Source organism: Serinibacter arcticus (assembly GCF_003121705.1).
Lineage (GTDB): Bacteria > Actinomycetota > Actinomycetes > Actinomycetales > Beutenbergiaceae > Litorihabitans.
On the sequence record NZ_PYHR01000002.1, the window covers coordinates 3,278,801 to 3,393,222 of the forward strand.

At 74.0% G+C, this 114,422-nt stretch carries 98 protein-coding genes, 3 tRNA genes and 1 pseudogene (2 of these 102 running past the window's edge); 59 read left to right on the forward strand and 43 right to left on the reverse strand.

Going from position 1 to position 114,422, the window contains the following annotated elements; genetic code table 11:
- The 3 genes in view from C8046_RS14620 to C8046_RS14630 are tightly spaced (at most 9 nt apart) and all read left to right on the forward strand, a layout consistent with a single transcriptional unit that may run on beyond the window.
- Window positions 1–93, forward strand: the final stretch of a protein-coding gene (locus C8046_RS14620; RefSeq protein ID WP_109230073.1) for an 8-oxoguanine deaminase. 1,287 nt of this gene lie to the left of the window's left edge; the window shows 93 of its 1,380 coding nt (coding positions 1,288–1,380); its start codon lies off the left edge, out of view; the stop codon is at window positions 91–93.
- 9 nt (window positions 94–102) lie between these two features.
- Complete coding sequence (locus tag C8046_RS14625) at window positions 103–957, forward strand: FAD binding domain-containing protein (RefSeq protein WP_109230074.1); 855 nt, start codon at window positions 103–105, stop codon at window positions 955–957.
- Window positions 954–3,821: a molybdopterin-dependent oxidoreductase gene (locus C8046_RS14630; RefSeq protein WP_109230075.1), complete on the forward strand. Its 2,868-nt coding sequence runs from the start codon at window positions 954–956 to the stop codon at window positions 3,819–3,821. Before C8046_RS14625 ends, C8046_RS14630 begins: the two co-directional genes overlap by 4 nt.
- A gap of 417 nt (window positions 3,822–4,238) precedes the next feature.
- Here the strand turns inward: C8046_RS14630 and C8046_RS14635 are convergent, their stop codons facing one another.
- The 9 genes from C8046_RS14635 to allB form a co-directional block, all read right to left on the reverse strand.
- Complete coding sequence (locus C8046_RS14635; protein ID WP_235866341.1) at window positions 4,239–5,165, reverse strand: ABC transporter permease; 927 nt, start codon at window positions 5,163–5,165, stop codon at window positions 4,239–4,241.
- Window positions 5,162–6,082, reverse strand: coding sequence for an ABC transporter permease (locus C8046_RS14640; RefSeq protein WP_109230076.1), 921 nt, complete (start codon window positions 6,080–6,082; stop codon window positions 5,162–5,164). Before C8046_RS14640 ends, C8046_RS14635 begins: the two co-directional genes overlap by 4 nt.
- Window positions 6,072–6,917: an ABC transporter ATP-binding protein gene (locus C8046_RS14645; protein ID WP_109230077.1), complete on the reverse strand. Its 846-nt coding sequence runs from the start codon at window positions 6,915–6,917 to the stop codon at window positions 6,072–6,074. The genes C8046_RS14640 and C8046_RS14645 overlap by 11 nt, the downstream gene beginning before the upstream one ends.
- Window positions 6,918–6,926: 9 nt before the next feature.
- On the reverse strand, window positions 6,927–8,015 hold the full coding sequence (locus tag C8046_RS14650; protein WP_109230078.1) for an ABC transporter substrate-binding protein: 1,089 nt from the start codon (window positions 8,013–8,015) through the stop codon (window positions 6,927–6,929).
- A 179-nt stretch (window positions 8,016–8,194) separates the two neighbouring features.
- On the reverse strand, window positions 8,195–9,508 hold the full coding sequence (locus C8046_RS14655) for a M20 family metallo-hydrolase (protein ID WP_109230961.1): 1,314 nt from the start codon (window positions 9,506–9,508) through the stop codon (window positions 8,195–8,197).
- A 59-nt stretch (window positions 9,509–9,567) separates the two neighbouring features.
- Complete coding sequence (locus C8046_RS14660; RefSeq protein WP_109230079.1) at window positions 9,568–10,848, reverse strand: pyridoxal-phosphate-dependent aminotransferase family protein; 1,281 nt, start codon at window positions 10,846–10,848, stop codon at window positions 9,568–9,570.
- The gene (locus C8046_RS14665; RefSeq protein ID WP_235866343.1) at window positions 10,845–12,452 is read right to left on the reverse strand and encodes an AtzH-like domain-containing protein; all 1,608 of its coding nucleotides are present in this window, start codon (window positions 12,450–12,452) and stop codon (window positions 10,845–10,847) included. Before C8046_RS14665 ends, C8046_RS14660 begins: the two co-directional genes overlap by 4 nt.
- A gap of 16 nt (window positions 12,453–12,468) precedes the next feature.
- A complete protein-coding gene (locus C8046_RS14670; RefSeq protein ID WP_199224494.1) occupies window positions 12,469–13,572 on the reverse strand; it encodes an acetamidase/formamidase family protein in 1,104 nt (367 codons plus the stop codon).
- Window positions 13,569–14,924, reverse strand: a complete 1,356-nt coding sequence (gene allB / locus C8046_RS14675; RefSeq protein ID WP_109230080.1) for an allantoinase AllB — start codon at window positions 14,922–14,924, stop codon at window positions 13,569–13,571. The genes C8046_RS14670 and allB overlap by 4 nt, the downstream gene beginning before the upstream one ends.
- Window positions 14,925–15,035: 111 nt before the next feature.
- Between allB and uraD the strand changes: the two genes are divergently transcribed.
- The 3 genes from uraD to hpxO all read left to right on the forward strand — a co-directional run bounded on the left by uraD (window position 15,036) and on the right by hpxO (window position 17,160).
- Window positions 15,036–15,551: a 2-oxo-4-hydroxy-4-carboxy-5-ureidoimidazoline decarboxylase gene (uraD, locus tag C8046_RS14680; RefSeq protein WP_109230081.1), complete on the forward strand. Its 516-nt coding sequence runs from the start codon at window positions 15,036–15,038 to the stop codon at window positions 15,549–15,551.
- Window positions 15,548–15,892 carry a hydroxyisourate hydrolase gene (gene uraH, locus C8046_RS14685; RefSeq protein WP_109230082.1) on the forward strand — a complete coding sequence of 115 codons (345 nt, stop codon included), beginning with the start codon at window positions 15,548–15,550 and terminating at the stop codon, window positions 15,890–15,892. Before uraD ends, uraH begins: the two co-directional genes overlap by 4 nt.
- An 83-nt stretch (window positions 15,893–15,975) precedes the next feature.
- Window positions 15,976–17,160: an FAD-dependent urate hydroxylase HpxO gene (hpxO, locus tag C8046_RS14690; protein WP_109230083.1), complete on the forward strand. Its 1,185-nt coding sequence runs from the start codon at window positions 15,976–15,978 to the stop codon at window positions 17,158–17,160.
- Window positions 17,161–17,256: 96 nt separating this feature from the next.
- Here the strand turns inward: hpxO and C8046_RS14695 are convergent, their stop codons facing one another.
- Entirely contained in the window at window positions 17,257–18,678 is a 1,422-nt protein-coding gene (locus C8046_RS14695; RefSeq protein ID WP_109230084.1) for a nucleobase:cation symporter-2 family protein, read from the reverse strand.
- Window positions 18,679–18,928: 250 nt separating this feature from the next.
- On the opposite strand from C8046_RS14695, the gene C8046_RS14700 reads away from it, so the two are divergent.
- Entirely contained in the window at window positions 18,929–20,413 is a 1,485-nt protein-coding gene (locus tag C8046_RS14700) for an NCS2 family permease (RefSeq protein WP_109230964.1), read from the forward strand.
- A 16-nt stretch (window positions 20,414–20,429) separates the two neighbouring features.
- Here the strand turns inward: C8046_RS14700 and C8046_RS14705 are convergent, their stop codons facing one another.
- Window positions 20,430–21,803: an MFS transporter gene (locus C8046_RS14705; protein ID WP_109230085.1), complete on the reverse strand. Its 1,374-nt coding sequence runs from the start codon at window positions 21,801–21,803 to the stop codon at window positions 20,430–20,432.
- 113 nt (window positions 21,804–21,916) lie between these two features.
- Here C8046_RS14705 and C8046_RS14710 point away from each other — a divergent pair, with 113 nt between their 5' ends.
- Window positions 21,917–22,480, forward strand: coding sequence for a winged helix-turn-helix domain-containing protein (locus C8046_RS14710; RefSeq protein WP_199224495.1), 564 nt, complete (start codon window positions 21,917–21,919; stop codon window positions 22,478–22,480).
- A 73-nt stretch (window positions 22,481–22,553) separates the two neighbouring features.
- Window positions 22,554–23,822 (forward strand): phosphoribosylamine--glycine ligase, encoded by a 1,269-nt coding sequence (gene purD / locus C8046_RS14715; RefSeq protein WP_109230087.1) that lies wholly within the window; start codon window positions 22,554–22,556, stop codon window positions 23,820–23,822.
- 384 nt (window positions 23,823–24,206) lie between these two features.
- Here purD and C8046_RS14720 read toward each other — a convergent pair whose 3' ends face one another.
- On the reverse strand, window positions 24,207–25,712 hold the full coding sequence (locus C8046_RS14720; protein WP_109230088.1) for a helix-turn-helix domain-containing protein: 1,506 nt from the start codon (window positions 25,710–25,712) through the stop codon (window positions 24,207–24,209).
- Window positions 25,713–25,795: 83 nt separating this feature from the next.
- Here C8046_RS14720 and C8046_RS14725 point away from each other — a divergent pair, with 83 nt between their 5' ends.
- Window positions 25,796–27,667 (forward strand): phosphoenolpyruvate carboxykinase (GTP), encoded by a 1,872-nt coding sequence (locus tag C8046_RS14725; protein ID WP_109230089.1) that lies wholly within the window; start codon window positions 25,796–25,798, stop codon window positions 27,665–27,667.
- A gap of 231 nt (window positions 27,668–27,898) precedes the next feature.
- Here the strand turns inward: C8046_RS14725 and C8046_RS14730 are convergent, their stop codons facing one another.
- The 4 genes from C8046_RS14730 to gndA form a co-directional block, all read right to left on the reverse strand.
- The gene (locus C8046_RS14730; protein ID WP_109230090.1) at window positions 27,899–28,798 is read right to left on the reverse strand and encodes an NAD-dependent epimerase/dehydratase family protein; all 900 of its coding nucleotides are present in this window, start codon (window positions 28,796–28,798) and stop codon (window positions 27,899–27,901) included.
- 49 nt (window positions 28,799–28,847) lie between these two features.
- Complete coding sequence (locus tag C8046_RS14735) at window positions 28,848–29,705, reverse strand: hypothetical protein (RefSeq protein ID WP_109230091.1); 858 nt, start codon at window positions 29,703–29,705, stop codon at window positions 28,848–28,850.
- A 38-nt stretch (window positions 29,706–29,743) separates the two neighbouring features.
- On the reverse strand, window positions 29,744–30,493 hold the full coding sequence (locus tag C8046_RS14740) for an aminoglycoside 3'-phosphotransferase (RefSeq protein ID WP_109230092.1): 750 nt from the start codon (window positions 30,491–30,493) through the stop codon (window positions 29,744–29,746).
- A 90-nt stretch (window positions 30,494–30,583) separates the two neighbouring features.
- On the reverse strand, window positions 30,584–32,032 hold the full coding sequence (gndA, locus tag C8046_RS14745) for an NADP-dependent phosphogluconate dehydrogenase (protein WP_419183561.1): 1,449 nt from the start codon (window positions 32,030–32,032) through the stop codon (window positions 30,584–30,586).
- Between the two features lie 108 nt (window positions 32,033–32,140).
- Here gndA and C8046_RS14750 point away from each other — a divergent pair, with 108 nt between their 5' ends.
- A complete protein-coding gene (locus tag C8046_RS14750) occupies window positions 32,141–33,595 on the forward strand; it encodes an MFS transporter (protein WP_109230094.1) in 1,455 nt (484 codons plus the stop codon).
- Window positions 33,596–33,687: 92 nt separating this feature from the next.
- Entirely contained in the window at window positions 33,688–34,617 is a 930-nt protein-coding gene (locus C8046_RS14755) for a phosphoribosylaminoimidazolesuccinocarboxamide synthase (protein ID WP_199224496.1), read from the forward strand.
- Between the two features lie 82 nt (window positions 34,618–34,699).
- Here C8046_RS14755 and C8046_RS14760 read toward each other — a convergent pair whose 3' ends face one another.
- Together C8046_RS14760 and C8046_RS18955 are read right to left on the reverse strand one after the other, a co-directional pair.
- Complete coding sequence (locus C8046_RS14760) at window positions 34,700–35,665, reverse strand: TNT domain-containing protein (RefSeq protein WP_109230096.1); 966 nt, start codon at window positions 35,663–35,665, stop codon at window positions 34,700–34,702.
- 136 nt (window positions 35,666–35,801) lie between these two features.
- On the reverse strand, window positions 35,802–36,092 hold the full coding sequence (locus C8046_RS18955; protein WP_216628978.1) for a hypothetical protein: 291 nt from the start codon (window positions 36,090–36,092) through the stop codon (window positions 35,802–35,804).
- A gap of 543 nt (window positions 36,093–36,635) precedes the next feature.
- On the opposite strand from C8046_RS18955, the gene purS reads away from it, so the two are divergent.
- From purS to C8046_RS14785, 3 genes are all read left to right on the forward strand, one after another.
- A complete protein-coding gene (gene purS / locus C8046_RS14775) occupies window positions 36,636–36,899 on the forward strand; it encodes a phosphoribosylformylglycinamidine synthase subunit PurS (RefSeq protein WP_109230099.1) in 264 nt (87 codons plus the stop codon).
- Window positions 36,899–37,630, forward strand: coding sequence for a phosphoribosylformylglycinamidine synthase subunit PurQ (gene purQ / locus C8046_RS14780; protein WP_109230100.1), 732 nt, complete (start codon window positions 36,899–36,901; stop codon window positions 37,628–37,630). Before purS ends, purQ begins: the two co-directional genes overlap by 1 nt.
- A gap of 202 nt (window positions 37,631–37,832) precedes the next feature.
- The gene (locus C8046_RS14785) at window positions 37,833–39,509 is read left to right on the forward strand and encodes an AMP-binding protein (RefSeq protein WP_235866344.1); all 1,677 of its coding nucleotides are present in this window, start codon (window positions 37,833–37,835) and stop codon (window positions 39,507–39,509) included.
- Window positions 39,510–39,641: 132 nt separating this feature from the next.
- On the opposite strand, the gene C8046_RS14790 is transcribed toward C8046_RS14785, so the two are convergent.
- Window positions 39,642–40,175 (reverse strand): DinB family protein, encoded by a 534-nt coding sequence (locus C8046_RS14790; RefSeq protein WP_109230102.1) that lies wholly within the window; start codon window positions 40,173–40,175, stop codon window positions 39,642–39,644.
- 38 nt (window positions 40,176–40,213) lie between these two features.
- On the opposite strand from C8046_RS14790, the gene C8046_RS14795 reads away from it, so the two are divergent.
- Window positions 40,214–40,861 carry a hypothetical protein gene (locus tag C8046_RS14795; RefSeq protein ID WP_109230103.1) on the forward strand — a complete coding sequence of 216 codons (648 nt, stop codon included), beginning with the start codon at window positions 40,214–40,216 and terminating at the stop codon, window positions 40,859–40,861.
- A gap of 105 nt (window positions 40,862–40,966) precedes the next feature.
- Here the strand turns inward: C8046_RS14795 and C8046_RS14800 are convergent, their stop codons facing one another.
- From C8046_RS14800 to C8046_RS14815, 4 genes are all read right to left on the reverse strand, one after another.
- Window positions 40,967–41,875, reverse strand: coding sequence for an META domain-containing protein (locus tag C8046_RS14800; RefSeq protein ID WP_109230104.1), 909 nt, complete (start codon window positions 41,873–41,875; stop codon window positions 40,967–40,969).
- Between the two features lie 147 nt (window positions 41,876–42,022).
- Entirely contained in the window at window positions 42,023–43,039 is a 1,017-nt protein-coding gene (locus tag C8046_RS20035) for a MaoC/PaaZ C-terminal domain-containing protein (protein WP_109230105.1), read from the reverse strand.
- 40 nt (window positions 43,040–43,079) lie between these two features.
- On the reverse strand, window positions 43,080–44,441 hold the full coding sequence (locus C8046_RS14810; protein WP_109230106.1) for a 3-oxoacyl-ACP reductase: 1,362 nt from the start codon (window positions 44,439–44,441) through the stop codon (window positions 43,080–43,082).
- A gap of 3 nt (window positions 44,442–44,444) precedes the next feature.
- Entirely contained in the window at window positions 44,445–45,809 is a 1,365-nt protein-coding gene (locus tag C8046_RS14815) for an acetyl-CoA C-acetyltransferase (RefSeq protein ID WP_109230107.1), read from the reverse strand.
- A 149-nt stretch (window positions 45,810–45,958) separates the two neighbouring features.
- Here C8046_RS14815 and C8046_RS14820 point away from each other — a divergent pair, with 149 nt between their 5' ends.
- Complete coding sequence (locus tag C8046_RS14820) at window positions 45,959–48,019, forward strand: AAA family ATPase (protein ID WP_109230108.1); 2,061 nt, start codon at window positions 45,959–45,961, stop codon at window positions 48,017–48,019.
- Window positions 48,020–48,038: 19 nt separating this feature from the next.
- Here C8046_RS14820 and C8046_RS14825 read toward each other — a convergent pair whose 3' ends face one another.
- On the reverse strand, window positions 48,039–49,232 hold the full coding sequence (locus C8046_RS14825; RefSeq protein ID WP_235866345.1) for a hydroxymethylglutaryl-CoA synthase: 1,194 nt from the start codon (window positions 49,230–49,232) through the stop codon (window positions 48,039–48,041).
- Window positions 49,233–49,350: 118 nt separating this feature from the next.
- Window positions 49,351–50,433, reverse strand: a complete 1,083-nt coding sequence (locus tag C8046_RS14830; protein ID WP_216628979.1) for a hydroxymethylglutaryl-CoA reductase — start codon at window positions 50,431–50,433, stop codon at window positions 49,351–49,353.
- Window positions 50,434–50,553: 120 nt separating this feature from the next.
- Here C8046_RS14830 and C8046_RS14835 point away from each other — a divergent pair, with 120 nt between their 5' ends.
- The 3 genes from C8046_RS14835 (at window position 50,554) to C8046_RS14845 (ending at window position 54,275) form a co-directional block, all read left to right on the forward strand.
- A complete protein-coding gene (locus C8046_RS14835; protein WP_109230109.1) occupies window positions 50,554–51,213 on the forward strand; it encodes a TetR/AcrR family transcriptional regulator in 660 nt (219 codons plus the stop codon).
- 56 nt (window positions 51,214–51,269) lie between these two features.
- Window positions 51,270–53,357, forward strand: a complete 2,088-nt coding sequence (locus C8046_RS14840) for an acyl-CoA dehydrogenase (RefSeq protein WP_109230110.1) — start codon at window positions 51,270–51,272, stop codon at window positions 53,355–53,357.
- Between the two features lie 66 nt (window positions 53,358–53,423).
- Window positions 53,424–54,275, forward strand: a complete 852-nt coding sequence (locus C8046_RS14845) for a siderophore-interacting protein (RefSeq protein WP_235866346.1) — start codon at window positions 53,424–53,426, stop codon at window positions 54,273–54,275.
- Between the two features lie 34 nt (window positions 54,276–54,309).
- Here C8046_RS14845 and C8046_RS14850 read toward each other — a convergent pair whose 3' ends face one another.
- Window positions 54,310–56,343 carry an AAA family ATPase gene (locus C8046_RS14850; RefSeq protein WP_109230112.1) on the reverse strand — a complete coding sequence of 678 codons (2,034 nt, stop codon included), beginning with the start codon at window positions 56,341–56,343 and terminating at the stop codon, window positions 54,310–54,312.
- Window positions 56,344–56,488: 145 nt separating this feature from the next.
- Here C8046_RS14850 and purL point away from each other — a divergent pair, with 145 nt between their 5' ends.
- Together purL and gdhA are read left to right on the forward strand one after the other, a co-directional pair.
- Window positions 56,489–58,810, forward strand: a complete 2,322-nt coding sequence (gene purL, locus C8046_RS14855; RefSeq protein ID WP_109230113.1) for a phosphoribosylformylglycinamidine synthase subunit PurL — start codon at window positions 56,489–56,491, stop codon at window positions 58,808–58,810.
- A 115-nt stretch (window positions 58,811–58,925) separates the two neighbouring features.
- Window positions 58,926–60,263 carry an NADP-specific glutamate dehydrogenase gene (gene gdhA / locus C8046_RS14860; RefSeq protein WP_109230114.1) on the forward strand — a complete coding sequence of 446 codons (1,338 nt, stop codon included), beginning with the start codon at window positions 58,926–58,928 and terminating at the stop codon, window positions 60,261–60,263.
- 101 nt (window positions 60,264–60,364) lie between these two features.
- Here the strand turns inward: gdhA and C8046_RS14865 are convergent, their stop codons facing one another.
- A complete protein-coding gene (locus tag C8046_RS14865; protein WP_109230115.1) occupies window positions 60,365–61,582 on the reverse strand; it encodes a hypothetical protein in 1,218 nt (405 codons plus the stop codon).
- Between the two features lie 126 nt (window positions 61,583–61,708).
- Window positions 61,709–63,040 carry a hypothetical protein gene (locus tag C8046_RS14870; RefSeq protein ID WP_109230116.1) on the reverse strand — a complete coding sequence of 444 codons (1,332 nt, stop codon included), beginning with the start codon at window positions 63,038–63,040 and terminating at the stop codon, window positions 61,709–61,711.
- Window positions 63,041–63,120: 80 nt separating this feature from the next.
- Between C8046_RS14870 and C8046_RS14875 the strand changes: the two genes are divergently transcribed.
- Window positions 63,121–63,894 carry a sulfite exporter TauE/SafE family protein gene (locus C8046_RS14875; protein ID WP_235866347.1) on the forward strand — a complete coding sequence of 258 codons (774 nt, stop codon included), beginning with the start codon at window positions 63,121–63,123 and terminating at the stop codon, window positions 63,892–63,894.
- A gap of 39 nt (window positions 63,895–63,933) precedes the next feature.
- Here C8046_RS14875 and C8046_RS14880 read toward each other — a convergent pair whose 3' ends face one another.
- Entirely contained in the window at window positions 63,934–65,475 is a 1,542-nt protein-coding gene (locus C8046_RS14880; protein ID WP_235866348.1) for an MFS transporter, read from the reverse strand.
- Between the two features lie 319 nt (window positions 65,476–65,794).
- Between C8046_RS14880 and C8046_RS14885 the strand changes: the two genes are divergently transcribed.
- The 12 genes from C8046_RS14885 (at window position 65,795) to C8046_RS14940 (ending at window position 80,633) form a co-directional block, all read left to right on the forward strand.
- A complete protein-coding gene (locus C8046_RS14885) occupies window positions 65,795–67,024 on the forward strand; it encodes a toxic anion resistance protein (RefSeq protein WP_109230118.1) in 1,230 nt (409 codons plus the stop codon).
- A 15-nt stretch (window positions 67,025–67,039) separates the two neighbouring features.
- On the forward strand, window positions 67,040–67,612 hold the full coding sequence (locus tag C8046_RS14890; protein WP_199224497.1) for a hypothetical protein: 573 nt from the start codon (window positions 67,040–67,042) through the stop codon (window positions 67,610–67,612).
- Window positions 67,609–68,253: a hypothetical protein gene (locus tag C8046_RS14895; protein WP_109230119.1), complete on the forward strand. Its 645-nt coding sequence runs from the start codon at window positions 67,609–67,611 to the stop codon at window positions 68,251–68,253. Before C8046_RS14890 ends, C8046_RS14895 begins: the two co-directional genes overlap by 4 nt.
- Window positions 68,250–69,419: an AAA family ATPase gene (locus tag C8046_RS14900; RefSeq protein ID WP_235866349.1), complete on the forward strand. Its 1,170-nt coding sequence runs from the start codon at window positions 68,250–68,252 to the stop codon at window positions 69,417–69,419. Before C8046_RS14895 ends, C8046_RS14900 begins: the two co-directional genes overlap by 4 nt.
- Entirely contained in the window at window positions 69,416–70,768 is a 1,353-nt protein-coding gene (locus C8046_RS14905; protein ID WP_109230121.1) for a hypothetical protein, read from the forward strand. Before C8046_RS14900 ends, C8046_RS14905 begins: the two co-directional genes overlap by 4 nt.
- Window positions 70,765–71,751: a glutamate ABC transporter substrate-binding protein gene (locus C8046_RS14910; protein ID WP_109230122.1), complete on the forward strand. Its 987-nt coding sequence runs from the start codon at window positions 70,765–70,767 to the stop codon at window positions 71,749–71,751. The genes C8046_RS14905 and C8046_RS14910 overlap by 4 nt, the downstream gene beginning before the upstream one ends.
- On the forward strand, window positions 71,751–72,908 hold the full coding sequence (locus tag C8046_RS14915) for a hypothetical protein (RefSeq protein WP_109230123.1): 1,158 nt from the start codon (window positions 71,751–71,753) through the stop codon (window positions 72,906–72,908). Before C8046_RS14910 ends, C8046_RS14915 begins: the two co-directional genes overlap by 1 nt.
- A complete protein-coding gene (locus tag C8046_RS14920; protein ID WP_109230124.1) occupies window positions 72,905–75,208 on the forward strand; it encodes a serine/threonine-protein kinase in 2,304 nt (767 codons plus the stop codon). The genes C8046_RS14915 and C8046_RS14920 overlap by 4 nt, the downstream gene beginning before the upstream one ends.
- Window positions 75,205–76,782: a protein phosphatase 2C domain-containing protein gene (locus C8046_RS14925; protein WP_235866350.1), complete on the forward strand. Its 1,578-nt coding sequence runs from the start codon at window positions 75,205–75,207 to the stop codon at window positions 76,780–76,782. Before C8046_RS14920 ends, C8046_RS14925 begins: the two co-directional genes overlap by 4 nt.
- A 55-nt stretch (window positions 76,783–76,837) precedes the next feature.
- Window positions 76,838–78,130 carry a VWA domain-containing protein gene (locus C8046_RS14930; protein WP_109230125.1) on the forward strand — a complete coding sequence of 431 codons (1,293 nt, stop codon included), beginning with the start codon at window positions 76,838–76,840 and terminating at the stop codon, window positions 78,128–78,130.
- Window positions 78,127–79,146 (forward strand): FHA domain-containing protein, encoded by a 1,020-nt coding sequence (locus C8046_RS14935; protein WP_109230126.1) that lies wholly within the window; start codon window positions 78,127–78,129, stop codon window positions 79,144–79,146. Before C8046_RS14930 ends, C8046_RS14935 begins: the two co-directional genes overlap by 4 nt.
- Window positions 79,147–79,244: 98 nt before the next feature.
- Window positions 79,245–80,633: an NAD-dependent malic enzyme gene (locus C8046_RS14940; protein ID WP_109230127.1), complete on the forward strand. Its 1,389-nt coding sequence runs from the start codon at window positions 79,245–79,247 to the stop codon at window positions 80,631–80,633.
- Between the two features lie 96 nt (window positions 80,634–80,729).
- On the opposite strand, the gene C8046_RS14945 is transcribed toward C8046_RS14940, so the two are convergent.
- Window positions 80,730–81,647: a hypothetical protein gene (locus C8046_RS14945; protein ID WP_146197179.1), complete on the reverse strand. Its 918-nt coding sequence runs from the start codon at window positions 81,645–81,647 to the stop codon at window positions 80,730–80,732.
- Between the two features lie 271 nt (window positions 81,648–81,918).
- On the opposite strand from C8046_RS14945, the gene rsgA reads away from it, so the two are divergent.
- The 11 genes and pseudogenes from rsgA (at window position 81,919) to C8046_RS15000 (ending at window position 93,189) form a co-directional block, all read left to right on the forward strand.
- Entirely contained in the window at window positions 81,919–83,085 is a 1,167-nt protein-coding gene (gene rsgA, locus C8046_RS14950; protein ID WP_109230129.1) for a ribosome small subunit-dependent GTPase A, read from the forward strand.
- Between the two features lie 126 nt (window positions 83,086–83,211).
- Window positions 83,212–84,186: a 1-phosphofructokinase gene (gene pfkB / locus C8046_RS14955; protein ID WP_109230130.1), complete on the forward strand. Its 975-nt coding sequence runs from the start codon at window positions 83,212–83,214 to the stop codon at window positions 84,184–84,186.
- A gap of 4 nt (window positions 84,187–84,190) precedes the next feature.
- Complete coding sequence (locus C8046_RS14960; protein WP_109230131.1) at window positions 84,191–84,751, forward strand: PTS sugar transporter subunit IIA; 561 nt, start codon at window positions 84,191–84,193, stop codon at window positions 84,749–84,751.
- A 104-nt stretch (window positions 84,752–84,855) separates the two neighbouring features.
- Window positions 84,856–85,110 carry an HPr family phosphocarrier protein gene (locus C8046_RS14965; RefSeq protein ID WP_109230132.1) on the forward strand — a complete coding sequence of 85 codons (255 nt, stop codon included), beginning with the start codon at window positions 84,856–84,858 and terminating at the stop codon, window positions 85,108–85,110.
- A pseudogene (gene ptsP, locus C8046_RS20255) lies at window positions 85,107–86,796 on the forward strand (phosphoenolpyruvate--protein phosphotransferase). Before C8046_RS14965 ends, ptsP begins: the two are co-directional and overlap by 4 nt.
- Window positions 86,797–86,956: 160 nt before the next feature.
- The gene (locus C8046_RS14975) at window positions 86,957–87,376 is read left to right on the forward strand and encodes a sterol carrier family protein (protein WP_109230133.1); all 420 of its coding nucleotides are present in this window, start codon (window positions 86,957–86,959) and stop codon (window positions 87,374–87,376) included.
- Window positions 87,377–87,385: 9 nt separating this feature from the next.
- Window positions 87,386–87,850, forward strand: coding sequence for a hypothetical protein (locus tag C8046_RS14980; RefSeq protein ID WP_109230134.1), 465 nt, complete (start codon window positions 87,386–87,388; stop codon window positions 87,848–87,850).
- Entirely contained in the window at window positions 87,843–89,318 is a 1,476-nt protein-coding gene (locus C8046_RS14985; protein WP_109230969.1) for an RNB domain-containing ribonuclease, read from the forward strand. The genes C8046_RS14980 and C8046_RS14985 overlap by 8 nt, the downstream gene beginning before the upstream one ends.
- Window positions 89,319–89,406: 88 nt before the next feature.
- Window positions 89,407–90,510, forward strand: coding sequence for a GNAT family N-acetyltransferase (locus C8046_RS14990; protein ID WP_109230135.1), 1,104 nt, complete (start codon window positions 89,407–89,409; stop codon window positions 90,508–90,510).
- Between the two features lie 29 nt (window positions 90,511–90,539).
- Window positions 90,540–91,553 carry a hypothetical protein gene (locus C8046_RS14995; RefSeq protein WP_109230136.1) on the forward strand — a complete coding sequence of 338 codons (1,014 nt, stop codon included), beginning with the start codon at window positions 90,540–90,542 and terminating at the stop codon, window positions 91,551–91,553.
- A gap of 61 nt (window positions 91,554–91,614) precedes the next feature.
- The gene (locus tag C8046_RS15000; RefSeq protein WP_109230137.1) at window positions 91,615–93,189 is read left to right on the forward strand and encodes a phenylacetate--CoA ligase family protein; all 1,575 of its coding nucleotides are present in this window, start codon (window positions 91,615–91,617) and stop codon (window positions 93,187–93,189) included.
- A gap of 75 nt (window positions 93,190–93,264) precedes the next feature.
- On the opposite strand, the gene C8046_RS15005 is transcribed toward C8046_RS15000, so the two are convergent.
- The 3 genes from C8046_RS15005 to C8046_RS15015 form a co-directional block, all read right to left on the reverse strand.
- Window positions 93,265–94,482: a serine hydrolase domain-containing protein gene (locus C8046_RS15005; protein ID WP_109230138.1), complete on the reverse strand. Its 1,218-nt coding sequence runs from the start codon at window positions 94,480–94,482 to the stop codon at window positions 93,265–93,267.
- Window positions 94,483–94,712: 230 nt separating this feature from the next.
- Complete coding sequence (gene purF, locus C8046_RS15010; protein WP_109230139.1) at window positions 94,713–96,173, reverse strand: amidophosphoribosyltransferase; 1,461 nt, start codon at window positions 96,171–96,173, stop codon at window positions 94,713–94,715.
- A gap of 141 nt (window positions 96,174–96,314) precedes the next feature.
- Entirely contained in the window at window positions 96,315–96,524 is a 210-nt protein-coding gene (locus tag C8046_RS15015) for an AsnC family protein (RefSeq protein WP_419183562.1), read from the reverse strand.
- A 226-nt stretch (window positions 96,525–96,750) separates the two neighbouring features.
- Here C8046_RS15015 and purM point away from each other — a divergent pair, with 226 nt between their 5' ends.
- Window positions 96,751–97,851, forward strand: coding sequence for a phosphoribosylformylglycinamidine cyclo-ligase (gene purM, locus C8046_RS15020; protein WP_109230140.1), 1,101 nt, complete (start codon window positions 96,751–96,753; stop codon window positions 97,849–97,851).
- A 301-nt stretch (window positions 97,852–98,152) separates the two neighbouring features.
- Here the strand turns inward: purM and C8046_RS15025 are convergent, their stop codons facing one another.
- The 3 genes from C8046_RS15025 to C8046_RS15035 all read right to left on the reverse strand — a co-directional run bounded on the left by C8046_RS15025 (window position 98,153) and on the right by C8046_RS15035 (window position 99,311).
- Entirely contained in the window at window positions 98,153–98,347 is a 195-nt protein-coding gene (locus tag C8046_RS15025) for a DUF3073 domain-containing protein (RefSeq protein ID WP_109230971.1), read from the reverse strand.
- Window positions 98,348–98,505: 158 nt separating this feature from the next.
- The gene (locus C8046_RS15030) at window positions 98,506–98,916 is read right to left on the reverse strand and encodes a DUF3618 domain-containing protein (RefSeq protein WP_109230141.1); all 411 of its coding nucleotides are present in this window, start codon (window positions 98,914–98,916) and stop codon (window positions 98,506–98,508) included.
- Window positions 98,913–99,311 (reverse strand): phage holin family protein, encoded by a 399-nt coding sequence (locus C8046_RS15035; protein ID WP_109230142.1) that lies wholly within the window; start codon window positions 99,309–99,311, stop codon window positions 98,913–98,915. Before C8046_RS15035 ends, C8046_RS15030 begins: the two co-directional genes overlap by 4 nt.
- Window positions 99,312–99,459: 148 nt before the next feature.
- Here C8046_RS15035 and C8046_RS15040 point away from each other — a divergent pair, with 148 nt between their 5' ends.
- From C8046_RS15040 to fni, 5 genes are read left to right on the forward strand one after another with little or no spacing between them, the layout of a single operon-like run.
- Window positions 99,460–100,434: a 5'-3' exonuclease gene (locus C8046_RS15040; RefSeq protein WP_109230143.1), complete on the forward strand. Its 975-nt coding sequence runs from the start codon at window positions 99,460–99,462 to the stop codon at window positions 100,432–100,434.
- A gap of 9 nt (window positions 100,435–100,443) precedes the next feature.
- Window positions 100,444–101,388 carry a mevalonate kinase gene (mvk, locus tag C8046_RS15045; RefSeq protein ID WP_109230144.1) on the forward strand — a complete coding sequence of 315 codons (945 nt, stop codon included), beginning with the start codon at window positions 100,444–100,446 and terminating at the stop codon, window positions 101,386–101,388.
- Window positions 101,385–102,419: a diphosphomevalonate decarboxylase gene (gene mvaD / locus C8046_RS15050; protein ID WP_109230145.1), complete on the forward strand. Its 1,035-nt coding sequence runs from the start codon at window positions 101,385–101,387 to the stop codon at window positions 102,417–102,419. Before mvk ends, mvaD begins: the two co-directional genes overlap by 4 nt.
- 10 nt (window positions 102,420–102,429) lie before the next feature.
- The gene (locus C8046_RS15055) at window positions 102,430–103,497 is read left to right on the forward strand and encodes a phosphomevalonate kinase (RefSeq protein WP_158277233.1); all 1,068 of its coding nucleotides are present in this window, start codon (window positions 102,430–102,432) and stop codon (window positions 103,495–103,497) included.
- A 26-nt stretch (window positions 103,498–103,523) separates the two neighbouring features.
- The gene (fni, locus tag C8046_RS15060) at window positions 103,524–104,651 is read left to right on the forward strand and encodes a type 2 isopentenyl-diphosphate Delta-isomerase (protein ID WP_109230972.1); all 1,128 of its coding nucleotides are present in this window, start codon (window positions 103,524–103,526) and stop codon (window positions 104,649–104,651) included.
- Window positions 104,652–104,698: 47 nt separating this feature from the next.
- On the opposite strand, the gene C8046_RS15065 is transcribed toward fni, so the two are convergent.
- On the reverse strand, window positions 104,699–105,721 hold the full coding sequence (locus C8046_RS15065) for an asparaginase (RefSeq protein WP_235866351.1): 1,023 nt from the start codon (window positions 105,719–105,721) through the stop codon (window positions 104,699–104,701).
- 70 nt (window positions 105,722–105,791) lie between these two features.
- Window positions 105,792–106,868, reverse strand: a complete 1,077-nt coding sequence (locus C8046_RS15070; protein WP_109230973.1) for an aminotransferase class V-fold PLP-dependent enzyme — start codon at window positions 106,866–106,868, stop codon at window positions 105,792–105,794.
- Between the two features lie 82 nt (window positions 106,869–106,950).
- Here C8046_RS15070 and C8046_RS15075 point away from each other — a divergent pair, with 82 nt between their 5' ends.
- On the forward strand, window positions 106,951–107,898 hold the full coding sequence (locus C8046_RS15075; RefSeq protein ID WP_109230148.1) for a LysR family transcriptional regulator: 948 nt from the start codon (window positions 106,951–106,953) through the stop codon (window positions 107,896–107,898).
- A gap of 113 nt (window positions 107,899–108,011) precedes the next feature.
- Here C8046_RS15075 and C8046_RS15080 read toward each other — a convergent pair.
- The 3 genes from C8046_RS15080 to C8046_RS15090 all read right to left on the reverse strand — a co-directional run bounded on the left by C8046_RS15080 (window position 108,012) and on the right by C8046_RS15090 (window position 108,338).
- Window positions 108,012–108,087: transfer RNA gene (locus tag C8046_RS15080), tRNA-Phe, on the reverse strand.
- 47 nt (window positions 108,088–108,134) lie between these two features.
- Window positions 108,135–108,208: transfer RNA gene (locus tag C8046_RS15085), tRNA-Asp, on the reverse strand.
- A gap of 57 nt (window positions 108,209–108,265) precedes the next feature.
- Window positions 108,266–108,338: transfer RNA gene (locus C8046_RS15090), tRNA-Glu, on the reverse strand.
- Window positions 108,339–108,444: 106 nt separating this feature from the next.
- On the opposite strand from C8046_RS15090, the gene C8046_RS15095 reads away from it, so the two are divergent.
- From C8046_RS15095 to C8046_RS15115, 5 genes are all read left to right on the forward strand, one after another.
- On the forward strand, window positions 108,445–109,032 hold the full coding sequence (locus C8046_RS15095; protein WP_109230149.1) for a DinB family protein: 588 nt from the start codon (window positions 108,445–108,447) through the stop codon (window positions 109,030–109,032).
- A complete protein-coding gene (locus tag C8046_RS15100; RefSeq protein WP_235866352.1) occupies window positions 109,032–109,391 on the forward strand; it encodes a metallopeptidase family protein in 360 nt (119 codons plus the stop codon). Before C8046_RS15095 ends, C8046_RS15100 begins: the two co-directional genes overlap by 1 nt.
- Window positions 109,392–109,704: 313 nt before the next feature.
- Entirely contained in the window at window positions 109,705–110,586 is an 882-nt protein-coding gene (locus C8046_RS15105) for an N-acetylmuramoyl-L-alanine amidase (protein ID WP_146197180.1), read from the forward strand.
- Window positions 110,587–110,618: 32 nt separating this feature from the next.
- Window positions 110,619–110,981, forward strand: a complete 363-nt coding sequence (locus C8046_RS15110) for an ArsR/SmtB family transcription factor (RefSeq protein WP_235866353.1) — start codon at window positions 110,619–110,621, stop codon at window positions 110,979–110,981.
- A 2-nt stretch (window positions 110,982–110,983) separates the two neighbouring features.
- Window positions 110,984–111,901 (forward strand): cation diffusion facilitator family transporter, encoded by a 918-nt coding sequence (locus tag C8046_RS15115; protein ID WP_109230151.1) that lies wholly within the window; start codon window positions 110,984–110,986, stop codon window positions 111,899–111,901.
- Window positions 111,902–112,046: 145 nt separating this feature from the next.
- Here C8046_RS15115 and galE read toward each other — a convergent pair whose 3' ends face one another.
- Together galE and C8046_RS15125 are read right to left on the reverse strand one after the other, a co-directional pair.
- Complete coding sequence (gene galE, locus C8046_RS15120) at window positions 112,047–113,006, reverse strand: UDP-glucose 4-epimerase GalE (RefSeq protein ID WP_109230152.1); 960 nt, start codon at window positions 113,004–113,006, stop codon at window positions 112,047–112,049.
- A 91-nt stretch (window positions 113,007–113,097) separates the two neighbouring features.
- Window positions 113,098–114,081, reverse strand: a complete 984-nt coding sequence (locus C8046_RS15125) for a LacI family DNA-binding transcriptional regulator (RefSeq protein ID WP_109230153.1) — start codon at window positions 114,079–114,081, stop codon at window positions 113,098–113,100.
- A 191-nt stretch (window positions 114,082–114,272) separates the two neighbouring features.
- On the opposite strand from C8046_RS15125, the gene C8046_RS19565 reads away from it, so the two are divergent.
- Window positions 114,273–114,422, forward strand: partial view of a glycoside hydrolase family 2 TIM barrel-domain containing protein gene (locus C8046_RS19565; protein ID WP_109230154.1) — the 5' end (the start) only. The gene runs 2,907 nt beyond the window's last position; 150 of the gene's 3,057 nt are visible here — the first part of the coding sequence; it begins with the start codon at window positions 114,273–114,275; its stop codon lies off the right edge, out of view.

The following is a 114,422-nucleotide window of genomic DNA, read 5'->3' on the forward strand; positions in this document are numbered from 1 at the left end:
GTCGTCGTCGACGGCGCGCTCGTCACCGCCGAGGAGCCGGTCATCGCGCGCGAGGTCGCTGCTGCGTCCCTCGCCCTGGCCGAGCGGCTCTGAGGCGACGCCGTGGACGTCACGACGGTCGACTCCTTCCGCGCGGCACGGACGCGCGCCGACCTCGCGCTCGCGCCGGGGGAGGTGCCCATCGCCGGCGGCACCTGGCTGATGAGCGAGCCGCAGCCGCGCACCACCGGCTTCGTCGACCTGACCACGATGGGCTGGCCCGACCTGGAGGTGACGGGCGAGGGCCTGCGCATCGGGGCGACGTGCACGATCGCGACGCTCGTGGCGTGGGCGGAGGGACGGCTCACGCCGCGCACCGCGGCGCTGCCCCCGGTTCCCGAGGCCTGGACGGCGGTGGCGCTCGCGCCGGCCGCCGCGAACGCGCTGCTCGCCTCGTTCAAGATCTGGAACACCGCGACCGTCGGCGGCAACGTCTGCCGCTCCTACGCGGCCGCCGCGATGGTCTCGCTCGCGGTCGCGCTCGACGGCGTCGCGGAGGTCTGGTGCCCGGACGGGAGCGAGCGACGGGTCGCCGTCGCCGACCTCGTGACGGGCGACGCGACCAACGCGCTGGCCGACGGCGAGATCCTGCGCGCCGTCGTGCTGCCCGACGTCGCTCTGCGGTCGCGCGCCGTGCTCCGCAAGGTGGCGCTCGCCGAGCTGGGGCGCTCGGGCGCGGTCGTCACGGGACGCGTGGATCCGGACGGCACCGTCGTCGTCGCGATCACGGCCGCGACGTCGACGCCCACCGTGCTGCGCTACCCGTCGCTGCCCCCGGAGGCGCGGCTGCGCAGCGACGTCGAGGCCGCGCCCGGCTACTACTCCGACCCGCTCGGCCCCGCCGACTGGCGCCGCGCCGTCAGCGCCACGCTCGCCACCCGCGTCCGCGAGGACCTGATCACCGGGGGGACCGCATGAGGTTCACCGTCAACGCCACCGAGGTCGAGGCCGAGCCCGACCCCGGCCAGTGCCTGCGCACGCTGCTGCGGTCCAGCGGTCACACGGAGGTGAAGAAGGGGTGCGACGCCGGCGACTGCGGCGCGTGCTCCGTGCTGCTCGACGGCGAGCCCGTCCACTCCTGCATCATCCCGGCCGTGCGGGTCGAGGGCCGGGCGGTGACGACGGCGGCCGGGCTCGCCCCGGGCGACGAGCTCCACCCCGTGCAGGAGGCCCTGATCGAGCGGTTCGGGTTCCAGTGCGGGTTCTGCTCGCCGGGGATGAGCGTGACCGCGTCGACGCTGACGCCCGAGGACCTGCCCGACCTGGACCGGCGGATGAAGGGGAACCTGTGCCGCTGCACGGGGTACCGGCCGATCCGCGAGGCGATCCGGTGCGGGGTGCTCGAGGGGTCGGAACCGGGGTCGGGTTCCGGGGAGGGTGGCGGCTGCGCCGGGACGTGCGGGGCCGCGGCGCTGACGCGGACGGCGGAGCCCGCGTCCGAGGCCACGCAGCGCCCGCTCGACGGCGTCGGCCGCTCGGTCCGGCCGCCGCGCGGTCGCGAGATCGTGCAGGGCCTGGAGCCGTTCACGTTCGACACGGTCGTGCCCGGTGCGCTCACGCTGCGGGTCGTCGGGTCGCCGCACGCGCACGCCCGGATCCTCGCGATCGACACCGCGGCGGCCCTGGCGGTGCCGGGCGTCGTGGCCGTGCTCACGCACGAGGACGCGCCGTCGCGACGGTTCTCCACCGCCCGCCACCAGCACCGCGAGGACGACCCGGACGACACCCGGATGCTCGACGACGTCGTGCGGTACATCGGTCAGCGCGTCGCCGCCGTGGTGGCCGAGACGCCCGCGGCCGCCGTCGCCGCCTGCGCGCTGGTCCGCGTGACGTACGAGGTGCTGCCCGCCGTCTTCGACCCGGAGGAGGCCCGGACGCCGGGGGCGCCGCTGCTGCACCCCGACCTCAACGAGCTCGACCGGGTCCACGAGTCCTCGCGCAACGTCGTCGCGGCGCTGCACGGCGGGTACGGGGGCGACGTCGACGCGGCGCTCGCGGCCAGCGCCGTCACCGTCGGCGGGACGTGGAGCACGAGCCGGGTCACGCACGCGCAGCTCGAGACGCACGGGGCGATCGGGTGGCTCGACGACGACGGGCGGCTCGTCATCCGCTCCAGCACGCAGGTGCCGTTCCTCGTGCGGGACGAGCTCGCGCTCCTGCTCGACCTGCCGCGGGAGAAGGTGCGCGTGTTCGCCGCCCGGGTGGGCGGCGGGTTCGGCGGCAAGCAGGAGGTCTTCACGGAGGACCTGGTGGCGCTCGCGGTGCTGCGGACGGGGCGGCCGGTCTCCTACGAGTTCTCGCGCACGGACGAGTTCCTGCGCTCCTCGCTGCGCCACCCGTTCCGGGTCCGGGTGACGCTCGGCGCGGACGCGGGCGGGGTGCTGACGGCGATGAAGGTCGACGTCCTCACCGACACGGGCGCGTACGGCAACCACGCGATCGGCGTCATGTTCCACTCCTGCGCGGAGTCGATCGGGGTCTACCGCGCGCCCGTGAAGTGGGTGGACGCCGAGGCGGTCTACACGAACAACGTGCCGTCGGGGGCGTTCCGCGGCTACGGGCTCGGGCAGGTGATCCTCGGCGTCGAGTCGGCGATGGACCTGCTCGCCCAGGAGCTGGGGATCGACCCGTTCGAGCTGCGGCGGCTCAACGCCGTCGCGCAGGGTGACCCGATCCGGGTGACGCACGAGCACCACGAGGACGACCTGATCTGGGGGAGCTACGGGCTCGACCAGTGCCTCGACCTCGCGGAGGCGGCGCTGCGGCGTGGCAACGGCGTCGAGGCACCGGCGGGCTGGGACGTGGGGGAGGGGATGGCGCTCGGGATGCTCTCGACGATGGCGCCCCGCGGCCACTTCTCCGACACCAGCGTGACGCTGCGGCCCGACGGCGTGGTGGTGCTCGACGTCGGCACCGCCGAGTTCGGCAACGGCACCTCGACGGTGCACCGGCAGATCGCGGCGTCGGCGCTCGGGATCGACGGCGAGCGGCTCGTGCTGCGCCGGTCCGACACCGACCTGGTGGGGCACGACACGGGCGCGTTCGCGTCGTCGGGCATCACGGTCGCGGGGCGCGCGCTGCACGCCGCGTGCCTCGCGCTGCGGGAGTCCGTGGCGCGGGTGGCGGGGGACGACGGCGATGGCGTCGCTCCTGCCGACGTGACGCTCACCCCCGCGGGGGTGAGCGTCGGGGGACGCACGGTCGGCTACGCCGAGCTCGTCGCGGCGGCGCCGGCTGCGGAGCGCTCCGCCGAGGGCCTGCGTGCCGTGGCGTCCGAGCGGGCGTTCGTGCGCTCGCTGGTGTTCAACGTGCACGCGGTGCGGGTCGCCGTCGATCCCGGCACGGGCGCGGTGAAGGTGCTGCAGTCGGTCCAGTCCGCCGACGCGGGGTTCGTCATGAACCCGGCGCAGTGCCGCGGTCAGGTCGAGGGCGGGGCGGCGCAGGGACTGGGCAGCGCGCTGCTCGAGGAGGTGATGACGGACGGCGCCGGCGGGCTCACCACGACCGTCTTCCGCACCTACCGCGTGCCGCAGTTCGCCGACGTGCCCGAGACCGAGGTCTACTTCGCCGAGACGAGCGACGAGCTGGGCCCCTTCGGGGCGAAGTCGATGAGCGAGTCCCCGTACAACCCGGTGGCGCCGGCCGTGGGGAACGCGATCGCGCGGGCCACGGGCGCGCGGGTGTATCAGCAGCCGTTCTCGCGGGACCGGGTGTGGCGGGCGGCGGCGCAGGCCGCGAGTGGCGCCGAGGTGTCGGACCAGATCGTGGAGGACGTCGCGTAGGTCCGGCGACGGACCGGGCGGTGCGCGGGCGGTGCGCGGGCGGTGCGCAGGCGGCGGCCTCGCCGGCGCCGCCACCGTGGGCCCGACGAAGGCGGCGCCGCCGCCTCCCCGACCGCGCCCTTGTGGCTGTTGCGCCGCCGTCGCCGCGCCCTTGTGGTCGTGTTCGCCGCTCGGGAGCGACCACAGCGGCGCGGTCGCGGAGGCGCAGCGACCACAAGGGCACGTGTGCGTGCTGGGGCGGGCCTCAAGCGCGGGGTGGTTGGCGCCGGGCGGGGGTGAGCCTGGGGTTGGGGTGCGTGCGCTGGGCCGGGCGCGCCCGAAGCGCGGGTTGGCCAGGGCTGGGTCGGGGGTGAGTCTGGGGTTGGGGTGCGTGCGGCGGGCCGGGTGCGCCCGAAGCGCGGGGTGGCCCGCGCCCGCCTACAGCCCCTTCTGCGGCGTCATCCCCATCCGGGCGAGCGTGACGTTCTCTGCGATCTGCACCAGGTTGTAGAGCACGAGCGAGACCGCCGTCACCGCGACCACGGACGCCCACAGCGCCGAGAACTGCGCCTGCGGGACGAAGCCGCCGATCGAGCCGCCGATGCCCGTGCCGACCGCGAGCCACTCCGCCAGGAGCGCTCCCGTGATGGCACCCGGCACCGAGATCCGCACCGCGGCGAAGAACGCGGGCAGCGACGACGGGACGGCCACGTGCCGCAGCGTGCTCACCGTCCCACCGCCGTAGACGGCGACCAGGTCGTTCATGTGACCCGCAGCGGACTTCAGCCCGAACGAGATCGTCACCAGCGCGGGGAACAGCACGACGATCCCGCCGATGACGGCGACCGCCGCCGTCCCGCGGCCGAAGATCATCACGATCACGGGCGCCATGGCGATCAGGGGCACCGACCGCAGCAGCATCGCCGCCGGCATCAGCGCGTGCTCGGTGCCGCGGCTGAGCTGGAAGGACAGGGCCACCACGATGGCGGCGAGCAGTCCGGCGACGAAACCGACCGCCGAGTGCCCGAGCGTGACGGCGAGGTTGCCCGCGATGAGGTCGCGGTTGGCCTGGGCGGCCGGCACCGTCATCAGGAAGTTCCAGACGTCGACCGGCCCCTTGGCGATCATCGGCGAGACCTGGAGCACGGCGAGCAGACCGACCCACAGCACGAGGACCGCGACCAGCGTCAGCGCGAACGTCATCACCGACCGTCCGAGGGCGATCAGCACGCTGCGGCGGGCGTCGCGGCTCACCTGTGCGGTGAGCGCCGCCGTCGAGTCGTCGACGACGGCGGCGGGGGCCGCGACGGCGGAGGTGGCCTCCGCCGTCGTGCTCGGTGAGGTGGGGGAGGTGGTCGAGCTCACGAGGAGGCTCCCTTCGACCACGGCGCCACGAGCCGGGCGACGAGCCCGATCGCGACGAAGCCGAGGAGGGCGACGGCGCCGCTCGCCAGGGCGAGGGCCCAGATTCGGGGCGCGTCGGAGTTCTGCATCGCGAGCATCATCGCCATCCCGACGCCGGACTCGACCTTCCCGAAGAACCCGGCGAGCACCGCCCCGAGGAAGGCGGCGGGCACGGCGATCTGGAGGGCGTTGAGGATCGCGGGCAGCGCGGCGATCAGCCGCACCTTGACCAGCTGGGTGAAGCGGCTGCCGCCGTAGACGGCGACCAGGTCGAGCGCGGAGGCGTCGGCGGACTTGAGTCCGAGCAGCGCCCCGACGACCGTGGTGAAGAAGACCGACAGCGCCGCGAGCAGCACCGCCGTCCCGCTCGGCTCGCCCCGTCCGGGCGGCGGGATGAGGACGACGGCGAGGACCGCCACCGCGACGATCGGGATGCAGTACGTGATGATCGCGAGCTGCGTGATCAGTCCCTCGAGGCGGGGCAGCACCAGCACGAGGCCCGAGAGCACGAGCGCCAGCGCGTTGCCCCACAGGTAGCCGGTGCCGGCCTCGGTCAGCGTGACGGAGAAGTTGCGCCAGAAGTAGGCCCAGCCGGCGTCGCCGAACGCGGCGATCACCTGCGGCGGGGTCGGGATCGCCTGCACACCGGCCGCGCCGACGCTGCTGAGCACGGTCGCGGCCAGCAGCCACCAGACGGCGATGATGCCGACGCCGCCCAGCACGCCGACCGCCCACGGCGGCAGCGGCCGTCGCGGACGGGTCGACGGCACGCGCGCGGCCGGGGTCACCCCGGACGCCCCGCCCGCACCGCCGCCGTCCCCGACGCCATCCGCAGCGGCAGCAGCCGCCACCTCTCCCGACCGCGTCTCAGTGCTCATCGCCGGCCGCCCCCGTGTCGCCGAACAGGATCTCGGACGCCTGGTCGACGTAGTGGTGGAACTCCGGCGTCCGCATCATCTCGGGCGTCCGCGGGCGGGGGAGGTCGATCGTCATGACCTCCTTCACCCGGCCGGGCCGGGCGCTCATCACGGCCACCTGGTCGGACAGGAAGATCGCCTCGGAGATCCCGTGCGTCACGAGCAGCGTGGTCGACGGACGCTCGGTCCAGATCCGCAGCAGCTCGAGGTTGAGGCGCTGCCGCGTCATGTCGTCGAGCGCGCCGAACGGCTCGTCGAACAGCAGCACCTCGGGGCGCAGGATGAGGGAGCGGGCGATCGACACCCGCTGCCTCATCCCGCCCGAGAGCTGGGCCGGCTTGGCCTTCTCGAAGCCGTTCAGGCCGACGAGCGCGATCATCTCGCGCACGTACTCGTCGTCGACCTTGCGACCGGCGACCTCGAACGGCAGCTTCACGTTGGACAGCACGCTCCGCCACGGCAGCAGCGCTGAGTCCTGGAAGGCGATGCCCAGCTTGGTCTGCTGACGGAGCTCCCACGGCGACATCCCGTCCACCAGCGCGGTCCCGCTGGTGGGCTGCTCGAGCCCCGCCAGGATCCGCAGGATGGTCGACTTGCCGCAGCCCGAGGGCCCGAGCAGCGACAGGAACGTGCCCTGGTCGGTGAACAGGTCGGTGTCCTGCAGCGCCGTGACCCGGTTGCGGCCCGAGGAGAAGACCTTCGACAGGCCCTCCAGCCGGAGCCCCGTGCCGAGGCTCGCGCGGGTGGTCGGCGCCTCGAGCACGCCGGTGGCGTCAGTCGTCGTGGGAGCGTCCATCGGGGTGCCTCAGCCCGCGTAGTCGACGAGCTCGGGGTTCTCCTCGTAGACCTCGTCCAGGAGGGACAGGTCGAAGAGGTCGGACGCCTCGAGCACGATGCCGGCGCCCGCGAGGCTCTCGATGGTCGCGGCCTGCAGGTCCTCGGAGATGGTGAAGAGTCCGTTCTCGACGGTCTCCTCGGAGACGACGAGGTTCTCGGCCTGCTCCGTGGCGCCCGCGATCGAGTTCTCCGGGTTGAGGTCCAGGTCGGCGCCGTAGATCTCGTACGCCAGACGCGCGCCCTCGGCCGGGTCGTTGACGGCGTCGGTCCAGCCGCGGATCTCCGCGACGAGGAACGCCTTGAGCTTCTCGCGGTCGCTCTCGATCATCTCGTCCGTGACGGCGAAGCTCTCGGCGACGAACGGCAGGCCGTTGTCGGCGAAGGCCAGGTTCGTGACCTCGTGACCGTCGGCGGCGACCGTGATCGCCTCGTTCGTCAGGTAGGCGATGAAGCCGTCGACCTCACCGCTGACCAGCGGGGCCGGGTCGTACTGCACCGGCACGACCTCGACCTCGCCCGGGTCGATGCCGTTGGCCGCGAGCAGCGCCTGGAAGAGCGCGGTGTTGGAGTCCTGGACGCCGATCTTCTTGCCGATCAGGTCCTCGGGGGTGGCGATGTCGCCGCCGTCGGCCAGCGAGAGCACGGTGAAGGGGTTCTTCTGGAACGTGGTGCCGATGATCTTCAGCGGCGCCCCCTCGCTCGCGACGACGGAGCCGATCGAGACGGCGTCCGACAGCGCGACGTCCGTGGTGCCCGAGATGAGCTCGGCGGCACCGGTGGACGGCCCGGCCGTGAGCGTGACCTCGCCCAGTCCGGCCTCGGTGAAGTAGCCGTTCTCGAGCGCGAAGAACTCCCCGGCGAACTCCTCGTTCTTGATCCAGGAGAGCTGGACGGCGATGTCGCCGAAGGACTCGCCCTCGGCGACCGGGTCGCCCGAGGAGGAGGTGGACGACGCGGCGGCGTCGCCGTCGCCACCGGCGCAGGCGGTGAGGACGAGCGCGGCGGCGGCGACTCCCGCGACGGCGGTGAGGACGCGGCGGTGGGCGGACAGTGTCATGGCGTGATCTCCAGGGGCCGGTGCTCGACGCCGTGGATCCGGTGGCGGGAGCGAACGAGGTGACGAGGTGTCAGTGGCTCGACGCTACGAACGCGGTGTTTCCTGCACCGGAGCCGGGCGTTTCGCGGCGGTAAAGGAGAGGGCTCCGCAGGTTTCCGGCGCGAGTCCGGTCGCTGTGACTAGGGCCGGTGCTCGGCCCCGAGCCGCGCCACGGCCTCCGCCAGCGCGCGGATCCCGAGCGCGACGTCGCCCGCCGAGACCGACTCGGCGGGGTGGTGGCTGACGCCGTCGGGGTTGCGCAGGAAGAGCATCCCGACGTCGGTGATGGCACCGAGCGCCATCGCGTCGTGGCCGGCACGGCTGAAGATCTGGGCCGGGTCGTCGGCGCCGCGCGGCAGCGAGGTGAGGATGCCGGACCGCACGACGTCCTGCAGCAGCGGCGCGCACATCACGGCGGCGGCGTTGTGGACCTCGCGCGAGCTCCAGCGCAGCCCCCGCGCGCCCATGATCGCGTCGAGCTCGCGCGAGATCGCGTCCCAGACCCGGTCGCGGTCGTCGTCGAGCTCGCCCCGCAGGTCGAGCGAGAACCGCGCCTGCCCTGGCACCACGTTCACCGACCCCGGGAACGCCTCGAACTGGCCGACCGTGCCCACGATGTGGTGCTCGGCCCGGCAGATGCGCTCGACGGCGAGCGCCGCCTCGCTCGCGCCGAGCAGCGCGTCGCGCCGCATGTCGTACGGCGTCCCGCCCGCGTGGCGAGCCTCGCCGTCGACCACCAGCTGGAACCGGCGGGCGCTCGCGATCGAGGAGACGACGGCGAGCGACTCGCCCCGGCGGTCGAGCTCCGGGCCCTGCTCGATGTGGGCCTCGAGGTAACCGATCAGCTCCTCGGGCCGCCGGGCGGCCTCGCCGATCCGGCCGGGGTCGAGCCCGAACTCCAGGGCCGCCTGCCGCAGCGTGGTGCCGTCGGCGTCGGTCAGCGACCACCACTCTGGCCTCCACAGGCCGGCGACGGCGGCCGATCCCAGGAGGGCCGTGCCGAACCGCGTGCCCTCCTCGTCGGAGAACGCGATCACCTCGAGCGCGAACGGGTAGGGGGAGAAGTACCGGACCTCGCCGTCGCCGTCGGAGGTGTCGGCCACCCGCAGCAGCCGCACCACCTCGAGCGCCATCAGGACGCCGACCACGCCGTCGTACCGCCCGGCGTCTCGCACCGTGTCCAGGTGCGAGCCGAGCAGCAGCGCGGGGGTGTCGTCGCGCTGCGCGTGCTCGCGCACCGCACCCGCCCCTGCGGACGACGCGGCGACGGCGCGGGGTCGCGGCGCGAGCCGGCCGATCTGGTTGCCTGCGGCGTCCTGCCGCGTGGTCATGCCGAGCTCGCGCATCCACTCCGCCGCGAGCCGGTTCACGCGCGCGTGCTCGGGGGAGAGGTGGACGCGCTCGATCGCGTGCGGCGTGGCGCTCACGCGCGCCAGCTCGTCGCACCGCAGCATGGCGCGACGAGCCGCTGCGGCGAGCAGATCGGGTCGGAGGTCGCGCAGCACGCCCGCCGTCACCCGGCAGCCCCGTCGCCAGGACCGCCGTCGGAGTACAGCGCGGCGGCGGCCTCGACCCCCGCACCCGGGGGCACGGCCACGCCGTACCGCCGCAGCACGACCTCCAGCGCCGCGAGCGTGGTGAGCACGGCGTCCCGGCGGGCGTTGTAGCCCATCGTCCCGATCCGCCAGACGCGCCCGTGCAGCGGGCCGAACGACGTGCCGATCTCGATCCCGAAGTCGGTGAGCATGGCCGCGCGCGCGAGATCGCCCGGCACCCCGTCGGGGATCTCGACGGCGACGACGTTGCTCATCTTGTGCGCGACGTCGCCGAACACGGTCAGCCCCGTGGCGGCCACGCCGGCGAGCATCGCGGCACCCGCGAGCGCGTGCCGATCGATGACCGCCTGGCGCCCCTCGAGCGCGATGACGCGCGCGCACTCCCGCGCCGCGTAGAGCATCGAGGTGGCCTCGGTGTGGTGGTTGAGCCGCCGGGGTCCCCAGTAGTCGAGGATCATCCCCAGATCGAAGTAGTTGGAGCGCACGAAGTCGGCGGACTGCGGGTCGCCCGCCTCGCGGATGCCTGCCTCGATCCGCTTCCGGCCGCGGACGACCTCGACGGCGCGCTCGGACAGCATCAGCGGCGCTGAGCCGGACGGCCCGCCGAGGCACTTCTGCAGGCCGGCGGTCGCGGCGTCCAGGCCCCACGCGTCGGCCTCGAACGGGTTGCCGCCGAGCGAGGCGGTGGCGTCGGAGTAGAACAGCACGCCGTGCCGCTCGCAGATCTCGCCGATCTCCGCCAGCGGCTGCAGCATCGTGGTCGACGTGTCGCCCTGGACGAGCGCGAGCAGCGTCGGCCGCACGCGTACGACGGCCTCCTCGATCGCCGACGGCGCGAAGACCTGCCCCCACGGCGTCTCGATCGTGTGCACCTCGGCCATCGCGCGCTCCGCGATCTCCGCCAGCAGGTGTCCGAACCGCCCGAAGATCGGGACGAGCACGCGGTCGCCGGGGCGGATCAGCGAGACCAGCGCCGCCTCGATGCCCGCGCGGGAGGTGCCGTCCACGAGGACGCACGCCGGGGACGTCGTCGACCAGACGTGCCGCCACAGGGCCTGGGTCTGGGTCATCGCCTCGGTCATGAACGGGTCGTACTGACCGACCAGGCGCGCCGACATCGCCCGCAGCACGCTCGGGTAGGCGTCCACGGGGCCGGGGCCCATGAGGAGGCGGTGCGGCGGATCGATCGGGCCGGGGATCTCGGCGAGGATCGCGGCGGGGATCTCGGCGGCGGTCATGAGGGCTCCTTCGAGGGCGCGGTGGTCTCCAGCACGGCGGCGAGGCGGCGGGCCAGCCGGACGAGGGCGATGTCGGTCCCGGCGCGCGAGACCAGGCAGAGCCCGACCGGCGCCGGGCCGAGCGCGGAGGGGACGGTGAGCAGCGGCGCGGAGACGGCGGGCAGCCCGGCGACGGCGGCCGGCGTCGTCATCCGCAGCGTCGCCTGCCGCAGCCCGTTTACGGCAGGTCCGACGGCGGTGCGCGAGGGGGCGGGTCCGGGGACGGTCGGGGCCAGCAGCACCCGGCGGGCGACCAGCTCGGTCAGGTGCGTCCGGCGCGCCTCGAGCTCGGCGCGCGCGGCCTGCTCGGCCGCCGCGGTGACCTCGCTCGCCTGCCGCATCCGCTGCGCGACCGCGGGACCCAGGGCGTGCGGGTGCTCGCGGAGCCAGCCGCCGTGGTTGCGCCAGGCCTCGGCACCCTGGACGGTGCGGAACGGGTCGGCGCAGCCCGCGAGGTCGCCGATCGGGCCTCGCTCGAGCGCGGGGGCGTCGTCGACGGTCGCGAGCCGGGCCAGCAGCGCCTCGAACGCCGCGGCGGTGGCCGGTTCGAGGCACGCGAGCACCTCGTCGGGCACGAGGAAGGCCCACGGCAGCTCGTCGGCGGACTCGCCGTACACGCTCTCGGTCGACTCCGACCCGTCGTAGCTGAGGCACCAGTCGGCGACGCGCTGCAGCGTCGCGCCGTCCCGCGTGAGCCAGCCGACCGTGTCGAACGACTGCGCGAGCGGCAGCAGACCCTGCCGCGGCACGAGGCCGTGCGTCGTGCGCAGGCCCCACAGGCCCTGGTAGCTGGCGGGCACCCGGACCGACCCCGCGGTGTCGGTCGCGAGGGCGATGTCGGCCTGACCGGTCGCGACGGCGGAGGCCGGGCCGCTGGAGGAGCCGCCCGGCAGGGCGCCGGGCAGGGCGCCGTTCGGGGGCGTGCCGTAGTGCGGGTTGTCGCCCGCGACGGAGTAGGCGAACTCGTCGGTGCGGGCGATGCCGCGCAGCGAGGCGCCCGCCCGCAGGAGGTCGACGACGGCGGGGGCGCTCGACGGCTCGACCCTGGCCGAGGCGAGGTAGGTCGGGTTGCCCGCGCCGATCCGGTAGCCCTGGAGCGCGAACAGGTCCTTGACCGCGACGGTCAGACCCTCCAGCGGGCCCTCGTCCGCGCCCTGCCAGAGGGGGGCGCCGACGCTGCGCCAGATCGAGCGGTCCAGCGCCTGGGCGCGGGGCGTCACGTGCGCGGCGGTGATCAGCCAGCGGCCGTCGAGGCGCTGCCAGACCTGGGTCTGCACGCCCGTGCCGCCGTGGACGTACCGCGAGAGACCGACGACCAGCGCCGTGTCGGGGCCGAGGGGGCGGTGCTCGATGCGCTCGATCACGCGCTCGGGCACGCCGCCGCGGGTGCTGCGGAAGGCGCTGATCGCGTCGTGGCCGACCAGGAGGCCGGCGCCGTCGGCCCGCATCGTCGCGGCCCCGGGGGCGAAGGCGGCGCCGAGCGCGTCGAGGTCGTTGCTCACGACGGCCCGTTCGTAGGCCTCGACGGCCTCGCGCAGGTCGTCGGGCATCGGCGCGGCGGTCACCGGGCCGGGCGTCCGCTCAGGCACGGGGCACCCCGGCGAAGTCGGCCTTGCGGATCCGGGCGTGCGCGCCGCACACCTGGTCGACCACCTGGGAGACGTCGACGTCGGTGGCCGCGGACAGGTAGGCGTAGGCGAGGTGCTCCGCCAGGCCCCAGCGGGCCTGGATCAGCGCGAGCGACGCGCGGACGCAGGCGCGGACCGCCTCGTCGAGGTCGGGGTCCAGGCCCGTCGGGACGAGCCACTCGTCCGTCTCGACCAGCGGTCCGGTGATCTCACCGAACTCGGTGCGCGCCTGCTCGGCGGGCACGACGTCGAACCGCAGCGTCGCGCGCAGCGACGCCTCGAGCGCGGTGAGCGAGACCTCGCCGTCGCCCTGCGCGAAGTGCGGGTCGCCGACGTAGGCCAGCGCCCCCGGCACCTGCACGGGCAGGTAGAGGCGGCTGCCCTCGACCAGGAGGTTGATGTCGATGTTGCCGCCGTGGGCGCCGGGTGGCACCGAGTGCGGCCGCTCGTCGCCGGCGACGGCCACGCCCGTGATGCCGAGGAACGGGGCGAGCGGGAACTGCACGAGGCGAGGTCCGCCGTCGTGCACCGGGAGCGTGCCGACGCGCTCGCCGTCGCGCTCCTCGACGGGGGTGAACACATGGACGTTCCCCGGCGTGCGCGGCAGCTCGCCCGCGAGCGCGCCGCGGCCGTGCCGGTTGGAGATGACGCCGTACGGCACCCGCGGCACGAGGCTCACGACCGTGATGCGGAGCAGGTCGCCCGGCCGGGCGCCCGTCACGTGCACCGGGCCCGTGACGACGTGCGGTCCGTCCGTCCCGGGGTCGCGCGGGGAACTCGCGGCGATCGCGACGGCGTCGGTGAGCACGTGCTCCGCCGGCACCCCCTGGGCGGTGAAGTAGGCGAGCGGGTCCGAGCCCTGGTCGGGCAGCAGGCCCTCGTGGCTGACGGTGTCGAACGTGACGCTCTCGCCGGAGGCGATCGTCAGGACCGGGGCGTCCGTGGCGCACGGCAGGCGACCCCAGAGGATCGTCTCCGGGGTCGATCGGAGGTAGTGGTCACCGGCGAGGTCGCCCTCGCCGGGCTGAAGGATCGCGGGGTTCGGCACGTCGCTCACCCGGCCACCGCCACGCGGGAGGCGAGGATCTCGCGGCCCGCGCGCGCGTGCAGCCCGCCGTCGGCGGTCCAGGCCAGGGTGCCGTGCACCCAGGTGGTCGCGACGACGCCGCGGAGCACGGCGCCGTCCCAGGGCGAGAGCTTGTTGCGGTACTCCAGCGCGGCGGCGTCGACCGTCCAGGTCGCCCCGGGCGCGAACGCCACCAGGTGCGCGGGGGAGCCGACGGCGATCCGGCCGGGACCGCCGTCGCCGTCGAGCCCCGCGATCCGCGCGGAGCCGGTCGTGATCAGCGGCAGCAGGTCCTCGAGCGCGACGCCGCGGCGGACGGCCTCCGTCCACAGCGCCGACAGCCCGGTCTGCAGCCCGGCGATGCCGCCCCACGCCAGCCCGAGGTCGCCGCCGCCCTGCTCCTTGAGCTCGCGGGTCGACGGCGAGTGGTCGCTGACGACGGCGTCGATCGTGCCGTCCAGGACGCCCTGCCACAGCAGGCCCTGGTTGGCGCGGTCGCGGATGGGCGGGCAGCACTTGAAGGCGCCGGCGCCGTCGGGCACGTCCTCCGAGGCGAGCGTGAGGTAGTGCGGACAGGTCTCGACCGTCAGCCGCACGCCGTCGGCCCTCGCTGCGCGGACGGCGTCCAGCGTGCCGCCGTCGGACAGGTGCACGACGTGCGCGCGCGCCCCCGTGCGCCGCGCCGCCTCGATGACGGCGGCGACCGCCGTTGCCTCGCTGCGGGGCGGCCGCGAGGCGAGGAAGTCGGCGTAGCGCGGGCCGAGCGGCCCGCCCGGGTGCAGGTGGTCGGGGTCCTCGGCGTGGACGATCAGCACGCCGTCGAACGCCGCGATCTCGGTGAGCGCGGACTCCAGCTGAGGCAGCTCCAGGTGGCCGAACTCCTCGATGCCCGACGGCGCGAGGAAGCACTTGAAGCCGACGACGCCGGCCGCGGCCAGCTCGGCCAGCGATCCGAGGTTCTCCGGCACGGCGCCGCCCCAGTAGGCGACGTCGACGGCGAGCCTGCCGGGCGTCACCGCACGCTTCGCGGCGAGCGCGTCGGGCGTCGTGGTGACCGGCACGCTGTTGAGCGGCATGTCGACGACGGTGGTGACGCCGCCCGCGGCCGCCGCGGCCGTACCGGTCGCGAAGCCCTCCCACTCGGTGCGGCCGGGATCGTCGAGGTGCACGTGGTGGTCGACGAGACCGGGCAGGAGGACCTGGTCGTCGGGGAGCACGACGTCGGCGCCGGGGTCGAAGTCCTCGACCGCCACGATGCGGCCGGCGGCCAGGCGCACGGTCGCCGGGCGAGGCGTACCGCCGAGGTGGGTGCGCCGGGCGGCGACGGAGTGCGGGGCTGTCATGGTCGCGACCCTAGGTCGGTCGGGTTTCCCGCCGGTTACCGCCTCGTCGCCGGGAGGTTCGGTGTGGCGCGGACCGGGCGGAGCTCGCGGGCGTGTGGCTACGGTGGGCGCGTGCTGCTGACCGAGCTCTCCGCCCTGCCCGAGCCCCGCGCCGCCGAGGTGGTGGCCGTCTGGGCCGCCGTCCCGACCTGGGTCGAGGCGATCGTCGCCGCGCGACCGTACGGCTCGCGGGAGGCCCTGGAGTCGCATGCCGCGTCGCTCGCCGCGAGGTGGACGCGGGCCGATCTCGACGCCGCGCTCGCCCACCACCCGCGGATCGGGGAGCGGCCGAGGGGGACCGGGGAGGAGGCGGCGGCGTCGCGCTCCGAGCAGGCGTCGATGGCGGACGCGGAGGCGGACGTGACGACGGCGATCGCGCACGCCAACGCCGCCTACGAGGCGCGGTTCGGCCGGGTGTTCCTCATCCGTGCCGCCGGCCGCAGCCCGGAGGAGATGCTGGCCGAGGCCCGGCGCCGGCTCCACAACGACGACGAGGCCGAGGTCCGCGAGGCGCTCGACCAGCTCGCGCAGATCGCGCTGCTCCGGCTGCGCACCACCATCGAGGACGCCACCGAGGAGGACGCGTGACCGAGCCGACCCCCCACCTGACCACCCACGTGCTCGACGCCGCCGCGGGGACCCCCGCGGTCGCCGTCGAGATCGTGCTGACCGGCCCGGGCGGCGAGATCGCGCGCGGTCTCACCGACGCGGACGGCCGGCTCGGGCTGGGGCCCGAGCGGCTCGACGACGGCGACCACACGCTCACGTTCGCCACCGGCGCGTACTTCGAGGGCCGGGGCGTCGAGGCGTTCTACCCGCGCGTGGACGTCACGTTCACGGTGCGGGCCGCCCCCGACGGGTCGGTGCGCCACCACCACGTGCCGATCCTGCTCAGCCCGTTCGCCTACTCCACCTACCGCGGGAGCTGACCGACGCGTCGTCAGCCCGACCCGGAACACCGGCGAACCCTGCCCGAAACCGCGGCGTGACACGCGATTCCTAGGGTCGCGGGATGAAGATCATCGTGGTCGGGGCGGGCATCGGCGGCACCAGTGCGGGGATCGCGCTGCAGCGGCTCGGGCACGACGTCGTGATCTACGACCGGATGCGCGAGAACAAGCCGGTCGGCGCCGCGCTCTCGCTGTGGTCCAACGGCGTGAAGGTGCTCAACTGGCTCGGGCTGGCCGACGAGGTCGCGGCGCTCGGCGGACGCATGGAGTCGATGGCCTACCGCGACGGCGCCACGGGCGAGACGCTGTGCGACTTCAGCCTCGCGCCGGTCACGGCGGCGACCGGCCAGCGTCCCTACCCGGTGGCGCGCGCCGACCTGCAGCAGCTGCTGCTGACGACGTTCGGGCTCGACCGCGTCCACCTCGGCACGGAGGTGGTGGGGGTCTCCGACGACGGCGAGACCGTCACCGCACACTTCGCCGACGGCACGTCTGACACCGCGGACCTGCTGATCGGGGCGGACGGCGCCCGCTCGGTCGTGCGCGAGCACGTCACCGCCGGCGGGCCGCGGATCGAGCGCACCTACTCGGGCTACACGAACTTCAACGGGCTGGTCGACTCGGACCCGGCCATCGGGCCGGTCGACGCCTGGACCACCTACGTCCGCGACGGCAAGCGCTGCGCCGTGATGCCCGTGGCGCAGGGACGGTCCTACTTCTGGTTCGACGTGCCCCAGCCCGCGGGCCTGCCCTACGACCGGTCCGAGGGCAAGGCCCCGCTGCTGGAGGCGTTCGCGGGCTGGGCCCCCGGCGTCGAGACGCTGCTGGCGGCGATCGACCCCGCCGTCTCGCTCAACCGCGTCGAGATCTGGGACATCGACCCGTTCCACACCTGGGTGCGCGGCCGGGTGGCGATCCTCGGCGACGCCGCCCACAACACCTCGCCGGACATCGGTCAGGGCGCGTGCCTGGCGCTGGAGGACTCCTTCGCGCTGGGGATCCTCGTGGCCACGACCACCGTGAGCGTCGAGGACACCCTGCTGCGCTACCAGGAGGTGCGCAGCGAGCGCGCGGGGGACCTCGTGCTGCGGGCACGCAGGCGCGGTGACGAGACGCACGGGTACGACCCCGAGGTGACGGCGGCCTGGTACGAGAGCCTGCGCACCGAGGACGGCAGCGGCGTCATCCGGGGGATCCTCGGGAACATCGTCGGGAGCCCGGTGAACCTCGGGGGACCGCTGCGCTGACGGGCCGCCGCTCAGGGGTTCGGGCGGAACGAGGGCACACGCGACGGCGGGGCCCCTCGGAAGGGGGCCCCGCCGTCGTCGTCGTGAGCGGTGCGGTCAGTGGTGCCCGGACCCGGGCGCCGTCTCGACCGAGGCGGCCGGGACGGCGTGCGGCCCGACGCCGATGTCGTGGGCGTCCAGCTTCTCCTCGTCCGAGCCGAGCAGGAGGTTGAGCAGGATCGCGGTGATGGCCCCGGCGGAGATGCCGGAGTCGAAGATCAGCGTGAACCAGGTCGGGAACTGGTGGTAGATGGTCGGAGCGACCGTCGGCAGCAGGGCGACGCCGACCGAGATCGCCACCACGAGGATGTTCTTGTTCGTGAAGTGGACGCGGGTCAGGGTGCGGATGCCGGACGCGGCGACCATGCCGAACAGCGCGATGCCGGCGCCACCGAGGACCGCCCGCGGGACGCCCTCGACCGCGGCCGCCACCTTGGGCAGCAGGCCCAGCACCACCAGGATGCCGCCGGCCATCGTGGCGACGTAGCGCGAGCGGACACCGGTCAGGGAGACGAGCCCGACGTTCTGCGCGAACGCCGTGTAGGGGAACGTGTTGAAGATGCCGCCGAGCACCGTGCCCAGGCCGTCGGCGCGCAGGCCGTCCGCGAGCGAGCGCGAGGTGACGGGCTTCTCGACGATCTCGCCGACGGCGATCATGTCGCCGGTCGTCTCGGTCATGATCACGATGCCGACGATGATCATCGACAGCACGGCGGCGAGCTGGAAGGTCGGCACCCCGAAGTGGAAGGGCGTGACGACGGCGAACCAGCCGGCCTCGCCGACCGCCGAGAAGTCGGTCATGCCGGGCACGACCACCGCGACGAGGGTGCCGAGCAGGAGGCCCAGCAGCACGGAGACGCGCTGCAGTGCGGGCGGCGCGAAGCGCTCGATGAGGAGGATGAGCACGAGCGTGCCGGCGGCGAACGCGACGTTGACCGGCGCCGCGCCCGCCTCGCCGCCGCCGTCGAGGATCCAGCCGGCGGCGACGTCCATCAGCGACAGCCCGATGATGAGGATCACCGTGCCGGTCACGAGCGGCGGGAAGAACCGCAGCAGCCGGGAGAAGAACGGCGCCACGAGGATCATGAAGACGCCGCACGCGATGGTGGCGCCGAAGATCGCCGTGATGCCGCCGTCGCCCGTCCCGATCGCGATCATCGGCCCGACGGCGGCGAAGGTCACGCCCTGCATCAGCGGCAGGCGCACCCCGAACCGCCAGAAGCCGACCGACTGCACGATGGTCGCGAGGCCCGCGACGAACAGGTCGGCGCTGATGAGGAACGCCATCTCCTGCGGCGTCAGTCCGATCGCGCCGCCGACGATCAGGGGGACGGCGACGGCGCCCGCGTACATCGCGAGGACGTGCTGGAGCCCGAGGGGGAAGAGCCGGGCGAGGGGCGGCACGGTGTCGACCGTGTTCGCCTCCGTGCCGGCGGGAGTGGGGGAGGGGGCGCGTTCGTCGTCGGTGGTGAGGGTCATGGCCGGCTCCTGCCGTCGAGGAGCGGCAGCCGAGGGAGACTCCGCCCCGTTGCCTGGTGCGGGTGACCCTAGGGGCGGCGCGTGCGGCGGCGACAGGGCCTGAGGCCCGGAACGGCGAGGTTTAACGGCACCGTTACGACCCGGCAACGCGGGGCCGGGCCCGGCGGCGCGTCCGTGAGGTGCGTCACGACGTGTCCACGGGGCGTCGAGGGGGAGCGGAGAGAGCCACCGTCCTGCCACGATGACCGTCATGCCCAGCAGCGTGCCCCCGACGGCGACCTCGACCCCCACCTCATCGCCCCGGGGCGGCCTCCTCGGCCGCCTCGACAGCTACTTCCTCGTCTCGGCCCGGGGCTCGACCCTCGCGCGCGAGGTCAGGGGTGGCATCGTGACGTTCTTCGCGATGAGCTACATCGTCGTGCTGAACCCGATCATCCTCGGCGGGACCGACGCCACCGGCGCGTTCCTCGGGGGTGGCGACGGTGCGTCCGCGCAGGTGAAGATCGCCGCGGCCACCGCGCTGGTCGCCGGCGTCCTGTCGATCCTGATGGGCGTCATCTCCAAGATGCCGCTGGCGATGGCTGCGGGGCTCGGGCTCAACGCCGTCGTGGCCTTCGGCATCGCTCTGATGCCCGACATGACGTGGGCCGACGCGATGGGCATCGTGGTGCTCGAGGGTCTGCTGATCCTCGTGCTCGTGCTGACCGGGGTGCGGCAGGCCGTGTTCAACGCGGTGCCGGCCGAGCTGAAGGTCTCCATCAGCGTCGGCATCGGCCTGTTCATCGCGTTCATCGGCGTGGTCAACGCCGGCTTCGTCCGCACGGGCGGCGGCACGCCGGTCGAGCTCGGCATCGGCGGCTCCATCGCCAGCTGGCCGCTCGCGGTGTTCGTGGTCGGCCTGGTGATCTCGATCGTGCTGTGGATCAAGCAGACCCGCGGGGCCCTCCTCATCTCGATCGTCGCGACGACGGTCCTCGCCTTCCTCATCGAGACGTTCTGGCACGTCAGCCGCGGCGCCGAGGGCACCGGCTGGGCGAGCAACGTGCCGATCTGGCCCGGGTCGCCGGTGGCCACGCCCGACTTCTCCCTCATCGGCCAGGTCTCCCTGTTCGGCTCGTTCGAGAAGCTGACCTTCATCACCGTCGTGCTGCTCGTCTTCACGCTGCTGCTCGCGGACTTCTTCGACACGATGGGCACGATGGTCGCGGTGGGCGGCGCCGCCGGCCTGCTCGACTCCGAGGGCAACCCGCCCCGCACCAAGCAGATCCTCGTCGTCGACTCCCTCGGGGCGGTCGCCGGTGGTGCCGGCTCGGTCAGCTCCAACACGGCCTACATCGAGTCCTCGGCCGGTGTGGCCGAGGGGGCCCGGACCGGGCTCGCGTCGGTGGTCACCGGTGTGGCGTTCCTGCTCGCGACGTTCCTGTCGCCCCTGGTGAACATGGTCCCGTCCGAGGCGGCCGCCCCGGCGCTCGTGATCGTCGGGTTCCTGATGATGACGCAGATCAGCGGCATCGACTGGAAGAACCTCGAGGTCGCGATCCCGGCGTTCCTCGTGATCGCCCTGATGCCGTTCACCTACTCGATCACGGTCGGCCTCGGCGCCGGCTTCGTCACGTTCGTCCTCATCAAGGTGCTGCTGGGCAAGTCCCGCCAGGTCCACCCGCTGATGTGGGTCGCCGCGGCGATGTTCGTCCTGTACTTCGTGCGCGGGCCGATCCAGGCGCTGGTCGGCTGACCCGACCCGGGCCGCGTCAGCGAGGGGCGGGCGCCTCGGCCCGCTCCAGCAGCGCGGCGACCGTCGACGGGCGCACGGTGAGGGCGAGGTAGGCGCACGCGGCGAGGCTGACGACGACGGCGCCGAGGAACGTCGTCGGCAGGCTCCACCGCTCGGCGACGACGCCACCGAGCACGGCGCCGACCGGCATCAGGCCGAACGCGAGCGTCCGTCCGGCGCCGCCGACCCGGCCCAGCAGGTGCCGCGGCACGAGCCGCTGGCGCAGCGACATCGAGACGACGTTGCCGATGGTGTTGAGCAGCCCGAGCACGGCCAGCGTGCCGGCGAACACCCAGCCGTTCGGCCAGAGCACGGGCACGGCCATGAGCAGCACGTTCGCCGTGAGGGTGCCGAGGATCGTCGGGACCTCGCCGAAGCGCCGCTGCACCCGCTCGGCGAGCAGGGACCCGGCGACGGCCCCGGCCGCGAACCCGACCATGATCAGCGGGTACTGCGACTGCGTGAGCCCGGCGGCCGACGTCGGACCGACCGCCCACAGCACGAACACCGCGAAGTAGCCGGTGCTGGCCATGTTGAGCACGCCCGACGTGATCACGAGCGGACGCAGCACGGGGTGCCGCACGAGGAACGCCAGGCCATCGCGGACCTGCGTGAGGCCGGTCCGCACAGCCGAGCGGGTGGGGGCGGCATCGTCGATCGCCGTGGTGGTGCGGGTGGTCGTGCGGGTGGTCGCCTCGTCGGCCACGCGGCGGTAGCTGCCGCGCAGCCCGACGGCGAGGGTGACGGCGGCCAGCGCCGCCAGCGCGGCGGAGACCCCGAACCCGAGCCCGGCCCCGACGACGATCAGCGCGCCGGCGAGCGGCGCCCCGAGAAAGCTGTTGGCGACCTGCTGGACGCCGACGATGCGGCCGTTCGCCGCGGACAGGCGGTCGGTCGGGACCAGGTCGGGGACGATCGCCGTCGCGCCGAGGTCGGCGAACACCTCGGTCGCGCCGTAGGCCAGGACGACGAGGACCAGCAGGGGCATCGTCAGGGCATCGGCGGCGACGAGCGCGGCGGCCGTGCCGAGCAGCGCCGCGCGGACGGCGAGGGCGACGACCTGCGCCCGACGGCGGTCGACGCGGTCGATGATCGCGCCCGCGGCTATGCCCAGCAGCAGCCACGGCAGCCAGGTGGCCGCCGTGAGCAGGCCGATCTGCGTGGGGGAGGTGGTGAGGCCGAGCGCGACGAGGGGCGCGAGCGTGGCCAGGACCCCGTCGCCCAGGTTCGCGAGGCCGGTGGAGGTGAGCTGGGCGGCGAAGGGGCGACCGAGCGGGGCGGGCGCCGGGGGCTGCTCCGGTGCGGCGGGTGCGGTCGAGGGCGTCGCGGGTGGAGCGGCGGAGGCAGACATCGTCGGTCTTCTCTCGTAGGCTGGACTCGCAGAGAGTTCTCTGCAAAGAAATCTATGCAAAGGTAACTCTGCACATGGCCGATGGCAAGGGCGAGGTGTCCGAGCGCCACCACATGAGCGCTGACTCCCTCAAGGCGTTCGCGCACCCGCTGCGCATGCAGCTCTACTCCCAGCTGCAGAACGGTGGTCCCGCGACCGCGAGCCAGCTCGGGCGCGCGCTGGGGGAGAGCAGCGGGCAGACCAGCTACCACCTGCGTCAGCTCGAGCGGCACGGCTTCGTCGAGGACGATCCGGCGCACTCCGGGGGGCGCGAGCGGTGGTGGCGCGCGGTCGGGTTCAACATGGACTCGCTCGAACTGCTGCGCGATCCGGCGACGGCGGGGTCCGCGCAGGTGGTCCTGCAGCAGACGGTGTCGGAGCGAGCCGGCGCCCTCACCGCCTGGGTCAACGCGCTCGACCTCGACGACCCGGTCTGGACCGGGATGCTCAGCTCTTCGACCGTGTCGCTCACGGCCGAGGAGTTCGAGGAGATCACCGGTGCGCTGATGGCGATGCTGGAGGAGCGGCTGGAGCCGATGCGCGGGCGCACGCTCGACGAGACGCCCGAGGGCACGCGCCGCGTGCGGTTCCACGTCGACGCGTTCCCGCTCGTCGGTGGCGGGATGCCGTCGGAGTGACGGCCCGCCCGGTGGGCGTCCGAGTGACGGCCGCCCCGGCCGGCGCCGGACATCCTCGCTAGGCTCAGGTTCTGTGAAGATCCTTCTCGTCGGCTCCGGCGCCCGTGAACACGCTCTCGCCCGCTCGCTCGCCCTCGGCGGAGCCGACCTGGTGATCGCCCCCGGCAACCCGGGTACCGCCGCGTGCGGCGAGAACCGCCCGGTCGACGCGAGCGATCCCTCCGCCGTCGCCGACCTGGCGCAGGAGGTCGGGGCCGAGCTCGTCGTCGTGGGCCCCGAGGCCCCGCTGGTGGCCGGCGTCGCGGACGCGGTGCGCGCCGTCGGGATCCCGGTCTTCGGCCCGGACGCGGCCGCCGCCCGGCTCGAGGGCTCGAAGGCCTTCGCCAAGGACGTCATGGCCGCCGCCGAGGTGCCGACCGCCCTCGCGCACGTGTGCACCACGATCGACGAGGTCGCCGCGGCGCTCGACGCGTTCGGCGCCCCGCACGTGGTCAAGGACGACGGGCTCGCGGCGGGCAAGGGCGTGGTCGTGACCGACGACCGCGACGCCGCGCTCGCGCACGCCGCCGAGTGCCTCGACAAGCCGGACGGGCGCGTGGTGATCGAGGAGTTCCTCGACGGGCCCGAGGTCTCGCTGTTCGTGCTGAGCGACGGCGTCGACGTCGTCCCGCTCGCCCCCGCCCAGGACTTCAAGCGGATCTTCGACGGCGACGCCGGCCCCAACACCGGCGGCATGGGTGCCTACAGCCCGCTCGAGTGGGCGCCCGAGGGACTCGTGGAGGAGGTCGTCGAGCGCGTCGCGCGTCCCACGGTGGCCGAGCTCGCGCGACGCGGCACGCCGTTCGTCGGGCTGCTCTACTGCGGGCTCGCGCTGACGAGCCGGGGCATGCGGGTCATCGAGTTCAACGCGCGGTTCGGCGACCCCGAGACCCAGGTCGTGCTCGCGCGGCTGCTGACCCCGCTCGACGTCGCGCTGCACGCGGCGGCGACCGGTGCGCTCGCGACGCTCGAGCCGCTGCGCTGGAGCGAGGACGCGGCGGTGACGGTCGTCGTCGCGACGCCCGGGTACCCGGAGTCGGCGCGGACCGGCGGCGTGATCGGCGGGGTGGACGAGGTCGAGGCGCTGGGCGGCGCGTGGGTGCTGCACGCCGGGACCGCGCGCGACGGCGAGGGCCGGCTCGTGAGCGCGGGCGGCCGGGTGCTCTCGGTCGTCGGCACGGGGGCGACGCTGGCCGACGCCCGCGAGGTCGCCTACGACGCCGTCGGACGGATCGAGCTCGAGGGCGGGCAGTCGCGCACGGACATCGCGCTCAAGGCGGAGCGCGGCGAGATCACGGTCTGACCGCCGGCGCCCTCTGATCCGCCCCTTCGCCCCGCCCAATCCACCGGCGAGGGGTTTCTGCACCACCGGCGAGAGGTTTCTGCACCCTTGGTCGGTGCGCAACCCCCCGCCGTCGTGAGCCTGTGGTTGGCGCGTGTCGACGGCGGTTGGCGCGCCCGTATCGCGGGGTGGGTGTCGAGGGGCGACGGCGGGCCCGTGGTTCGGGCGCATCACGCGCGGAGGGTGGGCCCAGATCGCGGGGTGGCGGTCGCCGTCGCCGTCTGCTGAGTACGACGGCGGATGGGCGCGCGTGGTGCAGAACCCCCTCGCGGGTGGTGCAGAACCCCCTCGCGGATGGTGCGGAACCCCCTCGCGGGTGGTGCGGAAAGCCCTCGCGGGTGGCCGTCAGCGCGGGGCGTGGCGCTCCAGGAACGCGTACACCTCGGCGTCGTCGACCCCAGGGAAGCTCCCGGACGGCAGCGGGCGAAGCACCTGCGCGTGCACCTGCGCGCTCGGCCACGCCTGGTCCGCCCAGCGCTGCGCCAGCTCGCTCGGAGGTCGCCGGCAGCACGAGGCGTCGGGGCACCGCGACTGCGTCCGGACCGTCGTCTCCCGACCGCGGAACCACTTCGCCTGGTTGAACGGCACGCCGACCGTGATCGAGAACTCCGACCCCGGGCCGGCGCCGGAGCCGGTCTGCGTCGCCTCGAGGTAGGTGCCCGTGGGGGTGTCCGTGTACTGGTGGTACTCCGTGGTGCGGTCGCGCTGCCCGAACACCTGCCGCGCGGCCCAGTACCGGCACACCACCTGGCCCTCGATCGAGCCGGTGGCGTCCTCGGGGAGGGCGATCCCGTCGTTCTCCCAGCCGCGGATGAGCGTCCCGTCGTCGGCGGCCCACACGAAGTGGATCGGGATCCCGAGCTGGCTCGTGGCCAGGTTGATGAACCGCTGGGCGGCGAACTGGTGCGTGATGCCGAACGCGTCGCGGAAGTCCTCGATCGCGAGGTCCTTGCGCGCCTTGGCGTCCTCGAGGAACGGCACCGCGGCCCCGCGCGGCACGAGCGCGGCCGCGGCGAAGTAGGTGATCTCGAGGCGCTGTCGCAGGAACTCGGCGTACGACGTCGGTCGTCCGTGCCCGAGCAGGCGGTGCGCCATCGCCTGCAGCGCGAGCGACCGCAGACCGTGCCCGCCCGGGATCGACGCCGGCGGCAGGTAGATCCGACCGTTGGCGAGGTCGGTCACGGTGCGTGTGGAGTGGGGCAGGTCCGGCGTGTGGATGATCGCGAATCCGAGGCTCTCGGCCATGCGCGCCACGGTCCGGTGCGTCACTGCCCCGCCGGAGTACCCGGCCCGCCGGATGGCCGTCTCCGCGAGCTCCTCGAGCTCAGGGACGTGGTTGTCGATGCGCTGGGTGTGCAGCCGCAGCTCCGTCGTCGCGCGTCGGGCCTCCTCGGGCGTCGCGACCGCCTCTCGCGCGCGGCGCGCGAGCTCGCCGTGCAGGGCGGTCAACGACTCCAGCACCGGCAGCGGAACGGTGCGACCGGGCCGCACCACCGGCGCCCCGAGCTCGCGGTAGAGCGGGCTCCGCTGCGCGTGCTCGAGCGCGATCTCGAGCTGGGCGCGGCGGTCGGGCGGCGGCTCGTCGGCGATCAGCGCCGCGGCGGGCACGCCGAGCGTGCGGGCGATCGCCTGCAGCAGCGACAGGCGAGGTTCGCGACGTCCGTTCTCGATGTGCGACAGCTGCGCCGCCGTCGTGCCGGTGGCCTCGGCGAGCTGCGCGAGCGTCAGGCCCGCACGCCCCCGGAAGTGGCGGAGGCGGCGCCCGAGCGTGAAGGAGTCCGACGGCGTGGCATCGGTGTCGGGGACCTCGCCGAGGTCGATGTACGGCCGGGTCGCGGCATCGTCGCCCATGGAGTTGACCATAGGGCAACAAGCGCCAAAGTTGCAGGGTGACGGCCCGGTCCATCAGCCACTCGGCGCGCCACAGTGGTCCCATGACCGCGACCTACCTGCCCCCGGCTCGTTCCCGCTCCGGCGCCGCCACCTCCCACGAGGTGGCCGCCGACCGCCCGACGCACGGCACGCCGTCGCGCCGGGACGACGTCCTCGCGTGGGTCGGGCGGATCGCCGACCTCGCCCAGCCGGACCGGATCGTGTGGGTCGACGGCGGTGACGCGCAGCACGAGCTCCTCGTGCGCGAGATGGTCTCGACCGGCACGCTGCTCCCGCTGAACCCCGAGCTCCGCCCGGACTCCTACCTGGCCCGCTCGGACCCGGGTGACGTCGCCCGCGTCGAGAGCCGCACGTTCATCTGCTCGCCCACGCGGGCCGAGGCCGGCCCGACCAACAACTGGCGCGATCCCGCCGAGATGCGCCAGACCCTCGCGGGCCTGTTCGACGGCGCGATGCGCGGCCGCACGCTGTACGTCGTCCCGTTCTCGATGGGTCCGGTCGACTCCCCGCTCGCGCGCTTCGGCATCGAGATCACGGACTCGCCCTACGTCGTCGCGAGCATGCGGATCATGACGCGGTCGGGCGCCGCCGCCCTCGCCCGGATCGACGACGGCGCCGCGTGGGTCCCCGCGGTCCACAGCGTGGGCGCCCCGCTGGGGCCCGACGACGTGGACGTGCCGTGGCCGTGCAACCCCGAGAAGTACATCGTCCACTTCCCGGCCGAGCGCGAGATCTGGAGCTACGGCTCCGGCTACGGCGGCAACGCACTGCTGGGCAAGAAGTGCTTCGCCCTGCGGATCGCCTCGGTCATCGCGCGTGACGAGGGCTGGCTCGCCGAGCACATGCTCCTCGTGCGCGTGACGTCGCCCGAGGGCCGGCGCACGCACGTCGCGGCCGCCTTCCCGTCCGCGTGCGGCAAGACCAATCTCGCGATGCTGCGGCCGACGCTGCCCGGCTGGAGCGTGGAGACGCTCGGCGACGACATCGTCTGGATGGCGCCGCGCGAGGGCGACGACGGCGTGACGCGCCTGCACGCCATCAACCCCGAGGCGGGTTTCTTCGGCGTCGCGCCGGGGACCGGCTGGGAGTCGAACCCGACGGCGATGGAGACGCTGCGCCGCGGCGTCATCTTCACCAACGTCGCGCTCACCGACGACGGCGACGTGTGGTGGGAGGGCCAGACGTCGCAGCCGCCGGCGCACCTGATCGACTGGCAGGGACGCGACTGGACGCCCGACGCCGGCCGCCCTGCCGCGCACCCGAACTCGCGGTTCACCGTCAGCGCCGCGCAGTGCCCGACCATGGCCGCCGACTGGGAGGACCCCGCGGGCGTGCCGCTCGACGCGATCCTGTTCGGCGGTCGTCGGCCCTCGACGGTGCCGCTCGTGACGCAGGCGGACTCGTGGGAGGCGGGCGTGCTTCTCGGCGCGAGCATCGCCTCCGAGCGCACCGCCGCGGCCGAGGGGACCGTCGGGGAGCTGCGCCGCGACCCGTTCGCGATGCTCCCGTTCACGGGCTACGCCGTCGCCGACTACCTCGCGCACTGGCTCGAGGTCGGCCGCGGGCTCGGTACCGGCGCTCCGGCGATCTTCGGCGTGAACTGGTTCCGCAAGGACGACGGCGGGCGGTTCCTGTGGCCCGGGTTCGGCGAGAACACACGGGTCATCGCGTGGATCGCGGACCGGGTGGCCGGCACGGTGGGCGGACGCTCGACGCCGATCGGTCACGTCCCGAACCCGGGCGATCTGGACGTCACCGGGCTCGGGCTGAGCGAGGCCGACCTCGACGAGCTGCTCGACGTCGACCCGGTGGCCTGGCGGGCCGAGCTCACCCGGGCGGGGGCGTACCTGGAGGAGCTGCGGGCGCCGGCCGCGCTGCGTCGAGCGCTCGACGTCGCGATCGACCGCCTCTGACGTTCGCGAGGCCCTTCGGGTGCGGTCGCGAGGCCGTTCGGGTGCGACGGCGAGGCCGTTGCGGTGCGGTCGCGAGGCCGTTGCGGTGCGTTCGCGAGGCCCTTCGGGTGTGCGACGGTGACCCGAAGGGCCTCGCGAGGTGACCGGAAGGGCCTCGCGAGGTGACCCGAAGGGCCTCGCGACGTGACCCAGAAGGCCTCGCGACGTGACTCGAAAGGCCTCGCGAAAGGTTCAGGCGCGGGCGTCGAGGACCTCGCGCCAGGAGTGCCGCGGCGTCCAGCCGATGACCCGCTCCGCCGCCTCGATCGAGAAGAGCGTCCCCGTCCCCGTGACCTCGCGACGCAGCTCGACGTCGGGGAACACCTCGGCGAGCAGTTCGACCGAGTCCCGCCGCATGCACGTGTCCGCCGCCGCGATGATCACGTTCGGCGCGCTCCCCGCGCCGCCCAGCTGCTCCTCGCTCGCGGTGAGCGCGGCGCGCGAGGCGGCCGCGGCGTCGCGCACGTCGATGTAGCTCCACAGGTTCCACGACCGGGCGCGCGCGTCGTCCCACGACGGCGGGAAGCTGTCCCGGTAGTCCTGCGCGGTCATCACGTTGGAGAACCGCAGGCCGACGTGGCTGACACCGCTCCAGCGTGCGTACGTCGCCGCCATCTGCTCGGTCACCACCTTCGACAGCGCATAGGTGCTCTCGGGCCGCGGGAAGTGCGCCTCGTCGATCGGCGCGTACCAGGGCGGCGTCTCGAACGGCAGCCCGAGCGTCGTCTCGCTGGAGGCCCACACCACCCGGCGCAGCCCGTGCGTCCGCGCGGCGGAGAACACCGCCTGGTTCATGGCGACGTTGGTGGTGAACGTGACGCCGTCCGGCCGCAGCCCCGGCGCGGGGATGTTCGCGAGGTGCACGACGCCGTCGCACCCGGCGAGCGCGTCGACCGCCTGCCCGAGGTCGGTGAGGTCGGCGGTGAGGGCGGCGACGGCGTCGTCGCGCACCTGGTCGGGGGCCGGTGCGCGGTCGATCGCGACGACGTCGTAGCCCGCCGCGGCGAGGTCGGCGACGGTTGCGCGGCCGAGCTTTCCGGAGGAGCCGGTGACGGCGATGCGGCCGGAGGGGAGGGGGGACGTCAGTGTCATGTCCTCAGGGTAGGTGAGCGCTCACACGATGGCTCGAACGGAGTGCGGCTCAGAAGTGCGACGGGTCGACCTCCCGGTCGCGGACGTCCTCGGCCGGCCAGACCGAGCCGTCCAGGACGGTGCGGTCGCCGAGGGGGCCACCGAGGGTCACGGTGCGGGTGACGCTCGGGTTGCCGGGACACGTCCACGCGAGATCGTCGTCGTCGGCCGGGGGGTCGTTCACGAAGTAGCCGCTGGTCCAGTAGATCGTCACCGCCTCGTCGGTCTCGACCACGACGGGCTCGTGCAGGTACTCGTCGGGCTCGCGGCCCCCGGTGCACGATCGCTCCACGACCTGGAGCGCGAGCTCGACGTCGTCGGGCGAGGTCTCCGGGGCGCCGAGCGCCGTCCAGAACGTCCACGGCTCGGCCAGGGCGGGCATCAACCGGCAGCCGCCCCAGCCGGTGGCCTTCCAGCCGCCGTCGACCCGCTCGAGCCCGAGGGACATGTCCTCGGGGCCTCGAGGGCCGTCCGGACCCCAGTCGCCGACCGCGACGAGGGCGGTGTCCGCCGTCTCCCGCAGCACGAACCACGCCGCGTCCGACGCCGGAGTGCCCTGCAGCGCGGGTGGCGCGTCCATCCCCGCCTCGGCCGCGAGCGCGTCCAGCGCCGCCTCGAGGCCCGCGGGATCGGAGGGCTGGAGCTGACCGTCGAGGGCCGAGGCGGGGAACGCGTCCTCCGCCGTTCCGCCGCCGCACGTGAGGGCGACGGAGCCGTCGATCGTCAGCAGCCCGTTCGCGTCGACGGCCGGCTCGGAGGCGCTCGGCTCGGAGGTGCCGGGTTCGGAGGCGCCCGGGGCCCCGCACGCCGCGAGGGCCAGCACGAGGCAGACCCCGGCGGGACGGAGGAGCGTGCGGCGAGTTCTCATACCCGATGGTGTCGTCGGCCGCCCCGATCTTGCACGGCTCACGTCGCGTTCCACAGGTCGGCGTAGTACGCCTGGCGCAGCGGATCCGGTTCGACGCCGTAGGCCGCGATCAGCGCGTCGGACCACCCGGGCCCGTAGTTCCACCCGGTGCTCATCGCGGCGACGGCGAGGTCGGCCCAACGGTCCGCGACGCCGAGCGCGCCCAGGTCCACGTGGCCGGCCCACGCGCCGTCGTCGTGCACGAGGGTGTTCGGGACGCACGCGTCGCCGTGGCACACGACGAGCCGGTCGATCGACGGCGGTTCGAGCAGCTCCTCGGGGACCTCGATCCCGCGCTGCAGCGCGTTCGCCACGCGCGCGTGGACGCCCCAGTCGAACGGGCAGTCGGCGACCGGCAGCGCGTCGTGCAGCGCGCGCAGCCCCTCGCCGACGACGCGCACGGCCGTCGCCGGATCGGCGAGCCAGCGGGGGTCGACGGCGGAGCGCCCCGCGACCGCGGCCGTCACCAGCCACTCGTGCTCGCCGTCGGCGCCGTGCTCGAGGACCTCCGGGACGCGGGTGTACCGGCCGGCCCAGACCAGCCGCTCCGCCTCGGCGGCCATCGACGTCTCGGCGTTCCACGGGCCCCACTTGAGGTAGCGGGTCGGGGCGCTGCCGCCGGCGTCGCCGCCCTCCGCGCGAAACGTCAGCCCACCCAGCCCGTTGCGCCACACGGGGGTGAGGCGGTCCCCGCGAGCGAGCGCCCGCACCCGCGCGGGAATCTCGACCGCGCCGCTCGGGATGCTCACGGCGTCAGTCTCTCGCGAGAACGCCCGGTGCAGCTCGAATTCGAGGTTCGAGCCGCACCGGGCGTTCTGGGCGGTGGTTCGCTGATCTGATCAGCCCTGCAGGGTCTCGCTGCGGTCGGCGCTCCACTCGGTGTGGAAGACGCCCGCCTTGTCGACGCGCTGGTAGGTGTGCGCCCCGAAGAAGTCGCGCTGGGCCTGGATCAGCGCGGCCGGCAGGCGCTCGGAGCGCACGCCGTCGTAGTACGCGAGCGAGCTCGAGAACGCGGGCACCGGGATGCCGTTCATCGCCGCACCGGCGACGACGCGACGCCAGGAGGCGACGCCGTCGCCCACCGCGGAGGCGAAGTACGGGTCCGAGATGAGCAGGGGCAGGTCGGCGTCGCGCTCGTAGGCCTCGGTGATGCGGTTGAGGAAGCGGGCGCGGATGATGCAGCCGCCGCGCCAGATGCGGGCGCACGCGCCGCGGTCGATGTTCCAGTCGTTCTCGGCCGACGCGGCCGCGATCTGGTCGAAGCCCTGGCTGTACGCCACGACCTTGGACGCGTACAGGGCGCGGCGGACGTCCTCGATGAACGCCTCGGCGTCCTTGACGTCCCAGCCGGCCGTCTCGGCAGCGAGCCCGGCGGCGCGGGCCGCCTCGCGCTGCGGCACGGAGCCGGACAGCGCACGGGCGAACGTGGCCTCCGCGATGCCCGTGATCGGCACGCCGAGGTCGAGCGCGGACTGCACGGTCCAGCGACCGGTGCCCTTCTGCTCGGCCTGGTCGAGCACGACGTCGACGAACGCCTTGCCGGTCTCGGCGTCCACGTGCGCGAGCACGCCGGCCGTGATCTCGATGAGGTACGACTCGAGGTCGCCCGCGTTCCACTCCTCGAAGATCTTCCCGACCTGCGCGGCGGACAGGCCGAGGGCCGACCGGAGCAGGTCGTACGCCTCGGCGATGAGCTGCATGTCGGCGTACTCGATGCCGTTGTGGACCATCTTCACGTAGTGACCGGCGCCGTCCGGGCCGATGTACGTGCAGCACGGGACGCCGTCGACCTTCGCGGAGATCTTCTCCAGCATCGGGCCGAGGGTGGCGTAGGCCTCCTTCGTGCCGCCGGGCATGATCGACGGCCCGTTCAGCGCGCCCTCCTCACCGCCCGAGACGCCGGTGCCGACGAAGTGGAAGCCGCGCTCGCGCAGGTCGGCCTCGCGGCGGATGGTGTCGGGGAAGTGCGCGTTGCCGCCGTCGACGATGATGTCGCCCGGCTCCATGTGAGCGGCGAGGTCCTCGATGACCGCGTCCGTCGGGGCGCCGGCCTTGACCATGATGATCACGGTGCGCGGAGCCTTGAGGGAGGCGACGAAGTCCGCCGTCGTCTCGCTCGGCACGAACTCGCCGTCGCCGCCGTGCGCCTCGATGAGGGCCTGCGTCTTGGAGTTCGAGCGGTTGTGAACGGCCACGGTGTAGCCGTTGCGCGCGAAGTTTCGCGCGAGGTTGCTGCCCATGACCGCGAGCCCGGTCACGCCGATGTCTGCCACGCCAACGTTTGTCATGCGGACCATTCTGCCGTCCCGGACTCCGGCGCGCTTTCCCTGTCTACGCCTCGGGCACACTGGGGACACCGGGCGCCGCGACGGCGTCAGGCACCGAGCGAGGACAGCATGACGACGAGCACGACGGCGGAACCCACCTCGATCCTGGACCCCCGGCTCCGCTGGACCACCGTCGGCGCCCTCTCGATGGTCCTGCTGGCCGCCTTCGAGGCGATGGCCGTCACCACGATCATGCCCGCGGTCAGCCGCGACCTCGACGGCGCCGCCCTCTACTCCGTGGCGTTCTCCGCGACGCTCGCCGCGAGCATCGTCGGCATGGTGGTCGCCGGCCGGTGGTCCGACCGCAGCGGCCCCGGGGCCCCGCTGGTGACTGCCGTTGGGACGTTCTTCGCGGGGCTGCTCGCCGCCGGGCTGGCCACCTCCATGGAGACGTTCATCGTCGGGCGCTTCCTGCAGGGCCTCGGCGGCGGGGCGCTGACGGTGTGCCTGTACGTGGTCGTGGCCCGGCTCTACCCGCCCGCGCTGCACCCGAAGGTGTTCGGGGCGTTCGCCGCGGCCTGGGTGATCCCGTCGATGGTGGGGCCGTTCGTCGCCGGGGTGGTGGCCGACCAGCTGAGCTGGCACTGGGTGTTCCTCGGCGTCGCGGCGCTGGTGCTGCTGGCGCTGGCGTCGATGGCGTCGGCGCTGCGGGAGATCCTCCGGGCCGGGGCGGGTGGGACGGTCGCCGAGGGGGCGACGGACGCGCCGGCCGACGAGCCGGTCGATGCGCCCGCCGACGAGCCCGCCCCCGCCCCGCCCGCCGTCCGCTCCGGCGTCGCCGTCCTGCTCGCGCTCGTCGTCGCGGGCGGGCTGATCGCGCTCGGCACGTCCGCCGAGGTGATCGAGGGCCACGCGTCGTGGCTGATGGCTGCCGCCGCCGTCGCCGTCGTGGTCGTGGCGGTCCGCCCGCTGCTGCCGCGCGGCACGCTGCTGGCGCGCCCGGGGCTGCCCGCCACGATCCTGGTCCGCGGCACGATCGCCGCGGCGTACTTCGGCACCGAGGTCTACCTGCCGCTGATGCTCCAGCGTGAGTACGAGCTCAGCTCCTCGCGCGCCGGGCTCATCCTCACGGTCGGGGCGCTGTCGTGGGCCACAGGGTCGAACCTGCAGGCGCGGCTGACGCACGTCGCGCCGCAGCGGATCCTCACGGCCGGCGCCACGATGGTGCTCACCGGGATCACCGTGCAGATCGCGACGGCGGCCGCTGACCTCGGCCCCTGGGTCGCGATGGCCGGGTGGCTCGTCGCGGGGCTCGGCATGGGCACGTCCTTCCCGCGGATCACGACGCTCGTGCTCGCCTACTCCACGCGCGCCGAGCAGGGCGCGAACTCCTCCGCGCTGTCGATCTCGGACGCCGTCGGAGGGGCCAGCTCGACGGCGATCGCCGGGCTCGTGTTCGGTGCGCTCGCCTTCGTGGGGGGCACGCAGCAGTTCCTCGGCGGGTTCGGCGTCGCGCTGGTCGCGGCGCTCGCGTCGGTGCTCGTCGCGCGGCGCGCGGGCCGCCCGGCCCGGGCCCGACCGTGACGGCGATCCGTCCGCGCCCGCGACGACGCTGACAGCGCCGCCGTCGGGGCGGATGGATCGCCCTCGTGGTGCCGGCCTGGAAGACTGGGCGTGTGACTCCCGCCGCCGCCCTCCCCGCCGCTCCCGCCGTCCCCGGCTGGCGCCCCGTCGCCGCCGGCAAGGTGCGCGACCTCTACGTGCCCGACGCCGACAACGCGGCCTGGGGCGACGACGTCGTGCTGGTCGTGGCGAGCGACCGCATCAGTGCCTACGACCACGTCCTGTCCACCCCGATCCCTGACAAGGGCGCGATCCTCACCGCGCTGAGCGCGTGGTGGTTCGAGCAGCTCGGTGACGGTCCCGACGGCGTCGCCCACCACCTCGTCTCGCTGGACGTCCCGGCCGAGGTCGCCGGGCGCGCGATGGTCTGCCGCCGGCTGGAGATGTACCCGGTCGAGTGCGTGGCCCGCGGCTACCTCACGGGTTCCGGCCTCGTGGAGTACCGGGCCGACCGCACCGTCTGCGGGGTCCCGCTGCCCGACGGTCTCGTCGACGGCTCCCGCCTGCCCGAGCCGATCTTCACGCCGGCCGCCAAGGCCGCGGTGGGGGAGCACGACGAGAACGTCACCTACGAGCGGGTCGCGGAGATGGTGGGCGACGACGTCGCGGACCGCCTCCGAACCACGACGCTCGCCGTCTACCGCCGTGCCGAGGAGATCGCGAGCGCGCGCGGGATCGTCCTGGCGGACACGAAGTTCGAGTTCGGGGCGGACCCGGCGCTCGGCGCCGACTCGATCGTCCTCGGCGACGAGGTGCTGACGCCCGACTCCTCCCGGTTCTGGGACGCGACGCTGTGGGCCCCGGGCGGCGCGCAGCCCAGCTTCGACAAGCAGTACGTGCGCGACTGGCTGACCTCGGACGCCTCCGGGTGGGACCGCGCGGGCGACGCCCCGCCTCCGGAGCTGCCGGCCGACGTCGTGCTGCGCACGCGCGAGCGCTACGTGGAGGCCTACGAGCGCCTCACGGGCCGCACCTTCGGCTGAGGCCCCCAGCCCTCACGAGAACGACCCTGCTCGCGCCTCCCGGTCGGAAGGCGCGAGCAGGGTCGTTCTCGGCGGGCAGGACTCAGGCGACGCGGACCTCGAGCAGCGCCCGCGACGTCACGAGCTGACGCACGCCCACGCCGTCGGCCGCGATCCGGAACCGCAGCGAGCCGCCGGGCTGGCCGAACCACGCCGGCACGATCTCGGCCTCGACGTGCAGCGGCGCCGTCGTGACGAACTGGTACAGGCGCGTCGTGGGACCGCTGGCCGTGGGCGGGAGCGAGCGGTTCGGGATCGGCGTCGCCCACGGGAACAGGAAGACCCCGTCGAGCGAACCGAGGCGGTCGAGCGCGACGCCGGGCGGCAGCGTCGTCAGCAGCGCTCCGCCGCCGGCGGAGAGCTGGGCGAAGATCTGCGCGTACGCGCCCTGGTAGGAGTGCGAGCGGTACTGCAGGTCCTGCGCGCCGACGGGCGTGGCCGCGGGCAGGGGCGCCACCAGCAGGTTCCACAGCCAGTCGCACGCCTCGCGCTCGGAGCCGCTCGTGTGGAACGCCTCGAAGACGCCGTAGTCGCGCACGCCCACGCTGAACCGGTGCGCGCCGGTCTGACGCACCTCGAGCGCACCCTCGAGCGCGGTGGCGCCGGGCGGGTCGCCCGGGAGCACGACGGCGTCGGCCGGGTACTGCGCCTGGGCCAGCTTCTCGCGCAGCGCGGCGCTCGCGGCGCCGGGTCCCGCGGTGGAGGTGCGGAGCCAGCCCGGCACGTGATCGGCGTCGCGCGGGAACGCCGCGAGGTCGCCGAGCCACTGCTCGTCCGTGGGGACCGGGGTGGCCGGCGGGGCGTCGCCCGCGGGCACGACCATCCGCAGCCCGGGCGCGTTCCAGTACGGGCGCTCCGAACGCTCGAGCACGACGGCGGGGGTGCCGTCGTCCCCGGGCGTGAGGCTGACGTAGGCCGACAGCCAGGTGCCCGTGCCGGGGGCGGCGTCGATCACGCGGAGCTCCGCGAGGGCGGCCACGGCGGTGTCGGGGAGGTCGAGGCGGACCATCTCCTCGCGACCCGACTCGTCCGCGGGGAGAGGAGGTAGGTGCGGCCGGAGTGCTGCGTCCCCGCCTGCGACCACTCGAGGTGGACCGAGGACCACGGACGCTGCGACGTCTCGGCGGCGGCGAGCAGCGCCTCGCTCACGGTGGTGAGAAGGGCCTGGCGGTGCGGATCGGCGGTGGCCGGGGGAGCCTCGGGGGTTGCGGGTGCCGCGGGGCCGGCGGCGGATCGGTGCGGATCGAGGCGGGCTCCTCGGGCTCCTCGTAGGTCTCGGTGGGGTCCTCGACGGTCTCGGGAGCCTCGGTCTCGGGGGCCTCCGACTGCTCGGCGGCCGGCTGCTCCTCAGACGCGTGCTCCTCGATCGCGGCCGGCGCGGCGAACGCGTCGTCGCGCCGGACGTGCGTCTGGTCGACGTCGGGCTCGGTGAACACGGGACGGTGCGTCGACGGCGCCTCGGGCGCGGCCGGCGGCAGGGCCGGGACCACGGGCTCGGCGGCGGGCGCCGCGACGGGCGGGACCGGGGCGGGTGGAACGGGGCGGCGGGCGGAACGGGGGCGCCGCCGTCGTCGGCCGGACGCGCCCACGGGGACGGCGACGGAGCGGCCTGGGCCGGCGGCGTCTGCCACGGGGAGGCGGCGGGCTGCGGACTCGCCCACGCAGGAGCGGGCGGAGGAGCCTGGGCGGCGGGCGCCTGCTCGACAGGAGGCGCCTGCTCCACCGACGCCTGTTCCACCGGCGCCGTCTCGGGCGCCGGTGCCGGGGCGGCCGCGGGGAAGGCGGGCCGGGTCGGCGGGGGCGGGATCGTGCCCGCGGCGGGGGTCGTGCTCGTCGACTCGTGGTGTCCGGCCTGCTCCATGCGTTCATCCTCGCACCCCCCGGTAGACTCGTGGGTGGAGTGCTGTGCACGAGCACCGCGTCTCCCCGGGGAGAACTCCCCATCCCGTCTCGCCACCAGCCACGTACGGAGCCTTGCCATGGGACGCGTCGTCGTCGAGGTCATGCCCAAGCCGGAGATCCTGGACCCGCAGGGGAAGGCCGTGAACGGCGCCCTGCCCCGTCTGGGCTTCACCGGCATCTCCCAGGTCCGCCAGGGCAAGCGGTTCGAGATCACGGTGGACGGCGAGGTGACCGACGAGGTCCTCGCCGACATCCGCCGCGCCGCCGAGACGCTGCTGTCCAACCCCGTCATCGAGGACGTCGTCAAGGTCGAGGCCGAGCCGGCCGCGGTGTCCGCCTGATGTCGGCTCCCGCCACCCCGGGCGCCCAGGGCGCGCGCATCGGCGTCGTCACGTTCCCCGGGACGCTCGACGACCGTGACGCGCAGCGCGCCGTCCGGCTCGCCGGCGCCACCCCGGTGCCGCTCTGGCACGGGGACGCCGACCTGGCCGGGGTCGACGCCGTCGTGCTCCCCGGCGGGTTCTCCTACGGGGACTACCTCCGCGCCGGCGCCATCGCCCGGTTCGCCCCGGTGATGACCGCGCTGGTCGACGCCGCGAACGGCGGCCTGCCGGTGCTCGGCATCTGCAACGGCTTCCAGATGCTCACCGAGGCGCACCTGCTGCCCGGGTCGATGATCAAGAACGAGAAGCTGACGTTCGTCTGCCGCGACCAGGTGCTGCGCGTCGAGAACGCGAGCACCGCCTGGACGAACGCCTTCGCCACCGGCGAGGAGATCGTCATCCCGCTGAAGAACCAGGACGGCCAGTACGTCGCCGACGAGCGCACCCTGGACGAGCTCGAGGGCGAGGGCCGCGTCGTCTTCCGCTACGTCGACGTCAACCCCAACGGTTCGCGCCGCGACATCGCCGGCATCAGCAACGCTCGCGGCAACGTCGTCGGCCTCATGCCGCACCCGGAGCACGCCGTCGAGAAGGGCTTCGGTCCCGACGGCGACGCCGGCGTCCGCACCGGTACCGACGGCCTGCGGTTCTTCACCTCCGCGCTCGCGTCGCTGCTCGCGACGGCCTGACGACCCCCACCCCTTCGTGAGCGGCCCGCGGGCGCTCGCGGAGGGGTGAGTCGTCTCGCGACCGCACCCGAACGGCCTCGCGACCGCACCGCAACGGCCTCGCGACCGCACCGCAACGGCCTCGCGACCGCACCGCAACGGCCTCGCGATGCTCTCAGCCGACTCTCAGGAAACCTACGCTTCCGTAAGTTACGGTGGCGTAGTGAACGCGACCGCGCCCCGTCCCGAGTTCGGACCCCTGACCGTCACCATCCCCGACGAGTCCGTCCCGCACGGCCTGACCGCCGCCGCCACCGCGTGGCCCGACCGGATCGCCGTCGACTTCCTGCGGGCCACGCTCACCTACGCCGAGCTCGACGCCCAGGTGGCCCGCGCGGCGCAGGCCCTGCTCGACCTCGGCGTCGAGCCCGGCGACCGCGTCGCGATCGCGCTGCCGAACTGCACCACCCACGTCGTGGCGTTCTACGCCGTGCTGCGGATCGGTGGCGTCGTCGTCGAGCACAACCCGACCTACACGGCCACGCAGCTCGTGCACCAGCTCTCCGACTCGGGCGCCCGCGTCGCCATCGTGTGGGAGAAGGTCGCCCGCGCCGCGCTCGGCGCCCGCACCAGCTCCCCCCTGACGACCGTGATCGCCGTCAACGTCGCCGGGGACCTCCCGCGCGGCTCGCAGCTGGCGCTCCGGCTCCCGGTCCGGGCCGCGCGCGCCACGCGCGACGCCCTGCGCGCCGACGTCCCCGCAGGCGCCCTGCGCTGGGAGCGCCTCGTGCGGCGCGGCGGCCCCGCGCTGCCCGCGAGCCACCCGTACCCGGCGAGCTCCGACGTCGCGCTCCTGCAGTACACGGGCGGCACCACCGGCACCCCGAAGGGCGCGGTGCTGACGCACCGCAACCTCGTGGCGAACGCGGTCCAGTGCGCCGAGTGGACCCGCACGGTCGGCGGCACCGAGACCCTCTACGGCGCGCTGCCGTTCTTCCACGCCTTCGGGCTGACGCTCTGCCTCGGCTACGGCATCCGCACCGGCGCGACGCTCGTGATCTTCCCGAAGTTCGACCCCGCCGCCCTGGTCTCCGCGCAGAAGCGCCGGCCGGGCACCTTCCTCCCGGCCGTCCCGCCGATGATCGACCGGTTCACGACGGCGGCGCGCGAGGCCGGGGTCGCCCTCACCTCGTTCCGGTTCGCGTTCAGCGGCGCGATGGCGCTGCCCGAGGCGACGGCGCAGGCGTGGGAGGAGGCGACCGGCGGCTACGCGATCGAGGGCTACGGCATGACGGAGACGTCGCCCGTGGCGCTCGGCAACCCGGTGTCCGCGGAGCGCCGCGCGGGCGCGCTCGGGGTGCCGTTCCCCGACACGGAGATCCGCGTGGTCGACGCCGAGTCGCTCGAGGACGTCGAGCCCGGCGCCCGCGGTGAGCTGCTGCTGCGCGGGCCGCAGGTCTTCTCCGGCTACTGGAACCGGCCGGAGGAGACGGCGCACCAGCTGCTCGAGGACGGGTGGCTGCGGACCGGCGACGTCGTCACCGTCGACGAGGCCGGCTTCGTCACGCTGGTCGACCGCATCAAGGAGATGATCGTCACCGGCGGCTTCAAGGTCTACCCCTCGCAGGTCGAGGACCGCCTGCGCGAGATGCCGGGGGTGGCGGACGTCGCCGTCGTCGGGATGCCGGCAGGCGACCTGGGCGAGAAGGTGGTCGCCGCCATCGTGCTCGACGGAACGGTCCCGGCGATCTCGCTCGCCGAGCTCCGCGCCTGGGCGGCCGAGAGCGTCGCGTCCTACGCCGTCCCCCGCGAGCTCGTCGTCGTCACCGAGCTGCCTCGTTCGATCATCGGCAAGGTGCTGCGGCGGGTCGTCAGGGACGACCTGGACGCCTCCCGCTGACCCACTCTCCACAGGGCTTGTCCACAGGCCTGTGGGTGACGACGCCGACGCGCCCCACAGCCTGTGGGTAACCCTGGGGACGGGGTGTGGGCAACGCGGCCTCGACCGCGCCGTGCCGGGTCTGAGCGGCGCTCAGGCCCCGACGTCGTGAAGGTGGTGCGCGACGTCGTGCCAGAAGTACTGCGCGAGCGTCGTGACCGTGAACTCCGAGCCGTTGGAGCGCAGTCCCCGGCGCTCGTGGGAGAGGGCGGGAACGGCGTCGAACCGCGCGGCGATGACGTCCGCCGCCACGGCCAGCTCCTCGGCGACGACGACGGGGTCCTGCTCGCCGTAGCGATCCGCCAGCGCCGTGGCGTCCTGGTCCCAGTTCGCGAAGGTCGGGGCGTCCTGGGTCAGCATCAGCGCGAGGCGCTCGTCGAAGACGCGGAACACGTCGCGCACGTGGGCGCCGTACTCCAGGGGCGACCAGGTGCCCGGGTCCGGACGGTCCCGCACGTCCTGGCGGCCGAGCGACGCGCGCCACCGCGGGACGCTCGCGCGGACAAGGCCGCCGACGTCGGCCACCGCCACCGCGGACGCCTCGAGGCCGCAGTCCGGGCAGGGCTGGGAGAGCACCCACGTCCAGTCCTTGGCGTCGGGTTCGATGGTCTCGCCCGGGACGGTCATGGTCCGAGTGTGCCCGCCGGTCGGTAGGGTCGCGAGCCATGGGTTTCTTCACCTCACGAGCCAACCGGGCCGCTGCGGCGCAGGACGCGGCCGTCGCGGCCCAGGATGCCGCGATCGTCGACTTCTGGGCGTGGTGGGGCGACGGCGGGGCCGCGGCGACGGCGCACGCGTTCGACAGTCGTGGTAAGGACGTCGAGGCGCTGCAGCGGGTGGGGGAGGAGCTGGGCGCCCGCGCCCGGGCGATCGGCCTGGGGTTCGAGTCCGGCGAAGGCCGCGCGGCCCGTCACGTCCTGGTGCTGACGCCGGAGGGGGCGGCCGACGCGGCCGACGTCGCCGACCGCTGGCTGGCGGCGGCGCCGCCCGCCGACGACGCGTTCGAGTTCGACAACCGGCGCCGAGCCGCCGCCGACCCGACGACGGTGGGCATCGACTACGACGGCCACCGGTTCGACCTGGTCGATCTGGTGATGCTGGCGCAGCCCGACGGGACGAAGGTCCACGTCGCGGTGTGGCACCCCGCCTTCGCCGACGTCGAGCGCCCGGTCGCGGGCAACGTCGCCTTCCTCATGCTCGACGCGCTGCTGGGGGAGCGGGCCGTGGAGGAGCGCATCGGCGCGATCCGGTTCGACCTCGACCCGGCCGACCGGGGCCGGCCGTTCGTGGAGCTCCGCGACCTGATCGCCTGACGGCGCCGCCGGCGGCGCCGCGTTGCGCGCACCGGTGGTCGCCTCAGCGGCGGCGAAGCGACCATCCGTGCACGCAACGGGGCGGAGGGTCGGAGGTCGGGGAGGTCAGGGGCGGCCGGTGTAGACGAGCTCGACTCCGTCGCCCGTCAGGGTGAGGCCGGCGGCGTCGCCCGTGATCGCGTCGATGCGGGGCAGGGCGCCCTGGATCGCCGCCTCGAGGTCCATCAGCGCCTCCGGCGTGCACATCATCCGGGTGCTCGCGACCTCGGTCACGTGGACCGCGTCCGGCCAGCCGACGAGCGTCCCGCCGAACGTGTTGCAGACGGTGCCGCCGATCGAGACGACGTCGTCCTGCCGCGTGACCGTGAGCGTCGCGTCGTGCCCTTCGACGGGGACGAGCGCCTCGCCGTCGACCGTCCCGGACCCGAAGGTCCAGGTGAGGCCCTCGAGCGCGGCGAGGTCGGTCTCGACGATGAACGCCTCGACCGGGTCGGCCGCGAGGTTGGCCGTCCCGTCCTCGTCGAACACGAGCTCGACGCCGTCGCCCGTCAGCACGAGACCCGTGCGGTCGCCCGCCATGGCGGTGACACGGGGCAGGGCGTCCGTCAGGGCCGCCTCCAGCTCCATCAGACCGTCCTGCTCGCAGTAGATCTCGGTGCTGGCCAGTCCCGTGATCTCCACGACGTCGGGCCAGCCGACCAGCTCGCCGCCGACCGAGTTGCAGACGGTGCCCGCGATGCTGACGGTCTCGCCCTCGCGGGAGATGCCGAACCTGATGACGGGCGACTCGGGGACGTCGAGCTCCTCGCCGTCGACCGTGCCGGACTCCAGGGTCCAGCGCACGCCCTCGAGCGACGCGAGGTCGTCGGCGCCGGTGCCGGGGTCGGCGCCGGGGTCGGCCGCGTCGCCCGAGCCCGAGCCGCCGGGTGCGGTGCACGCGGCCAGGCCGACGGCGAGGACGGCCGCCCCGATCATCTGGAGGGGTCGACGGAGGGCGGGGGTTCGCTGGCTCATGCACTGACTGTGTCAGGGCGCCGCCGGGTCTTGCAGCCGCCGCGTTGCGCGCACCCGTGGTCGCTTCAGCCGGGGCGAAGCGGCCATCCGTGCGCGCAACGGGACCGGCGGCTGGGCCAGGCCGCCGCCCGGGCCCGGCCCCGGCCGTCAGGCCTGGGCGAGCGTCGAGGTCAGGTGCAGCTTCCCGCGCCGCGGGTCCCAGACGGTGAGCGCGTAGCCGGCGCGCGACCCGCCGTCGGAGGAGTCGACGTCGTCGCGCCGCTCCACGCCCACGGCCACCCGTCCGGGCACCAGGACCGGTGCCGCGAACTCGACCGACCACGTGAACGCGTCGCCGCGCGCCGGACCGAGGGCGGCCAGCGCGCGCGCCGCCGTGTCCATGCCGTGCGCGATCGTCGCGCGGTAGCCGAACGCCCGCGCGGCGAGCTTCGAGGTGTGGATGGGGTTCCGGTCGCCCGAGACCTCGGCGTACAGCTTGCTGCTGCGCAGCGAGGTCTCCCAGCCGCCCGTGGGCGTCGGCGCCTCGAAGGTGGGGTGCTCGGGGCGTTGATGAGCGGGCAGCCCCGTGATCTGCGTGCTGCGCGCGAGGTAGGTGGAGACGCCCTGCCAGACGAGCTCGACGCCGGAGCGGATCTCCGTCACGAGCTCCACCTGGGTGCCCATGCCCTCGCCGACCTCGCGCGAGGCCAGGCGGCGGGCCCACGTCGTCGCCGTCAGGGGCTCGTCGGTCCGCACGGGGCGCAGCTGCTCGATGCGGTTCGCGATGTGCACGAGGCCGAGCATCGGCAGCGGGAAGTCGGCACGCGCCATCAGAGCGAGCTGCAGGCCGAACACGCTGACGTGCACGAAGCCCGGGGGCGCCGTCTCCAGCGCCCGCTCACCCAGCAGGTGGCAGTAGGCGTCGAGGCGCTCGCGGTCGAGCGTGAGTCCGGCGCGCAGCGCGACGTCGGGCAGCGTGGTCGACACGGACGGGCTGCTGACCACGGCCTGGGCGGTGCGCCCCAGCGCGGTGAGCTGCACCGACCGGGGCGAGGGCACGCCGTCGAGCGCGACGACCGAGGTCGGCTGCGTCTCGGGACGCCGTGCGGCTGCGCCGGTCGCCGTCACCGACTCCTCGAGGAGCTCCTCGAGCGAGGTGTCGTGGTGGTCGTCGCGATGCGTCATCGTCGCTCCCTCGTCGTCCGGTCCGCGGTCACCGGCGCGCTCATCGTCCCACCAGGTTCTGGCCGCAGACCCGCAGCACCGCGCCGTTGATCCCCCCGGCCTGCGGCGAGGCGAGGAACGCGACCGCCTCGGCGACGTCGACCGGCTTGCCGCCCTGACCGAGCGACGACACGCGGCGGCTGATCTCGCGCTGCATCGTGGGGATCGAGGCCGTCATCTCCGTCTCGATGAACCCCGGCGCGACGGCGTTGGCGCGGCCGCCGCCGGCCGCGAGCACGGGAGCCCACGCCTGCGTCGCGCCGATGACGCCGGCCTTGGAGAAGCCGTAGTTGGTCTGGCCGCGGTTGCCCGCGATTCCGCTCGTCGAGGCGAGCGAGACCTGGACCAGGCCCGGGTAGGCCTCGGCGAGCGTGGTCGTGATGGCGACCTGCGCGGCGAGGTTGACCGCCACCACCGACTCCCAGTGCTCCGGCTTCATGTTGGCCAGCAGCTTGTCGCGGAGGATCCCGGCGTTGTGGACGAGCACGTCGAGCCGGCCGTTGAACGGGCCGCGCGCGACGCGCTCGAGCAGCCGCTCGCCGGCGTCGGGCGCGGTGATGTCGAGCTGCAGCGCCACGCCGCCGACCTCGTTCATGACGGCGGCGAGCGCCTCGCCCGCGGCCGGAACGTCGACGCCGAGCACGTGGGCGCCGTCGCGCGCCAGGACGCGCACGGTCTCCGCGCCGATGCCGCGTGCCGCCCCGGTCACGACGACGACCGTCCCGGCCAGCGGCCGCGTCCAGTCCTCGGGGGTGATGCCCCGACCGGTCACCGGCAGGAGCTGACCGTCCACGAACGCCGAGCGGGCCGAGAGCAGGAAGCGCAGCGTGCCGATCGCGGCGGCGTCGGTGACGCCGACACCGTCCGCCAGCTCGATCCCGTTGGCGGTCGCGCCCTGGCGCAGCTCCTTGCCGAGCGAGCGGACGAGTCCGGAGACCCCGCCGCGCGCCGCCGCGACGGCGGGGGCGTCGCCGTCGGCCACCGCGCGCGAGAGGGTGACGACGCGGGCGCTGCGGGCCAGCTCGCGCAGCACCCCGCCGAGGGCGAGCACACGCTCGGCCTCCTCGCCCGGGGCCTCGAGATCGGTGAGAGCGACGACGACGGCGCCCCAGCGCTGCTGCGTCGGCGCCTGCAGGTTGCGGCGCACGTCCAGGTGCCAGTCGTGGAGCTGGTGCGCGACGGCGTCGGCGTCCGGCCCCGAGCCGATGACGAGCACGGGGCCCGCCGTCAGCGGGGCGTCGACCGACGTCGGGTCGGTACGCCGGAGCGTGACCGCCTCGGTGAGGCCGAGGGCCTGGGTGATCGCGCGGTTGAGCTGCTTGCTGACGCCGCGCAGGGGGGCGGGGAGCGTGGGGGGGGCCATGGGTCAGGCCTCCAGCAGCATCGCGACGGCCTGACCGCCGGCGGCGCAGACGGAGATGACGCCGCGCACGGGGACCTCGGCGCTGCCGCCCTCGGCGACCAGCGCCGCCTTGCGGCGGTGCAGGAGCGTCGCGAGCGTGGCGACGATGCGGGCGCCGGTCGCGGCGAACGGGTGACCGGCCGCGAGCGAGGAGCCGGCGACGTTGAGCTTGCTGCGGTCGAGCGTGCCGAGCGCAGGGGCGCCGACCTCGTCGGCGGCGAACGTCTCGTCCGCCCAGGCGGCCAGGGTCGCCTCGACGACGCCGGCGAACGCCTCGTGGATCTCGACCAGGTCGATGTCGTCCAGCGTGAGGCCCTGGCGGGCGAGCAGCCGCGGGACGGCGTACGCGCCGCCCATGAGCAGCCCCTCGGTGCCGCGGGTGAAATCGACGGCGGCGGCCTCGGCGTCGACCACCCGCGCCAGCGCCGGCAGGCCGTGCGCGGCCGCCCACTCCGGCGAGGCCAGCAGGACGGCTGCGGCGCCGTCGGACAGCGGCGTGGAGTTGCCCGCCGTCATGGTCGCGTCGGCGTGGTCGTTGCCGAACACGGTGCGCAGCTTCGCCAGCGCCTCGATGGTGGTGTCGGGGCGGAGCGCTGCGTCGCGCGTGAGCCCGCGGTAGGGGGTGACGAGGTCGTCGAACAGACCCTCGTCCCACGCGGCGGCGAGCTGGGTGTGCGAGGCGAGCGCGACGGCGTCCTGCGCCTCGCGGGTCACCTTCCACCGCAGGTTGGTCAGGGCCTGGTGCTCACCCATCGACAGGCCGGTGCGCGGCTCGTTGACGTTGGGGGCGACCGGGGCGAGGTCGGCGGGACGCAGCTGGCCGACGAGCCGGAGCCGGTCGGGGACCGTCTTTGCGCGGTTGAGCTTGATGAGCGTGCGGCGCAGCCGGTCGGAGACGACGATCGGGGCGTCCGAGGTGGAGTCGGCGCCACCGGCGATGCCCGAGCTGATCTGGCCGAGCGTGATCTTGTTCGCGAGGTCCCAGGCCGCCTCGATGCTCGTGGCGCACGCGCGCTGGAGCGTGACGGCGGGGGTCTCGGGAGCCAGCGCGGTGCCGAGCACGGCCTCGCGCGCCAGGTTGAAGTCCTTGGAGTGGTTCAGCACGGCGCCGGCCCGCACCTCGCCGATCCGCTCACCGGCCAGGCCGAGCCGGGCGACCAGGCCGTCGATCGTCGTCGTCAGCATGTCGAGGTTGCTGGCGCCCGCGAAGTGGCCGCCCGCCTTGGCGAACGGGGTGCGGTTGCCGCCGACCACGACGGCGGTGCCCGAGGGGCGGGCAGTCTCGGGGGAGGTGGGGGTGCTGCTGGCTGACTCGGTCGTGCTGGTCATCGGTGACCCTCTCGCGCTCGGGATCCGGAAGCAAAAGTTGCTAGGACTCAGCGTACCGGATACCTGCTCCACCGTGGGGTTCGGGGGCTGGCTAATCTGGGATCGCTGCCTCAGCCTCGCCCCACCACCCCCGTCCGGAGGACCTCCGCGTGCGACTGCACCTCCCCGCGCCGTTCGAACCGCTGCTCGGCACGGCCGACCACCTCGACGTCCTCGGTGGCGTCCCGCCCTGGGCGGTGCCGGACGGGTGGTTCGAGGAGGCCCACCGCTGCATCGAGGAGATCGCCGGCGACGCCCGCGTCGGCTCGGCGATCACGACCTCGACGACCTACCTCCCCGGCACCTCCCGCGCGATCCCCATGGTCTGGGACGCCGCCGCGTGGCTCGCCGGCCCGACACCCGTCTTCTGCGGGCCGCACTCGCGCTTCCCGTGGGAGATGACCGAGCGGTACCTGCAGCCCGGCAAGATGCTCGATCCGCAGAGCGTGTGGCGGTACGTCGGGGCGGCGACGGCGTGGCCCACCCAGCTGCTCTCGTGGGCCGTCACCGACGGCTGGGACCGCCGTCGGGCGCTGGAGACCCAGCGCGCGATCCTCGACGTGTTCACGGACGTCCCGCAGCTCGAGACCCGGCGCGCCGCCGTCGTCGGCGTCCTGGACCACGTCCTCGACGGCGACGACGCCGCGCTCACCGCGATCCACCTCACCGGGTCCATGGACGCGGTGCGCACGTACTGGCGCCACCACCTCGACGAGGGCGTCTACTCGGTGCTGCCCGAGCTGGCCGGACCGGTCGACGTCGTCGCGTGGGCCTACCCCTCGTTCGCCGCGCTCGCGGCGCTGCTGTCGCGGGCGGCGACCCGCGAGCTCTCCGCGCCCGGCTTCCTCGCCGACGTCTGCCTGGGCCGCGAGGTCCTGGTGCCGCCGATGCTGGCGGCCGCCGTCGGCGCGGAGGTCGCGGGCGAGGTGCAGCGCGAGTGGGAGGCGCGCCGACCCGGGTTCCGGGCCGCGGACTCGAACACGGCCACGCGGGCGTTCGTCGTGCGCGCGATGCAGGCCGGGGAGTACGAGCTCGTCAGGCACCTGCAGGCGCTGGGCAGCGTGCTCGCCGGGTACGTGCCGGCGCTCCCGACCGTGCCTGGCACGGTCGCGCCGGTGCTGAACGTCCTCGACTTCATGGAGGACGTCGAGGAGCTCTACACCGTGCGGCGCGGGGTCAACCCGCTGCTGGCCGAGCTCGAGCGCCGGACGGCGTCGTCGTCCAGCGCCTGGGGGACGGACGAGGACGCGGGTGGGCACCCGGGCGGGGTCGTCGCGCTGCGCGAGGGTGAGGACGGCGAGGCCGCGCCGGTCGTCGAGGAGGACGTGGTCATCGGCGAACCGCTCGAGGACCTCGAGGCGCTCATCGGTCTCGCGCCGATCAAGCAGCAGGTCGTCCGGCTGCAGGCCGAGGCGCGGGCCGAGATCCTCCGCGTGCGGGCGGGGATGCCACCGAGCGAGCGGTCGCGGCACCTGCTGTTCGTCGGCAACCCCGGCACCGCCAAGACCACGGTCGCCCGGATCCTCGCACGGGTCTACGCGCAGCAGGGGCTGCTGAGCCGCGGCCACCTGGTCGAGGTCAGCCGGGCCGACCTCATCGGGGAGTTCATCGGCCAGACGGCGCCGAAGGTGCGCGCCGTCGTCGAGCGCGCGCTCGGCGGGGTCCTGTTCATCGACGAGGCGTACTCGCTCATCCCGCGCGACTCCTTCCGCGACTTCGGGCACGAGGCCGTGGCCACGCTCGTGAAGCTCATGGAGGACATGCGCGAGGACCTCGTCGTCGTGGCCGCCGGCTACCCGGACGAGATGCAGCGCTTCGTGGACGCCAACCCCGGGCTGGCCTCGCGCTTCCCGACGACGCTCGCGTTCGACGACTACACCGACGACGACCTGTGGCGCATCTTCGTTCTCGTCGCGGCCCAGGCCGGCTACACGCTGGCGTGGGGCGTCGAGCTCGCGGTGCGGTCGCTGTTCCCCCGCGAGCGGCCGCGCAACTTCGGCAACGGACGTTTCGTGCGGAACGTCTTCGAGGAGGCGACGGCCCTGCAGGCCGTGCGGATCGTGGCCATGGCCGACCCCTCGTTCCAGGACGTTCGCACGCTGCTCCCGCAGGACGTGCCCGCGCGCGGGGTGGTGCAGGAGGTGTCGGCGGCGCCCGGGATGTACCTGTAGCGACCGGCGGGGTGGTGGGTCAGGCGTGCTCGTACAGGCGCTGGTGGCCCATCATCCCGGCGAACCGGAACGGGCCGACCGACTCGCGCGACGTGCGGTACTCGCGGCCGTCCTCGGGGAGCGTCGTCTTGTGGAGCACCTCGTAGGCCGTGTGGTCCAGCGGGGTGCGGCGCTCGATCATCGCGGCGTGCTCGGCGCCGCGCAGGTGCTCGCGGTAGCCGGGCTGGACGACGGCGGCGAAGAACTCCGCGACCGAGCCCGAGCCGTAGCTCGCCAGGCCGATGCGCGACCCCGCGAGGTCGCCCTCGTGGTGGTCGAGCAGCGAGGCGAGGGCCACGTACACCGAGGCGGTGTAGGAGTTCCCGATGAGGCGGTTGTAGCGCATCGTCTCGTCGAGGTCGGCGGCGACCTCGGCGGGCGTCGGGTTGCCCCCGGCGAGGACGGCGAGGTGACGGTGCGCCTTGGTCGCCATCTTCGTGAACGGCTGGTGGTAGCAGATCGCGGCGAAGTCGGAGAAGCTCGCACCGCCCTGCGCGAGGTAGTCCTCCCACGCGCCGCCGATGGCGTTGAGGTAGGCCTTGATCGAGCCCTTGCCGTCGACCAGCGCGGTGGTGCGGTAGTTCGGGCGCCAGAAGTCCATGACGTCCTCGGTGTAGACCCCGGCGGGGTTCTCCACCACGAGGAGCGCGGGGTCGGCCTGCACGAGCATCGCGGCGGCGGCAGCGCCCTGGGTGGACTCGCCGGAGGAGCCGAGGTCGTAGCGTGCGACGTCGCTCGCCACGACCAGCACCTTCTGGGAGGGGTCACGGGCGATGAGCCCGACGGCGAACTGCAGCGCCGCCGTCGCGGAGTAGCAGGCCTGCTTCAGCTCGACGACGCGGACGGTCGAGGGGAGGCCGACGAGCTTGTGGACGTAGACGCCGGCCGACTTGCTCTGGTCGATGCCGCTCTCGGTGGCGAACAGCAGGGTGCGGATGCCCTCGGTGCCGTTGCGCTCGATGATGCGGGCCGTGGCGTCGGCGGCCATCGTGACGATGTCCTCGTCCCCGGCGAGCACGCTCATCACGTCCTGGCCGATGCCGACCGTGAACTTCGCGGGGTCGATGCCGTGGTGGTCGGCCAGGTCCGTGAGGGACAGGCTGTGCTGGGAGGTCGCCAGGGCGAGGTCGTGGATACCGATCGAGAGCGGCATCTCGGTCTCGCTTCGCACCATGGTCAACGGGCTCCTTCTCCAGCACCTTCTGGGACTTGCGGCACCCAGACCGGCAGGCACCCGGCGATGCCCACCAACGATTATGGACCTTGTCTCACCAACTTAACTACCTGGGTCGTCAGGCCGGGGGAGTCTGCACCCGATCTCCACGACTCTCCCCACGCTCCAGGACGACGTGCGAGCGCATCAGCTCGCCCGGGTTGGTCTGCGCCGCCAGCAGCGAGAGCTCCCCGCACAGGACCGACGCCGCGGCCAGCACCGCGAGCCGTCGGGCGTTCTCGCCCGGCTCGCGGTCCTCGCGGCAGCCGAGCCGGGTGAGGGCCTCCTCGACCTCGGGCAGGCCCTTGCCGTTGCCCACCGACCCGACGATCACGTTGGGGAGGGTGCAGGAGAAGTACAGGTCGCCGTCGCGGTCCTCGGCCCGGGTCACGCCCTGGCTGCCCTCGACGATGTTGGCCGCATCCTGGCCCGTGGCCAGGTAGAAGCCGAGCAGCATGTTCGCGTAGTGCGCGTTGGCCGAGCGGATCGAGCCCGCCAGGAGGGAGCCGAGGAGGTTCTTGCGTGTGTTCAACGTCTCCACACGCTTGGCGGTCGTGCGCAGCCGACGCTCGACGATCTCGCGCGGGATCAGGATCTCGGTGACGACGTTCTTCCCGCGGCCGAGGATGCCGTTGACCGCCGACGGCTTCTTGTCGATGCAGTAGTTGCCCGAGATCGAGCCGTACCGGACGCCGGGGATCGTGGCGAGGATGTGGTCCATCAGCCGCTCCGAGGCGAGCGTGACCATGTTGTGGCCCGACGCGTCGCCCGTGGTCAGCTCGAAGCGCACGAACAGCAGGTCGCCGACGATCTCGGAGTGCAGGTCGATGAGGCGCGCGAACCGGCTCGTCGTCGCGACGACGGCCTGCAGCTCCTCGCGGGAGCCCGTGATCCGGAGCCAGGCGGCGTAGGCGGTCGCGGCGTCGTCGGCCTCCAGCAGGACAGACCGGGACATCCGCTCGTCGACGACGACGGTGCGGATCCCGCCCTCGATCAGCGTCGAGACGCGCGCGCCCCGGCCGACGGACGGCCACAGCGGCGTCTCGTACGTCGCCAGCGGGACGCTGACCTCGTCGGTGCCGCCGACGGCGTCGCCGGAGACGCGGATCGGTCCGACCCACTTCAGAGGGATCGGGGTGCTCGAGGATGCGGAGATGGCCACCGTCCGACGCTACCCCGTCACCGCCGCCGCGAGCTTGCGCGGTCCGAGGGCGGGCCCGGCGTGCACGGTCGATCGCCACGAGACTGTCGAGGACCGGAAGTACCTGATACCGTGAGTTTCATGAGTCGTGTCGTCGAGGACGCCTCCCCCCGCTCCGACGGGCGGTCGCTGCGCTGGGAGTCCCACCGGGCAGCCCGTCGCGACGACCTCACGCGCGCCGCCCGCAAGGCGATCCACCACGGCGGCCCCGACCTGTCCATGGACGAGATCGCCTCCGCGATCGGCACGTCCAAGTCGATCGTGTACCGCTACTTCCGCGACCGCAGCGGGCTGCAGACCGCCGTCGGCGAGGCCGTCCTGCAGGAGATGGGTTCCGCCCTCGCGGACGTCTCCCACCGCGCCACCGGACCCCGTGACGCCGTCCGGGCGATGGTCGGTGTCTACCTCGGGATGATCTCTACCTCGCCCGCCGTCTACACGTTCGTCACGCGTGGCGGCGAGGTGAGCGAGGAGCCCGGTCCCCTGCGCACCCTGGCCGACGACGCGGCCGCCCTCCTCGTGCCCGTCCTCAGCGACGCGCTGGCCGCGCAGGAGCGGTCGCGCGACGCCGCCCACATGTGGGCGGCCGGCGTCATCGGGTTCGTCCGCGGCGCAGCCGAGGTGTGGCTGGTGGAGCGCGGCACGGTCGCCGACCGCGACCCCGACGTCGAGCACGCCGAGATCGAGCGCCTCGCCGACACGCTCGCCGGCTGGATCTGCGTCGGCACCCCCAGCCCGTGACCGCCCCCACCCACGCATCGACAACCCCGAGCCCGCGAGACGAAGGAGTCACCACCATGGCCGCCGAGAACCCCGCCCCGACCACCCTCGACGTCGGCGCGCTGGCCGACCTCCTCGACGGTCGCTGGGCCGAGCTGCGTCGCCACGCCCGCGACATCTCCACCGAGCCCGAGATGGTCAGCATCCCGGGTCAGCCGATGGCCGAGCACCGCGAGCGCGTGCTCGCGTCGCTGCAGCGTCTCGCGGACGCGGGGGAGGTGCAGCGGGCGTTCCCGACCGCGCTGGGCGGTGAGGACAACCCCGGCGGCAACATCGCCGGCTTCGAGGAGCTGATCGTCGCCGACCCCTCCGTGCAGATCAAGGCGGGCGTCCAGTGGGGCCTGTTCGGTTCCGCCGTCCTCCACCTCGGCACCGAGCACCACCACACGACCTTCCTCCCCGGGATCATGAGCCTGGCGGTCCCCGGTGCGTTCGCCATGACCGAGACGGGCCACGGCAGCGACGTCGCCTCGATCGCGACCACCGCGACCTTCGACCCCGAGACGCAGGAGTTCGAGATCCACACGCCCTACCGTGCGGCGTGGAAGGACTACATCGGCAACGCGGCCGTGCACGGGACCGCCGCCGTCGTGTTCGCGCAGCTCGTCACGAACGGCGTCAACCACGGTGTGCACGCGTTCTACGTGCCGCTCCGGGACACCTCGCAGGACAAGGTCGACGGCGCGCACCCCATGCTCCCGGGCGTCACGAGCGAGGACGACGGGCACAAGGGCGGGCTGAACGGGATCGACAACGGTCGGCTCGCGTTCGACCACGTCCGCATCCCGCGCACCAACCTCCTCGACCGCTACGGCAGCGTCGCGGAGGACGGCTCGTACACCTCGCCCATCGCCTCGCCCGGTCGTCGGTTCTTCACGATGCTCTCGACCCTCGTGCAGGGGCGCGTCTCGCTGGACGGCGCCTCCGCCGTCGTGAGCAAGATGGCGCTCGCGATCGCGTGGCGCTACGCCGAGGAGCGGCGCCAGTTCACCGGCGCCGACCCCGAGGCCGAGACGGTGCTGGCGGACTACGGCACGCACCGCCGTCGCCTGCTGCCGCTGCTCGCGCGCACCTATGCCGTCCAGCTGCTGCACAACGACCTGCTCGAGCGGTTCCACGGCGTCTTCGCCGGCGAGCACGACTCCGACGAGGACCGTCAGGACCTCGAGACGCTGGCGGCCGCCGCGAAGCCGCTCTCGACCTGGCACGCGCTCGAGACGCTCCAGACCGCGCGCGAGGCCTGCGGCGGCCAGGGCTTCCTCGCCGAGAACCGGCTCGTGGGCCTGAGGGCCGACATGGACGTGTACGCGACGTTCGAGGGCGACAACACCGTGCTGCTGCAGCTCGTCGGCAAGCGCCTGCTCACCGACTACGGGCGCTCGACGGCGAAGATGGACGTAGCCGGTCAGGCCCGGTGGGTGGCCGAACGCGCGGGCGACATGGCGCTGCACCGCACGCCGCTGCGCCGCGCGTCGCAGTCGATCCGCGACTGGGGCTCGCGCGCCCGGTCTGCCGAGGAGCTGCGCGACCCGGCGATGCAGCGGGAGCTGCTCGAGGACCGCGTCGAGACGATGATCGAGGAGATCGCGCTCCGCCTGCGTCCGACCCTCAAGGGCACGCCGGCCGAGCGGGCCGCGGCGTTCGACGCGAACCAGGCCGAGCTGGTCGAGGCCGCGCGGGCGCACGGCGAGCTCCTCCAGTGGGAGTCCTTCACCGCGGCGCTCGAGGCGGTCACCGAGCCCGCGACCCGACGCGTGATGGTGTGGCTGCGCGACCTGTTCGCCCTGACGACGATCGAGAAGAACCTTGCCTGGTACCTGGTCAACGGCCGGCTCTCGGCCCAGCGCGCGCGCACCGTGACCTCCTACGTCGAGCGGCTGCTGCTGCGGCTGCGGCCGCACGCCCTCGAGCTGATCGAGGCGTTCGGGTACGGCCCGGAGCACCTGCGCGCGGCGATCGCGACGGGGGCCGAGGCGCAGCGCCAGGAGGACGCGCGGGCCCATGTCCGCCGCGAGCGCGCGACCGGGACGGCGCCGGTGCTGGAGAAGCACCTGGCCGACACCCGGGACGGGGCGAGCGGGCCCAAGGTGGCCCAGCCCGTCTGAGCGGCGGCGGCGGGACCCCGGCCAAGTTGGGTTAGGCTTACCTCACCTAGAGCGAGGAGTGGTCACGTGGGTCGCGGTGTTGTCACGCAGATGCAGGTCGTCGCACGGGAGTGGCTCACGCCGCACCTCGTGCGGCTGACGTTCACCGGTCCCGACGGCGGTTCGCTCGCCGACTTCCCGATGAACGACTTCACCGACGCCTACGTGAAGGTCGAGCTGGCGCCGGTCGGCGTGGACCTCGGCTTCCCGTACGACGGCGAGGAGGTGCGCGCGACGCGGCCGCCGCACGAGTGGCCCGTGCTGCGCACGTACACGATCCGGACGTTCGACGCCGCGACCGGCAAGGTCACGATGGACTTCGTCGTCCACGGCGACGAGGGCATTGCCGGCCCGTGGGCGCGTGACGTCGAGCCCTTCGGCCCCACCTCCCGCGTCCTCGTGCGCGGTCCCGGCGGCGCCTACGCGCCCGACCTCGACGCCGACCACCACCTGCTCGTGGGCGACGCCAGCGCGCTGCCCGCCATCGCGAACGCGCTGGAGCGGCTGCCCGTCGGGGCGAGCGCCGACGTCGTCATCGCGGTCGAGGACTCGGGCGACGAGATCCCGCTGGTCTCCGACGCCGACGTCAGGGTGCGCTGGGTGCACGCGGCGTGCGCCGACACCTCGGTCGGTGAGGCCGTGGTCGCCGTCGTGCGCGGCCTCGAGCTGCCCGACGGCGAGCTCCAGGCGTTCGTGCACGGCGAGGCCGGCTGGGTGAAGGCGCTGCGCAGCCACCTGCGGTTCGACCGCGCGATCGAGCGCGAGCGGCTGTCGATCTCCGGCTACTGGCGCCTCGGCGCCAACGACGAGCAGTGGCGCGACGGCAAGCGCGAGTGGAACGCCTCGGTCGAGGCGGAGGAGCAGCGGCGCGCGAGCTGAGCGCGTCCGTCGGTCGACGAGGCCTGCTGGCGGCCTAGAGGCCTCGCGCCACCTCGGCGGCGGCCTGCAGCCACGCGCGCTGCGTCGCCGGCTTGAGCGCGTCGAAGCGCAGCAGCCCTCCGACCATCGAGGGGTCGTAGGGGATGACGACGGCGGAGCGCACCATCGAGCGGAAGCCGTTCGCGATGGTCTGGGCGTTCGCGCTGGCGTCCTTGCGCGCCTCCGACACGATCACGACGGCGCGCGACGCGAGCTGGGCCGAGTGCTCGTCGCGGGCGGCGAGCTCCTCCAGCAGCAGCGCGGCGGCCTCGGCGTGCTCGGCCTCGGCGCGCAGCGGCACGACGATCTGGTGCGCGTGGTCGATCATCCGCAGCCAGTGCTCGGCGGCCTCGTCGTTGCCCGAGTCGATGAGCAGCATCCGGAAGTACTTCGAGGCGACGTCGTGCACCGCGTCGAAGTCGTCGCCGCTGATGCGCTGCTGGGCCGAGAGGAGGTGCGGCGTCGAGCGCAGCACGTCGTACATGTCCCGTGTCTGGTGGTGCACGTAGTACGCGACCTCGGCGGCCCGCGCGCTCGGCGCGAGCAGGTCGTCGGTCCGGGGGAGCAGGTCGCGCACGGAGGACTCGTGCGGCCCCTGCTCGGTGCGCCAGCCCAGCGTGCCGCGCGTCTCGTTGTTGTCCCACGCGAGCACACCACCACCCCCCTGGCGGGCGAAGACGGCCGACAGCATGGCGGTGGTCGGCGTCTTCCCGGCCCCGCCCTTGCCGTTCACGACGGCGATCGTGCGCGTCCCTGGCCAGTGCTGGGCGACGGCGGACTCGTCGGCACGCTGGGCGCGCTCGTCCTCCGAGGGCGAGACCTTGATCCCGACGCGGCGCATCGCCCCGCGCCAGCCCTGGGAGGCCGGGGCCTCGTGCTCGGCGGACTGCAGGAACGAGGAACGGCCGGCGGGGGCGGCCGGGGCGGCCGGCTGGCCGGACGGGTCGACGCCGTAAGCGGGCGCGGAGGGCTGCCCCGGCTGGCCGGGCTGGCCGGGCTGGCCGGGCTGGCCGGGCTGCTGCTGGTGCTCCGGCGCCTGGGGCTGCGGCTGCTGCGGGTAGCCGCCCGACGGCGGGACCTGCTGCCAGGACTGCTGCGGCCAGTGCGGCGCCGGGGGAGCGGGCTGCTCCGTCGGGGTGGCGTGCTGCTGGGTCGACTGCGGCGGCGGCGGCTGCTGCGGCCACGCGGGAGCGGCCGGGGCGGCGGGCTGCTGCGGCGTCGGGAGCCCGAACTGCTGGGCCGGCGCCGGCGCCGGGGTCTGCTCCACGACGGGCTCCTGCGGCGACGATTCCTCGGTCGAACGTGCCTCGGCCACCTCGGCCTCGGCCTCGGCCTGCTCGGCGTCGACCCCGGTCTCCTCCTCGGCCTCGGTCTCCACCGGAGCCGGCTCCGCAGCCCCGACAGCGGGCGGCACGAGCATCGGCACGCTGGGCGGCGGCGCGGGGGTGGAGAGCGACGTCGGCACCTCGAGCGACGGCACCACGAACGGGGAGTGGGCCACGAGGCCGGGGGAGACGACGGGCCCGGTGTGGGCTCCGCCGTCGGGCGCCCCGGTGCCCCCGGACGCCGGGGTCTCCGGCGGGGCGAACGAGAACGCGGTCGCGGGCCGCAGCGTGACGTCGGGGTCGGTGGCGCCTGACTCGCGGGCGGCGGCGTAGTCGCGGCGCCGCGCGCGCGAGGAGTCGGGCAGCGGGGAGATGCGGGTCTCGTCCACGGCGGGATCGACCTCCGGGGTGCTCTGCGCCGCGGACGGTGCGGCGGGGGCGGGCGGCGTCTCGGCGACCGTCAGGTAGGAGACGGTGCCGTCGGGGTGGACCATCAGCTGCACGCGGACCTCGGGGTCGGTCACCTCGACCACCTGCGGGCCGGCGACGGCGGCGCGGCGGGCGACGTGGGCCGTCAGCGCCGAGCGTGCGTCGAGCAGGGCGGTCCCGGGCGGGGTCACCTGCTCGGCGACGCCGTCGACGGCGACCTCGGACGATCCGTCCTCGCGGATCGTTCCGACGACGGACGGTTGAGCCTCGGGCATGCGTAGATCCCCCACCTGGTCAGAGTTTCCTCGATGGTAGACCGGCCCCCGCCGTCGGGGGCCATCGGGATGTGGACGTCAGTGAGCCGGGCGGGCCGCCCCGGCTACGCTGGAGCCCTCCCGCCCCGCCCCTCGACAGGACCCCATGAGCACCCCTGCGACGCCCGCCGAGCACCACGCCCCCGACACCGTGCAGAACGCCGAGGCGACCCCCGGCCTGGAGCTCCCGTACCGCGAGCTCGGCCTCAAGGACAACGAGTTCGCCGACATCGTCACGATCCTGGGCCGTCGGCCCACCGCCGCGGAGCTCGCCATGTACTCCGTCATGTGGTCGGAGCACTGCTCCTACAAGTCGAGCAAGAAGCACCTGCGCCAGTTCGGCGACAAGACCACCGACGCGATGCGCGAGCATCTCCTGGTGGGCATCGGCGAGAACGCGGGAGTCGTCGATATCGGTGACGGCTGGGCGGTCACCTTCAAGGTCGAGTCGCACAACCACCCGAGCTACGTCGAGCCCTACCAGGGCGCAGCGACCGGCGTCGGCGGCATCGTCCGCGACATCATCTCGATGGGCGCCCGCCCGGTCGCCGTCATGGACCAGCTCCGATTCGGTGCGATCGACCACCCCGACACGGCGCGCGTCGTGCACGGGGTCGTCGGCGGCGTCGGCGGCTACGGCAACTCCCTCGGCCTGCCGAACATCGGCGGCGAGACCGAGTTCGACCCCTGCTACCAGGGCAACCCGCTCGTCAACGCCCTCTGCGTCGGCGTGCTGCGGCACGAGGACATCCACCTGGCCAACGCCTCCGGCGTCGGCAACAAGGTCGTGCTCTTCGGCGCCCGGACCGGCGGCGACGGCATCGGCGGCGCCTCCATCCTGGCGAGCGAGACCTTCGAGGGCGGCGTCCCGACCAAGCGCCCGAGCGTGCAGGTGGGCGACCCCTTCATGGAGAAGGTGCTCATCGAGTGCTGCCTCGAGCTCTTCCACGCCGGACTCGTCCAGGGCATCCAGGACCTCGGTGCTGCCGGCATCTCGTGCGCCACGAGCGAGCTGGCCTCGAACGGCGACGGCGGGATGCACGTCGACCTCGAGTCCGTGCTGCTGCGCGACCCCTCGCTGACCGCGGGCGAGATCCTCATGTCCGAGTCGCAGGAGCGGATGATGGCGGTGGTGACGCCCGACAAGCTCGAGGCGTTCCTCGCCGTCACGGCGAAGTGGGACGTCGAGACCGCCGTGATCGGTGAGGTCAACGACTCCGGCCGTCTGACCATCGACCACTTCGGCCACCGCATCGTCGACGTCGACCCGCGCACCGTCGCCCACGAGGGTCCGGTCTACGACCGCCCGTACGCGCGTCCGGCGTGGCAGGACGGCCTCAACGCCGACGGCGTCGTCGCCGCCGGCCTCGCCGTCCCGACGGACGTGGCGCAGATCCGCGAGCAGCTGCTCGCGCTGGTGGCGAGCCCGAACCTCGCGTCGGCGTCGTGGATCACCGACCAGTACGACCGCTACGTCCAGGGCAACACCGCGCTGGCGATGCCCGACGACGCCGGCGTGGTCCGCGTCGACGAGAGCACGGGTCTCGGCGTCGCCATCGCCACCGACGCCAACGGCCGGTTCGCCAAGCTCGACCCGTACACGGGTGCGCAGCACGCCCTCGCGGAGGCGTATCGCAACGTCGCGACGACGGGCGCCCGCCCGCTCGCCGTCACCGACTGCCTGAACTTCGGCAGCCCCGAGGACCCCGACTCCATGTGGCAGCTGGTCGAGGCCATCACCGGTCTCGCGGACGCCTGCCAGACCCTCGGCGTCCCGGTCACGGGCGGCAACGTCTCGCTCTACAACGGCACGGGGGAGCCCGGGAAGATCGACTCCTCGATCAACCCGACGCCCGTCGTCGGGGTGCTGGGCGTGCTCGACGACGTCGCGCACGCCACGCCGTCGGGCTGGCAGGGCGCCGGCCAGTCGATCTTCCTGCTCGGCACCACGGCCGCCGAGCTGGACGGCTCGGTCTGGTCCGACGTCGTGCACGGTCACCTCGGCGGGCTCCCGCCGGCGCTCGACCTCGCCGCCGAGCGCTCGCTCGCCGCGATCCTCGTCAACGCCTCGCGCGACGACCTGGTGCTCGCCGCCCACGACCTCTCCAAGGGCGGGCTCGGCCAGGCGCTGGTCGACTCGGTGCTGCGCTTCGGCGTCGGCGCCCGGATCGACCTGGGCGCGCTGCTCGAGCGCGACGGCGTCGACCTCGCCACGGCGCTGTTCTCCGAGTCGACGGCGCGCGCCGTCGTCGCCGTTCCGCGCGGCAGCGAGGTGGCCCTGGCCGACCTGTGCTCGGCGCGGTCGTTCCCGATCGTGCGCCTCGGCGAGACGACGGAGGAGCCCGTGCTCGCCGTCGACGGCCTCGAGGTGAGCGTCACCGAGCTGCGCGAGGCGAGCACGGCCACGCTGGCCCGCCACTTCGGCTGAGCGACGGCGGCCGGGGTCGCCCGGCCGCCCGTCGCCCCTCCTGCACCACCAGCCCCTCACCCCCGCCCCGGGTGGGCGTCGTCGCGCGCCCGGGGCGGACCGACGGAAGGTCCCCATGAGCCACGACATCACCGACGTCCTCGAGCGCGTGCTGCAGCGCAACCCGGGGGAGCCGGAGTTCCACCAGGCCGTGCACGAGGTGTTCGAGTCGCTCGCCCCCGTGGTGCAGCGCCGACCGGAGTACCTCGAGCAGGGGGTGCTCGAGCGGCTGTGCGAACCCGAGCGCCAGATCATCTTCCGGGTGCCGTGGGTCGACGACGCGGGGCGGGTGCAGGTCAACCGCGGCTTCCGGGTGCAGTACAACTCGGCGCTCGGGCCGTACAAGGGCGGGCTCCGCTTCCACCCGTCGGTCAACCTCGGCATCGTGAAGTTCCTCGGGTTCGAGCAGATCTTCAAGAACGCGCTCACCGGCATGCCGATCGGCGGCGGCAAGGGCGGCTCCGACTTCGACCCGCGCGGCCGCAGCGACGGTGAGGTGATGCGGTTCTGCCAGTCGTTCATGATGGAGCTGCACAACCACATCGGCCAGTACACGGACGTCCCGGCCGGTGACATCGGCGTCGGGGCCCGCGAGATCGGGTACCTGTTCGGGCAGTACCGGCGGATCACGAACGCCTACGAGGCCGGGGTGCTCACGGGCAAGGGCCTGGCGTGGGGCGGCTCCCGGGCGCGCACGGAGGCCACCGGCTACGGCGCCGTGCTGTTCGCGCAGGAGATGCTGCGCACACGCGGGGAGTCCGTCGACGGCCGGCGCGTGAGCGTCTCGGGCTCGGGCAACGTGGCGATCTACGCGATCGAGAAGGCGCAGCAGCTCGGCGCCCACGTCGTCGCGTTCTCCGACTCCTCCGGCTACGTCGTGGACGAGGACGGCGTCGACCTGGACCTGCTCCGCGAGGTCAAGGAGGAGCGCCGCGGCCGGGTCGCCGACTACGTCGAGGCCAGGTCCTCGGCCTCGCTCGGGACGAGCGGGACGATCTGGGACGTCGACTGCGACGTCGCCGTCCCGTGCGCGACGCAGAACGAGCTCGACGCCGACGGCGCGGCCGCCCTCGTGCGCTCCGGCGTCGTCGCGGTGGCGGAGGGGGCCAACATGCCCACGACGCGCGACGCCGTCGCCGTCCTGCGCGAGGCCGGCGTGCTGTTCGGCCCGGGCAAGGCGGCGAACGCTGGTGGCGTGGCGACGTCGGCGCTGGAGATGCAGCAGAACGCGAGCCGGGACTCGTGGACGCACGAGTACACGGTCGACCGGCTGACGGCGATCATGGAGCGCATCCACGCGACGTGCCTGGAGAGCGCCGAGAGCTACGGCGACCCGGGCAACTACGTGCTCGGTGCCAACGCCGCGGGCTTCACCAAGGTCGCCGACGCGATGATCGCCCAGGGCGTCATCTGACCTCCGCCGGCCGGTTGGCCGCCGCCGGCGGCCGCCGGCGTTGCGCGCACGGATGGCCGCATCGGCGGCGCTGAACCGGCCACGGGTGCGCGCAACGGCACCTACGGCTCGGAGGTGTCGGCGTCGCCGCCGAGCGTGACCAGTCGCGCACCGATCGGTGGGGACTCCTGCTCGAGCGGCGCCCAGGCTCTCATCTCGAACAGCAGCGTCGTCGTCCCGCCTGTCGGGTCGGTGAGGGTCAGCGACGCCGGGGCCGTGACCGCCTCGACGAGCAGCCCGCCGTCGTCGGTCGGGGGGAATTCGACGCCCGACACGGTCGGCACCGCAGAAGCCTCGACCGTGGACCCGGCGTCCAGGGCGGACGTCAGGACCGCGGGGCACGCGACGGCGACGTTCCCGACCGGAGCCGTGGTGCAGGTGTCGAGGGCGTGCTGCAGCGCGTCCGCCAGCCGAGCGAAGAGCTCGGGGGCGACGATGGCGGGGACGACGGTGCGGACCGGGGTGGTCGCACCGGCGCGGGCGGCGTTGCCCGGACCCGCGATCCGCACGGTCTCGGTGACCCCGTCCAGGTTCGGGCCGGGCGGCAGCACCGCCTCGTACGTCCCGGGGTAGAGCGCGACCATCACCGAGCCGCCGTCGACGGTCTGACCCGAGGCGACCGGGACTCCGGCGATCGTCACCGTCCGCCCGAGCGGATCGCTCAGCTCGACGGCTAGCGGGACCGCGAGCGAGTCGACCACCCGCCAGTCGGGAAGACCGAGGAGCGTGTCGGCTCGACGCTCGACGCGCAGCAGCGTTCCGGCGCGGCGGCCGTCCACCTCGTAGCGGAGCTCGACCTCGACGGTGTCGCCGGCGACGGCGTCGGTCGTCGCCGGGGTCGGAGCGACCGCGATCTCGTCGAGGCCGGAGCGGGCCTGCGCGTAGAACGCGTCGCTCAGCAGCGCCGGATCCACGTAGGTGCGACCGGTCTCGGGCACGAGCTCCGCCGTCGCCTCCTCGATCGGGGTGCCGGGGACCGGGACGAGCGCGGTGGCGGCCTCGACGTCGCCGTCGGCCACGAGCTGGGCGTAGGCGAGCACGGCGGCCTCGGGGGTGCGGGCCGCGCGCTCACGCGACCAGAGGACGGCGCCGGCCACGAGACCGAGGGCGACGGCGCCGGCCACGGCAGCGAGGGCGATCCGGCGGCGGCTCCGCGGGGCGCGCGGGGTGTCGGGGTCGGCGAGGCGGTCCGAGGCCGCGTCGCCGTCGTCGTCGAGAAGCGCCGTGGTGTCAGGGTCGTCGAGGTCCAGCCACTCCTCGGGATCATGCCGCTCTCCCACCGCTGATGCCCCTTCCTCCGTCCGGATCTACGGTACCGGCGGCCGGTGCTCGGCGCCGGGGCGTTGCGCGCACGGATGGCCGCATCGGCGCCGCTGAACCGACCACCGGTGCGCGCAACGGCGAGGTCAGGGGACCTCCACGACGATCTCCCTGGCGTCCTCGCCGCCGAGCGTGACGATCTCCGCCGAGGCCGTCTCCTCGCCACCGGGCAGCAGCTGCACGGACGCGACGAGCATGACCGTCACCTCCGTGACCGCGCCGTCCGGGTCGGTGAAGGTGATGACGCTGGGTCCCGCCTCCATGTGGACGATGAGCGCCTGCTCGAAGGAGAACGAGGCCGACCGGACGCCCCCCAGGGACTCGGGCACCGAGGCGGTGGCGCCGGCAGCGAGGAGGCGTTCAAGCGTGGAGGGGCACTCCTGCGACTCCGGGCCCGGCGTCGTGCACCGCGCCCGGACCTCCTCCATCGCCGAGGTCAGCCGGTCGAGGATCTCCTCGTCCGTCCGGACCACCAGCGGCGCCGACGCCCGGCGGGTGACGGCCGCGGGCAGGGCACGTCCGGCGGCGGCCACCCGCAGCTCGACCGGCTCCGCCGACAGGTGCTCACGCTCCGCCATCGTCACCGTGTAGATGCCGGGGTAGAGCATCACGGGACGCTGCGGCAGCCCGAGCCCGTCGTGCGGACTCGTGAGGACGGGGCGACCCGCGATCTCGGCGACGGTGCCGAAGGAGTCGTCCACCGGGACGATCGCGGGGACGGTGAGGGAGTCGAGCACGCGCCAGCTCTGCTGCGCCGGGAACGTGTCAGGCCCCCGCTCGGCCCGCAGGAGCACCCCGGCGGGGACGCCGTCCACGGTGTAGCGGAGCTCGACCTCGATCGTGTCGCCCACCTCGACCTCGGCGACGGCGGACCGCGACGGCGGGACCACCGACACGTCGGTGAGCTGGACGTCGGCCAGCGCGTAGACCTCGTCGCTCAGCAGGGCCGGGTCGACGAAGGCGAAACCCGGGGCGGGATCCGGCGCCGTGGCGGGGTCGTCCGCGTAGTCGGCGGAGTCGATCTCGAGCACGCCGCCCGGGACCGGCACGAGCGCCGTCGCGGCCGCGGTCTCGCCGTCGGCGACCAGCTGGGCGTAGGCGAGGACGGCCGACTCCGGCGACCGCTCCGGCAGCGACTGCGTCCACAGGAGGGCACCGGTGGCACCGAGGAGGACGACGAGTCCGCTCGTGGCCGCCACGAGCGTGCGACGGCGGGTCCACGAGGGGCGGGCGTCGCCGTCGAGATCCGGGTCGAGGTCCGGGTCGTCGTCCAGGTCGCGATCCAGGTCGTCGTCGGGCCGGGTGTCGTCGAGCTCGGAGTCGTCGAACACCGTGTCGTCGAGCTCGACGTCGTCGTCGAGGTCGAGCCACTCCTCGGCGTCACGGGCGCCCGTGCGCCACCGTCGATCTCGCGCCATCTCGCCTCCTCGCGTGGCCTGCCAGCATGCCACGGTGGACGATCGGGGCGAGGGGGCCGCGGAGCGAGGATGATGGGCCCGTGCCGCGCTCCCGCCTGATCACCCTCGTCCTCGTCGGCCTCGGTGCCGGCTTCCTCTCCGGCCTGTTCGGCGTCGGGGGCGGCACGGTCATCGTGCCCGCGCTCGTCGCGTTCGCCGCCTTCAACCGCAAGCTCGCCTCGGGCACCTCGCTCGCGGCGATCGTGCCGACGTCGATCGCCGGCGTCATCACGTACGGGATCGGCGGCCACGTGCACTGGCCGACGGCGGGGATCCTCGCCATCGGCACGGTGGTCGGCGCCCAGATCGGCACCTGGCTGCTGGCGAAGCTCTCGACGCAGTTCCTGCGCTGGGCGTTCGTCGTCTTCCTCGTCGTGGTGGCCGTCCAGCTCCTGCTCACGGTCCCCGTGCGCGACGGCGACGTCGACCTCAGCTGGGGCCTCGCCGTCGGGCTGGTCGCCGTCGGGCTCGTGACGGGCGTGCTCAGCGGGCTGCTCGGGGTCGGCGGCGGCATCATCGTGGTGCCGGCCATGATCCTGCTGTTCGGCTACAGCGACCTGCTCGCCAAGGGCACCTCGCTGCTGATGATGATCCCGACCGCGCTGTCCGGGACGATCGGCAACTGGCGTCGCAAGAACGTCGACCTCAGGGCGGGCCTCGTGATCGGGGTGTCGGCGTGCCTCACGGTGACGCTCGGCTCGCTGACGGCCGGGGTGATCTCGCCGCAGCTCGCCAACATCCTGTTCGTCGCGTTCCTCGCCTTCCTCATCGTCAAGACGGTGCTCGAGGCGCTGAAGGCCCGCAAGAAGGCCTGACTCCCGACGGCGGGGCTCGGCCGCGGTCCCGGCCCGAGGTCAGGAGGCGCTCTCGACCGCGCTCTCGTGCACGTCGCTCCGACGGCGCCAGTCGACGACGGCGATCACCAGCGCCACGAGCATGACGCCGACGACCACGCGCAGGGACGTCGCGAAGGCGTCGGTGTAGCTGTCCGTCGCGGCGAGCACGGCGAAGAAGGCCGCGGCGTTGGCGCTGACGCCGATCGCCGCCCCGAGCCGCTGCATCGTCTGCAGCGAGCCGGCGGCGGCCCCGGCGTCGATCGGGGGCACGCGGGCGAGCGTGAGGGTCTGGTTCGGCGAGATGACGAGTCCGTTGCCGAAGCCGGCGAAGAGCAGGATGCCGGCGGCCACCCAGATCACGGTCGGTTCCGGCACGGTCATCACCACGAGGTCGAGCGCTGCCAGGGCCACCACCGTGATCGCGATCCCGATGACGACCAGCGGCCGCCCGATCCGGGAGATCCAGCGTCCGCCGAGTGTCGCGGCGATCGCCCCCGCCACGGAGAACGGCGTCAGCACGAGTCCCGCCTGCAGCGGCGAGAGCCCGAGGCCGGACTGCAGGTAGAGCGTCGAGGCGAGCCAGATCCCGGTGAAGGACAGGAAGTACAGGGTCGAGACGCCGACCCCGAACGTGAACGAGGGGACGCGCAGCAGGTTGCCCGGGATGAGCGGGAGCCCGCCCCGCGCCGTCACGCGGCGCTCCCACCACACGAGCGCCGCGATGAGGACGGCGCCGACGCCGATCACCCACCAGGCGGGGGAGGGGGCGGAGGCGGCGGCGTCGCCGGACCCGCCGCCGGAGCCCTCCGACGTCGACGTCACGAACGGCCACATGATCGCCACGACGGCGGCCGCGAGCAGGAGCGAGCCCACGACGTCGAGCCTGGCGCCCTTCTGCTCGGGCTTCTTCTCGGGCCGCGGCAGCAGCTTCCACGCGAGGGGGAGGAGCACGAGGCCGATCGGCACGTTGACCAGGAAGACCGAGCGCCAGCCCTCGCCCTCGCCGAAGATCGCCAGCAGGGCGCCGCCCGCGAGCGGGCCGATCGCCGTCGAGACCCCGATGGTGGCGCCGAACAGGCCGAACGCCCGACCGCGCTCCGGGCCCTTGAAGAGATCCTGGATGAAGCCGATCACCTGGGGGTTGAGGACGCCGGCCGCGAGGCCCTGCGCGAACCTCACACCGGCGAGCGCCGGGCCCGACTGCACGAGCCCGCACGCGGCGGAGGTCACGACGAAGGCCGCGAGGCCGATGAGGAAGAGGTTGCGGCGGCCGTAGACGTCGCCCAGCCGGCCCGCGGGGACGAGCGCGAGGCCGAATGCCAGCGTGTAACCGGCGAGGATCCACTGCAGCTCGCTCGGGCCGGCCTCCAGCGACCCCTCGATCGAGGGGAGCGCGACGTTGACGATCGTGACGTCCAGCAGCGTCATGAAGCCGGCGCCGAGGCAGACGGCGAAGGCGGGCCAGCGCGCGTCGCGCGCGGGCCGGTCCGGGCCGGACGACGAGGCGGCGGAGGTGGAGCGGGGAGGGGTGGGCAGGGGCGAGCCCGCGTCGGATGGCACCACCTACATGTACCACCGCGCGGGCCGGACGGGTCCGGGCGGTTTCCTCGTCTCGCCGGGCGGCGGGTGGGGTCGATCGGCGGTGTCCGAACCGGGCGCGGGGTCGATCCGAGGCGCCGCACGCCGTCGCTCGCACCCACGCGGGGGTGGAGGCGCCGCCGATCCGACCCACCACGGGAGGACCGGGCGTGCCGCGGCGCTCAGGGTTGTCCCGGATCTTCGTCCCGATGGGCAGTTCTCCCCCGGGCACGGGCCGCGGCGGGCACCTCTCCTGGCGTAGATTGTCCGCGACGCCTGCCGCCACCGACGAAGGATCGCGATGACCTCCGAAGCAGCACCCCTCGAGCCGCCCGTCGCCGTCGAGACGCTGACGCTGACAGCCCCCGGACCGGTGCAGTCGGTCTCCGCCACCCAGGCCCCCGCGATGGCCCCGCGCATCGACGCCGCGGTCATCCCGTCCCTGGACGCGAAGGTCAGCTCCTACCTCACCCAGCTCTCGGGCGCCACGCCCCGCTCGCCGGAGTTCGCGGCCAAGGCGGACGACATCCGCACCATGGGCGACGCCGAGATCCGCAAGGCCGCCGAGGTGTCCAACCGTCTGCTCCAGGCGCCGGTCAAGGAGATCCGCGAGGGTGGCATCGCCGAGTCCTCCTCCGTGAGCAAGTCGCTGCTCGACCTGCGCCGCGTGGTGGACGAGCTCGACCCCAGCGAGAAGACGTTCGGTCGCAAGCTGCTCGGCATCCTCCCGTTCGGCGACAAGATCGGCGACTACTTCCGTCAGTACGAGAGCGCCCAGAAGCAGATCGACGCGATCATCCGCTCGCTCTACTCGGGCCAGGACGAGCTGCGCAAGGACAACGCCGCGCTCAACCTCGAGAAGCGCCAGCTCTGGGAGACCATGACGCGTCTCAACCAGTACATCTACGTCGCCGAGCAGCTCGACGTCGGCGTCTCCGCCGCCATCGCCGAGGTCGAGGCCACGGACCCCGACCGCGCCACGGCCCTGCGCGAGGACGTGCTGTTCTACGTCCGCCAGAAGCACCAGGACCTGCTGACGCAGCTCGCCGTCTCCATCCAGGGCTACCTCGCGATGGACATCATCCTGAAGAACAACCAGGAGCTCATCAAGGGCGTCGACCGCGCGACGACGACGACCGTCTCCGCGCTGCGCACGGCCGTGATCGTGGCGCAGGCGCTCGCGAACCAGAAGCTCGTGCTCGACCAGATCACGGCGCTGAACACCACGACGTCCGGCCTCATCGAGTCGACGTCGCGGATGCTCCGGCAGAACTCGGCCGAGATCCAGCAGCAGGCCGCGAGCGCGTCGGTCGGCATCGAGCAGCTGCAGGCCGCCTTCGAGAACATCTACGCGACGCTCGACTCCATCTCGACGTTCAAGATCCAGGCGCTCGACTCGATGGCCAAGACCATCGGCGTGCTCCAGGTCGAGACGACGAAGGCCACGGAGTACGTCGACCGCGCGCGTCGCGCCGAGAGCCCCGAGAACCTCGGCGTGAGCAACGGCTCGCTCGACCTCGGCCGGCTGTAGAGCGAGGGTCGCGGGGTGGGGTGGTTCGACGGCGTCATCGGCAGGCTCGCCGGACGTGCCAACGAGGTGACGGCGGAGCAGCGTCCTGACGTCCCCGAACCGCCGTCGTCCGCCCAGATCCTCGCGGCCGTGCAGGGTGTCGAGGACCGCGTGACCGGCCGCGTCGGTCCCGCGGTCTCCTCGCGGGTGCACCGCATCACGGTGCGCATCGCGGAGATGGTGCCGCGGCTGGACCGGATGGGGGTGGCGAGCCTCGAGGCGCACACCGTCGTCTCGACGGCGACGAGCTACCTCCCCGAGGCGATCGACACCTACCTGCGGCTGCCCCGCGACTTCGCCGACCGCCGCGTCGTCGCGAACGGCAAGACCTCCCTGATGCTGCTGTGCGACCAGCTCGACCTGCTCGCGGTCACCCTCGGGAAGATCTCCGACGCCGTCTCGCGCTCCGACGCCAACGCCCTCATCGCCCACGGCGACTTCCTCGCCTCGAAGTTCTCGACGTCCTCGCTGGCGCTCGCCGCCGACACCGAGGGCGTCCCACCCCAGCCGGCCGCCCCCGGCGAGCCCGGCCGACTGGAGGCCCCGTGACCGCGAGCAGGAACACCGACGACGTCGTCATCCACGAGGCGGTGGACCGACTGCTCGCCGCCGGTACGGAGGCGGGGCTCGACGCCGACCGCATCCGCACGGAGGCCGGCGCCGTCGCGGCTGCCGTCGCCGAGTCCGCCCCGGGTGCCCCGGCCGACTGGTTGCGGGTGTTCGGGCGCGAGCGCACGACGGAGTTCTTCTCGGCGGCGAACGCCGGACGTCGGCTGCGCACCTCGCCGTCGGACACGCTCGTCGCGCTGCGGCTGACACGCCGCGACGAGGCGACGGCGTACGCGGACGCGCTCGTCGAGCTCGCCGCGGCCGCCGCCGTCGGGCTCGGTCGACCCGGCCCGATCGTGGCGCAGGTCGCCTCGGAGGTCGCGACGGCGCAGCGCGGGTCGTCCGCGGCGCCGGCGGCCCCCGCGCTCCCGACACCGACCTTCCCGACGTCGACGACGCCCCCCGCCGTCGACCTCACCTCGTTCGGGTCCTCCGCCCCGACGGCCGGCCCCGCCGCGTCGTCGGGCGTGAACCTGCCGACCCCGACCTCGGCCGGGGGCTCGACGGGCTGCCCGGCGTCGCGGAGATCCTCGAGGCGCTGCGGGGCGGGTCGTCCGTTGCCTCGCCCGGGGCGCCGGTGACGCCGACCGGCCAGCCCGGCCAGCCCGGCCAGCCCGGCCAGCCCGGCCAGCCCGGCCAGCCCGGTGAGCCCGCCGCGGCCGGTGCCACGGCGGCCGGGACCGAGGCCGCCGCGGCGGCCGAGGCCGAGGAGGCCGAGCCGCTGCCCACGCTCGAGGAGCTGATGGCGACGCTCGACGACCTCGTCGGCCTCGACCGCGCGAAGTCGCAGGTGCGCCGCCAGATCGAGATGCTGCGCGTGGAGAAGCTGCGCACCGAGGCGGGCCTGACCCGACCGACGCTGACGCGCCACCTCGTGTTCGTCGGCAATCCCGGCACCGGCAAGACCACGGTCGCGCGGCTCGTGTCGGGCATCTACCGTGCCCTCGGCCTGCTGTCCAAGGGCCACCTGGTGGAGGTCGACCGCTCCGAGCTCGTGGCCGGATACCTGGGCCAGACCGCGGCGAAGACGTCCGAGGTGGTGCAGTCGGCCCTCGGTGGCGTGCTGTTCATCGACGAGGCCTACTCGCTCTCGCAGGGGGTCAACGGTCCGGACGCCTACGGCTCCGAGGCGGTCAACACCCTGGTCAAGGACATGGAGGACCACCGCGACGACCTCGTGGTGATCGTCGCCGGCTACCCCGGACCGATGAAGGACTTCATCGCGACCAACCCGGGCCTGGAGTCGCGGTTCTCCACGACCATCACGTTCGAGGACTACACCGACGTCGAGCTGCGGGAGATCTTCACGCTGCAGGCGAGCGGCGCCGACTTCGAGCCGACGCCGGAGTGCCTGGCGCGCGTCGAGGAGATCACGAGCGTCCAGCCCCGCAACTCCGGTTTCGGCAACGGACGCTACGTGCGCAACCTGCTCGACGCCGCGATCGCCCGGCACGCCTGGCGACTGCGGGACGTCGAGGCCCCCACGCTCGACCAGCTGCGCACGCTCGTGCCCGAGGACCTCGTCGACCCGAGCGGCAAGGACCTCGACGAGACGCTCGCGCTGCTCGAACCCACCGCGGACCCGAGCGACGCCGAGCCGAGCGACGTAGACGCGAGCGACGCCGAGCCGACCGCGGACGACGCGGACGGACGCGACGCCGTCGTGATGGATGAACCGATCGAGCCGATCGACCCGGCTCCGGGGCCCGACCCGGACGCCGACCAGCAGGAGGAGCAGCGCCCATGACTTCCGTCCCGACCGCACCGGGTGGCCGGACCGCGGGCGCGCCGCGCCGTCCCGGCCCGGTCCCGCCCGCCGTCGGCCAGCGCCCCGGCGCCCCGGCGACGCCGCCCGCCGGCGCCCCGGCGAAGACGACCTCGCGCCGCGAGGGGCTGCGCCGCACGCCCGGCCGGCTGCGCGCCCTCATCGCTCTGAGCATCCTCGTGTCGCTGATCGTCGCGGCGTGCGGCGTCCTGCTCGGCACGCTGACGACGGCGACGACGTCGCGCGTGGTCGAGCGGGTGGACTCCATTCTCGAGCTGCAGACGGCACGCTCCGACCTCGTCGCCGCCAACGGCACCGCGAGCAACGCGTTCCTCGTCGGCGGGCTCGAGCCCACCCCGCAGCGCGAGGCCTACGTCCTCGAGCTCGCGGACGGCACCTCCCGGATCGCGGCGCTGGCGGACTCCGACGCCGACCCCGAGAACACGCTCGGTCCCGTCGCCGCCTCCCTCACCACCTACTCGGGCCTCATCGAGCAGGCGCGCGCCAACAACCGCCAGGGCTTCCCGGTGGGCGCCGCTTACCTCGACACCGCGTCCGTGCTGCTGGCGCAGGACGTGCTCCCGCCGATCGACGAGGCCATCGTCCGCAACGCCGACGCCGCGGCGCGCGACCTGAACTCCGCCTCGGCGACGTCCAGCCTCCTGTGGATCGTGGTCGCCGGCGTCGTGATCCTCGTGGCGATCCAGGTCTGGCTCGCCCGGCGCATGCGTCGCACCATCAATCCCGCGATGCTCGTCGGCACGCTCGTCGTGCTCGTCGCCTGGCTCGCGTGCACGATCGCCGCGTCGGGCAGCAACGACACGCTCCGTGAGACGCGGCAGAACCCGTACGCGGCGACGCTCGCCACCTCGCAGGCGCTGTCGCTGGCGGGCGAGGCCCGGACCGCGGAGTCCTTCGGGCTCATCCAGCGCGGCTCGGGCGCCGCGTCGGAGGAGACGTTCACGGCCCTCGTCGCCGAGGCCGAGGACCAGCTCGACCGCCCGGCCGTCACGGGCACGCTCGTCGCGGACGCGCTCGCCGACTGGGTCGGCGGGCACGAGGCGATCCGCGCGCTCGACGACGCGGGCGACTGGGACGGGGCGGTCGCCCTCGCGACCGACACCGCCGAGACCGCCCCCACCGCGCAGTACGTGGCCTTCACGACGACGGCGAACGCCGAGGTCGAGCGACTCTCGGAGGAGGCCCGCGACGGCTTCCGGTCCGCGGGCTCCGGGGTCACCGTGGCCAGCTGGACGCTCGTCGCGGCCGGTCTCGCGTGCGCCGTGCTCTCCTGGCGAGGACTCAACAAGCGGCTGGAGGAGTACCGATGAGCGCGTCGTTGCGACGGGGACCCCGCAGGCGGACGACGGCGGTGCTGGCCGGCGCGCTGAGCGTGCTCGCGCTCGCCGCGTGCACCGGCCCGACCGGCCTCGACGACCTCGGTCGCCAGCCGGCCGAGACCGCCACCGAGGACCCGACCACCCCGGCCGTCCCCGGGGCTGCCACCTGCTCCGACGCCACCACGTCGTACACCCCGTCCGCCCTCCCGGAGGCCGGCGCGTTCGAGCCCGGCAGCACGATGGCGGAGATCTACGACCGCGGCGCGCTGGTGGCCGGCATCTCGGCCGACACCCTGCTCATGGGCTCGCGCAACCCGCTCACGGGCGAGATCGAGGGCTTCGACGTCGACGTGCTGCGCGACATCTCGACGGCGATCTTCGGCACGCCCGACCGAGTGCAGTTCCGCGTCATCACCTCGGGCGAGCGGATGGGGGTGCTGGAGAACGAGGAGGTCGACGTCGTCGCCCGCACGTTCTCCATGACCTGCACGCGCTGGGAGACGATCGCCTTCTCGGCCGAGTACTACGGCGCGGGCCAGAAGGTGCTCGTCTCCGCCGAGTCCACGGCGACGGGGCTCGACGACCTCGACGGCGAGCGCGTCTGCGCGCCGGCGGGCACCACGACCCTCACGCGCCTGGAGACCTACACCGGCATCGAGGTCGTGCCCGCGCGCACCCACACCGCGTGCCTGGCGCTCTTCCAGCAGGCGCAGGTCGACGCGATCACCGGCGACGACACGATCCTCGCGGGCTTCGCCGCCCAGGACCCGTACGCCAAGGTGATCGGCGAGGCCATCAGCGAGGAGCCGTACGGCGTCGGCATCCCGGCGGGGAACACCGACATGGCGGCGTTCGTCAACGCGGTGCTCGAGCAGCGCGTGGCCGACGGCCGCTGGCAGGCCTCCTACGACCGGTGGCTCGGGGTGCTGGGCGACGACGTCGCCGCGCCCACGCCGGTCTACGGACGCTCGTAGTGGTCACGAGCGCACCCACCGCCCCGACGGCCCCGGGCCGGCTGGGGGAGGCGATCCCGACCGAGGCCCTGCTGAGCTACCAGGCGGATCTCGGCACGTGGCTGGCCGACCGTCGCACCGAGCTCGGCCGGCTCGACGCCGCCGCCCAGCGTGCAGCGAACGCCCAGACGTTCACGGGCGACGTCGTGCTCGCGATGAGCATGTGGCAGTCGGTGAGCACCGGGGCCGAGCAGCTGCGCGAGCTGTGGGACTCGGGCCGGGCCGACGCCGTCGCGCGCGAACGGATGTCGCGGGTGATCTGGGGCCGTCTCGACGGCGTCCAGGTGCCCGGGGGCGGCACGGACCCGAGCAGTCAGGTCTCGCTGGTCGAGGCCACCCGGCTGTGCGACGCGCTGATCTCGCAGCTGCGGGTCCGGCTCTCGTTCGACCCGCACCAGGCCGACACGGTCGCTCGCCTGCGCACGATCAGGGCGGGTCTCGTCCGCAGCGGCGACCTGCTGCTGCGGGAGGGGGAGGGCGACTCCGCGGGCGTGGCCGAGCTCGTGGCGCGGCTCGACCGCGTGACGGCCGACGCGGCTCGCGGCGCCGACGTCTCCGGACCGCTCGCGGAGCTGGAGCTCGCCTCGGCGCGTGCCGAGCGCGACTCGATCGTGGCCGCCGCCCGCCGGCACGAGCGCGACCGGGACGCCTCGCGCGCCGAGTCGCTGCTCGAGCGGCTGTCGGCGCGCTCCGACGTGCTCGCCGACCTCGCCGCGCGCTGCCGGCGTGAGGTGCTGCGCGCCCCGAACCTCGCCGTGCCCGACGTCTCGCGCCTCGGCGACGTACCGCAGGACGCCCAGGCGCTGGCGGCCTACCTCACGCGGCTCGAGCTGGTCGCGCGGGCGATGGACGCCGTCGAGGACGCCTACTCCACCCCGCTGCGCACGCGCGCGTCGCTGCGGTTCCGTCTCAGCAGCGCGAGCACCCGGGCCCGCGAGAACGGTCGCGACGCGTCGCCGACCGTGCGTGCGGGCCTCGCCGAGGCGCGCGAGGTCGTCGAGCTGACGCCGTGCGACGTCGAGCTCGCGGCCGACCTGGTCGACATCTACGAACGCCTGTCGCAGGAGCTGCCCCACCGCAGCCGGCCGGCCGGACGAGCGGAAGGAAGGACCCCGTGAGCACCACGAGCGCTTGCACCCAGCCGGGGTGCACCGGTCAGTACGAGGACGGCTACTGCAACGTCTGCGGGTCGCCCGAGGGCGCCGCTCCGCTGCCCGCGGGGGTCGCGACGGCGCCCGCCCCGGCCGCCGGGGCCGCTCCGCGGTTCGCGGCCGGCACCGGGATCGGCCGCCCCGCCGCCCCCGCGGCCGGGCAGGCCAACCTCTCGCCCGCCTCGAGCCGCGTCTCCACGCGCACGTCCTCCTCGCGCCTGGAGACGGCTGCGATCGGGTCGGCGCGGGCATCCCGCACGAGCCGCCGCACCGGGACGTCCTCCACACGCCTGCGCGGGCACCGCATCGGTGCCGGTCTGACGACCGTCCCGCCGGCCCCGGTGGCCGATCCGCTGCAGGCGATCATGCCGTCGCCCCAGCTCGCGGAGTCCAAGCGGTTCTGCCCCACGTGCGGCGCCGCCGTCGGCCGCTCGCGCGACGGCGTCGTCGGTCGCACGCAGGGGTTCTGCCCCAAGTGCGGCAGCCAGTTCGACTTCGACCCGCAGCTCAAGCCGGGCGACGTCGTCGGCGGCCAGTACGAGGTGGTCGGCGCGCTCGCGCACGGCGGCCTCGGCTGGATCTACCTCGCGCGCGACCAGAACGTCTCCGGTCGCTTCGTGGTGCTGAAGGGCCTGCTGAACTCCGGCGACAAGGACGCCTACGAGGCGGCCATCGCCGAGCGCGAGTACCTCGCCGAGGTCGAGCACCCGCTCATCGTGGAGATCTACAACTTCGCCATGCACGACGGCGCGGGCTACACCGTCATGGAGTACGTCGGCGGCAAGTCGCTCAAGGAGATCCTCACGGATCGACGCGAGGCGAACAACGGCGTCGTCGACCCGCTGCCGGTGGACCAGGCGCTGGCGTACGTGCTGGAGATCCTCCCGGCCTTCTCCTACCTGCACGACCACAACCTGCTGTACTGCGACTTCAAGCCCGACAACATGATCCAGCAGGGCGAGAGCCTCAAGCTCATCGACCTCGGCGGCGTGCGACGGGTCGGCGACGACGTCTCGGCGATCTTCGGCACGGTCGGCTACCAGGCGCCCGAGGTCCCCACCGACGGCCCGACGGTCGCCTCGGACATCTACACGATCGGTCGCACGCTCGTCACGATGGTGCTGGACTTCCGCGGCAACACCTCCACCTACGTGGCCGCGCTGCCGCCCGTGTCCGACACCCCGGTCTTCCAGACCTACGACTCCTTCTACCGGCTCGTGGCCAAGGCGTGCGCGCCCGACGCCGCCGACCGGTTCGCCACGATCGACGAGCTGCGCAACCAGATCATGGGCGTGCTGCGCGAGGTCGTCGCGACCAACCGCGGTCCCGGCAGCCCGGCGCTGCACTCCTCGGCCTCGGTGCACTTCGAGGCGCCGATGGCCGACTCCACGGGTGCCCCGCTGAGCTGGGACGAGCTGCCCACCCTCAAGGTCGACCCGGGTGACCCGATGGCCAACTGGCTGGCCGGTGTCAACGACTCGGTCGGCCGGCTGAACGCGCTCCAGGGCGCGGCGCAGGACACCGTCGAGGTCCGGCTGGCCCGCATCCACGCGGCCATCGCCGCCGGCAGGTTCGAGCTCGCCCAGGAGGGCGTCACGGCCCTGCTCAACGCCGACCCGTGGGAGTGGCGGGCCGTCTGGCTCGCCGGCCTGCGCGAGATGGCGATGGGCGATGTCGTCGCGGCCCGCGCCTCGTTCAACGCGGTCTACGGCCAGGTGCCGGGCGAGCTCGCGCCGAAGCTGGCGCTCGCGACCACGTGCGAGCTGTCCGGCGAGCTCGACGTCGCCGAGCAGATGTACGTCGTCTGCGCCCGCTCCGACGCCAACTACACGGCCCCCGCCGCGTTCGGCCTGGCGCGCATCCGCGCCCACCGCTCCGACGCCGACGGCACGCTGCGGGCGCTCGACCTCGTGGCCCCGACCCGCGCGTCCTACCCCGTGGCGCGCGTGCGCCGGGCCGGCGTGCTGGTCAACACCTCGACCTCGCTGACCGGCCTGGACGACGCGCTCACCAGCATCAAGGGCGTCCCGGTGGAGCCCGCGCTGAGGTGCGACCTCGAGATCGCCGTGTTCACCGCCGCCCTGACGCAGGTGCTCAAGGAGGGCAGGCTGACCGGCTACGTCGGGGGAGTGCTCGCCAAGGAGCAGCCGCTCCGGCTCGCCCTCGAGGCCAGCTACCGCGCCCGCGCCAAGCTCGCCCGCAGCTCCGACGAGCGGATCGACCTCGTCGACCGCGCCAACGCCGTTCGACCGAGGACCACGACATGAGCGAGATGACCTGCCCCGCGTGCGGCCAGGCGATGGAGTCCGACGCCCGGTTCTGCGAGAGCTGCGGGATGGCGTTCCAGCCCCTGACCGAGGCGGGCGGGGTGCCGGGGACGGCGGAGGGTGCGGGCTCGTCCGAGGCTGCGCCCGGGCCGACGCCCGCCGTCGTGCTCGAGTCCGAGGACGTCCCCACCTCCGTGGTGCCGCCGCGCACCCCCGCGGCGACGCCCGCCGTGATCGAGGAGGTGCCGTCGACCCCGGTGACGGCGTCCACGGCTCCCGCCGCGGCCCCGCCCGTGACCGAGGTGCCCGGGGCGCCGGCCGCCGCCGAGCCCGCGGCTCCGGCCGGGCCGGCTGCGCCCGCGGTGCCCGCCGTGCCGGCCGCGCCTGCGGCGCCGCCCGCACCGCTTCCGCCGGTGCCCGTCGCGCCGGCGCCGTACCCGACCGCGCAGCCGGCGCCGACCTCCGCCGTCGTGCCGGACTGGGGTGCGCACATGGAGCCGTTCTCGCCGCTCCTGCCGCCCGAGGACGCCGACGACGCGCTGCTCGCGCCCGCCGTCCTCATCACCGACTTCGAGCCCGACGTCGGGGCGGACGTCTCGGCGACGCTCGCCGCCGCGGCCCCGGCCTACACCGCCGCGCCGCCCGAGGCCCCGACGGCCCCGATCGGCGTCGAGCGCCCGTGCGCCCGCTGCGGCGGCACGATCGCCCGCGACGGCTACTGCGAGCTGTGCGGCGAGCCGGCCGCGTCCGAGCGCGACCACTACCGCGAGTCCCCGGCGGCCTGGGTCGGCGGCGCGTGCGACCGCGGCGTCGTGCACTCCAAGAACGAGGACGCGATGGCGCTGGGCGTGCTCGAGCCCGACGGCGACGTCGCTGTGCTCGTGGTGTGCGACGGCGTCTCCACCGCCCCCGACTCCGACGTCGCCTCGCTGGCCGCCGCCCGTGCGGCCGCGACCGTGGTCCTCGACGGCATCCGCAACGCCGACGCCCCGAGCGCCGAGCAGATCCGCGACCTGTCGGCCCTCCTGGGCCGCGCGGCGATCGCGGGGAACGAGGCGGTCGTCGAGACCACGGGGGAGGACAAGGCCGGGGCGGACAACCCGCCGTCGTGCACCTTCGTGGCCGCGGCGATCGACGGTCCGCTGGTCGTGACGGCGTGGCTGGGCGACTCGCGCGCCTACTGGCTGCCCGACGACGGCGTGGCCCGCCAGCTCTCCGTCGACCACTCGTGGGCGCAGGAGGCGATCGAGCAGGGCATGCCCCGCATCGAGGCCGAGCGCGCGCGCCACGCCCACGCGATCACGCGCTGGCTCGGCACCGACGCCCCCGACCTCGCGGTCCGCACCGACGCGATGGTGGCCAGCACGCCCGGTTGGGTGATGGTCTGCTCGGACGGGCTGTGGAACTACTGCTCGCCCGCGGCCGACCTGGCCGCGCTCGTGCACCGGACGGCGGAGGCCGTCGGCTCCGAGCCGACGACGCTCGCCGCCGAGCTCGTCACCTGGGCCAACGCCCAGGGCGGCCGGGACAACATCACCGTGGCGCTCGCGCGCCTCGAACCCGAGCAGGTCTGACACCCCGCGCTAGCCTGGTGTCCGCTCGTTCACTATCGACGTCGGAGGATTTTTCGTGGCCACGTTCACAGCAGAGGTGTTCTCGAACGAGTTCCTGCCCGAGGGGGCGACGGATGTGCACGCCATCGTCTCCGTGAAGGCGAGCGGCGTGGACGCGAACGCGGGCTTCGGTGCCGCGTCCGCGGGCGGCGGGGCCGCCGAGATCATCATCTTCGACTCCTCCGGCTCGATGACGGGCCGCAACATGGAGTCCGCCAAGCACGCGGCGGCCGTCGCCGTGGACACCATCCCCGACGGCACGTACTTCGCGATCGTGCAGGGCAGCCACGTCGCCAACCGCGTGTTCCCGTACCCGAACGCGCCGGTCAAGATCGTGCAGATGGAGCCGGGCGCCCGCGCCGAGGCCAAGCGCGCGATCGCCCGCGTCACGCCGTCGGGCGGTACCGCGATGAGCTCGTGGCTGCTGCTCGCCGACGAGATCTTCGCGACCCTGCCCCCCGGCGTCCGCAAGCACGCCATCCTGCTGACCGACGGCAAGAACGAGTCGGAGCCCGCCGGCAACCTCTCGCGCGCCATCCGTCGCGTGCAGGGCAACTTCCAGGTGGACGCGCGCGGCGTCGGCGACCGCTGGGTGGTCGAGGAGGTCCGCGAGATCTCGACGGCGCTGCTCGGCACCGTCGGCCTGATCGCCGACCCCTCGCAGATCGCCTCCGACTTCGAGCAGCTCATCAAGGCCTCGGTGGCCCGCGGCATCGCCGACGCGCAGCTGCGCGTGTGGATCCCGCAGGGCGCACAGCTCCTGTTCGTCCGCCAGGTCGCCCCCACGCTCGAGGACCTCACGCCGCGTCGCATCGACGTCAACCCGCTCACGGGCGGGTTCCCGACCGGTTCGTGGGGCAACGAGGAGCGCGAGTACCACGTCGCCGTGCGGGTCGGCTCGAAGCCGGTCGGCGCCGAGCAGCTCGTGGCGCGTGTGCAGTTCACGGTCGACGGCCAGGTGCACGCGTCCGGACTCGTCAAGGCGCAGTGGTCGGGCGACGCGAACCTCACGGCGCGCATCAGCCCCGAGGTCGCGCACTACACGGGTCAGGCCGAGCTCGCCGCCGTCATCCAGGAGGGCCTGGCCGCCAAGTCGGCCGGCGACGAGGCGACGGCGACCGTCAAGCTCGGCCGTGCCGTCCAGCTCGCGCAGCAGACCGGCAACGACGAGGCGACGTCGCGGCTGCGCCGCGTCGTCGAGATCGAGGATCCGGACCGTGGGACGGTCCGTCTCAAGCGGGACACCTCCAAGCTCGACGAGATGGCGCTCGACACCGCCTCCACGAAGACCACGCGGGTGCGCAAGTGAGCGCCGTCTGCCCCGAGGGGCACACGTCCGGGGCGACCGACTACTGCGACGTCTGCGGGACGCCGATGACGCCGTCGCCCGCCGCCGGAGCGGCTCCGACGGGCACCGCTGCGAGCGGACCCGCGGCGTCGGCCGGCGCGCAGCCGACCGGGCCGTCGGAGTGCCCGCACTGCCACGCGCCGGCCCCGGTCGGTGCGCTGTTCTGCGAGAACTGCGGCTACGACTTCACGACCGGGACGGCGCCGACCTCGTCGGCACGGTTCGCGGCTCCGGGTGGTGCGGGTGCCGGTGCCGGTGCCGGTGCGCCGGTGGTCCCCGCTCCGCCGCAGGTGTCCTCGCTGGACCTCGACCCGCTGTCGTCCCCGGCCGCCGTCGCGACCGACCCCGCCACGGGTGAGCCCGCGGAGCAGGGGGGCGAGGGCGAGCCCGGCGAGGGTGAGCCCGCGGCCGGCGAGGGTGAGGCTGCTGCCGCCGAGGGCGAGGCTGCGCCCGGTGAGGGCGAGCCGGTCGCCGGTGAGTCCGCGAACGCCGAGGGGGAGGCCGGGGCGAGCTCCGCCGTCGACCCCGAGGCCACGCCGTCGCACGGGCTGCCGACCCCGACCGTGCCGGGACCCGACGAGTGGGTGGCCGAAGTCTGGATCGACCCCGACTGGTACCGCGAGCAGGCGCCCGAGGACCCGATCCCGTCCGTCGGGATGCCGCTGGTGGTGCCGCTGCGCAGCCGGAGCGTGCTCGTCGGGCGCCCGTCGCGCTCGCGCGGGATCAACCCCGAGGTCGACTGCGGCGGTGACACCGGCGTCTCGCGGCGCCAGTGCCAGCTGACGACGGACGGCCTGCGGTGGTGGGTCGAGGACCTGCAGTCGGCCAACGGCACCTACGTGAGCCCGGTCGGCGAGTCGCTCCCGACGTCGCCGATCCCGGTGGGCGCGCGTCAGGAGCTCGAGGAGGGCATGCGCATCTTCGTCGGTGGCTGGACGCGGATCGTCGTGCGGCGGGGGATCCCCGGCGAGATCTGACGCGTCAGCGTGCGGCGGTGCCGTTGCCACTCGCGGAGCCTCGGCGGGAGTAGCCTCTCGGGCACCACCCGCCCGGCAACCGCGAGAAGGACACCACCGTGAGCACCCCCAGCGTGAGCAACTCGATCACGATCCGCCTCGAGGTTCCCTCGCACGCGGCGACAGTGAGCACCCTGACCTCGGTCGTCGAGCGCGAGGGCGGGGTCGTCACCGCCGTCGACGTCTCCGCCTCGGGGGCCGAGCAGATGCAGATCGACCTCACCGTCGCCACGGGCGGCGAGGCCGACGCGAAGCGGATCGTCGACGCGCTGCGCGAGCTGCCCGAGGTGACGGTGGGCCCGGTCTCCGACCGCGTGTTCCTGGCCCACCTCGGCGGCAAGCTGACGATCGAGTCGCGCGTCCCGATCCGGCACCGCGACGACCTGTCGCTCGTCTACACGCCGGGCGTGGCCCGCGTGAGCAAGCAGGTCGCGGAGCACCCCGAGGACGCCCGCCGCCTGACGATCAAGCGCAACACGATCGCCGTCGTCTCCGACGGTTCGGCCGTGCTCGGGCTCGGCAACATCGGACCGCTCGGCGCGCTGCCGGTGATGGAGGGCAAGGCCGCGCTGTTCAAGCGCTTCGCCGGGATCGACGCGTTCCCGCTCGTGCTCGACACGCAGGACGTCGAGGAGATCATCGCGACCGTGAAGAACGTCGCGCCCGTGTTCGCCGGCATCAACCTCGAGGACATCTCGGCCCCGCGCTGCTTCGAGATCGAGGCGCGGCTGCGGGCCGAGCTCGACATCCCCGTGTTCCACGACGACCAGCACGGCACCGGGATCGTCGCGACGGCGGCGCTGCTGAACGCGCTCAAGGTCGTCGGCAAGAAGATCGAGGACGTGCGCGTCGTGCTCTCGGGCGCGGGCGCCGCCGGATCGGCCGTGCTGCGGATGATGCAGGCGGCGGGAGTCAGGGACGTCACGGTCGTCGACATCGACGGGATCATCCACACCTCCCGCGAGGGCATGCACCCCTCGCTGCAGGAGATCGCCGACAAGACCAACCCGCGCAACATGACGGGCAAGCTCTCCGACGCGATCGTCGGGGCCGACGTGTTCGTCGGCGTCTCGGCGCCGAACATCCTCAGCGAGGCCGACGTGCAGGCGATGGCACCCGACGCGATCGTGTTCGCGCTGGCCAACCCGGTCTCGGAGATCGACCCCGCGATCGCGGCGCGGCACGCCGCCGTGGTGGCCTCGGGACGCAGCGACTACGCCAACCAGATCAACAACGTGCTGGCGTTCCCCGGCGTCTTCCGCGGCCTGCTCGACGCCCGCTCCAACAAGGTGACCGACGAGATGCTGCTCGCGGCGGCGAGGGCGCTGGCCGCCGTCGTCACGCCGGGCGAGCTCAACCCGACCTACGTCATCCCGAGCGTCTTCCACCCGGAGGTCCACGAGACGGTCGCCGAGGCGGTCCGCAAGGCCGCGGAGGCCGCCCGCTAGGCGGCCCCGGCCCCCGGCCTCCCGCCGGCCAGCCGGCCCCGGCCTCCGCCCGCGTTGCGCGCACGGATGGCCGCTTCGGCAGCCTCGAAGCGGCCATCAGCGCGCGGAACGTCGGGGTACGCCGGCGTCGGACAGCCGGCGGAGCAGCGCGGCCGGGTGCCGGAGGGTCTCGGCCGTGGCCTCGTGGACGGTCCAGCCCGCCTCGCGGAAGCGCTGGTGGCGCTCGACGTCGATCCGCCACGTCCTGGGGTCGGTGCGGTGGACGTCGCCGAGGTACTCGATCGAGAGCTTCAGCTCCGGGAAGCTGAGGTCGGGCCGTCCGAGGTACGCGCCGACGTCGTCGAGCATCGGGGCGTTGACCACCGGGCGGGGGAACCCCGCGTTCTCGATGATGCGCCGCAGGATCGTCTCCGGGACCGAGTCCGTCCCGGGGCAGACGTGGGCCAGCGCCGCCCTGGCGCGGGCGATCCCGTGACACGTCGGTGCTCCCTCGACGTGGGCCGCGAGCGACTCGAGGGTGGCGAGCGGATCGACCCGTCGGGTCAGGGCGTCCCCGACCATGACGAGCTCCTCGACGGTGAGGCTCTTGGCCAGGTGGAGGAACGTCGTCGCCCCGGTCGTGTACCGCAGGGTGCCCACCGTGTGGAACGAGCCGTAGGGCGGGACGATCCGGCACTGCACCCCCGGCCTCCGCACCCGTGCCGAGGCGCTCACGACGATCAGCTCCAGATCGTGCGCCGACCGGAACCGAGGCGGCAGATCCACCCCGAGGAGGCGCAGGGCGGTGAGCCGGCCGAAGACGTGACGCCGGTCCAGCAGCGGGGCGAGCGCGAGTGCCCGGCCCCGGGTGTCGTCCTCCTCGGGTCCCGGTCCGTCGACACGGGCGCCCACGAACGGGGACGAGAGCGACGGATGGCGCAGGCGTCGTCGGGACGCGCCCGCGGCGACCGCCGACGCCGTCGTGAAGCCTGCGGCGGCGAGGCCGGGCGGGAGGGGCTGGAGTGGTGTGGGCACGCCCCAGGAGTACCCGCGCCGCGTCACTCCGTGCGGCCCGCCACGGAGCACCTGGGGACAGCCGCCCATCCGGCCACCCTGGGGACAGCCCCCGCCGTCGCCGCCGCTGCGGCCGTCGCCGCCGCTGCGGCCGTCGCCGTCGCCGCTGGGCGTCCGTTGCGCGCACTCCTGGTCGGTTCAGCACCGCCGAAGCGGCTATCGGTGCGCGCAACGGGGGACGGCCGGGCCCCGGCCGGGGAAATGGGTGGACGGCGTTCCTAGCGTCGGGGGCATGACTGGCTCCTCCTGGCGGATCTCCCGTGTCGACCGGACGCGGGTCCTCGTCGTCCCCGACCTCGGTGCCGGCGGCGTCCCCGCCGCCGTCGACCGCGTTGCGCGCACCGGTGGTCGCTTCGGCGACGGTGAAGCGACCATCGGTGCACGCAACGGGCCGGGGGAGGCGGCCCCGGCACCGGCGGCGGCCACGGCACCGGCGGCCCCCGTCGGTGTCGGGCTGCGGCCCGGCGGCGTGCTGCCCGCCGTCGTCGGCGACGACGTGACCCCCGCCGTCGGCGACCGCCTCGTCACCGCGCCCGGGCACCGACCCGGCGACCCCGACCGGTTCCTCGTCGCTCCCCGCACCGGCGAGCTCCTGCGCGACACCGTCGACCGCACGTCGCGCTCGCAGGTGGTCGCGGCGAACGTCGACGTCGTGCTGGTCGTCGAGCCGCTCGACCCGTCGCCGTCGATCGGACGCGTGGAGCGCCTCGTGACCCTCGCCTGGCGGTCGGGGGCGAGCCCCGTCGTCGTCCTCACGAAGACCGACCTCGTCCACGACACCGCCCACTGGCTGGCCGACCTCGCGGCCGCCGCGCCCGGTGTTCCGGTCCGGGCGGTCTCCGCCACGACGGGCGACGGCGTGGCGGAGCTCCTGCGCCTCGTCGAGCCCGGCGCGACGCTGGTGGCGGTCGGGCGCTCCGGTGCCGGGAAGTCGACGCTGGTGAACGCGCTCGTCGGCGAGGACGTCATGGCGACGGGGGAGCGGCGCGGCGACGGCAAGGGCCGCCACACGACCACGCACCGCGAGCTGGTCGACCTCGCGCTGCCCGACGGCGGACGCGCCTGGCTCATCGACACCCCGGGACTGCGCGCCGTCGGACTCGTCGCGGACGAGGAGTCCGTCGAGGCGACCTTCGCGGAGGTCGCCGACCTCGCCGCCGGGTGCCGGTTCGGGGACTGCCGGCACGAGCGCGAGCCGGGCTGCGCCGTCGTCGCCGCCCTCGAGGAGGGGACGCTGTCCGAGCGTCGCTACGCCGCCTACCGCGCCCAGCTCCGCGAGGCGCACCACGCCGCGGTTCGGGCCGACGCCCGACTGGCCGCCGCCCAGCGCACGGACTGGAAGCGTCGGACGGTCGCCATGCGGGAGCATCATCGCGTCACGGGGAAGGGACGGCGCTGAGGCGCGGGTCCGGCGATGTCCGACCACGTCTGCGCAAGCGCCATACGGACATCGACGTCTTGACAAACCCACAGAAACGGGAGTAAACAAAGCAATGTCCACATGATCCCGGCTATGGATGAGGCAATGAGCGCAACGGAGCGTCCCCGCACGATCGTCACGGTGACCCTGAACCCCTCGGTCGACCGCACCGTGGAGATCGCGCTCCTCGAGCGCGGCCGCGTCACCCGGGCGACCGGCAGCGGGATCCACCCCGGCGGCAAGGGCGTCAACGTCACGCGTGCGCTGCTGGCCAACGGCCACGACTCCCTCGCGCTGCTCCCCGTCGGCGGCGCCGACGGCCGCCGCCTCGTCGAGCTCCTCGAGCACGACGCCGTGGCGCACGTCGCGGTCCCCGTCCAGGGCGAGACGCGCTCCAACATCACGATCGCCGAGCCCGACGGCACCACGACCAAGCTCAACGCCACCGGCGAGCGACTCCTGCCGGCCGAGCTCGACGCCGTCACGGCCCGCCTGCTCGAGGTCGCCTCCGCGGGCGACTGGGTCGTGCTGTGCGGCTCGCTCCCGCCGGGTGTCGACGACGACGTCTACGCCCGCGCGACGACCGCGCTGCGCGCCGCGGGCATGCACGTCGTCGTGGACACCTCCGGCCCGGCCCTCAACGCCGCGCTCCCCGCCGGCCCCGACCTCATCAAGCCGAACGCCGAGGAGCTCGCCGCCGCCGTCGGCCGCGAGGTCACGACGATCGGCGAGGCCGTCGAGGCCGCCTCCGAGCTGCGCGCCCAGGGGGTCGGCACGGTGGTCATCTCGCTCGGGGGCGCGGGGGCCGTGCTCGTCGACGGCGAGGGCGTCCTCGCCGGCACCTCCTACGCCCCCGAGGTCCGCTCCTCGGTCGGCGCGGGCGACTGCTTCCTCGCCGGCTACCTCAGCGCCCGGGACGGCGGCCGCGAGGTCGCGCTCCGCACGGCGCTCGCGTTCGGGGCCGCGGCCGTGCAGCTGCCCGGGTCGCAGGTGCCCACCCCCGAGGACGTCGACCTGTCCGCCGCCCGGCTCCTCTCGCCCGCGGAGCTCGAGCAGGCGCTCGGCAACCCGGTCGACTGACGCCGTGGTCGACCTCGCGAGCCTCCTCACCCCCGGGCGCACCGCGCTCGAGGTCGCCGTCGCGTCCCGCGCGGAGGCGATCGACGCCGTCGGCGCCCTGCTGGTGGCCGACGGCACCGCCCCGGCGAGCCACGTCGCGGCGATGCACGAGCGCGAGGCGAGGGTCTCCACCTACCTGGGCGCCGGCGTCGCCGTCCCGCACGCCACCCCGATCGCCGACCCCGCGGCCGCCGACCGCCCGGTCGACGACGGCGGCGCCCCGGGCGCGCTCGCGCTCGCGCGGTTCCCCGACGGCGTGGAGTGGGACGGCGAGACGGCGTACGTCGCGATCGCCGTCGTCGCCCGCCCCGCGAACCACACCGCGATCCTGGCCGCGATCGCGAGCCTCCTGCTGGACCCCGAGCGCGCCCGCGCGCTGGTCGGGGCCGGCACGACGGCGCAGGTCACGGCCGCCCTCACGACCTCATCAACCGTCCCCGGGACCCCGGGCGACGACGGGCAGGAACCGTCCGCGGCGGCCGGGGGTGATCGCCGCGGTTTGACCGGCCCCGACCGGTCGTCGTAAGAATCAGGTCGTCGGGCGATGATGCTCCTGCAGCGTCGCGTCGACGGCCGTCCCCCACACCAGGCCCCCCGGGGCAGAACCAGAACTGACGAAGGAGTCTTCACATGGCAGAGCGCACCGTGGTCGTGGCATCGGCGCAGGGTCTTCACGCCCGTCCGGCCAAGATCTTCACCCAGGCCGCCGCCGGCAAGGGCGCGACCATCGCCAAGGACGGCGGCACGCCGATCGACGCGGCCAGCATCCTTCGCGTCATGGCCCTCGGCGTCAAGAACGGCGAGAGCGTCACGATCACGGCCGACGACGAGGCCGTCGTCGCCGAGCTCGCGCAGCTCCTCGAGACGGACCTGGACGCCGAGTGACCGTCCTGATCGGTTCCGGCGTCGGCCGCGGTGCCGTCGTCGGCCCGGTCGCGCGCGCCTACCCCGCCCCGCCGACCCCGGTCGACGCGGCCGGGCCGGACAGCGAGGCCGGGCGGGCCGAGGCCGTCGAGCGGGTCGCGCAGGCGTACACCGCCGTCGCGGCCGCTCTGACGGAGCGAGCCGAGCAGGCCGCCGGGACGACGATGGGTGAGGTGCTCGAGGCCACGGCCGCGATGGCGACCGACCCCGAGCTGATCGGCGACGTGAAGGCCCGTGTCCTCCAGGGGCAGGAGCCGTCGTTCGCGGTGGACCACGCCACCAAGGAGTACATCGACCTCTTCACCGCGGCCGGGGCTACCTGGCCGAGCGCGTCACGGACCTGCGCTCGGTCCGCGACCGGGTGATCTCCCGCCTGACCGGTCTGCCCGAGCCCGGGGTGCCGGCGCTGGCGGAGCCGAGCATCGTCGTCGCCGAGGACCTGTCCCCGGCCGACACCGCGACGCTCGACCTGGAGAAGGTGCTCGCGATCATCATCGAGCAGGGCGGCCCGACGGGTCACACGGCGATCATCGCCGGGCAGCTCGGCATCCCGTGCATCGTGCGCGTCCAGGGGCGGCGGACCTCGTGAACGGCCAGATCGTCGGCGTCGACGCCGCGGTCGGGACGGTCACGCTCGATCCGGACGACTCCGTGCGCGAGAAGGCGCTCGCGCGCACCGAGGCCCTGCGGACGCTGGGCGAGGCACGGGGCGACGGTGCCACGAAGGACGGCCACGCCGTCCAGCTCCTCGCGAACATCGGCACGGCGGAGGATGCCGAACGGCTCACGGACGCCGCCGTCGAGGGCGTGGGGCTGTTCCGGACCGAGGTGCTGTTCCTCGGCCGGACCACGGCGCCGACGCGCGAGGAGCAGGCCGATGCCTACGAGCGGGCGCTGCGGGCGCTCGGCGGCCGCAAGGTCGTCGTCCGCACGCTCGACGCCGGGGCCGACAAGCCCCTGGCGTTCGTGACGCGCAACGACGAGGAGAACCCGGCGCTCGGGGTTCGCGGCTACCGCCTCGTGCGGACCGCCCCCGAGCTCATGGCCGATCAGCTCCACGCGCTCGCCGAGGCGCAGCGCCGGACCGGCATCGAGCCGTGGGTGATGGCCCCGATGATCGCCAGCATGGACGAGGCGGCGGAGTTCGTGGCGCTCGCCCGCGAGGTGGGGATCGCCAAGGTCGGTGTCATGGTCGAGGTGCCGGCCGCCGCGCTGCGCGCCAAGGACGTGTTCTCGGTGGCGGACTTCGTCTCCATCGGCACGAACGACCTCGCGCAGTACACGATGGCGGCCGACCGGCTGCTGGGCGGGCTCGTGGACCTCCTCGACCCGTGGCAGCCGGCGGTTCTCGAGCTCGTGGCCGCGGTGTCGTGGGCCTCGGGCGAGGCGTCCAAGCCGGCCGGGGTGTGCGGCGAGTCCGCGTCCGACCCGCTGATGGCGCTCGTCCTGGCCGGGCTCGGCATCTCCTCGCTGTCCATGTCGCCTGCAGCCGTGCCGGGGGTGCGCTTCGCGCTCTCGCGGCACACGCTCGCCGAGTGCGAGGCCATCGCGGGCGCGGCCCGCGGCGGCCGGACGGCGGCGGCGTCGCGCCAGGCCGCGCTCGACCTGTGCGACCCGCAGGTGCGCGAGGTGCTCGCGCTCGGCTGAGCGCGATCGGCTGAGCACGATCGGCTGGCAGCACGACGAGCAGCACGACGGCGCCGGTCGGGGACACGTTCCCCGACCGGCGCCGTCGTCGTCGCGGCCGCACGCCCGTATCCACATCTCCGACGCACGTCGCCGCACGTCCGCGCGCGAGAATGGACCCATGGCACGACGACGCATCGATCCCCTCGACGGCCAGGTCGCCGTCGAGCAGTGGTTGCGCGAGCGCGAGGCGACGGCGCGGTCCACCCTGCTGACCGCCGTCCGGTTCTCGCTGGAGGAGCTCGAGGCGCTGCACCCCGGGCACTCGGTCGAGGTCAGGGTCCCGCCGGCCGGCGCCGTCCAGGCCATCGGCGGGCCGCGGCACACGCGGGGCACGCCTCCGAACGTCGTCGAGTGCCGACCCCACACCTGGCTCGCGCTCGCGACGGGGGAGACCGGCTGGCTCGACGTGCTGCACCGTCCGATCGACGAGGGCGGCGTCCAGGCCTCCGGGACGCGGTCCGACCTCACCGAGTTCCTGCCCTACCTGCGGGGGCGGCGGGGCACACCGGGTGAGGGTGCGCGGGCCTCCGGAAGGTAGGTTGCTGGGGTGAACCAGCAGGAACGCGTGCCCGGGGACGAGGTCGCACCCGAGGCTGCGCCCGACGTCCCGACCGAGCCCGATGCCACCCCAGAGCCCGATGCGGCCAGCGAGCCCGGCCCCGAGCCCGACGCGGCGCCGAGGCCCGACGTCGTCGCGGAGGACGCCGCCGTCGCCGGCCTCGCCGACGCCACGCGGGTCCGCCGCGCCCCGCGCTTCGGGTCGTTCATCTTCGCCGCGATCATCCTGTCGGTCTTCCTCGCGGGCCTGTTCAGCTTCGTGCGCGACTCGACGCTGTCGCCCGCGGTCGTCGCAGCCCGAGCGCTCGACTCGTGGGGCATCTTCTGGCTCCTGCTGATCGCGATCAGCGCGTTCCTCGTGCTGTTCAGCTTCGGCCTCGCGGTCTGGCTGGACCGGCGCAGCGTGCGCAAGCAGCAGCGTGCCGCCGAGCGGACGGGGTCCCGCCGTGGGTAGGCGCGCGGTCCGCGCCGGCTCCGCGGCCGAGGCCGTCGCCGAGGGCCTCGCGACGCTGCGCACCGAGCTGGAGATCCCGACGTCGTACTCCGCCGAGGCGCTCGCGGAGGCCGAGGAGTCCGCCGCGCGCGGTCCCGTCGACGCCACACCCCGCCACGACGCCCGCGCGCTCGAGCTCGTCACCCTCGACCCGCCCGGTTCGATGGACCTCGACCAGGCCTTCCACCTCGCCTGCGTCGGCTCCGGCTACATCGTCCACTACGCGATCGCCGACGTCGCGGCGTTCGTCACCCCCGGTGGCGCCCTCGACGCCGAGACGCACGCCCGCGCCCTGACCTACTACGGCCCCGACGGCCGCTACGGCCTCCACCCCCCGGTGCTGTCGGAGGGGGCCGGCAGCCTGCTGCCCGACGTCGACCGCCCCGCCGCGCTGTGGCGCATCGGTCTCGACGCCGACGGCGCGATCACCGACATCGACGTCCGGCGGTCCTGGGTGCGCTCGCGCGCCAAGCTCACGTACGCCGGTGTCCAGGCCGACCTCGACGCCGGGACGGCGGACGAGATGCTGCACCTGCTGCCCGTCGTCGGCCAGCTGCGCGCCGACGCCCAGATCGAGCGCGGCGGGGCGACCCTCGACGTGCCCGACCAGGAGGTGCACTCCTCCGACGACGGCACCTACACGCTCGCGTACCGCGCCGGCCTGCCCAGCGAGGAGCACAACTCCCAGCTCTCGCTCCTGACCGGCATCGCGGCCGCGCGCCTGCACCGCGAGGCGGGCGCCGGGATCTGGCGCACGCTCGCGCCGGCGCGGGACAGCGACGTCGCCCGGTTGCGCCGCGTCGCCCACGGCCTCGGTCTCAGCTGGCCGCGCCGGATGTCCTACGGGATGTTCGCCGCCGACCTCGACTCGACGCAGCCGACGCACGCCGCGTTCGCCACGGAGGCCACCCGGCTGTTCCGCGGCGCCGGGTACGTCCCGTTCGGCACGACGGCGAGCCCGGCCGTCCCCACCGGTGCCACGCACAGCGCGATCGCCGCGGAGTACGCCCACGTCACGGCCCCGCTGCGCCGTCTCGTCGACCGGTACGCCACCGAGGTCGCGCTCGCGCACGTCGCGGGCACGGCCGTGCCCGAGTGGGTGCTCGCCGCCCTCGACGACCTGCCCGCCACGATGGCGGCCGGCTCGCAGCGGGCGAACGCGTACGAGAAGGGGAGCGTCGACCTCATCGAGGCCGTGCTGCTCGCGGGACGCGTGGGCGACGTGCTCGACGCCGTCGTCGTGGAGTCCTCGCCCTCCCGCGAGGCGGGCGGCGAGGGCCAGGCGCGGGCGACCGTGCTGGTCACCGAGCCGGCCGTGCGCTCCCGCATCGTCGGACCCGCGGAGGCGCTCGCGCTCGGGTCCAGCACCCGGGTGCGCGTGGTCGCGGCCGATCCCGGGGCGCGGACGGTGACGCTCGCCGTCGCGTGACGGCGTGACGGCCTGACGTTGTGACGGCCTGACGGCCCGACGAATATTCGCTCACGCCCGCGCGCCCCGCGGGTCTACCGTCGCCGCCATGACCACCACCACCACGGCCGCCACGGAGCTCCGCCCGCTCCACGTCCCGGAGAGCGCCGACGACGAGGACGCCGCCGACTTCCGCGCCATGGTCGACGTGCGCAACGCCACCTACCGCCTGGTCTCCGGCCACGACGACCACCGCATCTCCGCGGCCGAGCTGCTGCCGCACTACCGCCCCGACCCGCACGAGACCCGGTTGATGTGGCTCGTGCTGCACGAGGGCCGACCGGTCGGCCGGGTCGGCGTCGACCTGCCGCACGAGGGCGCCGCCGTCGTCGCCCACTTCCTGCTCGAGCTGCACCCGGACGTCTGGGGCCGCGGCATCGGGACCGAGGCGATGGCCCTGGTCGAGCGCACCGCGCGCGAGCACGGCCGCACCGTGCTGCAGACCTTCACCGAGCACCCCGAAGCTCCAGGCCCCCGGCTCGTCCCGCCCACCGGGTTCGGCAGCATCCCCGCCGAGAGCCGCAACGCGCGGTTCCTGGTGCGCTCGGGCTTCACGCTCGAGCAGATCGAGCGCAACAGCACGTTCGACCTCACCGGCGCCCTCGACGGCGTGGAGCGGCTGCTCGCCGAGGCCAGGGCGGCGTCGGGCGACTACCGCGTCGTGAGCTGGTTCGCGCCGGTGCCTGCCGAGCACGTCGAGGGCTACGCGTGGCTGAAGTCCCGGATGGCCACGGACGCCCCGGCGGCCGACCTGGAGGTCTACGAGGAGACGTGGGACGCCGAACGCGTCGCTGCGCACGACGCCCGCTACGTCGAGGCCGGCCGCACCATGCACGTCGTCGCGGCGCAGCACGTCGCCACGGGTGAGCTGTGCGCGTTCAACGAGCTGGTCATCGGCGTCGATCCGAGCGAGGCGAGCCACCAGGAGGACACGCTCGTGCTGCGCGAGCACCGCGGTCATCGGCTGGGCCTGCTCGTGAAGTGCGAGAACCTGCTGCGCTGGCGCGAGATCGCGCCGTCCTCGCCCCGCGTGATGACGTACAACGCCGAGGAGAACCGCCCGATGCTCTCGATCAACGAGGCGATCGGTTTCACCGCGATCGCGTACGAGGGCGCCTGGAAGAAGGTGCTCCCCCCGCTCCCGAACCCCTGACGCCCCGCCGTCGTGGATAGTCTGCCTCGATGGAGCAGCCCTGGCGCGACGTCCTCGAGGAGGCGCGGCGCTACCCGTCGCCGCACAACTCCCAGCCCATCAAGGTGCGCGTCACGGGGGAGCGCACGGCCGACGTCTTCTACGACCTGGACCTCGGCCTGCCCGCCGAGTCGTTCGGGATCCCGTTCGCCCACGTCTGCGCCGGCGCGTTCCTGCACTCGCTCGCGGTCGTGGCCGCCGGCCACGGCTGGTCGGTGGAGGAGGACCTGCGGCTGACCCCGATGGACTTCGACGGCGAGGACCGGCAGCACCTCGTCGGCTCGGTCCGGCTCGTGCCCCGGGAGAGCGACGGCGAGGCGCGCGCCGACCACGAGGCGTACCTCCGCCGTCGCACGTCTCGCCGTCCCTACGACGGCCGCGTGGTGCCCGCGGACGTGCTCGACGGCGTCGCGAGCCTCGCGCGCGAGGCCGGCCACGAGCTGGGGGTGACGGCCGACCCCGAGGACGTGCGCGACCTCGTGCGGATCAACCAGGCCACGCTGTTCGACGACCTGCGCAACGACGCCGTGCACACCGAGATCCTGCACTGGCTGCGGTTCTCGAAGGACGAGGCCGCCGAGAAGGCCGACGGGCTGTCCGCCGAGACGATGCTCATGCCCGGCGGGGTGCTGCGGTTCGCGATGAGCCACCGCGGGCTGTGGGAGGCACCGGTGATCGGCCGCCTGATCAAGTTCGTCTACCTGCGCACGATGCGCGGCGTGCCGCAGCTCGCCTGGCTCACCGGGCCGTTCGCGGACGAGCGCGACCACCTCGAGGCCGGCCGGACGTTCATGCGCGCGTGGCTGCACCTCGAGCGGAACGGTGTGGTGCTGCACCCCCTCGGCACCGTCATCACCAACCCGCGCTCGCACGCGGCGCTCGTGGAGCGGCTCGGGATCGACGAGACGGACGGGCGGATGACGTGGATGCTGGTCAGGCTCGGGTACTCCGAGCGGCCGCCCCTGGCGCACCGTCGCGACGTCGACAGCCTGGTGCTGCCGTGATCGGCTCGAACCGTGGTGCCAGCGTTGCCCGTCACACCCGCCCCGTCGAAGGAGACACCCCGTGAAGCGGATCCTGCTCTTCGCCTTCATCGCCGTCCAGGACGCCGTCGTGTGGGCGCTCGCGCGCCGCGTCAGCACGCACAAGATCCTGCTCGCCCCCGGCATCGAACCGCTCCGCTGGCGGCTCGGTCGGTGGCGCGCCGCGCGGACGTTCCAGCTCGCCGCGCGACGGGTGCCGGCCTACCGGGCGTTCCTCGCCGAGCACGGGGTGGGCGGCGTGCTCGACCTGACCGACGGCGTTGCGAAGGCCCTCGAGCGCGTGCCGGAGATGGACAAGGCGAGCTACATCAAGCGCTGGTCGGTGCCGCAGCGCTCGCTCGGCGGGCGGCTGCCGCGACGCGGCGTCGTCGTCGACGAGTCCTCGGGCAGCTCCGGCATCCCGACGAGCTGGGTCCGCGGACCGGACGAGCGTCTCGCCACCCGGATGCTGCTGCAGGTCGGCTTCTCGCGCACCGCGAAGGACCTGACCAAGCAGCCGTTCGTGCTGAACGCGTTCTCGCTCGGGGCGTGGGCCACCGGGATGAACGTCACGTCGTCGCTGACGGAGATCACGATGATCAAGTCGGTCGGCCCCGACCGCGAGAAGATCATCGCCACGATCACCGAGTTCGGGCCCGGCTTCACCTACATCATCATGGGCTACCCCCCGTTCCTGAAGGCGCTGTTCGACGACGACCGCATCGACTGGGCGAGCTACGACGTCGTCGCCGCCTTCGGTGGTGAGGGGATCAGCGAGGGGATGCGCGGGCGGATCCTCGAGCACACGCACCGCGTCTTCGGGTCCTACGGCGCCTCGGACCTCGAGATCAACATCGCGCTCGAGACCGACTTCACGATCGCGCTGCGGCAGGCGGTCGACGCCGACCCCGCCCTCGCGGCCGCGCTCACCAAGAAGGGTGAGTACGGCACGCTGCCGATGATCTTCCAGTTCAACCCCTACGACTACCTCATCGAGACCAACGAGCTCGGCGAGCTGCTGGTGACGATCACGCGCAAGCAGAACATCAACCCGCGCATCCGCTACAACATCCACGACCGCGGTCACGTGATGCGGCTGCGCGACCTTCGCCCGATCCTGCGGAGGACGGGCCACACCGACGTCGAGCGCGAGCGGTTCCTCGACCTGCCGCTGCTGTTCCTGTACGGGCGCTCCGACATGTCGATCGACTACAACGGGGCGGTGCTCGCGCCCGACACGCTGCGCGACGTCATCAACGCCGACGCCTCGCTCGCGGACGCCGTCGAGTCGCACCGGCTCATCGCGTTCGAGGACGCCGCCGGCGACCGGCAGCTCCACCTCGCGCTCCAGCTGGTCGCGGGGGCCGACGCCGGGGTGGAGCAGCTGGCCGCGTGGCGCGGGTCGATCCCCGATTCCCTGCGGGAGCTGAACGGCGACTTCCGCAACGCGATCCGCACGGCGCCGGCCCACACCTGGCCGACGATCGCGTTCTACGCCCACCGCACGGGGCCGTTCGTGGGCGACGGCGCGAAGCTCAAGAACGAGTACGTCTGGCAGCTGACGTCGGGGGAGCGGGACGCCCTCGAGCTCGACCTGGGTCACGTCGTCGAACCCTGACCCACCCCACCGGCGAGGGGCTTCTGTACCGCCGGCGAGGGGGTTGCGCACCGCCGGCGAGGGGTTTGTGGCCGCTCAGACCCCGCAGGTCGAACCGAGCGCGACCGCCACGAGCTGGTTGACCGGCGGGAAGACCGGGTCGGTGGCCGGGTCGAAGGTGCCACCCGTGTACGCCACGGTGACCACGCGTTCGCCGTCGGGGCTCCCCAGGGTGAGGCTGTTGTAGCCGAACCCGTTGCCGCGCTGTCCGTAGACCAGCGCCGGCGCGCCGCCGGGCGACGCGCTCGGGCACGCGTCGCCGCCCGCGAGCACGCCGAAGCCGTAGCCGTCGTCGCCGACGTCGTGCATCTGCTCCACCGTCGCCGGCTCGAGCAGCTCCCCACGGCCCAGCGCGGCGATCATCGCGCCGACGTCCCCGACGGTCGACACGAGCGCGGCGCCGTCCGACCAGAACCACGGCGGACCACCGGTGGTCTCGACGGGCTCGCCGTCGACGGCGAGGTAGCCGCGCAGCGCGTCGTCGGGCAGCGTCTCGTCGGTCGGGTAGCTCGTCGAGGTCATGCCGACGGGCTCGATCACCCGCTCGGCGAGCAGCTCGCGCATCGGCTGGCCCGTGACGGACTCGGCCAGGAGCCCGAGCACCGTGTAACCCACGTGCGAGTAGTGGAAGCCGCTGCCGGGCTCGGCCACCCACGGCTGCTGCTGCGAGAGCTCGACGAGATCCTGCGCGGTGCGCGGCTCACCGAGTCCGGTGAGGGCGGTGGTGACGTCGGGCGCGAGGACCTCGGTGTAGTTCGGCATGCCGCTGGAGTGCTCGAGCAGCTGTCGGACCGTCACGTCCGCAGGCGCTGCACGGAGCAGTCCGGGCAGGACCTCCTGGACGGTCGTGTCGAGCTCAAGCGAGCCCGCCTCGACGAGCTGGAGCACGACGACGGCCACCGCGGTCTTGCTGATGCTCGCGATCCGGACGGCGTCGTCCGGGCTCGCCTCGCGACCGGAGGTCAGATCGGCGGTGCCGCGGGCGGCGGAGGTGACGTCGTCGCCGTCGCGCACCTCGATCTGGACGGCGACGGCGCCCGCCTCGATCACGGCGTCGAGCGCCGCCTCGACCTCGGGCGCGAGCCCGGAGCCGGTCGGGGCGGAGGTCTCGCCGGGGGAGGACGACGACGCGGACGGCTCCTCCGCCGTCGGGGTCGCGTCGCCGGGCTCGCTGCCGGCAGCGCATCCGGCCAGCAGCGCGCCGGTCGTCAGGAGTGCCGCGAGGCGGCGGGTGCGGACGGGGGTCGTGGACATCGTCGGGCTCCCTCCGACGGGAGCGCCTCTCCCGTCGCCGTCCACGGTAGGACGGCGGGCAGACCGAGACCTCCGGCGGGTGGGGGACCCGACGCTCAGCCGTGTGGGGGAGTGCGCAAGGCCCTCGCCGGTGGTGCGGAAACCCCTCGCCGGTGGTGCTGAACCCCCTCGCCGGTGGTGCTGAACCCCCTCGCCGGTGGTGCTGAACCCCCTCGCCGGAGGGGGCGGCGTCAGGAGCTGATCGTCTTCTCGACCCACTCCAGGTAGTCGTCGTCGACGCGTCCGGCGATGTAGCGGCCGTCGAAGCAGCTCATCTCCAGGTCGGTCACCTCGGTCTGACCCGCGAGGATCGCCGCCTTCATGTCCTCGACCTCCTGGTAGACCAGGTAGTCGGCACCGAGCGCCGTGTTCGCCTCCGGGATCGACCGGCCGTGCGCGATGAGCTCGCTGCGGCTGGGCATGTTGATCCCGTAGACGTGCGGGTAGCGGACCGGGGGAGCGGCGGACGCGAACGTCACGCGCGCGGCGCCGGCCTGCCGGGCCATCTCGATGATCTGGCGCGACGTCGTGCCGCGCACGATCGAGTCGTCGACGATGAGGATCGACTTGCCCTTGAACTCCGAGCCCATCGCGTTGAGCTTCTGGCGCACGGACCGCTTGCGCTCCTGCTGCCCGGGCATGATGAACGTCCGGCCCACGTAGCGGTTCTTGTAGAACCCCTCGCGGTACTCCAGGCCGAGCCGGCGGGCCACCTGCATCGCGGCGGGGCGGGCCGAGTCCGGGATGGGCATCACGACGTCGATCGCCCCGCTGGGCGTGTACCGCGCCACCGTGGTGGCCAGGTGGTCACCGAGGCGCAGGCGGGCGTCGTAGACGGAGATGCCGTTCATCGTGGAGTCGGGCCGCGCGAGGTAGACGTACTCGAACGCGCACGGGATGAGCCGGGGGTTCGGGTGGCACTGGCGCGAGGTCATCTCGCCGCCCATCGTGATGAAGACCGCCTCGCCGGGGGCGACCTCGCGGAACACCTCGTAGCCGTGCGACTCGGGCACGAGCGACTCCGAGGCGACGATCCAGTCGTCGCCGGTCAGCGTCGTCTCACGACGGCCGAGCGTCAGCGGACGGATGCCGTGCGGGTCGCGGAAGGCCAGGAGCCCGTAGCCGGCGATCATCGCGATGACCGCGTACGAGCCCTCGATGCGCTCGTGCACGCGCTCGACGGCCGTGAAGATCTGGTCGGTGTCGAGCTGGTTGCCGCTCATCACCTGCTGCAGCTCCGTGGCCAGCACGTTGAGCAGCAGCTCGGTGTCGGAGTGCGTGTTCATGTGGCGGCGGTCGACGCCGAACAGGTCGTCGCGCAGCTCACGCGTGTTCGTGAGGTTGCCGTTGTGGACCAGCATGATCCCGTAGGGCGCGTTCACGTAGAACGGCTGCGACTCCTCCTCGCTGGAGGCCTTGCCCTGCGTCGCGTACCGCACGTGGCCGAGGCCCATCGTGCCGAGCAGGCGGCGCATGTCGCGGGTGCGGTAGGCCTCGCGGACCTGCCCCTTGGCCTTGACCTGGTGGAAGACGCTGCCCTCCGCCGTCGCGATGCCGGTGGAGTCCTGGCCGCGGTGCTGCAGCAGGGACAGGCTGTCGTAGATGAGTTGGGAGACCGGCTCGTTCGAGACGGCTCCCACGATGCCGCACATGGAAGCGCTGCTCCAGGGGGTGGGGGATCGTGTCGAGCGATTCTCCCACGCCGCGTGACGCGGTGCCGACCGGGTCCGTGACGCGGTCACCGGTGAGGATCGCTCGGCGGTTCACGGCGTGCACGCTCGGGCCGCGCAGGCTCAGGTGCGACGGCCGAACTTCTTGTGCGCGGCCTGGCGGCTGATCCCGAGCATCGACGAGATTGCCGCCCACGAGTAGCCCTGGGCGCGGGCGCGCCGGACGGCGACCTCCTCGCGACGTTCGAGTGCGGCGCGTTCGGCGGTGATCGCGCGCAGCTCGCCCATCGGGCCGGGCTCCGGTTCGAGGGCGTCGACGGCGGTGCGGGTCACGGGGGCCTCCTCGGATGCGTGAGCGCAGGTTGACAGTCAATCAAGGTTGACGCCCTGGGTTGCGCTTGTCAACCAGGATTGACGGCGGCGTCGTCGGAGCGTGGCGACCCCGGGCTTCGGGCGCGCGACGCCGCGGGGGCGCGCCCGAACCGCAGGCTCGGCCCGCTGCCCCCACCGGTGCGTGGACGCCCGGGCCGTCCGCGCGCCGTCGCGGTAGGTTGGCGGGGTGAGCGATCTCTACAGCCAGGCCGGAGTCGACGTCGAGGCGGGGGACCGCGCCGTCGAGCTGATGAAGGCGGCGGTGGCCCGCACGCAGGGCGCGCAGGTGCTCGGAGGCGTCGGCGGGTTCGCCGGCCTCTGGGACGCCTCGGACCTCCTGACCTACCGCAAGCCCCTGCTGGCCACCTCGACCGACGGCGTCGGCACGAAGGTCGCGCTCGCGCAGCGGCTCGACAAGCACGACACCATCGGCATCGACCTCGTCGGCATGGTCGTCGACGACATCGTCGTCACCGGTGCGACGCCGCTGTTCATGACCGACTACATCGCGTGCGGCCGCGTCGTCCCCGAGCGGATCGCGGCCATCGTGGCCGGCATCGCGCGCGGTTGCGAGGAGACCGGCACGGCGCTGGTCGGCGGCGAGACCGCCGAGCACCCCGGCCTGCTCGACCCCGACGAGTACGACGTCGCGGGCGCCGCCACCGGCGTCGTCGAGGCCGACCGCGTGCTCGGTCCCGACCGGGTGCGCGACGGCGACGTCCTCCTCGCGCTCGCCTCCTCCGGCCTGCACGCCAACGGCTACTCGCTCGTGCGCCACGTCCTCGCCACCACCCGCTGGGACCTCGGCGAGCACCACGCCGACCTCGGCCGGACCCTCGGCGAGGAGCTGCTCGAGCCGACCCGGCTGTACACGCGGCCCTGCCTCGACCTCACCGACAACGTCACCGTCCACGCCTACACGCACGTCACCGGCGGCGGCCTCGCCTCGAACCTCGCGCGCGTCCTGCCCCCGGGCCTGGTGGCCGACGTCGCCCGCGAGTCCTGGGTGGTCCCGCCCGTCTTCCAGCTGCTCGCCCGCGGCGCCGGCAGCGACATGGCGGCGCTCGAGGGCACGCTGAACCTCGGCGTCGGGATGGTTGCGGTGCTCCCGGCCTCGGAGGTGCAGGCGGCGACGGCGCGGCTCGCCCTCGCGGGTGTCGCGGCCTGGGAGCTGGGCACGGTCCGGGTGGAGACGCCCGACGACGTCACGCACCACGCGCTCGTCAGCGGCACCAAGGGCGTCCGCGGCGGTGCCGTGCTGATGCACGGGGAGTACCGCACGTCCTGACGGCCGGGCGGCGGGCCGGACCGCCGTCGTCCGCCCATCCGCCACTACCGGCCCCCACTCGCAGCCACGCCCACCCCTCACGGGTGCTGCGGTGGTTGCGGATGGGTCCTACCCATCCGCAACCACCGCAGCAGCGGTGTGTGGATGGGTGGGCGGTTCCGGGGGCCTCGACCGGTCGGGTCCGTGCCCGGGTACCGGGTACGACGACACCGCCGGTCACGGACGTGAACGGCGGGTGCGTCGTGCCTGCCTCAGGTCGAGGTGGGGCGAGCGTACTGCTCGGTCGTGAGACCGAGGAGGGTCAACGACCCGGAGCGGGTTCCCACTCGTCGTCGTCGCCCTCGTCGTCGTCGGTGTCGACGGCGCTGGTCCCGAGCAGGGGGCCCGGTCCGTGGACGAGCTCCTTCTCGAGGGCTCGGTAATCGGTCTCCGGGCTGTAGTACTTCAGCTGCCGGGCGACCTTGGTCTGCTTCGCCTTTTGACGGCCGCGTCCCATGGACTCGACCCCCTTCACCTGGGTGCCGGGTCGACATCGTCGTGACGTAGTCGAACCGGTGAGTGTATGTATGCCGGGGTCGACTTTACATGCCGCGCGGGGCCTTCACCAACGAGGCCACCCCGCGACGGCCCCGATGGTGCTCGCTGGGCGAGACGCTACTTCTTGCGGGCCGAGATGGCGATGATCGCGGCGAGCGCCGCGACGGCGCCTCCGACGATCGCGAGGGCGCGCGGTTCGCGCTTCTTCACGTCGTCCACGAACGCGGCCGCGACCTCCTGGACCTCGCCCGCCTTCACCTTCGCGACCTCGGTCACCTCGCCGGCGACGTCGGTCGCGCGCTGCTTGGCGGCCTCGACGTGCGCCCGGGGGTCGACGCGGTCGGCCAGCTCGTCGACCGTGCGACCGAGCTCGGCGCGACGGCGCTCGTTGTCGGCCTGGATCTCGGCGACGGAGCGCTTGCGCGGGGAGTCCTCGGACTCCTCCACGGGGATGGTCGGGCCGGCGGGCGGCTCGTACCCGGCGTCGTGCACGACGGCGTCGGTGCTGGGGCGCGGCGTCTCGCTCATGAGGTGAATCCGTCCTTCACGATCTCGATGTCCTGCTTGAGGTGCGTCACGGGGTCGGGCTTGACCTCTTTCGCCTTGTCCAGCGACTTCTTGCCGACGAACGCCAGCAGCCCGGCGAGCAGCAGCAGCGCGACGCCGACGATGACGGCGGCGAGCCAGGGAGCCACCACGTTCGCCAGTCCGAGGACCGCGGCGGAGATGAGGACGCCGAGCGCGAAGAAGGCGAACAGGCCGGCCCCGACGAACAGGCCGATGCCCATCCCCATGGACTTGCCCTTCTCGGCCACCTGGGCCTTGAGCAGCTCGACCTCGCCCTTGACCAGCTCGGTGAGCTGCTGCGTCAGGCTGGCGATGAGCTCGCCGAGGGTGGGCTGCAGCGGGGAGCCGCTCGCCATGGTTCCTCCTGTGGTCGTGGGACACGGGGACACGCCGGACGGGCCGGCGCGTCGTGCTTCCTCCCATTGTTCCCCCTCGGGGGCCGATCCGCTGCAGACGGATCGGCCGCCCGCCGCCGTGTCGGTGGGAGGTGGCACACTCGGCGCCATGCCGGCACTGCTGCTCCTGGACGCCGCGTCCATGTACTTCCGTTCCTTCTACGGGGTCAAGGGCGACGTCTCCGCGCCCGACGGCTCACCCGTCGGGGCCGTCCGCGGCTTCCTGGACGCCGTCGCCACGCTCGTCGGCAACCGGACGCCGTCGCACGTCGTCGCCTGCTGGGACGACGACTGGCGCCCCGCGTTCCGGGTCGCGGCGATCCCGTCGTACAAGGCGCACCGCGTCGCGTCCGGCGCCCCCGGCGCGGCGGGCGCGGAGGAGGTCCCCGACGCGCTCGTGCCGCAGGTGGGCGTCATCGCGGAGGTGCTGGCCGCCGTCGGGATCGCCCGCGTGGGCGCACCCGGCTGCGAGGCCGACGACGTCATCGGCACGCTCGCCACGCGCGCGGTGGCCGGCGAGATCGCCGGGATCGACGCCGTCGAGATCGTCACGGGGGACCGCGACCTGTTCCAGCTCGTCGACGAGCCGGCCACGACGCCGGGCGGTGTGCCCGTCCGGGTCCTCTACACGGGGCGCGGCATGCGCAACCTCGAGACCCTCGACACCGCGCGGCTGACGGAGAAGTACTCCGTCGCGGACGGGCAGGCCTACGCCGACATGGCCGCGCTGCGCGGCGACCCCTCCGACGGGCTGCCCGGCGTGGCCGGGGTGGGGGAGAAGACGGCCGCCGGACTGCTTCACACCTACGGTTCGCTCGCGGCCGTCGTCGCCGCGGCCCAGGATCCGCAGGAGCGCCGGCTCTCGCCGTCGGTCCGGGGCAAGATCCTCGCGGCGCTGGACTACCTCGCCGTGGCGCCCACCGTGGTCCACGTGCTGCGCGACGCCGAGCTCCCTGCGCACGACCCGGTGCTGCCGGCCGAGCCGCGCGACCCCGAGACGCTCGAGGCGCTGGCGGAGCGGTGGGGGCTCGGCTCGTCCGTCGACCGCCTCGTGGCGGCGCTGGCCGCGGCCGGCCGAGGGTAGCGTTGCGACGTGCTCAGAACAGGACGCGGCGTCGCCCACGCCAAGGTGATCCTGTTCGGTGAGCACGCCGTCGTGCACGGGGAGCCCGCGATCGCGCTCCCGATCGACGCCCTCGGCGTCCACGCGACCGCCGCCCACGTCCCCGGCGACCTCACGGTGCGCAGCAGCCTGTACACCGGCCCCCTCGCGGACGCGCCGGACCTGATGAGCGCCCCCCGCGCCGTCGTGCACGCCACGCTCGACCGCCTCGGGCTCCCGCACCGCGACATCGCGATCACGGTGATCGGCGACGTCCCGCACGCGCGCGGGCTCGGCTCGAGCGCCGCCGTCGCCGGCGCCCTCGTGCGGGCCCTGGCCGACCACGCCGGGCAGCCGCTCGACGAGGCCACCTACCTCGAGCTCGTCGACGTCGGGGAGAAGGTCGCGCACGGCACGCCGTCGGGCCTGGACGCGCGCGCCACCGCGGCGTCGCAGCCCGTGTGGTTCGAGGCCGGGGTCGCCCGCCGGCTCGCGACGCGGATGACGGCGGTGCTCGTCGTCGCCGACTCCGGTCACGCCGGCCGCACCCGGCACGCGGTCGGCAGCGTCGCCTCCTTCCTCGAGCGCCACCCCGTCCGCGGCGCCGCGCTCATCGCGGGTCTCGGCGCGCTCGCGCACGGCGCCGCGCTCGACCTCGCTGCCGACCGCCCGTCCCAGGTCGGCGAGAAGATGACGACGGCGCAGGGCATGCTCCGCGAGCTCGGCGTCTCGAGCCCCGAGCTGGACGTGCTGGTGGACGCCGCGATGGCCGCCGGCGCGCTCGGCGCCAAGCTCACCGGGGGCGGCCAGGGCGGCTGCGTCATCGCCCTCGTGCGTGACGTGGCGGAGGCCGACGCCGTCGGGACGGCGCTGCGGGCCGCGGGCGCCGTCGCTGTCTGGCACCACCCGATCGGACCCGACACGGAGGACTCGTGACCACCGCCACCGCCACCGCCACCGCGCACGCCAACATCGCCCTGGTGAAGTACTGGGGCAAGCGCGACGCCGAGCGGATGCTGCCCGCGACGTCGTCCTTGTCCCTCACGCTCGACGCGTTCCTCACGACGACGACCGTGACGCTGGCGGAGGGAGGGACCGCGCCCGGCTCGGAGCACACCGCGACGCTCGACGGCGGCGCGCTCACGGGCGGTCAGCTCGCCAAGGTGCAGCGCTTCCTCGACCTCGTGCGCGGCCTCGACGGTGTCGAGCCCTCGCTCGCCGCCCGTCCGGCGCACGTGACCTCGCTCAACACCGTGCCGACCGGCGCCGGGCTGGCCAGCTCCGCGTCCGGCTTCGCCGCCCTCGCGGGCGCCGCCGCCGCGGCCTACGGGCTCGACCTCGCCCCGCGCGACCTCTCGCGCCTGGCCCGCCGCGGCTCCGGCTCGGCGTCGCGCTCGATCTTCGGCGACTTCGTCGTCTGGCACGCCGGAGACCTGGCCGACCCCGAGCGCGGCGATCTCACCTCCTACGCCGAGCCCGTCCCGGCCGCGGCCGACCTCGACGTGGCGATGGCCGTCGTCGTGCTGAACGCCGGCCCGAAGAGCATCGGCAGCCGCGAGGCGATGGCGCGCACGGTCGCCACGTCGCCGTACTTCCCCGCCTGGGTCGAGCACACCGAGGCCGACGTGGCCGAGGCGGAGGCGGCGATCGCCGCCGGCGACCTGGAGCGGCTCGGCGATCTCGCCGAGGCCAGCGCCATGCGGATGCACGCGACGATGCTCGCCGCGCGCCCCGCCGTCCGCTACCTCGCGCCCGCCTCGCTCGAGGTGCTCGACGCCGTCGCCGCCCTCCGCGCCGCCGGAACCGGGGCCTGGGCGACCATGGACGCCGGGCCGAACGTCAAGGTGCTGTGCGCCCGCGCCGACCTGGAGACGGTGACGGCGGTGCTGGCCGACGGCGGCCGTCGCCGCGTGCTGCCGGCGCTGCCTGGACCCGGGATGGTCGTCGAGCGGCAGGCTCGTCCGTGAGGCCGCGCCCGTGAGGCCGCCGCCGTTCGCGCCGAACCCCGCGTGGGACGGCGTGGGCACGACCGCGCTCGCACCCGGCAAGCTCTTCGTGGCGGGCGAGTACGGCGTCGTGGAGGCCGGCCAGCCGGCGGTGCTGATCGCCGTCGACCGCCGCCTCTCGGTGACGCTGCGCGACGCCGACGCCCCGCAGGAGCTCCCCGGCCACGGCTGGTCCTACCTCGCGGCGACGCGCGACGTGCTGACCGAGCTCGCGCGTGAGCGCGGTCTGCGGGAGCGCCCGTTCCGCGTCCGGACGCTCAGCGACCTCGAGGACGCCGACCTCGACGGCCACGGCCCCCGCAAGTACGGCCTCGGCTCGTCCGCCGCGGTGACGGCGGGCGCCGTCGTCGCGCTCGAGAGCTGGTACGGCCTGGCGCTGACCCCCGACGAGCGGCTCAAGGCCGCGCTGCTCGCCACCTGGCGGGTCAACGCCCGCGCGTCCGGCGCGGACGTCGCGACGGCACTGATCGGGGGCTGGGTCGACGTCGGCAGCCCGGACCGCGATGCCGTCGGCGCGCTGCTCGACGGCGCTCGCGGGTCGGTCGCCGCCGTCCTCGCGCAGCCGTGGCCGGGCCTGCACGCCGCCGCGCTGCCGACGCCGAGCTTCCGCGTGCTGGTGGGCTGGTCGGGGCGTCCGGCGTCCACGACGTCGCTCGTCGCGGCGGTGCGCGGGCAGGGCGGGTTGCCGCCGTGGTTCGTCGAGCGCTCGAGCGCGTGCGTCGCGGCCCTGCGCGCCGCCGTCGTGGCGGACGACGCCGCGGCCGCGAGCGACGCCGTCGCCGCCACGCGCGCGAACCTGCTCGAGCTGAGCGCCGCCGTCGGCGTCCCGCTGGAGACGCCCGCGCTCGCGACGCTGGTGGAGGTGGCGCGTGAGCACGGACTGGTGGCCAAGTCCTCGGGCGCCGGGGGTGGCGACTGCGGCATCGCGCTCGCCCCGGCGGGAACCGACGAGGCTGCCCTGCACGCGGCGTGGGAGCGCGCCGGGGTGCAGCCGCTGCCGGTCGAGCTGGGCCCGGGCGCCGCGATCGCGCCGCGGTGACGGACAATCGAGGGGTGGAGAACCCGATGACGACGACCGACCCGGCCAGCGACTCGACGGCGCAGCGCAAGGACGACCACATCCGGCTGGCGATGGAGCAGCACTCCGGGGAGACGGTGCGCGACTACGACCACGTCCGCTTCGTCCACCACGCCCTCGCGGGCGGCTCGCGCGACACCGTCGACGTGTCCTCGCCCGCCTTCGGCTGGAGCGCGCCGTTCTACGTCAGCGGCATGACGGGCGGCACGGCCAAGGCTGCCGAGATCAACCGCGGCCTCGGGATCGTGGCGCGCGAGACCGGCATCCCGGTGGCGTGCGGCTCGATGGGGATCGTGCTGCGTCAGCCCGAGGTCGCGCCCACGTTCACGGTGCTGCGGGAGGCCAACCCGGACGGGTTCGTCATGGCCAACACCAACGCCAACGTCAGCGGCGCGGACGCGGCCCGGATCGTCGAGATCATGGGCGCCGACGCGCTGCAGGTGCACGTGAACGCCGCGCAGGAGACCGCGATGCCCGAGGGCGACCGCGACTTCTCCCGCTGGGAGGGCAACATCGCGGCGATCATCGACGCCGTCGGCGTCCCCGTGATCGTCAAGGAGGTCGGGGCCGGTCTCTCGCGCGGCACGGTCGCGGCGCTGCGCGACATCGGTGTCGGCGGCGTCGACCTGGCCGGTCGTGGCGGTACGGACTTCGGGGCGATCGAGTCGGCCCGCCGCACCGACTCCGGCCGCCACTACCTCGCCGGCTGGGGACAGTCCTCGGTCGCGTCGCTGCTGGAGACAGCGGGGCTCGACGGCGTGGGCTCGCTCGGACCGGTCGGCGACGGCGGCGCCCCCCGCGCCGCGCTGCTCGCCTCCGGCGGCGTGCGGCACCCGCTCGACGTCGTGCGGGCGCTCGCGCTCGGCGCCGACGCCGTGGGCGTGGCCGGGACGTTCCTCAAGGTGCTGACGACGGACGGCGAGGACGCGCTGATCGCCCTCGTGCGGGAGTGGCTGACGGAGATCGCCGACCTGATGGCGCTGCTGGGCACGCGCGACGTCGCGGGCCTGCGGACCACCGACGTGCTCGTCACGGGACCGCTGCGCGAGTACGCGGAGCTGCGCGGGTTCGACGTCACGGCGTACGCCCGTCGCGGGCCCTGGTCGCGCGTCTGACGGCTGCCCGACGCCGGCCGCCTCGGCCGGACCGCGCCGGGCGACGCTCACACGACGGCGCGGAGCCGCCCGACCACCTCGTCTCCGCCCCGGACCTGGGTCGGCAGCGTCGTCAGCGCCGCGACGGCGTCGGGGTCCAGCGACCCGGCCGCCACCAGCAGCGCGAGGGCGACGACGCTCGTGGCGCGCGGCCCGCCGTCGAGAATCTTGAGCGCGACGACGTGACCGTCCGGCGCCGCCATCACCATGACGCCCTCGGCACCACCCTTGGCGAACGTCCCGAGCGAGGCGATGACCTCGGTGTTCTCGCGGCCGGGACCGTCGATGGCCCACGGGTCGGCGTGCACGGCGGCGACGACGGCGGCCGCGCCCCGCTCGTGGGCGTCGGTCGCGTCGGCGGAGGCGGTGGTCGCCCAGCGCACGGTGCGGGCGAGCGCGGTGAGCGAGAGGGCGTGGACAGGAGCCCCGCACCCGTCGATCGCGGTGGCCGCGACATGCTCGCCACCGACCCGCTCGACCGTGGCGACGACGTCGCGCTGCAGCGGGTGGCCCGGGTCGAGGTAGTCGTGGGTGGACCAGCCCTGGGCGAGGCAGGCCAGGAGCATCGCGGCGTGCTTCCCGGAGCAGTTCATGCGGATCCGCGCGGGGTCCGCTCCGGCGATCGTCAGCGCGGTGCGGGTGGCGGTGTCGGAGGGGTGAGCGACCGGGCACCGCAGGTCCTGCGCCGTCAGGCCGCCGCTCGCGAGCATCGCCTCCACGACGGCGACGTGGCGGTCGGTGCCGGAGTGCGAGGCGGTCGCGAGCGCGGCGTGGACGCCGGGCAGGGCGGCGCCGAGCGCGTGCGTCGTCGCGGCCTGCACCGGCTTGAGGCAGGAGCGCGGCAGGATCGGCGTCGCCACGTCCCCGAGGGCGCGCACCACGGCGCCGTCGGGCCCGAGCACGATCGCCGAGCCCAGGTGGCGGGTCTCGACGAACCCCGAGCGCTCGAGCACGGCGAGCTCGACGGCGTCGCGGGCGACGAAGGTCTCGCCGGTGGGGGAGGTGGGGGCGTGGGTGGGGTCAGCGGTCACGGGTTCCATCCCACCACGCGCTCGGGGTCACGGTCGGCCTCGCGGTGCCGCGCGACAGGGACTCGACGCGTCAGCGCCCCAGCGCCCGGGCGGCCAGCTCGACGTCCTCAGCGTCGTTGAACACGTGGAACGCCACGCGGGCGCGACCCGCGCGGCCCGAGGCCGTGAGGCCGGCCGCGCTCAGACGGGCGAGGTCGGCGCCGTCGGGATCGGCCCACGTGACGATCGCGCTCGCACGCGTCTCCTCGCCCAGCCCGAGCCGTGCGCGGAACGCCGCGGCGAGCCCGGTCGCGTGGGCGTGGAGGGCCGCGGGGTCGAGCGAGGCGAACAGCTCCAGGGAGGCCTCGGCGGCCAGGAAGGACTGCCACGCGGGGGAGACGTCGAACCGGCTCGCGTCGCTGGCGAGCTCGACCTCGTGGCCGTAGCAGGAGGACCACGGGTCGGCGCCCGCGTACCACCCGGCGTGCAGCGGGCGGACGGCGTCGGCGAAGGACTCGGCGAGCGTGAGGAACGCCGCCCCGCGCGGCGCGCACAGCCACTTGTAGGAGTGGCAGGCGAGCGCGTCGAACCGGCTCGCGTCGACGGGGAGCCAGCCGACGGCCTGGGTGGCGTCGCAGTAGGTGCGCGCGCCGTGCGCCGCGGCGGCCGCGAGGATCGCGTCGGTGTCGGCGACCGCCCCCGTGGCGGACTGGACGTTCGAGAACGCGACCAGCGCCGTGCCGGGGCCGATCGCGTCGGCGAGCCGGGCCAGCGGGACGGCGCGCACCCGCAGCCCGCGGCCGGCGTGCACGAAGGGGAGCGCCACGGAGGAGAAGTCGCCCTCGGGGACGAGGACCTCGCCGCCGTCGGGCACCGCGGTGGCCACGAGCGCACCCAGCACCGAGACCTGCGATCCGACGGCGACGCGTGTCCGGTCCACGTTCACCAGGGAGGCGAACAGCTCGCGGCTGCGCTCGACGGCGGCGCTGTAGCGGACGGGGTCCGGCCGGCCCGCGGAGACGGCGTCGACGTCGGCGCGTAGCGCGTCCCGCGCAGCCCGCGGCGGCAGGCCCAGCGTGCACGCCGAGAGGTAGCCGCGACCGCCGACGAAGGCGTCGCGCACGGCAGCGATCGGGCTGGTCGCGGGGGCGATGTCGATGACGCTCATGACGTCCACCATCCCGGGTGGCGATCGATTGGTCTACGCCCGGTTCGCCATGGAACACATGCATGCTGCTTATGATCTTGTCATGACCGATCACGAGCTCGACGAGGGCGTGCTGGACGCCGGTGCCCTCCGACTCGTCCGCGCGATCGCCGAGACCGGCGGGATCACCGCGGCCGCGACGGCGCTCGGCTACAGCCAGCCTGCGGTGAGCCAGCAGCTGCGTCGGCTCGAGACCCGACTCGGCGTGGCGCTCGTGGAGCGCGTGGGCCGCGGCGTGCGTCTCACCGAGGCCGGAGCGGTCCTGGCGAGGCACGCCGTCGGCGTCGCGACGGCGATCGAGGCCGCCGCGGGCGAGCTCGCCGAGCTGCGTGGGCTGCGGTCCGGACGGGTGCGGCTCGTCGGGTTCCCGTCCGCCTCGCCGACCGTCATCCCGCGAGTCCTGGCCGACCTCGCCGCACGTCACCCCGGCGTCACCGTGACCTACGTCGAGGCCGAACCGCCCGAGGCGGTGCAGGCCGTCCGCGAGGACCGGGCCGACATCGCGCTGACGTTCAGCTACCCGGGCGATCCCGGTGATCCGCACGGTCGCAGTGCGCACGGCCTCGCGGTGGGGGAGGTCGGGACGGACCGGCTGCTCGCCGTCGTCCCCGCCGCGCACCCGCTGGCGGGCCGGCGCGAGGTGCGCCTGGCGCAGCTCGCGCACGAGAGCTGGATCGCCGGCTGCCCCCGGTGCCGGGGTCACCTGCTCGAGGCGTGCGGGCGAGCGGGGTTCGCGCCACGCATCGCGTTCGAGACCGACAACGTCGTGGCCGTGGAGGCGCTCGTGGCGCGGGGGATCGGTGTCGCGACCCTGCCGCGGATGGCCGTCGAGGCGTTCCCGATGCTTCCCGGCGTCGCGACGGTCGAGCTCGGCGTGGACGAGGCGCGCACGCTGCACGTCGTCACGGCGCACGAGGCTGACCGGGTGCCGGCGGTGCGGGCGGCGCTGGACGCCGTGAGCCGGGCGGTGACCGACGCGGGACGCGGGTGAGGCGTTCGGCCCGGGCGCGGCTCCGGGGCGTGGCACCGCGATGGGCTCGAGCGCCAGGAACGACGAAGCCCCGCACCGGATCTCCGGGCGGGGCTCGTGCTGGGGTCCTGCACTGGTGGCTCCGACGGGCGTCGATCCCGTGACCTCACGATTTTCAGTCGTGCGCTCTACCAACTGAGCTACAGAGCCTTGGTGAAAGATCGGCCGGCCACCTGGGTGACCGGCCGATCATTCTGCGACCCCGACGGGACTTGAACCCGCGACCTCCGCCGTGACAGGGCGGCGCGCTAACCAACTGCGCTACGGGGCCTCGTGTGGAACTTTGCAAACGAGACCGTACCACTTCATTTTCACTCGCACGAACTCGTACCCCCAACGGGATTCGAACCCGTGCTGCCGCCGTGAAAGGGCGGAGTCCTAGGCCGCTAGACGATGGGGGCCCGTGATGCAGAGCGCCCGTGACACCGGAGTGCCCCAGAACCGTGAATGAGCATACGTGACGATTCCCGTATCCCCCAAATCGGCGCGACGACTAGGTTTGCTCCCATGGACACGAGCGAGAAGGACTTCCTGAACCGCTACCTCCGCAAGGCCCGTCGCGAGCTCCTCGACACGCTCGACGGCCTGACCGAGGCGCAGGTCCGGCGCCCGATGACGGGTACCGGCACCAACCTCCTCGGGCTCGTCAAGCACGTGGCCACCGTCGAGATCGGGTACTTCGGCGGGGTCTTCGGGCGACCCGAGCCCGACTTGCCCTGGGCGGCCGACGACGCCGACGTCAACGCCGACATGTGGGCGACGGCCGAGGAGTCGCGCGAGCAGATCCTCGCGCTGCAGGAGGAGTCCGTCCGGATCGCCGAGGCGACGATCGCCGAGCTCGACCTCGACGCCGTCGGGCACGTGCCGTGGTGGGGCGAGCGCGGCGCGGTGACGCTGCGGCAGATCCTCGTGCACGTCGGGTTCGAGGTCTCACGTCACGCCGGCCACGCCGACATCGTGCGCGAGCTCCTGGACGAGCGCGCCGGCCACGGCGACGGCAACCTCGCCGAGCTGGACACGGTTCAGTGGTCCGCCTACCGGGCTCGGCTGGCCGAGGTCGCGAGCAGCTTCGACCCGATCGGCGAGGGCGCCTGATGGCGGTCGAGATGACCCTCGAGGACTTCGAGGTCTGCGTCTCCGAGGGCCTGGACCTCGTCCCGCCCGAGCTCGCCCAGGTGATGGACAACGTCGTCGTGCTGGTGGAGGACCTGCCGCCGCCGGAGGAGCCGCAGGACCTGCTCGGCCTGTACGACGGAACCCCCCTCACCGAGCGCGACGGCTGGTGGGCGAGCGGCTCCCTCCCCGACCGCATCACGATCTTCAGGCTCCCCACCCTCGCGGTGTGCGAGGACGCCGAGCACGTGGCCGAGGAGGTGGCGGTCACGGTGGTGCACGAGATCGCCCACCACTTCGGGATCGACGACGACCGGCTGCACGAGCTCGGCTGGGACTGACGATGCGGTCCTCCGAGGGTCCGATCGGTACCGAATTGGTCCGGATCCGTCCGCCGGGGGCCGAATCGCGGCGCTCGGCAGCGGAGGGCGTTCCGCGGCCTGGGTAGTGTCGGACGCCGTGGGTGACGCGACACCCCGGACCCTCGAGGTCCCTCCGATCCCCCGCACTGGCAGTGCCTGCACCACCGCCAGTGCGGGGCCCTCGCCCCTCCGGGGGCGGCCTCGAACCGTCTCCGCGACGACGCGAAGGTACGGTGGCCGAGCGGCCCGGGGCCGCCCCGGGAACCCGGGTCCGCCGAGCGAGGGGCAGCAGGTGCCGACGAGATCACCGCTGCGCGGCGGGCGGCGCCGTGCGAGCGCGACGGCGGTGCTCGGCCTGGCCGTGGCGCTCACGACGGTCGTGGGCTGCACCCCGCCGCAGGGGTCGCCGGCCGCGTCCGAGTCGCCGTCGGCCGCCGTCGAGATGTCGACTCCCGACGCGACACCCACGCCGACCCCGGCGGCCGAGCCCACCGCCACCCCGACGCCGGACGCGCTGCCGCTCAGCGGCGTCGTCGTCGTGGTCGACCCGGGCCACCAGCTCGGGAACCGCAACTTCCCCCGCGAGATCACCACCGCCGTCGACGCGGGGAACGGCGCGACGAAGGACTGCAACACCACCGGCACGGCCACGGATGACGACGTCCCCGAGGCGACGGTCACGTGGGAGGTCTCGGAGATCGTGGTCGCCCGCCTGCGCGAGCGCGGGGCGGAGGTGGTCCTCACGCGCGAGTCGAACTCGGACGAGGAGTGGGGTCCGTGCATCGACGTGCGGGGGAGCCTGGCGAACGACCGGGCCGACCTGCTGCTGAGCATCCACGCCGACGGCGCGCCCGCCCAGGCGCACGGCTTCCACGTGCTGCTGCCGGAGGAGGGGTCGGACCACTACGACGAGTCGTTGCGGCTGGGGCAGGGCGTGCTCGCCGCGCTCGACGGTGCGGGGATCGACCGGGCGACCTACGTGGCCGGGGCGATGCGGGCGAGCGACGACTACGCGACGCTCAACCACTCGGCGAAGCCGGCGGTGATCGTCGAGCTCGGGAACATGCGGCACGACGGCGATGCCGAGCTCCTGACCGGGCCCGACGGCCAGGTCGCGTACGCGGAGGCGCTCGCGGTCGCCGTCGAGACGTTCGTCGCCGGCGCGACGGGCTAGGCACGATCGACCCTCGGCGCTATCATCGCCGTATGACGATGACTCGTGACGGTGCCGACGGCGCGTGCGCCCCCGCCCACGACCGGCACGACCACGCCGCCGTCGCGGCCGTGTTCCGGGCCCTGGCCGACCCCGCCCGCCTGACGATCGTGCACGCGCTGGAGGACGGCGAGCTGCGGGTGACCGACCTCGTGACCCGCGTCGGGCTCGCGCAGTCGACGACGTCGGCCCACCTCGGCGTGCTCCGCGAGGCCGGGCTGGTGGCCCCGCGGGCCGAGGGCCGCGCGACGTACTACCGCCTGACGACGACGGCGCTGCTCGCCCTCGTCCAGCGGGCGGAGGAGCTGCTCGACGACGGGCTGCACGCCGTCGTGCACGCGCACGGGGAGGCGTGAGGATGGGCCACCAGCACGGGCACGTCACCGCCGGGCAGCGGCACCGCGGGCGCCTCGTCGCGGCGCTCGCGATCACGGTCACCGTGCTCGTCGTGGAGGCCGTCGCCGCGGTCCTCACCGGATCGCTCGCGCTGCTCGCGGACGCCGGTCACATGCTGTCGGACGCCGCCGGGCTCTCGATCGCGCTCGTCGCGACCTGGCTGGCGGCGCGACCCGCGACCGACCGCTGGACCTTCGGCTGGCAGCGGGCCGAGGTCCTCGCGGCGCTGGTCAACGGCGTGGTGCTCTCCGTCGTCGGCACGCTGGTGATCGTCGAGGGTGTGCGACGGCTGGGGGAGTCCGCCGAGGTGGAGGCCCCGCTGATGCTCGTGGTCGGCGTCGTCGGGCTGCTGGCCAACCTCGTCGCGCTGCGGCTGCTGTCCGGCGGCAAGGACGAGAGCCTCAACATCCGTGGCGCCTACCTCGAGGTGCTGGGCGACCTGCTCGGGTCGGCCGCGGTCATCGTGGCGGCGCTGGTGATCGCGCTGACCGGCTGGCAGCGGGCGGACGCGGTCGCGTCGCTGGCGATCGGGGTGCTGATCCTGCCGCGGGCGTTCTCGCTGCTGCGCGACGTCGGCCGGGTGCTGCTCGAGGGCGCACCGCCCGAGGTGTCCGTGGAGCAGGTGCGCGCGCACCTCGCGGAGGTGCCCGGCGTCGTCGCCGTCCACGACCTTCACGCCTGGACGATCACGTCCGGGGTGCCGGTGCTGACGGCGCACGTGGTGGTGGCCGACGACGTCGCGACCTCGCAGGGTTACTGCGCCGTGCTCGATCGCGTGCAGGAGTGCCTGCACGGGCACTTCGACGTCGAGCACTCCACGCTGCAGATCGAACCGGTCTCGCACAGCCGGGAGCACCCGGAGCCGGCGGCGCACGCCTAGGGGCGGCAACCACCCCCTGGTGCGACGACAACCATCCCCTGGAACGGCAGCAACCACCCCCTGGTGCGACGAGAAGGACCCCCTGGAGGTCGTGACAACCTCCAGGGGGTCCTTGCTGCCCCTCGCGGGGGTGGTTCCTGTCGCGTCAGGCCTGCGGGCGGGCCTCCCAGGCCGACGTCACCATCTCCTGCACGCTGTGGCGCATCGCCCACGAGATGTCGCGGGCCGCGAGCGTCCCGTCGGCGACGATGCGGTCGGGGTCGCCCGCGCGACGCGGCCCGATCTCGGGGGTGAAGTCGCGGCCCGTGGCGACGGCGAACGCGTCCATGATCTGGCGGACCGACAGCCCGTCACCGCTGCCGAGGTTGTAGACGCGCTCGAGCGAGGTGCCGGCCTCGAGGGCCTGCGCGGCCGCGACGTGCGAGGTGGCGAGGTCGACGACGTGCACGTAGTCGCGCACGTTCGTGCCGTCCGGAGTGTTGTAGTCGTCCCCGTTGATGCGCGGGGTCCGGCCCTCGGTCAGTGCCTGCACGACCAGCGGGAAGAGGTTGTGCGGGGAGGTGTCCGCCAGCTGCGTCGTGCCCGAGCCCACCACGTTGAAGTAGCGCAGCGAGGTGTGACGGAGGTCGTGCGCGCGACCGGCGTCGGCGATCAACCACTCGCCGATGAGCTTCGACTCGCCGTACGGCGACTCGGGGGCGGTCGGCGTCGACTCGGTCACGAGGTCGACGCGCGGGGTGCCGTAGGTGGCGGCCGAGGAGGAGAAGACCAGGTTGCGCACGCCGACCTCGACCATCGCCTCGAGGAGGTCCACGGTCGCGGTGACGTTCTGCGTGTAGGTGTGCAGCGGCCGCTTCACCGAGACGCCCGCGTACTTGAAGCCGGCCAGGTGCACGACGCCGGTCACCTCGTGCTCGCGGAGCGCGGCCACGACGGCGGCGCGGTCCAGCAGCGTCGCCTCGACGAACGGCACGTCGTCGGGCACGTACTCGCGGTGTCCGCTCGAGAGGTCGTCGAGCACGACGGCGAAGATGCCCGCCTCCCCGAACGCCCGCACCACGTGGGATCCGATGTATCCCGCACCGCCGGTGACCAACCACGTCATTGCTTCGACTCCTTGGTGCCCGTCAGGGCGTGAGGTTGCTGATTCGATTCGACCATAATCTACCATATTCGAACACCAGCGCGCTGGTGGGTCAGGTGGTGTCGCCCGGGACGAGGCGCGCGAGAGGGCCGCTCGGGGCGGGAGCGGCGTCGTCGCCGACGAGTGTCCGGACCGAGAGCGTCATCAGTGCGCGGATGTCGTAGACCACGCTCGTCAGCCGCGGCGACCACAGACGTCCGAGCGGTGAGGCGTCGAGGCCGACCACGGCGACCTGCTCGGGCACGGCGAGGTCCAGCTCCCGCGCCGCCGCCAGCACGGCGAGGGCGACGTCGTCGTTGTAGCAGGCCAGGCCGACGGGCCCCTCGCCGACGACGGACGCGAGGGCGCGCACCGCGCCGTCGAGCTCGAGCGGGACGGCGATCGATCGCGGGGTCGTCAGGTCGAGCCGGCGGCAGGCGGCGTGGACGTCGTCGTACCGGCGGGGTCCCCACGGGTCCGCGCGGCTGTCGGACAGCGCCGCGTAGGCGATGCGTCGGGGGCCGCGGGCGGTGAGGGCGGCGACCTGGAGATCGGCGATGCCGTCGCGTCCGATGCGCTCCGCCGTCGCCGTCGCGATCTGCGCCGCCGGGGGGACGACGGTGACGCCGCCCGCCTCGAGGCGGGCGGCGTCCGTGGGGGTGAGGTAGCCGAGGTTGACCACGGCCCACGGGCGCATCGTGAGGATGGCCGCGGCCGTGTCCTCGTGCGTGCGTCCGGCGAACCGCACCACGACGTTGGCGCCGTGCTCCTCCATCTCGACGGCGACCTGGTCGACGGCGTCCTGGAGGTTCGGGCCGAACGTCGTGGCCGGCGCCAGGACGACGATCGTGTCGTCCCGGCCGCGCACCAGCGTCCGTCCGGCGCGGGAGGGGCGGTAGGCCAGGGCCTCGGCCGCCTCGCGCACGCGTTCCCGCGTCTCGGGCAGGAAGCGGTCGCCCCGACCGTTGAGGATCTGGCTCACCGTGGCCCGCGAGAGGCCGACGTGCTCGGCGACGTCGGCGCTCGTCGGCGGGCGGACGCGAGGCGCGGGCGGCATTCCCCGATGCTCTCACGGGGCTCCGGGCCGCCGCGGGACTTCGGGCGGGGAGGCGTCGCCGTCGCCCGCCGGCCGGCGCCCCGGAAGTATCACGTGTTAACGATCACTTGACGGCGAGGCGGGCGACTGCCAGTCTGCGGTTACACGTGATACCAGTCGATCACGCACCCATCAAGGACGAGGGAGTTCGGATGTCCCGACGACCGGCTCGACGCAGAGCCCACGCACCCCAGGCACCACACGAGTCACAGGCACAGCTCCCCCCGCACGGCCCCGGCCCCGGCCGCGGCCGTCGCGTCTCGGCCGCGCTCGTCGCGGCCGCGCTCGGCGCCGTCGCCCTC

What these genes read in the sequence shown, in the direction of transcription:
- C8046_RS14705 (WP_109230085.1), bottom strand. Translation starts at nt 21,803, where the DNA reads ATGTCTGCCTCCGCCGCTCCACCCGCGACGCCCTCGACCGCACCCGCC.
- C8046_RS14660 (WP_109230079.1), bottom strand. Translation starts at nt 10,848, where the DNA reads ATGACCGCCGCCGAGATCCCCGCCGCGATCCTCGCCGAGATCCCCGGC.
- C8046_RS14790 (WP_109230102.1), bottom strand. Translation starts at nt 40,175, where the DNA reads ATGACCGTCCCGGGCGAGACCATCGAACCCGACGCCAAGGACTGGACG.
- C8046_RS15095 (WP_109230149.1), top strand. Translation starts at nt 108,445, where the DNA reads ATGGACACGAGCGAGAAGGACTTCCTGAACCGCTACCTCCGCAAGGCC.
- purF (WP_109230139.1), bottom strand. Translation starts at nt 96,173, where the DNA reads ATGTGCGGCATCGTGGGAGCCGTCTCGAACGAGCCGGTCTCCCAACTC.
- purS (WP_109230099.1), top strand. Translation starts at nt 36,636, where the DNA reads ATGGGACGCGTCGTCGTCGAGGTCATGCCCAAGCCGGAGATCCTGGAC.
- galE (WP_109230152.1), bottom strand. Translation starts at nt 113,006, where the DNA reads ATGACGTGGTTGGTCACCGGCGGTGCGGGATACATCGGATCCCACGTG.
- C8046_RS14815 (WP_109230107.1), bottom strand. Translation starts at nt 45,809, where the DNA reads ATGACCAGCACGACCGAGTCAGCCAGCAGCACCCCCACCTCCCCCGAG.
- C8046_RS14825 (WP_235866345.1), bottom strand. Translation starts at nt 49,232, where the DNA reads ATGGTGCGAAGCGAGACCGAGATGCCGCTCTCGATCGGTATCCACGAC.
- C8046_RS14850 (WP_109230112.1), bottom strand. Translation starts at nt 56,343, where the DNA reads ATGCCCGAGGCTCAACCGTCCGTCGTCGGAACGATCCGCGAGGACGGA.
- C8046_RS14650 (WP_109230078.1), bottom strand. Translation starts at nt 8,015, where the DNA reads ATGACACTGTCCGCCCACCGCCGCGTCCTCACCGCCGTCGCGGGAGTC.
- rsgA (WP_109230129.1), top strand. Translation starts at nt 81,919, where the DNA reads ATGACTGGCTCCTCCTGGCGGATCTCCCGTGTCGACCGGACGCGGGTC.
- C8046_RS15070 (WP_109230973.1), bottom strand. Translation starts at nt 106,868, where the DNA reads ATGAGCGTCATCGACATCGCCCCCGCGACCAGCCCGATCGCTGCCGTG.
- C8046_RS15005 (WP_109230138.1), bottom strand. Translation starts at nt 94,482, where the DNA reads ATGTCCACGACCCCCGTCCGCACCCGCCGCCTCGCGGCACTCCTGACG.
- C8046_RS14655 (WP_109230961.1), bottom strand. Translation starts at nt 9,508, where the DNA reads ATGCTGCGGTGCGACGAGCTGGCGCGCGTGAGCGCCACGCCGCACGCG.
- gdhA (WP_109230114.1), top strand. Translation starts at nt 58,926, where the DNA reads ATGAGCCACGACATCACCGACGTCCTCGAGCGCGTGCTGCAGCGCAAC.
- C8046_RS14735 (WP_109230091.1), bottom strand. Translation starts at nt 29,705, where the DNA reads ATGAGAACTCGCCGCACGCTCCTCCGTCCCGCCGGGGTCTGCCTCGTG.
- C8046_RS15030 (WP_109230141.1), bottom strand. Translation starts at nt 98,916, where the DNA reads ATGAGCGAGACGCCGCGCCCCAGCACCGACGCCGTCGTGCACGACGCC.
- C8046_RS15110 (WP_235866353.1), top strand. Translation starts at nt 110,619, where the DNA reads ATGACGATGACTCGTGACGGTGCCGACGGCGCGTGCGCCCCCGCCCAC.
- C8046_RS14910 (WP_109230122.1), top strand. Translation starts at nt 70,765, where the DNA reads ATGAGCGCGTCGTTGCGACGGGGACCCCGCAGGCGGACGACGGCGGTG.
- C8046_RS15040 (WP_109230143.1), top strand. Translation starts at nt 99,460, where the DNA reads ATGCCGGCACTGCTGCTCCTGGACGCCGCGTCCATGTACTTCCGTTCC.
- C8046_RS14810 (WP_109230106.1), bottom strand. Translation starts at nt 44,441, where the DNA reads ATGGCCCCCCCCACGCTCCCCGCCCCCCTGCGCGGCGTCAGCAAGCAG.
- C8046_RS14640 (WP_109230076.1), bottom strand. Translation starts at nt 6,082, where the DNA reads ATGAGCACTGAGACGCGGTCGGGAGAGGTGGCGGCTGCTGCCGCTGCG.
- C8046_RS15100 (WP_235866352.1), top strand. Translation starts at nt 109,032, where the DNA reads ATGGCGGTCGAGATGACCCTCGAGGACTTCGAGGTCTGCGTCTCCGAG.
- C8046_RS14630 (WP_109230075.1), top strand. Translation starts at nt 954, where the DNA reads ATGAGGTTCACCGTCAACGCCACCGAGGTCGAGGCCGAGCCCGACCCC.
- gndA (WP_419183561.1), bottom strand. Translation starts at nt 32,032, where the DNA reads ATGACAAACGTTGGCGTGGCAGACATCGGCGTGACCGGGCTCGCGGTC.
- C8046_RS15035 (WP_109230142.1), bottom strand. Translation starts at nt 99,311, where the DNA reads ATGGCGAGCGGCTCCCCGCTGCAGCCCACCCTCGGCGAGCTCATCGCC.
- C8046_RS14700 (WP_109230964.1), top strand. Translation starts at nt 18,929, where the DNA reads ATGCCCAGCAGCGTGCCCCCGACGGCGACCTCGACCCCCACCTCATCG.
- C8046_RS15115 (WP_109230151.1), top strand. Translation starts at nt 110,984, where the DNA reads ATGGGCCACCAGCACGGGCACGTCACCGCCGGGCAGCGGCACCGCGGG.
- C8046_RS14990 (WP_109230135.1), top strand. Translation starts at nt 89,407, where the DNA reads ATGACCACCACCACCACGGCCGCCACGGAGCTCCGCCCGCTCCACGTC.
- C8046_RS14840 (WP_109230110.1), top strand. Translation starts at nt 51,270, where the DNA reads ATGGCCGCCGAGAACCCCGCCCCGACCACCCTCGACGTCGGCGCGCTG.
- C8046_RS14975 (WP_109230133.1), top strand. Translation starts at nt 86,957, where the DNA reads ATGGCACGACGACGCATCGATCCCCTCGACGGCCAGGTCGCCGTCGAG.
- purL (WP_109230113.1), top strand. Translation starts at nt 56,489, where the DNA reads ATGAGCACCCCTGCGACGCCCGCCGAGCACCACGCCCCCGACACCGTG.
- fni (WP_109230972.1), top strand. Translation starts at nt 103,524, where the DNA reads ATGACGACGACCGACCCGGCCAGCGACTCGACGGCGCAGCGCAAGGAC.
- C8046_RS20035 (WP_109230105.1), bottom strand. Translation starts at nt 43,039, where the DNA reads ATGACGCATCGCGACGACCACCACGACACCTCGCTCGAGGAGCTCCTC.
- C8046_RS15125 (WP_109230153.1), bottom strand. Translation starts at nt 114,081, where the DNA reads ATGCCGCCCGCGCCTCGCGTCCGCCCGCCGACGAGCGCCGACGTCGCC.
- C8046_RS14885 (WP_109230118.1), top strand. Translation starts at nt 65,795, where the DNA reads ATGACCTCCGAAGCAGCACCCCTCGAGCCGCCCGTCGCCGTCGAGACG.
- C8046_RS15025 (WP_109230971.1), bottom strand. Translation starts at nt 98,347, where the DNA reads ATGGGACGCGGCCGTCAAAAGGCGAAGCAGACCAAGGTCGCCCGGCAG.
- C8046_RS14800 (WP_109230104.1), bottom strand. Translation starts at nt 41,875, where the DNA reads ATGAGCCAGCGAACCCCCGCCCTCCGTCGACCCCTCCAGATGATCGGG.
- C8046_RS14695 (WP_109230084.1), bottom strand. Translation starts at nt 18,678, where the DNA reads ATGACCCTCACCACCGACGACGAACGCGCCCCCTCCCCCACTCCCGCC.
- C8046_RS14730 (WP_109230090.1), bottom strand. Translation starts at nt 28,798, where the DNA reads ATGACACTGACGTCCCCCCTCCCCTCCGGCCGCATCGCCGTCACCGGC.
- C8046_RS14760 (WP_109230096.1), bottom strand. Translation starts at nt 35,665, where the DNA reads ATGGTCCGCCTCGACCTCCCCGACACCGCCGTGGCCGCCCTCGCGGAG.
- C8046_RS15075 (WP_109230148.1), top strand. Translation starts at nt 106,951, where the DNA reads ATGACCGATCACGAGCTCGACGAGGGCGTGCTGGACGCCGGTGCCCTC.
- C8046_RS14645 (WP_109230077.1), bottom strand. Translation starts at nt 6,917, where the DNA reads ATGGACGCTCCCACGACGACTGACGCCACCGGCGTGCTCGAGGCGCCG.
- C8046_RS14925 (WP_235866350.1), top strand. Translation starts at nt 75,205, where the DNA reads ATGAGCGAGATGACCTGCCCCGCGTGCGGCCAGGCGATGGAGTCCGAC.
- C8046_RS14795 (WP_109230103.1), top strand. Translation starts at nt 40,214, where the DNA reads ATGGGTTTCTTCACCTCACGAGCCAACCGGGCCGCTGCGGCGCAGGAC.
- pfkB (WP_109230130.1), top strand. Translation starts at nt 83,212, where the DNA reads ATGAGCGCAACGGAGCGTCCCCGCACGATCGTCACGGTGACCCTGAAC.
- hpxO (WP_109230083.1), top strand. Translation starts at nt 15,976, where the DNA reads ATGAAGATCATCGTGGTCGGGGCGGGCATCGGCGGCACCAGTGCGGGG.
- allB (WP_109230080.1), bottom strand. Translation starts at nt 14,924, where the DNA reads ATGACAGCCCCGCACTCCGTCGCCGCCCGGCGCACCCACCTCGGCGGT.
- C8046_RS14870 (WP_109230116.1), bottom strand. Translation starts at nt 63,040, where the DNA reads ATGGCGCGAGATCGACGGTGGCGCACGGGCGCCCGTGACGCCGAGGAG.
- C8046_RS14720 (WP_109230088.1), bottom strand. Translation starts at nt 25,712, where the DNA reads ATGGGCGACGATGCCGCGACCCGGCCGTACATCGACCTCGGCGAGGTC.
- purQ (WP_109230100.1), top strand. Translation starts at nt 36,899, where the DNA reads ATGTCGGCTCCCGCCACCCCGGGCGCCCAGGGCGCGCGCATCGGCGTC.
- C8046_RS14835 (WP_109230109.1), top strand. Translation starts at nt 50,554, where the DNA reads ATGAGTCGTGTCGTCGAGGACGCCTCCCCCCGCTCCGACGGGCGGTCG.
- C8046_RS14965 (WP_109230132.1), top strand. Translation starts at nt 84,856, where the DNA reads ATGGCAGAGCGCACCGTGGTCGTGGCATCGGCGCAGGGTCTTCACGCC.
- C8046_RS14725 (WP_109230089.1), top strand. Translation starts at nt 25,796, where the DNA reads ATGACCGCGACCTACCTGCCCCCGGCTCGTTCCCGCTCCGGCGCCGCC.
- C8046_RS14905 (WP_109230121.1), top strand. Translation starts at nt 69,416, where the DNA reads ATGACTTCCGTCCCGACCGCACCGGGTGGCCGGACCGCGGGCGCGCCG.
- C8046_RS14710 (WP_199224495.1), top strand. Translation starts at nt 21,917, where the DNA reads ATGAGCGCTGACTCCCTCAAGGCGTTCGCGCACCCGCTGCGCATGCAG.
- C8046_RS14995 (WP_109230136.1), top strand. Translation starts at nt 90,540, where the DNA reads ATGGAGCAGCCCTGGCGCGACGTCCTCGAGGAGGCGCGGCGCTACCCG.
- C8046_RS14750 (WP_109230094.1), top strand. Translation starts at nt 32,141, where the DNA reads ATGACGACGAGCACGACGGCGGAACCCACCTCGATCCTGGACCCCCGG.